Origin of the sequence: Micromonospora sp. NPDC049559 (assembly GCF_040676675.1) — a bacterium.
GTDB lineage: Bacteria > Actinomycetota > Actinomycetes > Mycobacteriales > Micromonosporaceae > JBFAPK01.
Map to the genome: position 1 here is coordinate 1 of NZ_JBFAPK010000011.1, position 115,343 is coordinate 115,343.

96 protein-coding genes, 1 pseudogene and 1 riboswitch (1 of these 98 running past the window's edge) are annotated in these 115,343 nt (G+C 73.9%); of the genes and pseudogenes, 45 read left to right on the forward strand and 52 right to left on the reverse strand.

Annotation, left to right across the window (positions count from 1 at the left end):
- Positions 1-173: 173 nt before the first annotated feature.
- From AB0J86_RS14710 to AB0J86_RS14735, 6 genes are all read right to left on the reverse strand, one after another.
- Entirely contained in the window at positions 174-1,298 is a 1,125-nt protein-coding gene (locus AB0J86_RS14710) for a D-alanine--D-alanine ligase family protein (RefSeq protein ID WP_363857154.1), read from the reverse strand.
- On the reverse strand, positions 1,295-2,323 hold the full coding sequence (locus tag AB0J86_RS14715) for a pyridoxal-phosphate dependent enzyme (protein WP_363857156.1): 1,029 nt from the start codon (positions 2,321-2,323) through the stop codon (positions 1,295-1,297). Before AB0J86_RS14715 ends, AB0J86_RS14710 begins: the two co-directional genes overlap by 4 nt.
- 228 nt (positions 2,324-2,551) lie before the next feature.
- Complete coding sequence (locus tag AB0J86_RS14720) at positions 2,552-3,631, reverse strand: HAMP domain-containing sensor histidine kinase (RefSeq protein ID WP_363857158.1); 1,080 nt, start codon at positions 3,629-3,631, stop codon at positions 2,552-2,554.
- Entirely contained in the window at positions 3,628-4,293 is a 666-nt protein-coding gene (locus AB0J86_RS14725) for a response regulator transcription factor (RefSeq protein ID WP_363857160.1), read from the reverse strand. The genes AB0J86_RS14720 and AB0J86_RS14725 overlap by 4 nt, the downstream gene beginning before the upstream one ends.
- Before the next feature lie 483 nt (positions 4,294-4,776).
- Positions 4,777-5,616: an SDR family oxidoreductase gene (locus AB0J86_RS14730; protein WP_363857162.1), complete on the reverse strand. Its 840-nt coding sequence runs from the start codon at positions 5,614-5,616 to the stop codon at positions 4,777-4,779.
- A gap of 130 nt (positions 5,617-5,746) precedes the next feature.
- Positions 5,747-6,685, reverse strand: a complete 939-nt coding sequence (locus AB0J86_RS14735) for an aldo/keto reductase (protein ID WP_363857164.1) — start codon at positions 6,683-6,685, stop codon at positions 5,747-5,749.
- Between the two features lie 200 nt (positions 6,686-6,885).
- Here AB0J86_RS14735 and AB0J86_RS14740 point away from each other — a divergent pair, with 200 nt between their 5' ends.
- The gene (locus AB0J86_RS14740) at positions 6,886-8,232 is read left to right on the forward strand and encodes a hypothetical protein (protein WP_363857166.1); all 1,347 of its coding nucleotides are present in this window, start codon (positions 6,886-6,888) and stop codon (positions 8,230-8,232) included.
- Between the two features lie 22 nt (positions 8,233-8,254).
- On the opposite strand, the gene AB0J86_RS14745 is transcribed toward AB0J86_RS14740, so the two are convergent.
- Positions 8,255-8,884 carry a TetR/AcrR family transcriptional regulator C-terminal domain-containing protein gene (locus AB0J86_RS14745; protein ID WP_363857168.1) on the reverse strand — a complete coding sequence of 210 codons (630 nt, stop codon included), beginning with the start codon at positions 8,882-8,884 and terminating at the stop codon, positions 8,255-8,257.
- Between the two features lie 212 nt (positions 8,885-9,096).
- Between AB0J86_RS14745 and AB0J86_RS14750 the strand changes: the two genes are divergently transcribed.
- Entirely contained in the window at positions 9,097-10,050 is a 954-nt protein-coding gene (locus tag AB0J86_RS14750) for a zinc-binding dehydrogenase (RefSeq protein ID WP_363857170.1), read from the forward strand.
- A 34-nt stretch (positions 10,051-10,084) separates the two neighbouring features.
- Here AB0J86_RS14750 and AB0J86_RS14755 read toward each other — a convergent pair whose 3' ends face one another.
- Complete coding sequence (locus AB0J86_RS14755) at positions 10,085-10,822, reverse strand: cation transporter (protein ID WP_363857172.1); 738 nt, start codon at positions 10,820-10,822, stop codon at positions 10,085-10,087.
- On the reverse strand, positions 10,819-11,199 hold the full coding sequence (locus AB0J86_RS14760) for a metalloregulator ArsR/SmtB family transcription factor (RefSeq protein WP_363857451.1): 381 nt from the start codon (positions 11,197-11,199) through the stop codon (positions 10,819-10,821). The genes AB0J86_RS14755 and AB0J86_RS14760 overlap by 4 nt, the downstream gene beginning before the upstream one ends.
- An 80-nt stretch (positions 11,200-11,279) precedes the next feature.
- Here AB0J86_RS14760 and AB0J86_RS14765 point away from each other — a divergent pair, with 80 nt between their 5' ends.
- Entirely contained in the window at positions 11,280-11,690 is a 411-nt protein-coding gene (locus AB0J86_RS14765; protein WP_363857174.1) for an HAD-IA family hydrolase, read from the forward strand.
- Between the two features lie 22 nt (positions 11,691-11,712).
- Here AB0J86_RS14765 and AB0J86_RS14770 read toward each other — a convergent pair whose 3' ends face one another.
- From AB0J86_RS14770 to AB0J86_RS14790, 5 genes are all read right to left on the reverse strand, one after another.
- Positions 11,713-12,222 (reverse strand): pyridoxamine 5'-phosphate oxidase family protein, encoded by a 510-nt coding sequence (locus AB0J86_RS14770; RefSeq protein ID WP_363857176.1) that lies wholly within the window; start codon positions 12,220-12,222, stop codon positions 11,713-11,715.
- A 401-nt stretch (positions 12,223-12,623) separates the two neighbouring features.
- Positions 12,624-14,915: a hypothetical protein gene (locus AB0J86_RS14775; protein WP_363857178.1), complete on the reverse strand. Its 2,292-nt coding sequence runs from the start codon at positions 14,913-14,915 to the stop codon at positions 12,624-12,626.
- Positions 14,912-16,066: a glycosyltransferase family 2 protein gene (locus tag AB0J86_RS14780; RefSeq protein ID WP_363857179.1), complete on the reverse strand. Its 1,155-nt coding sequence runs from the start codon at positions 16,064-16,066 to the stop codon at positions 14,912-14,914. Before AB0J86_RS14780 ends, AB0J86_RS14775 begins: the two co-directional genes overlap by 4 nt.
- A gap of 108 nt (positions 16,067-16,174) precedes the next feature.
- Positions 16,175-17,908 (reverse strand): glycoside hydrolase family 3 protein, encoded by a 1,734-nt coding sequence (locus tag AB0J86_RS14785; protein WP_363857181.1) that lies wholly within the window; start codon positions 17,906-17,908, stop codon positions 16,175-16,177.
- A gap of 75 nt (positions 17,909-17,983) precedes the next feature.
- Complete coding sequence (locus AB0J86_RS14790; protein ID WP_363857183.1) at positions 17,984-18,475, reverse strand: DUF3145 domain-containing protein; 492 nt, start codon at positions 18,473-18,475, stop codon at positions 17,984-17,986.
- A gap of 343 nt (positions 18,476-18,818) precedes the next feature.
- Between AB0J86_RS14790 and AB0J86_RS14795 the strand changes: the two genes are divergently transcribed.
- Positions 18,819-19,148, forward strand: a complete 330-nt coding sequence (locus AB0J86_RS14795) for a hypothetical protein (RefSeq protein ID WP_363857185.1) — start codon at positions 18,819-18,821, stop codon at positions 19,146-19,148.
- Positions 19,149-19,575: 427 nt separating this feature from the next.
- Positions 19,576-21,699: an AAA family ATPase gene (locus AB0J86_RS14800; protein WP_363857187.1), complete on the forward strand. Its 2,124-nt coding sequence runs from the start codon at positions 19,576-19,578 to the stop codon at positions 21,697-21,699.
- Positions 21,700-21,778: 79 nt separating this feature from the next.
- On the opposite strand, the gene AB0J86_RS14805 is transcribed toward AB0J86_RS14800, so the two are convergent.
- Complete coding sequence (locus tag AB0J86_RS14805) at positions 21,779-22,783, reverse strand: superoxide dismutase (protein WP_363857189.1); 1,005 nt, start codon at positions 22,781-22,783, stop codon at positions 21,779-21,781.
- A 293-nt stretch (positions 22,784-23,076) separates the two neighbouring features.
- Between AB0J86_RS14805 and AB0J86_RS14810 the strand changes: the two genes are divergently transcribed.
- Entirely contained in the window at positions 23,077-23,991 is a 915-nt protein-coding gene (locus AB0J86_RS14810; RefSeq protein WP_363857191.1) for a cation diffusion facilitator family transporter, read from the forward strand.
- 202 nt (positions 23,992-24,193) lie between these two features.
- Positions 24,194-24,322: riboswitch (cyclic di-AMP (ydaO/yuaA leader) on the forward strand.
- A 4-nt stretch (positions 24,323-24,326) separates the two neighbouring features.
- Positions 24,327-25,376, forward strand: coding sequence for a hypothetical protein (locus AB0J86_RS14815; RefSeq protein ID WP_363857192.1), 1,050 nt, complete (start codon positions 24,327-24,329; stop codon positions 25,374-25,376).
- A gap of 62 nt (positions 25,377-25,438) precedes the next feature.
- Here the strand turns inward: AB0J86_RS14815 and AB0J86_RS14820 are convergent, their stop codons facing one another.
- Positions 25,439-26,668, reverse strand: coding sequence for a cellulose binding domain-containing protein (locus tag AB0J86_RS14820; RefSeq protein ID WP_363857193.1), 1,230 nt, complete (start codon positions 26,666-26,668; stop codon positions 25,439-25,441).
- A gap of 306 nt (positions 26,669-26,974) precedes the next feature.
- The gene (locus AB0J86_RS14825) at positions 26,975-28,384 is read right to left on the reverse strand and encodes an MFS transporter (protein ID WP_363857195.1); all 1,410 of its coding nucleotides are present in this window, start codon (positions 28,382-28,384) and stop codon (positions 26,975-26,977) included.
- Positions 28,385-28,844: 460 nt separating this feature from the next.
- On the opposite strand from AB0J86_RS14825, the gene AB0J86_RS14830 reads away from it, so the two are divergent.
- Positions 28,845-29,642, forward strand: a complete 798-nt coding sequence (locus tag AB0J86_RS14830) for an alpha/beta hydrolase (protein WP_363857197.1) — start codon at positions 28,845-28,847, stop codon at positions 29,640-29,642.
- A 696-nt stretch (positions 29,643-30,338) separates the two neighbouring features.
- A complete protein-coding gene (locus tag AB0J86_RS14835) occupies positions 30,339-33,359 on the forward strand; it encodes a glycosyl hydrolase (RefSeq protein WP_363857199.1) in 3,021 nt (1,006 codons plus the stop codon).
- A gap of 110 nt (positions 33,360-33,469) precedes the next feature.
- On the opposite strand, the gene AB0J86_RS14840 is transcribed toward AB0J86_RS14835, so the two are convergent.
- The gene (locus tag AB0J86_RS14840; RefSeq protein ID WP_363857201.1) at positions 33,470-34,051 is read right to left on the reverse strand and encodes a snapalysin family zinc-dependent metalloprotease; all 582 of its coding nucleotides are present in this window, start codon (positions 34,049-34,051) and stop codon (positions 33,470-33,472) included.
- A 961-nt stretch (positions 34,052-35,012) separates the two neighbouring features.
- On the opposite strand from AB0J86_RS14840, the gene AB0J86_RS14845 reads away from it, so the two are divergent.
- A complete protein-coding gene (locus tag AB0J86_RS14845; protein WP_363857203.1) occupies positions 35,013-35,546 on the forward strand; it encodes a DUF5994 family protein in 534 nt (177 codons plus the stop codon).
- 5 nt (positions 35,547-35,551) lie between these two features.
- Entirely contained in the window at positions 35,552-36,451 is a 900-nt protein-coding gene (locus AB0J86_RS14850) for a SigB/SigF/SigG family RNA polymerase sigma factor (protein ID WP_363857205.1), read from the forward strand.
- A gap of 81 nt (positions 36,452-36,532) precedes the next feature.
- Here the strand turns inward: AB0J86_RS14850 and AB0J86_RS14855 are convergent, their stop codons facing one another.
- The 3 genes from AB0J86_RS14855 to AB0J86_RS14865 form a co-directional block, all read right to left on the reverse strand.
- A complete protein-coding gene (locus AB0J86_RS14855; RefSeq protein WP_363857207.1) occupies positions 36,533-37,819 on the reverse strand; it encodes an IS256 family transposase in 1,287 nt (428 codons plus the stop codon).
- 84 nt (positions 37,820-37,903) lie between these two features.
- A complete protein-coding gene (locus AB0J86_RS14860) occupies positions 37,904-38,539 on the reverse strand; it encodes a response regulator transcription factor (protein ID WP_363857209.1) in 636 nt (211 codons plus the stop codon).
- Positions 38,491-39,792: a sensor domain-containing protein gene (locus AB0J86_RS14865; RefSeq protein WP_363857453.1), complete on the reverse strand. Its 1,302-nt coding sequence runs from the start codon at positions 39,790-39,792 to the stop codon at positions 38,491-38,493. The genes AB0J86_RS14860 and AB0J86_RS14865 overlap by 49 nt, the downstream gene beginning before the upstream one ends.
- A gap of 114 nt (positions 39,793-39,906) precedes the next feature.
- Between AB0J86_RS14865 and AB0J86_RS14870 the strand changes: the two genes are divergently transcribed.
- Together AB0J86_RS14870 and AB0J86_RS14875 are read left to right on the forward strand one after the other, a co-directional pair.
- Complete coding sequence (locus AB0J86_RS14870; protein ID WP_363857210.1) at positions 39,907-40,965, forward strand: acyl-CoA desaturase; 1,059 nt, start codon at positions 39,907-39,909, stop codon at positions 40,963-40,965.
- A gap of 110 nt (positions 40,966-41,075) precedes the next feature.
- Entirely contained in the window at positions 41,076-41,642 is a 567-nt protein-coding gene (locus AB0J86_RS14875) for a hypothetical protein (protein WP_363857212.1), read from the forward strand.
- Here AB0J86_RS14875 and AB0J86_RS14880 read toward each other — a convergent pair.
- Positions 41,527-41,982 carry an SRPBCC family protein gene (locus tag AB0J86_RS14880; RefSeq protein ID WP_363857214.1) on the reverse strand — a complete coding sequence of 152 codons (456 nt, stop codon included), beginning with the start codon at positions 41,980-41,982 and terminating at the stop codon, positions 41,527-41,529. The two genes, AB0J86_RS14875 and AB0J86_RS14880, sit on opposite strands and share 116 nt — an antisense overlap.
- 310 nt (positions 41,983-42,292) lie before the next feature.
- Between AB0J86_RS14880 and AB0J86_RS14885 the strand changes: the two genes are divergently transcribed.
- Positions 42,293-43,255: a PfkB family carbohydrate kinase gene (locus tag AB0J86_RS14885; protein WP_363857454.1), complete on the forward strand. Its 963-nt coding sequence runs from the start codon at positions 42,293-42,295 to the stop codon at positions 43,253-43,255.
- Positions 43,252-44,040, forward strand: coding sequence for a 5'/3'-nucleotidase SurE (locus AB0J86_RS14890; protein WP_363857216.1), 789 nt, complete (start codon positions 43,252-43,254; stop codon positions 44,038-44,040). Before AB0J86_RS14885 ends, AB0J86_RS14890 begins: the two co-directional genes overlap by 4 nt.
- A gap of 175 nt (positions 44,041-44,215) precedes the next feature.
- Here AB0J86_RS14890 and AB0J86_RS14895 read toward each other — a convergent pair whose 3' ends face one another.
- A complete protein-coding gene (locus AB0J86_RS14895; RefSeq protein ID WP_363857218.1) occupies positions 44,216-44,572 on the reverse strand; it encodes an STAS domain-containing protein in 357 nt (118 codons plus the stop codon).
- A gap of 825 nt (positions 44,573-45,397) precedes the next feature.
- On the opposite strand from AB0J86_RS14895, the gene AB0J86_RS14900 reads away from it, so the two are divergent.
- Both AB0J86_RS14900 and AB0J86_RS14905 read left to right on the forward strand, forming a co-directional pair.
- Positions 45,398-45,541, forward strand: coding sequence for a hypothetical protein (locus AB0J86_RS14900; RefSeq protein WP_363857220.1), 144 nt, complete (start codon positions 45,398-45,400; stop codon positions 45,539-45,541).
- 361 nt (positions 45,542-45,902) lie between these two features.
- Entirely contained in the window at positions 45,903-46,370 is a 468-nt protein-coding gene (locus AB0J86_RS14905) for a hypothetical protein (protein ID WP_363857221.1), read from the forward strand.
- 124 nt (positions 46,371-46,494) lie between these two features.
- On the opposite strand, the gene AB0J86_RS14910 is transcribed toward AB0J86_RS14905, so the two are convergent.
- From AB0J86_RS14910 to AB0J86_RS14920, 3 genes are all read right to left on the reverse strand, one after another.
- Positions 46,495-49,245 carry a cellulose binding domain-containing protein gene (locus AB0J86_RS14910; RefSeq protein ID WP_363857223.1) on the reverse strand — a complete coding sequence of 917 codons (2,751 nt, stop codon included), beginning with the start codon at positions 49,243-49,245 and terminating at the stop codon, positions 46,495-46,497.
- A 479-nt stretch (positions 49,246-49,724) separates the two neighbouring features.
- Positions 49,725-50,102, reverse strand: a complete 378-nt coding sequence (locus AB0J86_RS14915) for a hypothetical protein (protein ID WP_363857225.1) — start codon at positions 50,100-50,102, stop codon at positions 49,725-49,727.
- A gap of 60 nt (positions 50,103-50,162) precedes the next feature.
- Entirely contained in the window at positions 50,163-52,208 is a 2,046-nt protein-coding gene (locus AB0J86_RS14920; RefSeq protein ID WP_363857227.1) for a hypothetical protein, read from the reverse strand.
- Between the two features lie 258 nt (positions 52,209-52,466).
- Here AB0J86_RS14920 and AB0J86_RS14925 point away from each other — a divergent pair, with 258 nt between their 5' ends.
- Genes AB0J86_RS14925 through AB0J86_RS14935 form a run of 3 tightly spaced genes read left to right on the forward strand, consistent with a single transcriptional unit; the run spans position 52,467 to position 54,946 of the window.
- The gene (locus AB0J86_RS14925; protein ID WP_363857229.1) at positions 52,467-53,147 is read left to right on the forward strand and encodes a BON domain-containing protein; all 681 of its coding nucleotides are present in this window, start codon (positions 52,467-52,469) and stop codon (positions 53,145-53,147) included.
- Entirely contained in the window at positions 53,144-54,358 is a 1,215-nt protein-coding gene (locus tag AB0J86_RS14930) for a hypothetical protein (RefSeq protein WP_363857231.1), read from the forward strand. Before AB0J86_RS14925 ends, AB0J86_RS14930 begins: the two co-directional genes overlap by 4 nt.
- Positions 54,359-54,394: 36 nt before the next feature.
- Entirely contained in the window at positions 54,395-54,946 is a 552-nt protein-coding gene (locus AB0J86_RS14935) for a DsbA family protein (protein ID WP_363857233.1), read from the forward strand.
- A 98-nt stretch (positions 54,947-55,044) separates the two neighbouring features.
- On the opposite strand, the gene AB0J86_RS14940 is transcribed toward AB0J86_RS14935, so the two are convergent.
- Entirely contained in the window at positions 55,045-57,834 is a 2,790-nt protein-coding gene (locus AB0J86_RS14940; protein ID WP_363857235.1) for a LuxR C-terminal-related transcriptional regulator, read from the reverse strand.
- Between the two features lie 222 nt (positions 57,835-58,056).
- On the opposite strand from AB0J86_RS14940, the pseudogene AB0J86_RS14945 reads away from it, so the two are divergent.
- Together AB0J86_RS14945 and AB0J86_RS14950 are read left to right on the forward strand one after the other, a co-directional pair.
- A pseudogene (locus tag AB0J86_RS14945) lies at positions 58,057-58,365 on the forward strand (hypothetical protein); the annotation flags it as partial.
- Between the two features lie 304 nt (positions 58,366-58,669).
- The gene (locus tag AB0J86_RS14950; protein ID WP_363857237.1) at positions 58,670-59,860 is read left to right on the forward strand and encodes a zinc-dependent alcohol dehydrogenase; all 1,191 of its coding nucleotides are present in this window, start codon (positions 58,670-58,672) and stop codon (positions 59,858-59,860) included.
- Positions 59,861-59,918: 58 nt separating this feature from the next.
- On the opposite strand, the gene AB0J86_RS14955 is transcribed toward AB0J86_RS14950, so the two are convergent.
- A complete protein-coding gene (locus AB0J86_RS14955; RefSeq protein ID WP_363857239.1) occupies positions 59,919-60,314 on the reverse strand; it encodes a cupin domain-containing protein in 396 nt (131 codons plus the stop codon).
- Between the two features lie 49 nt (positions 60,315-60,363).
- Here AB0J86_RS14955 and AB0J86_RS14960 point away from each other — a divergent pair, with 49 nt between their 5' ends.
- Positions 60,364-61,179, forward strand: a complete 816-nt coding sequence (locus AB0J86_RS14960) for an AraC family transcriptional regulator (RefSeq protein WP_363857241.1) — start codon at positions 60,364-60,366, stop codon at positions 61,177-61,179.
- Between the two features lie 300 nt (positions 61,180-61,479).
- A complete protein-coding gene (locus AB0J86_RS14965; RefSeq protein ID WP_363857243.1) occupies positions 61,480-62,325 on the forward strand; it encodes a hypothetical protein in 846 nt (281 codons plus the stop codon).
- A gap of 37 nt (positions 62,326-62,362) precedes the next feature.
- On the opposite strand, the gene ggt is transcribed toward AB0J86_RS14965, so the two are convergent.
- Together ggt and AB0J86_RS14975 are read right to left on the reverse strand one after the other, a co-directional pair.
- Positions 62,363-64,183, reverse strand: coding sequence for a gamma-glutamyltransferase (gene ggt, locus AB0J86_RS14970; RefSeq protein WP_363857245.1), 1,821 nt, complete (start codon positions 64,181-64,183; stop codon positions 62,363-62,365).
- Between the two features lie 138 nt (positions 64,184-64,321).
- Positions 64,322-64,993 carry a lysophospholipid acyltransferase family protein gene (locus AB0J86_RS14975; protein ID WP_363857247.1) on the reverse strand — a complete coding sequence of 224 codons (672 nt, stop codon included), beginning with the start codon at positions 64,991-64,993 and terminating at the stop codon, positions 64,322-64,324.
- Between the two features lie 63 nt (positions 64,994-65,056).
- On the opposite strand from AB0J86_RS14975, the gene AB0J86_RS14980 reads away from it, so the two are divergent.
- The gene (locus tag AB0J86_RS14980; protein WP_363857249.1) at positions 65,057-65,668 is read left to right on the forward strand and encodes a TetR/AcrR family transcriptional regulator; all 612 of its coding nucleotides are present in this window, start codon (positions 65,057-65,059) and stop codon (positions 65,666-65,668) included.
- 79 nt (positions 65,669-65,747) lie between these two features.
- Here AB0J86_RS14980 and AB0J86_RS14985 read toward each other — a convergent pair whose 3' ends face one another.
- Both AB0J86_RS14985 and AB0J86_RS14990 read right to left on the reverse strand, forming a co-directional pair.
- Positions 65,748-66,176 (reverse strand): FixH family protein, encoded by a 429-nt coding sequence (locus tag AB0J86_RS14985; RefSeq protein ID WP_363857251.1) that lies wholly within the window; start codon positions 66,174-66,176, stop codon positions 65,748-65,750.
- Positions 66,173-67,786, reverse strand: coding sequence for a hypothetical protein (locus tag AB0J86_RS14990; RefSeq protein WP_363857253.1), 1,614 nt, complete (start codon positions 67,784-67,786; stop codon positions 66,173-66,175). Before AB0J86_RS14990 ends, AB0J86_RS14985 begins: the two co-directional genes overlap by 4 nt.
- A gap of 169 nt (positions 67,787-67,955) precedes the next feature.
- Between AB0J86_RS14990 and AB0J86_RS14995 the strand changes: the two genes are divergently transcribed.
- Both AB0J86_RS14995 and AB0J86_RS15000 read left to right on the forward strand, forming a co-directional pair.
- Positions 67,956-69,077 carry a hypothetical protein gene (locus tag AB0J86_RS14995; RefSeq protein ID WP_363857255.1) on the forward strand — a complete coding sequence of 374 codons (1,122 nt, stop codon included), beginning with the start codon at positions 67,956-67,958 and terminating at the stop codon, positions 69,075-69,077.
- Positions 69,077-69,646 carry a hypothetical protein gene (locus tag AB0J86_RS15000; protein ID WP_363857257.1) on the forward strand — a complete coding sequence of 190 codons (570 nt, stop codon included), beginning with the start codon at positions 69,077-69,079 and terminating at the stop codon, positions 69,644-69,646. Before AB0J86_RS14995 ends, AB0J86_RS15000 begins: the two co-directional genes overlap by 1 nt.
- 66 nt (positions 69,647-69,712) lie before the next feature.
- Here AB0J86_RS15000 and AB0J86_RS15005 read toward each other — a convergent pair whose 3' ends face one another.
- The 3 genes from AB0J86_RS15005 to AB0J86_RS15015 all read right to left on the reverse strand — a co-directional run bounded on the left by AB0J86_RS15005 (position 69,713) and on the right by AB0J86_RS15015 (position 72,049).
- Positions 69,713-70,612, reverse strand: a complete 900-nt coding sequence (locus tag AB0J86_RS15005; RefSeq protein WP_363857259.1) for a DUF3152 domain-containing protein — start codon at positions 70,610-70,612, stop codon at positions 69,713-69,715.
- A gap of 109 nt (positions 70,613-70,721) precedes the next feature.
- Positions 70,722-71,504, reverse strand: a complete 783-nt coding sequence (locus tag AB0J86_RS15010) for a hypothetical protein (protein ID WP_363857261.1) — start codon at positions 71,502-71,504, stop codon at positions 70,722-70,724.
- Positions 71,501-72,049: a SigE family RNA polymerase sigma factor gene (locus AB0J86_RS15015; protein ID WP_363857263.1), complete on the reverse strand. Its 549-nt coding sequence runs from the start codon at positions 72,047-72,049 to the stop codon at positions 71,501-71,503. Before AB0J86_RS15015 ends, AB0J86_RS15010 begins: the two co-directional genes overlap by 4 nt.
- Positions 72,050-72,279: 230 nt before the next feature.
- On the opposite strand from AB0J86_RS15015, the gene AB0J86_RS15020 reads away from it, so the two are divergent.
- Both AB0J86_RS15020 and AB0J86_RS15025 read left to right on the forward strand, forming a co-directional pair.
- Positions 72,280-73,047: a restriction endonuclease gene (locus AB0J86_RS15020; protein WP_363857265.1), complete on the forward strand. Its 768-nt coding sequence runs from the start codon at positions 72,280-72,282 to the stop codon at positions 73,045-73,047.
- A 50-nt stretch (positions 73,048-73,097) separates the two neighbouring features.
- A complete protein-coding gene (locus tag AB0J86_RS15025; RefSeq protein ID WP_363857456.1) occupies positions 73,098-74,246 on the forward strand; it encodes a MerR family transcriptional regulator in 1,149 nt (382 codons plus the stop codon).
- A 23-nt stretch (positions 74,247-74,269) separates the two neighbouring features.
- On the opposite strand, the gene AB0J86_RS15030 is transcribed toward AB0J86_RS15025, so the two are convergent.
- Both AB0J86_RS15030 and AB0J86_RS15035 read right to left on the reverse strand, forming a co-directional pair.
- On the reverse strand, positions 74,270-75,736 hold the full coding sequence (locus AB0J86_RS15030) for an NADH-ubiquinone oxidoreductase-F iron-sulfur binding region domain-containing protein (RefSeq protein ID WP_363857268.1): 1,467 nt from the start codon (positions 75,734-75,736) through the stop codon (positions 74,270-74,272).
- Entirely contained in the window at positions 75,733-77,340 is a 1,608-nt protein-coding gene (locus AB0J86_RS15035) for a hypothetical protein (RefSeq protein ID WP_363857270.1), read from the reverse strand. The genes AB0J86_RS15030 and AB0J86_RS15035 overlap by 4 nt, the downstream gene beginning before the upstream one ends.
- 625 nt (positions 77,341-77,965) lie before the next feature.
- Between AB0J86_RS15035 and AB0J86_RS15040 the strand changes: the two genes are divergently transcribed.
- Both AB0J86_RS15040 and AB0J86_RS15045 read left to right on the forward strand, forming a co-directional pair.
- Positions 77,966-78,940, forward strand: coding sequence for a L,D-transpeptidase family protein (locus tag AB0J86_RS15040; RefSeq protein ID WP_363857272.1), 975 nt, complete (start codon positions 77,966-77,968; stop codon positions 78,938-78,940).
- A gap of 349 nt (positions 78,941-79,289) precedes the next feature.
- The gene (locus tag AB0J86_RS15045; RefSeq protein WP_363857274.1) at positions 79,290-80,912 is read left to right on the forward strand and encodes a copper resistance protein CopC; all 1,623 of its coding nucleotides are present in this window, start codon (positions 79,290-79,292) and stop codon (positions 80,910-80,912) included.
- On the opposite strand, the gene AB0J86_RS15050 is transcribed toward AB0J86_RS15045, so the two are convergent.
- From AB0J86_RS15050 to AB0J86_RS15065, 4 genes are all read right to left on the reverse strand, one after another.
- Positions 80,844-81,128, reverse strand: coding sequence for a hypothetical protein (locus tag AB0J86_RS15050; protein ID WP_363857276.1), 285 nt, complete (start codon positions 81,126-81,128; stop codon positions 80,844-80,846). The genes AB0J86_RS15045 and AB0J86_RS15050 overlap by 69 nt on opposite strands.
- A gap of 348 nt (positions 81,129-81,476) precedes the next feature.
- Positions 81,477-83,606: a xanthine dehydrogenase family protein molybdopterin-binding subunit gene (locus AB0J86_RS15055; RefSeq protein ID WP_363857278.1), complete on the reverse strand. Its 2,130-nt coding sequence runs from the start codon at positions 83,604-83,606 to the stop codon at positions 81,477-81,479.
- A complete protein-coding gene (locus tag AB0J86_RS15060) occupies positions 83,603-84,592 on the reverse strand; it encodes a xanthine dehydrogenase family protein subunit M (RefSeq protein ID WP_363857280.1) in 990 nt (329 codons plus the stop codon). The genes AB0J86_RS15055 and AB0J86_RS15060 overlap by 4 nt, the downstream gene beginning before the upstream one ends.
- Entirely contained in the window at positions 84,589-85,119 is a 531-nt protein-coding gene (locus AB0J86_RS15065; RefSeq protein WP_363857282.1) for a 2Fe-2S iron-sulfur cluster-binding protein, read from the reverse strand. Before AB0J86_RS15065 ends, AB0J86_RS15060 begins: the two co-directional genes overlap by 4 nt.
- 222 nt (positions 85,120-85,341) lie before the next feature.
- Between AB0J86_RS15065 and AB0J86_RS15070 the strand changes: the two genes are divergently transcribed.
- On the forward strand, positions 85,342-87,768 hold the full coding sequence (locus AB0J86_RS15070) for a low temperature requirement protein A (protein ID WP_363857284.1): 2,427 nt from the start codon (positions 85,342-85,344) through the stop codon (positions 87,766-87,768).
- Between the two features lie 59 nt (positions 87,769-87,827).
- Here AB0J86_RS15070 and AB0J86_RS15075 read toward each other — a convergent pair whose 3' ends face one another.
- Together AB0J86_RS15075 and AB0J86_RS15080 are read right to left on the reverse strand one after the other, a co-directional pair.
- Positions 87,828-88,751 (reverse strand): LLM class F420-dependent oxidoreductase, encoded by a 924-nt coding sequence (locus AB0J86_RS15075; protein WP_363857286.1) that lies wholly within the window; start codon positions 88,749-88,751, stop codon positions 87,828-87,830.
- 89 nt (positions 88,752-88,840) lie between these two features.
- Complete coding sequence (locus AB0J86_RS15080) at positions 88,841-89,737, reverse strand: hypothetical protein (protein ID WP_363857288.1); 897 nt, start codon at positions 89,735-89,737, stop codon at positions 88,841-88,843.
- A 200-nt stretch (positions 89,738-89,937) separates the two neighbouring features.
- Here AB0J86_RS15080 and AB0J86_RS15085 point away from each other — a divergent pair, with 200 nt between their 5' ends.
- The 5 genes from AB0J86_RS15085 to AB0J86_RS15105 all read left to right on the forward strand — a co-directional run bounded on the left by AB0J86_RS15085 (position 89,938) and on the right by AB0J86_RS15105 (position 96,140).
- Positions 89,938-91,878 carry a PPC domain-containing protein gene (locus AB0J86_RS15085; RefSeq protein WP_363857290.1) on the forward strand — a complete coding sequence of 647 codons (1,941 nt, stop codon included), beginning with the start codon at positions 89,938-89,940 and terminating at the stop codon, positions 91,876-91,878.
- Positions 91,879-92,039: 161 nt separating this feature from the next.
- Positions 92,040-92,531, forward strand: a complete 492-nt coding sequence (locus AB0J86_RS15090) for a MarR family transcriptional regulator (RefSeq protein ID WP_363857292.1) — start codon at positions 92,040-92,042, stop codon at positions 92,529-92,531.
- The gene (locus tag AB0J86_RS15095) at positions 92,528-94,360 is read left to right on the forward strand and encodes an ABC transporter ATP-binding protein (RefSeq protein ID WP_363857294.1); all 1,833 of its coding nucleotides are present in this window, start codon (positions 92,528-92,530) and stop codon (positions 94,358-94,360) included. The genes AB0J86_RS15090 and AB0J86_RS15095 overlap by 4 nt, the downstream gene beginning before the upstream one ends.
- Positions 94,361-94,369: 9 nt before the next feature.
- Positions 94,370-95,002: a LysE family translocator gene (locus AB0J86_RS15100; RefSeq protein ID WP_363857296.1), complete on the forward strand. Its 633-nt coding sequence runs from the start codon at positions 94,370-94,372 to the stop codon at positions 95,000-95,002.
- A 91-nt stretch (positions 95,003-95,093) separates the two neighbouring features.
- Positions 95,094-96,140, forward strand: a complete 1,047-nt coding sequence (locus AB0J86_RS15105; RefSeq protein WP_363857298.1) for a hypothetical protein — start codon at positions 95,094-95,096, stop codon at positions 96,138-96,140.
- Between the two features lie 83 nt (positions 96,141-96,223).
- On the opposite strand, the gene AB0J86_RS15110 is transcribed toward AB0J86_RS15105, so the two are convergent.
- On the reverse strand, positions 96,224-97,159 hold the full coding sequence (locus AB0J86_RS15110) for a DUF72 domain-containing protein (protein ID WP_363857300.1): 936 nt from the start codon (positions 97,157-97,159) through the stop codon (positions 96,224-96,226).
- A gap of 138 nt (positions 97,160-97,297) precedes the next feature.
- Between AB0J86_RS15110 and AB0J86_RS15115 the strand changes: the two genes are divergently transcribed.
- From AB0J86_RS15115 to AB0J86_RS15130, 4 genes are all read left to right on the forward strand, one after another.
- Positions 97,298-97,954: a methyltransferase domain-containing protein gene (locus AB0J86_RS15115; protein WP_363857301.1), complete on the forward strand. Its 657-nt coding sequence runs from the start codon at positions 97,298-97,300 to the stop codon at positions 97,952-97,954.
- 87 nt (positions 97,955-98,041) lie between these two features.
- Complete coding sequence (locus AB0J86_RS15120; RefSeq protein WP_363857303.1) at positions 98,042-98,803, forward strand: cyclase family protein; 762 nt, start codon at positions 98,042-98,044, stop codon at positions 98,801-98,803.
- Positions 98,804-98,807: 4 nt separating this feature from the next.
- A complete protein-coding gene (locus tag AB0J86_RS15125; RefSeq protein WP_363857305.1) occupies positions 98,808-100,484 on the forward strand; it encodes a thiamine pyrophosphate-binding protein in 1,677 nt (558 codons plus the stop codon).
- 207 nt (positions 100,485-100,691) lie between these two features.
- A complete protein-coding gene (locus tag AB0J86_RS15130; protein ID WP_363857307.1) occupies positions 100,692-101,501 on the forward strand; it encodes a L,D-transpeptidase family protein in 810 nt (269 codons plus the stop codon).
- Positions 101,502-101,654: 153 nt separating this feature from the next.
- On the opposite strand, the gene AB0J86_RS15135 is transcribed toward AB0J86_RS15130, so the two are convergent.
- From AB0J86_RS15135 to AB0J86_RS15155, 5 genes are read right to left on the reverse strand one after another with little or no spacing between them, the layout of a single operon-like run.
- Positions 101,655-101,873, reverse strand: coding sequence for a formate dehydrogenase subunit delta (locus tag AB0J86_RS15135; RefSeq protein WP_363857308.1), 219 nt, complete (start codon positions 101,871-101,873; stop codon positions 101,655-101,657).
- 1 nt (position 101,874) lies between these two features.
- Positions 101,875-103,767 (reverse strand): formate dehydrogenase subunit alpha, encoded by a 1,893-nt coding sequence (fdhF, locus tag AB0J86_RS15140; RefSeq protein WP_363857310.1) that lies wholly within the window; start codon positions 103,765-103,767, stop codon positions 101,875-101,877.
- 3 nt (positions 103,768-103,770) lie between these two features.
- A complete protein-coding gene (locus AB0J86_RS15145) occupies positions 103,771-104,694 on the reverse strand; it encodes a 2Fe-2S iron-sulfur cluster-binding protein (RefSeq protein ID WP_363857311.1) in 924 nt (307 codons plus the stop codon).
- Positions 104,691-106,250: an NADH-ubiquinone oxidoreductase-F iron-sulfur binding region domain-containing protein gene (locus AB0J86_RS15150; protein ID WP_363857313.1), complete on the reverse strand. Its 1,560-nt coding sequence runs from the start codon at positions 106,248-106,250 to the stop codon at positions 104,691-104,693. Before AB0J86_RS15150 ends, AB0J86_RS15145 begins: the two co-directional genes overlap by 4 nt.
- Positions 106,247-106,813 (reverse strand): formate dehydrogenase subunit gamma, encoded by a 567-nt coding sequence (locus AB0J86_RS15155; RefSeq protein ID WP_363857314.1) that lies wholly within the window; start codon positions 106,811-106,813, stop codon positions 106,247-106,249. The genes AB0J86_RS15150 and AB0J86_RS15155 overlap by 4 nt, the downstream gene beginning before the upstream one ends.
- Positions 106,814-107,170: 357 nt before the next feature.
- Between AB0J86_RS15155 and AB0J86_RS15160 the strand changes: the two genes are divergently transcribed.
- Positions 107,171-110,134 (forward strand): BTAD domain-containing putative transcriptional regulator, encoded by a 2,964-nt coding sequence (locus tag AB0J86_RS15160; RefSeq protein ID WP_363857316.1) that lies wholly within the window; start codon positions 107,171-107,173, stop codon positions 110,132-110,134.
- Positions 110,135-110,175: 41 nt separating this feature from the next.
- Here AB0J86_RS15160 and AB0J86_RS15165 read toward each other — a convergent pair whose 3' ends face one another.
- On the reverse strand, positions 110,176-110,811 hold the full coding sequence (locus AB0J86_RS15165; RefSeq protein ID WP_363857318.1) for a hypothetical protein: 636 nt from the start codon (positions 110,809-110,811) through the stop codon (positions 110,176-110,178).
- A 396-nt stretch (positions 110,812-111,207) separates the two neighbouring features.
- Between AB0J86_RS15165 and AB0J86_RS15170 the strand changes: the two genes are divergently transcribed.
- The 3 genes from AB0J86_RS15170 (at position 111,208) to AB0J86_RS15180 (ending at position 113,797) form a co-directional block, all read left to right on the forward strand.
- Positions 111,208-111,729 (forward strand): sigma-70 family RNA polymerase sigma factor, encoded by a 522-nt coding sequence (locus AB0J86_RS15170; protein ID WP_363857320.1) that lies wholly within the window; start codon positions 111,208-111,210, stop codon positions 111,727-111,729.
- A 14-nt stretch (positions 111,730-111,743) separates the two neighbouring features.
- The gene (locus tag AB0J86_RS15175; protein WP_363857322.1) at positions 111,744-112,673 is read left to right on the forward strand and encodes a hypothetical protein; all 930 of its coding nucleotides are present in this window, start codon (positions 111,744-111,746) and stop codon (positions 112,671-112,673) included.
- 206 nt (positions 112,674-112,879) lie between these two features.
- Complete coding sequence (locus AB0J86_RS15180) at positions 112,880-113,797, forward strand: TIGR03621 family F420-dependent LLM class oxidoreductase (protein WP_363857323.1); 918 nt, start codon at positions 112,880-112,882, stop codon at positions 113,795-113,797.
- A gap of 1 nt (position 113,798) precedes the next feature.
- Here the strand turns inward: AB0J86_RS15180 and AB0J86_RS15185 are convergent, their stop codons facing one another.
- Positions 113,799-114,287, reverse strand: coding sequence for a hypothetical protein (locus AB0J86_RS15185; RefSeq protein ID WP_363857325.1), 489 nt, complete (start codon positions 114,285-114,287; stop codon positions 113,799-113,801).
- Positions 114,288-114,840: 553 nt separating this feature from the next.
- On the reverse strand, positions 114,841-115,343 hold the 3' portion of the coding sequence (locus AB0J86_RS15190; protein WP_363857326.1) for a hypothetical protein. It continues 61 nt past the right edge of the window; 503 of the gene's 564 nt are visible here — the last part of the coding sequence; its start codon lies off the right edge, out of view; its stop codon occupies positions 114,841-114,843.

Below are 115,343 nucleotides of genomic sequence, written 5' to 3' on the forward strand. Positions count from 1 at the left end.
TCCGGACGAGTACGGCGGCCGGAAGAGGGTGACCTGCCGGCCGGTGGCGGAGGCGATCGCGTTCTGGGTGAGGCCGAGACCCGAGCCGGGCTCGGCCGCCGCCGACCGTGGCGCTGTGGCGGGGCGCGGCTCCGCGGCCACCGACCCCGGCGTGGCGGCGGGGGGCCGGGCGGTCATCGGGGCCTCCGCTCGGCGTGGCGTTCGAAGGCGAGTTCCACCAACCGGTCGACCAGCTGCGGATAGCCGAGCCCCGCCGCCGCCCAGACCTTCGGGTACATGGAGTGTGCGGTGAAGCCGGGCATGGTGTTCAGCTCGTTGACGTACAGCTCGCCGGCCGCCTCGTCGTAGAGGAAGTCGACCCGGGCCAGGCCCCACCCGCCGACCGCGGTGAACGCGCCCAGCGAGAGCGCCCGGATCCGGGACGTCACCTCGGCCGGAAGCACGGCCGGCACGATCATCGGGTCGGCGTCGCCGAAGTACTTCTGGTCGTAGTCGAACCAGCCGCCGCTCACCCGTACCTCGCCGACCGCCGAGGCGGCCGGGCGCCAGCCGCCCAGCACCGCGCACTCCAGCTCGCGGCCGGTCACCCCCTGCTCGACCAGGACCACGCGGTCGTGCCGCAGCGCCGCCTCGATCGCGGCGGCCAGGTCGTCGCCCTCGTCCACCCGGGAGATCCCGATCGACGAGCCCATCGCGGCGGGCTTGACGAACAGCGGCCGGCGCAGCCCCGCCACCAGTTCCTCCGGGTCGTTGGTGCCGTGGAAGCGGTGCGCGTCGAACCAGACGTACGGGGTCACCGGAATCCCCTCGGCGACGAACGCGCGCTTCATCGCCACCTTGTCCATCCCGACCGCCGAGGCGAGGATGCCGCACCCCACGTACGGCACGCCCAGCGTCTCCAGCAGGCCCTGCACCACTCCGTCCTCCCCGAACGGACCGTGCAGCAGCGGGAAGACGACGTCCAGCTCGGCCAGGACCGCGCCGGGTGCGTCGGCCGCGCAGACGCGGACGGTACCGGGCCGCGAGCCGCGCCGCAGCTCCACCTCGGGCCCGGTCACCTCCAGCCGGTCGTCGATCGCCCGCGCGGCCGGCGGCTGGTCGCGCAGCTTCGCCAGTACCTCCTCCGGCACGAGCCGGAACCGACCGGTACGGGTGAGTCCGATCGCCACGGGCCGGTACTCCTCGCCGTCCAGCGCCCGGACCACGGCGAGCGCCGAGGCGCAGGAGACCTCGTGCTCGGCGGAGGGACCGCCGAAGAGGACGCCGAGTCGCACCGGCCTCGCCCGCTCCCCGCTCATCGGACCCGCTCCACTGTGCTCGTCGCGTCGTCGGGGTGCGGGACGGCCAGTCGGGCGAGCAGCTCGGCGTCGGCGTTGCCGCCGGTCAGCACGACGCCGATGGTGCGGTGGCCGCCACCGGCGGCGACCCGCAGCGCGCCGGCCAGCCCCGCCGCGCCGGAGGGCTCGGCGAGCAGCTTCAGCTGGAGCAGTACCAGCCGGAAGGCGTGCGCGATCGCGTCGTCGTCGACCCGGACGACCCCGGTCACCGCCGGGCGCAGGATCTCGAACGGCAGCTCCCCGACGCAGGCCGGGCGCAGCCCGTCGGCGAGCGTCGGCCCGGGCGTGACGGTGACCCGCCGCCCGGCCTCGAGGCTGCGCGCCAGCGAGTCGCAGCCGACCGGCTCCACCCCGTACACGTCGAGCTGCCGGCCCGCCGCCGCGAGGCAGGCACCGGCCGCGCCGCCGCCACCACCGACCGGTACGACGAGCGCGTCCAGCGGGGTACCGAGGCGCTCCGCCTCCTCGATCAGCTCCAGGCTGGCGCTGCCCTGGCCGGCGATCACGTCCGGGTGGTCGTAGGCGTCGACGACGGCGTACCCGGTCTCCGCGCTGATCCGGCGCGCCGCCGCGAGCCGCTCGTCGAGCGTGGTGCCGGCGAGCACCACCCGCGCGCCGGCCGCCCGGGCCCGGGCCACCTTGCCGGGCGCCGCGTCGACGGGGAGCACCGCGACGGCCGCCAGCCCGTGCCGCCGGGCGGCGAGCGCGACCGCGACGGCGTGGTTGCCGGTGCTCTGGGCGACCACCCCGGCGCACTCGGGGAGCCGCGCGAGCCGGCCTACCGCCAGCAGCGCGCCCCGCATCTTGTACGAGCCGCCCGCCTGGAGGTTCTCCGCCTTGACCAGGACCCGCGCCCCGGCAAGCCGGTCGATCACCGGCGAGCGCAGCACGGGCGTACGGACGATCCGTCCGGCCAACCAGCGCGCGGCGGCCTCGACGTCGGCGCGTCCCGGCAGCACCGGGGCGAGGGTGCCGGGGGCGCTCACGACGCCCGTCCGGTCGGTGTTCGGTCGGGCAGTACGGTGTCTCGCATCTTGTCTCCTGTCGATGGTGCGACGGTCGGCCCGGTGGTTCTCGGGCACGCCGAAGGCAGGGGTGGGCGAACGGCACGCACCCCGTGCGGTCGATGGTTCGGTCGGTCGATGTGGTTCGCGGTGGTGTGTCGGGAGCGGTACGTCGCGGCGTTCGGGCGAGTCGACGAGGAAGCAGGGGCGTCAGAGCGGGTCGGGTAGCCGTACCTCCACCCGCAGGCCGCCGTTGTTCCCGGGCCGGGCCGAGATGATCCCGTCGTGGGCCTGGGTGATCGAGCGGGCGATGGTGAGGCCGAGCCCGGCGCCGCCGGCGTGCGCGAGCCGGTCGGGCGCCAGCCGGCGGAACGGCTCGAAGAGACCGGCGACGGCCTCGGCCGGTACGGGCTGCCCGGTGTTGGCGACGGTCAGGGCCGGGTCCCCGGCCGCCGCCACCACCACCTCGATCGTGCCGCCGGGGCAGTTGTACTTGATCGCGTTCTCCACCAGGTTCGTCACGAGACGCTCCAGCAGCACCCGCTCGCCGACGACGACCCTCGGTTCGAGCCGACCCGTGATCGTCACCTCGGCCTCGCGCGCCCGTTCCTGGTACGCGCCGAGCACCGCCCCGGCGATCTCGTCGAGCCGCAGCGGCGTACGGGAGACGAGCCCCTGGTCGCTCTCGCTGAGCGCGAGCAGCCCTTCGATCAGCCGCTCGTTGCGTTCGTTGGTCTGTAGCAGCTGGGCGGTGAGCAGCTGCGTCTGGTCGTCCGTGAGCGGCTGGGACATGCCGACCTCGATCAGGGTCCGCTGTACGGCCAGCGGGGTGCGCAGCTCGTGCGAGGCGTTCGCCGCGAAGCGGCGCTGCCCCTCGTAGCCGGCGGCGATCCGGTCCATCATCTCGTCGATGGCCCGGGAGAGCTCGGCCAGCTCGTCCCGGCCGCGCGGCCGGAGCCGGTAGCCGAGGTTCTGCGGCCCCAGGTGGGAGATCGGCGCCACCAGGTTGCGGACCGGGCGCACCGCCCAGCCGGCCGCCCAGGCGAGCAGCAGCACCAGGACCACGACGAAGAAGAGCAACAGCACGGTCACGAACGGCGTGAAGTGGGAAATCACCTGGTCGCAGCCGCTCCCCGGGCCCGGCACCGGCAGGTCGCAGACCGCGCGGAAGTTCCGGGCCGTCTCGAAGACCCCCTCGATCAGCCACCTGAGCAGCACCGGCAGGTTGTAGCCGACCAGCAGCGCGACCACGCCGACGAGCAGCACCCGGCGCCTGGGGGTCCAGGTCACGCCGCCGGTCCGATCCGGTAGCCGGCCCGGGGCACGGTCTGGATGATCTGCGGCTCGCCCAGCTTCTTGCGCAGCGTCATGACGGTGACCCGGACGACGTTGGTGAACGGGTCCGCGTACTCGTCCCACGCCTGTTCCAGCAGTTCCTCGGCGCTGACCACCTGCCCGCCGGCCCGCATCAGCACGTGCAGCACCGCGAACTCCTTGGGGCTGAGGTTCAGCGGCCGGCCGTCGCGCAGCGCGGTGTGCCGGGCCACGTCGAGGACGACGCCCTGCTGGTCCAGCACCGGCGGCACGGCCGGCGCCGACCGCCGGCCCAGCGCCTGCACCCGCGCCACCAGTTCGGCGAAGGCGAAGGGCTTGGTCAGGTAGTCGTCGGCACCGAGCCCGAGGCCCTCGACCCGGTCGCGGATGCCGGCCGCCGCGGTCAGCAGCAGGACCCGGGTACCGACGTCGGAGTGCGCGATCGAGCGGCAGACCTCGTCACCGGTCTGCCCCGGCATGTCCCGGTCGAGCACGGCCACGTCGTAGCGGTTCACGCCGATCCGCTCCAGGGCGCCGTCGCCGTCGTAGCAGACGTCCACGGCCATGGCGAGCCGCCGCAGCCCCTGCGCGATCATGTCCGCCAGCAACCGCTCGTCGTCGGCCACCAAGACCCGCACGCTTACACTCCCGCTGTCTCGTCGTCCCGCCGACCATGTCAAGCCAGGAATAAGGGTTTTGTAAGCATGCCCCTGACGCGGCCCTTATCGGCAAGCCCGCCGGGCGGGGCGGTACGGGTCCGCGGCCCTCGGCGGGGCCGCCGCCGACGGTACGGAGGGTGGCCACGCCGGCGCGCACGGCGCGGAAGTCCGGGCGCAGCCAGCGGGCACGGTACGGATATACCGGGCGAAGCCGGCAGGAGGGCGGGCAATCCACCCGTGCGGGGCGTGGGCCGCCGCCCCGGCCGGCCGACCGGCGGGCGCGACTCCGCGACGAGGAGTACGGCCCGCCGGCGCCGGGCCGGGTCACCGGCCCGGGTGAGGGTCCTCACAGCGGTGCGACAGGGTCCGCACCCCCACCCCGGGTACGGCCGGGCCGATCGGCCCGGCCGTACCCGGACATGGTGTACGAGCTGCTCCGGCCCGGGGTTCGGAGTCCTGGCGTCACCCCGTCGGCAGCGCGACGCCGAGCCGCTCCGCGAGCTCCGTCCGGGCGGCCCGGTCGCGCTCCGCCGCCCCGGTGATCATTTCCCAGGCGCCCGCGCCGAGCGGGAAGCGCAGCGGCGGCTCGGCGGCGTCCCGTACGAGCGCCAGCACGGCCTCCGCGAACTCCTCCGGCAGGCTGAGCTTGAAGTCGCTCGGTACCTCGCCCCGGATCAGTCCGCCCATCTGGTCGACGGCCGACCGGTACTCGGGCAGCCGGGTGGCCGCGTCGACGAGCGAGGCGCCGTAGTGCGTGGCGTACCCGCCCGCCTCCAGCAGCGTGATCCGCACGCCGCTCCCGGCCGTCTCCAGCGCCAGCGTCTCGGTCATCCCCTCCAGCGCGAACTTCGCGGCGCAGTACGCCCCGAGCCCCACCATGCCCATCCGCCCGGCGGTCGAGGAGACCATCAGCAGGTGGCCGGAGCGCTGCGCCCGCATCAGCGGCAGGACCAGTCGGGTCATCCGCCAAGGCCCGAGCAGCAGGGTCTGCAACTGCGCCTCGACCTCCTCGTCGGTCAGCTCCTCGACCGCGCCGAGCACCCCGTACCCGGCGTTGTTGACCAGTACGTCCACGCCGCCGAACCGCTGCTCGGCCAGCCGTACGGCGGCGGCGCAGGCCGCGGGGTCGCGCACGTCCAGCGCGCAGGTCTCGACCGTCTCGGGGAAGTGGTCCCGCAGCTCGGCCAGGGTCTCCGGCCGGCGCGCGGTGGCCAGTACCCGGTCCCCCGCGGCCGCCGCGGCCCGGGCGAGCGCCCAGCCGAGTCCCGACGAGCATCCTGTAATCAACCAACGCCGAGCCATGACCGCTCCTCCATCCCGCCCGACCGGCCAGCCCGGTCGGGTGTCGACCCGATCACTCTCGGCATGCGCGTGATCGGCATCAATCCCGTATCCGACAGGCCGGGCGAGCGGGAGCCGGAGGACGCCCGGATCAGGCCGGCTCGTCGAGGCGCCGCAGCTGCTCGGCGGTGAGGACCACCTCGTCGGCGGCGAGCGCCTCGTCCAGCTGGGCGATGGTGCTCACGCCGACGATCGGCGCGGCCGGCGGGTCACCGGCGGCCAGCCAGGCCAGCACCACCTGGTTGCGGGTGACGCCCAGTTCGTCGGCGACCTCGGCCAGCACCGCGAGGCGCCGGGCCGTGCCCGGGTGGTCGTACGCCTCGGGCAGCGGGCGGTCGGCCCGGGTGTAGCCGCCGTTGATCAACGGCGTGTAGACCCAGAGGTCCAGCCCCTCCTCGCGGGCGTAGTCGGCGGCCTCGGGCGAGAGCAGCTGGTGCCCCGAGTCGGGCAGCCTCGCGCCCGGGCGCGGCTGGACGTACGAATGGCGCAGCTGCAGGGCGGTGTAGCCGGCGATGCCACGGTCGGCGGCGAGGCGGCGCGCCCGCTCGACCCGCCAGGCGGCGTGGTTGGACGCGCCGAGCCGGTCGACCAGCCCCGCGGTGACCAGCTCGCCGAGCGTCTCGACGGTCTCCGCCAGCGGTACCGTCCGGTCCTCCGCGTGCGTCCAGTACAGGTCGATCCGGTCGGTGCCGAGCCGTTTGAGGCTCAGCCGGATGGCGTCGCGGATCGCGTCGGCGGAGAGCCCCTCCGCCGACTCGGGCCACTCGCCGGCCCGCACCGGCTGGTGCCGTACCTTCGTGGCGATCCGCACCCGGTCCCGTACGCCCGGCCGCCGGGCCAGCCAGCGCCCGATCACCTCCTCGCTCTGCCCGCCGACGCCGCTGGGGTCGGCCCAGAACGAGTAGCAGTTGGCGGTGTCGATCCAGCTGCCGCCCGCGTCGACGAAGCGGTCCAGCAGCGCCAGCGAGGTCTCCTCGTCGACCCGGGTGCCGAAGTACATCGCGCCGAGGACCATGCGCCGACTCGTCATCCGCGTTCTCCCTTCCAGTCCGGTGACCATCCACTGTGCTGGTTAGAGCGCACTCGAAGTCAATACCCGCCTATGCGGTCCGGCGGTGACGAGGGCCGACGGCGGTGCGGGCGGCGACGACGAGGGGCGCGTAAGTTTCTTTCAACTCGACTAGGGTCTACGGCGTTTCCCACCGGATTCTTCTCTCACGGGGTGTACGGATGCGACACGGTGACGACCTTCCCCGCCCGGCGGCCCGCCGGGCGTTCCTCCTCGGCGCCGCCACGGCCGGTACCGCCGGTCTCGGCGCGGCCGTCGGCGCCTGGGGCGGCGCCAGCCCCGCCCTGGCGGCCGGCGCGGGCGACGATCCGTACTCGGTGGACGTGGTCACGAAGGGCGCCGACCCGACCGGCGCCACCCCGAGCGACGCCGCCTTCCGGGCGGCGGCGGCCGAGGTGCTGGCGTCGTTCCAGCCGGGGCCGATCTCCGGGGCGATCCCGAAGCGGGTGCTGCTCATCCCGCCGGGCAACTACCTGCTGACGCAGCCGGACTCGCTGCTGCCCAACGTCGACGGTACGACCGGCGGCGGTGTGGTCGACGGCATCGCCGTCACCGGGTACGGCAAGCGCCTCTCCCGGATCGTCTACTCCCCCACCCAGAACGACACCACGCTCTGGACCAACAACCAGCGCTACAAGAACGTGCGCGTCTCGGGGCTCACCTTCACCAGCACCAACGCGACCTCCAGCTTCAACTACGCGTACTCGTCGGCCACGCACGGGGTGCAGGACACCTGGTACACCGACGTGGAGTGGCGCGGGTCGTGGAAGCGCGGCATCGGCCTGGACGGGCCGTCGCCCGCCTCCAACCTCAACAGCGAGATGGGCTGGGACCACTGCCAGGTCGGCGGCAGCTACTCCGACGGCTTCCTGGTGATGGGGATGAGCCCCAGCGTCTCCCAGCAGGACCAGTTCCTCAACTACTGGTTCCGGGACTGCAAGATCGAGTTTCAGTCCGGGGTGTTCGTGAAGAACAAGCGTGGCGGCTCGATGAACTTCGTCGGCGGCTCGTACATCCTCACCGACACCGCGTCGAACGGCACGTTCTTCCAGCTCGCCGCGGACGCCACCAGCCGCAACGACTCCGTCATGCGGCTCTACGCCCAGGGCATCCGGTTCGAACTGCGCGGCACCGGCCACAAGGTGATCGACTCGAACTGGTACAAGGGGCACGTCACCTTCGTCTCCTGCGACGACTCCGCCCACTCGTTCCAGAGCTGGGCACCGGGCGCGCTGACGCACGCGTACGCCTTCAACGCCAACGGGTCGCGCGGGCCCATGGTCCGCTACGTCGACTGCGACCTGATGGGCTATCACCGGGTCACCACCGCCTCCGCCGCGCAGACCGCCGGCAAGCTGCTCTACGACGGCTGCCGGTTCATGAACCAGACCGGCGGCGCCGGCACCGCCTCCGGCTTCCTGCGCTGGACCGGTGGGGTGACCCCGCGGTACGAACTGCGCGACTGCCTCGCCAACGCCAGCTACCTGGCCGACGTCAGGAACCCCTGACCGGCCTGGCGGAAGCGGGAAGCTACTTTCCGTCCGCCTTCGCGCGCAGGCCGGCGAGGAGCAGCTCCAGGCCGTACGCGAAGTGCTCCTCGGGGTGCGGCGCCGGGATGTGGTCGAGCGCGGCGAGCAGGTTCGGGTGGCGCCCCGGGTCGAGCGCGCCGGCCAGCCGCGCGACGGCTGGCCCGCCCCCGTCCGGCAGCCGCGCGGCGGCCTGCTCCTCGATGGTGTGCCCGACCACGTAGTACGTGAGGGTGTCCACCGCCCACGTGGCGTCGCGCGCGCTCAGGCCGGCGCCGCGCAGGATGCCGATCGCGGCCTCCCCGTAGGCGAGCGCGTTCGGCTCGGGAAAGAAGGTGCCCGCGAAGATCCGGGCGCCGTCGCGGCGGGAGAGCAGCGCGCGGCGCAGCCGCCGGGCCAGCTCGGCGAGGCGCTCGGGCCAGGGCCGGACCGGGTCGAGCCCGTCGGCCACGCCGGCCAGCATCGCCTCCGCCATCGCCTCCAGCAGCGCCTGTTTGCTGGCGAAGTGCCAGTACGTCGCGCCGTTCTGCACGCCGAGCGCGCTGGCGAGCCGGCGCATGGTGAGCTGCTCGATCCCGACCTCGTCGAGCAGGTCGAGGGCCCGGGCGAGCACCTGGTCGCGGGTGAGCCGCATTCGTACCCCTCGCAAATCCCGCTCGTAAATCGCGTTGACCTCGCCCACCATCGTGCCGCAAACTTCAACAGCGTTAAAGTTCAACACCGTTGAAGTACCCGTACCGAGGGGAGGCCCGATGCTGATCCGCAACACGCCGTGACCCGCCGCCGCGCACCGGCACCCGCCGGCACGCGGCCTCCCGGTTCCGCGGCGAGAGAGAGGCGAGAGAGATGCGCGTGGTCAGGTTCCATCGGTACGGCGGTCCGGAGGTGCTCCGGATCGACGAGACGCCCCGACCCGTGCCGGGCGAGGGCGAGCTGCTGATCGAGGTGAGCCTCGCCGGGGTCACGCTCCCGGTGGTACGACTGACCCACGGCGACGGGACCGGCGGAGGCGTACCGCTGCCGTACGCGCCGGGCGGCGAGGTGGTCGGCCGGGTGCGCGCCGTCGGCCCCGGGGTCACCGGCTGGCGGGTCGGGCAGCGGGCCGCCGGGCTCGCCTTCTCCGGCGCGTACGCCGAGTTCGTCGCGGTGCCCGCGGCGATGCTGGCCGCCGTGCCGGACGGCGTCGCCGACGCGGCGGCGCTCGGGCTGGTACGCGGCGGCCAGGTGGCGCTCGGCGCGCTGCGCGCGGGGCGGCTCGAACCCGGCGAGAGCGTGCTGGTCACCGGCGCGGCCGGCGGCGTCGGCCACCTGGCCGTGCAGCTCGCCCGGGCGCTCGGCGCGGGTCGGGTGGTCGCCGCGACCGGTACGCCGGGCAAGGCCGACTTCCTGCGCGGCCTCGGCGTGGACGAGCTGGTCGACTACGGCGACCCGGACGGCGACTGGGGCGACCCGGTCGACGTGGTGCTCGACGGCGTCGGCGGCGACGTACAGGAGCGCGGGCTGCGGGCGCTGCGATCGCTGGGCCGGCTGGTCGACTACAACGGTGTCGGCGGGCCAATCGACAGCAACCAGCTTCGCATGCGGGGCCAGTCCCTGGTCGGCTTCGCGATGGCCCACCTGGTCGGTCAGCGGCCCGAGGTCTACGAGCGCCACCGGCGGGAGCTCTGGCAGTTCGCGATCGACGGGGCGGTTCGCCCGGCCGTCCACGCGACGCTGCCGCTCGACGGCGCCGCCGAGGCGCACCGGATCGTCGAGTCCCGCGCCAACCTCGGCAAGGTTGTCCTCGACCTCACCCGGTGAGCGTGGTCCTCGACCCCACCCGGTGACCCGGGGGTCAGGCCGACCCGCGGGCGGGCGTGTCCGCGCCCGCCGACCGGCAGCAGGCGTCGACGCAGCCCGGCCCGCAGCCGCACCCGCCCGCCTCCCCGTCGCCGACGGCGGGGACGGCGCAGTCGTCGCAGTGCTCGCCGCGCCAGGCCGCGACCCCCTCGCGGAGGGCGACGGCGGCGATGACCAGACCGGCGACCGTGTCCGCCCAGGACCAGCCGAGCGCGGCGTTGAGCACGAGGCCGACCAGCAGGATCGCGGAGAGGTACGTGCAGAGCAGCGTCTGGGTGGAGTCGGCGACCACGGTGGCCGAGCCGAGTTCCCGCCCGGTGCGGCGCTTGGCGCGGACCAGCAGCGGCATCACCACCACGGACGCGACGGCGATCCCGATCCCGGCCGGCGACGGCTCGGCCTCGCCCCGGCCGAGCAGCGACCGGACGGCGTCCACGCCGATCCAGGCCGCCAGGGCGAAGAACGACAGCGCGATCAGCCGCAGCGCGCGCCGCTCCCGGGCCTCGGGGACCCGGGACCGGAACTGCCAGATCACCACCAGGGCGGAGGAGACCTCGATGAAGGAGTCGAGGCCGAAGCCGAGCAGCGCGGTCGAGGAGGCCGCGGCGCCGGCCGCCACGGCGACGACGCCTTCGAGCAGGTTGTATCCGGCGGTGACGTACGCCAGCCGCAGGCTGCGCCGGTTGAGCGAGGCGCGCCGCCCCGGGCTCAGGGCCGGCGGCGCGGTACTCACCGGGCCGCCCCCGCCGGTGCGACGGCGGCATCGTCCGGGCGCAGCGCGACGGCCGCATCGCCCGGGTGCAGCGCGACGGCGGCGCCGGTCGCGGCCAGGACCGCCTCGGCGGCCTGGAGCAGCTCCATCAGCTCGGGCCGGGTCAGCGCGTAGAACGACTGCCGGCCCTGGACGCGGTAGTCGACCAGGCCGCAGTCCCGCAGGCAGGCGAGGTGCTTGGAGACCGTCGACTGGGCCAGGCCGAGTTCGCCGGTCAGGTCCACCACCCGCGCCTCGCCGGCCACGAGCCGCCGCACGATCCGCAGCCGGGTCTCGTCCGCCAGCGACCGGAACAGCGCGACGGCCGGCGTCATCCCGGCCGCGATGTTCGCGGTCACACACTCCCCACCATTCATCGCCATGACGCGATGATAACCGTATTCGGCGATGGTTCTCCGGTTCTCGTAGGATCCCTAGGATGCGGCAGCCGGTGATCTTCGATCTCTTCCACACCCTCGTGCACGGCGCCGACGGCGCCCGCGACCGGGTGGTCGGCGAGATGGCGCGCGTGGTCGGGGTGGACCCGGCCGCCACGCTCGACGTACTCGACGCGCTGCGGGCCGACGGGCACCCGCTGGCCCTGGTCAGCAACGCCACGTCGGACACCGCCGAGGCATGGCCGGATGGCCCGCTCGCCCGTCGCTTCGACGTCGCGGTCTTCTCCTGCGAGGTCGGACTGGCCAAGCCGGACCCGGCGATCTACCGCGCCGCCGCCGACCGGTTGGGCGCCGACCCGGCCGGGTGCGTCTTCGTCGGCGACGGTGCGGACGGCGAACTCGCCGGCGCGGCGGACGCGTACCCCAACCCGGTAGCCGGCGCGCGACCCTGACCGGCGGCACGGCGCCGTCGCCTCAGCGCTTCCAGAACTGCCGGGCGGCGTACCCCTCACGCCGGAGCCAGTGCTCCGTGTAGACGATGCGCTCCGGCTCCACCACCACGAGGGTGTCGCGGGGCGGCTCGGTCAGCGGCCGGCCCCGCTCGGCGTGCTCGTTCTCCCAGCGGAAGGCCGCCCAGTAGTGCGCCCGGTCCGGGTGGTCGGGAGGCAGCACGCGGGCCTCGCCGAAGAGCTGCGCGCCCCGGCTGCTGGCGAGGCTCACGAGCGGGGCGAAGACGCCGACCGAGACGCGCGGGTCGGCGGCGATGTTGCGCAGCTTGGGCGAGCGGGGCGCGGCCGTGAACATGACGGCGAGATCCAGCGGGTAGTAGCGCACCGGCGTGGCCAGCGGTCCGTCGGGTCCGGCGGTGGCGAGCACGCACATGTTCTGCGTGGAGAGCAGGTTGCGGATGCGCTCTTCGAGCCGTTCCCGGGGCAGCCGCCGGGTGGGCGCGGGCTCGGCCAGCCACGGGTTGGTCAGCGGCATGCGGTCCCCGTCGGTCGGGAGCCTCGGGCCGGGAGGCCGGACATGATCATGGGGGCGATCCTAGTGCGGGCCCCCCGCGGCCCGCCTCGTCGACCTAGGGCAAATCGTGGTGATTGGAAATTGGCAAGCAGGGATTTGCCCTAGACGGCCAGGTCAGGAGTCTCCCGCCGCGCTGGCCGGCGGGTTCAACCTCGCCGCCGTGCTGGCCGGAAAAGTAAGTCGCTCTTCTCTCTCCACATCTTCGATGGTGTGATCACAACGAATTCGATGTGGAGAGAAAAGAGCGAACCACTTTCGCCAGGATCACCCTATGTGTCTGCGCGGAGCGGGTCGGCCGCAGCTCCTGGTAAGTGGATGCTCGCGAACCGGCCAGTGCCGCCGACCGGCCGCGCGGGACAGGGTCAGGGCAGCTCGTAGACGGCCATCCGGCCGGCGTCGTACCGGAGCGTGGCGAGCGTACGCAGCTCCGGCGACTCCGCGCCGATCGTGCGGTCGACGACGAGCCAGCGCACGCCGTCGCGGTCGCGCAGTTCCCGCAGCCCGTCGGCGGTCGGCTCGGTGAACGCCGCGTCGTTGCGCCGGAGCAGGTCCTGGTCCCAGAACGGGGTGTACGACCCCTGCGCGGCGACCCGGGGCGCGAACCCCCAACCCTCGACCAGCACCCGGCGCTCGCTGTAGGCGCTGAGCCAGAACGAACGGGCGTCGCACCAGCCGCGGATCACCTGGAGGCAGTGCACGTTGGTGGCGACCACGTCCCTCGGCGAGCTGTGGTCCCGGGTCCAGCGGGCCGCCTCGATCCGCGAGCGCGGCATCGGCACGTTGGCGTACGCGCCGCCGTTGGGCGACTGCACCGACTTGTACATGTCCATCACCAGGCCGGGCGCGCCGACGACCAGCACCGCGGTCAGCGCCGCCAGGCCGCCCCGCCCGGCGAGGGCCGGTACGGCGCGCCGGGCCGGTCGCCACAGCGCGGCGGCGAGCAGGCCGACCGCCAGCAGCCCGGCCGACCACCGCAGCAGCGGTACCAGCGGGTCGAACGCGGTCACCACCTGCGGCGACGGGCCCGCGTACCGGATCTGGATCATCGTGAGCACGACGCCGAGCGCGAGGGCCAGCCCGCCCAGCCAGGCCTTCTCCCGGGCGTCGAGCCGGGCCCGCTCGAAGACCAGCGCGTACCCCCAGGCGGAGATCACCACGGCGAAGGCGAAGCCGGTCCGGGTGAAGTACTGGTTGCCGCCGCCGGGCTGCGCCAGCACCAGGTAGAACCCGGGACCGGCGACGGCGCCCGCGAGCAGGAAGAGCTGGGACGGGTCGAGCCGGCCCCGGCGCAGCCGCAGCAGCGGCACCACCCCGGCGACCCGGAGCTGCATGTTGATCAGGAAGGCGGCGACCACCCCGAGGACGACCAGCGGCTGCACCCAGTCGGGCCGGTCGGCCGGCCGCGCCCAGTACGGCTCCAGGCCGCTCAGCCAGCCCGTCTCCACCCCGTACGCCTGGAAGCGGAAGAGCACCACGGTGGCGAAGAGTTGGGCGGCGCCCGCGACGAGGCCGGCGCCGACCACCGGCCACGGGATGCGGCGCCGGGCGACCAGCAGGACCAGCGCGGTGAGCGCCAACGCGGCGGCGACGACCGGTACGGAACTCGCCTTGGCCCCGCTGGAGGCGAACATCAGCAGCGTGGCGAGGACGAACGCGCCGGGCAACCCCATCGGCGGCACCGGCCGGTCGGGCCGGCGGTCGACCAGCTCCACGAGCGGCACGATCAGGGCGATCAACAGCACCCAGCTGTAGATCATCGACATGCCGTGCCAGATCACGAACGACGCCTGGGTGCCGAACGGCATGGAGACCGGGTGGGTGTAGTTCGTCTCGCCGATCACGAAGAAGAGGGCGGCGGCCCCGGCGCCCACGTACGGCCGGCCGCTGACCCGCCAGCCCAGTACGGCGGTGAGCAGGATCGCCCCGGCGCAGAGCCCCGGTACGGCCAGCCGCAGCGCCACCACGGTCAGGTCCACGTGCCCGATCAGGCTGATCGCCGCCATGTGCACGTACCCGAACCAGTGGTAGTACAGCGGCTCGCCCGCGACCTGGGGCACGTGGATCGGGAACTGGTGCTTCGCCTCCCCGGCCAGCGACAGCTGGTACGCGAGGTCCAGGTACTGCCGGGTGCCCTCCGAGGTGGGCAGGACCGGGTTGCGCTCCAGGAACGTGTAGGAGAGGTAGGTGGTGAAGAAGGCGACGGCGCCCGCCACCGACCAGGACCAGCCGACGGGCGCCGTCCGGGCGTAGTCGCGGACCAGCCAGTGCCGGCGCAGCCGGGGTACGGCCGCGAAGGGCACGACGACCGCCAGCGGCCAGAGCCAGAGCCAGTCGCGCAGGTCGAGCAGCGCGGCGAGGGTCCAGGCCGGCAGCTCCAGCGCCAGGCCGACGGCGGTGCCCAGGACGACGTCCTCCACCAGGGTGTGCGGCCGGCCGCGCAGCGCCCGGTAGACCAGCGTGCCGGGGAGCAGCAACGCGAGCAGGACGTACCCGGCGTAGCGGGCCACGTCGAGCGGCGAGGTGCCGGCGGCGACCAGCACCGCGGCGAAGTAGCCGACCCCGGCGACCAGCGGCAGCCAGCGCCGCGGCGCCGACGGCGGGGTACGGCCCGGCGCGGACGCCGCCGTGGCGTCCGCACGGGTCAGGGCGCTCATCCGGCGCGTCCCGGCCGGGCCGCCGTCTCGGCGAGGTCGTCCTCGTCGCCGGCCGTCCGGGCCGGCAGGGGCGCCGTCAACCGGGCGAGCCCGGCGGGCGCCGGCTCGGCGCTCTCCGGGGCCGGCCGGGCACCCGGCTGGGGGTCGGCCGGCCGGGCTGCCGGCTCCGAATCGACCGGCTGCGGGTCGAGCGGCTGCGGGTCGAGCGGCTCCAGGTCGGCGGTGTCGGAGCCGACGAAGTAGCTCGGCCGGTCCTGGACCGCCACGTAGATCCGGGCCACGTACTCGCCGAGCAGGCCCAAGCAGAGCAGTTGCACCGCGCCGAGGAAGAGAATCGCCACGTAGAGCGACGCCCAGCCGGCGACGGTCGAGTCGAGCAGGTACGCCACGAACGCGACCACGAGCAGCACCGTGCAGAGCAGCATCCCGCCCGCGCCGAGCCAGGTGGCCACCCGCAGCGGCGCGGCCGAGAAGCTGGTGATGCTGTCCACCGCCAGCCGCAGCATCCGCGACAGCGAGTACTTGGTGCGGCCGGCCGCGCGCTCCTCGCGTACGTAGTGCACCTCGCCGCTCGGGAAGCCGAGCCAGGGCACCACCAGCCGCAGCACCGGCCGCCGCTCGGGCAGCTCCCGCAGCGCCTCCACGGTGGCCCGGCTGAGCAGCCGGAAGTCCCCCGCGTGCGCCGGGATGCTGTTGCCGACGAGCCGGCGCACCACCCGGTAGTAGCCCCCGGCGGTCCAGCGCTTGAACGACGTGTCGGTGGAGCGGTCGGCGCGTACGCCGTAGACGATGTCGAGCCCGTCGGCGCGGGCCAGCCGCAGCATCTCGACCACGGTCTCCGGCGGGTCCTGCAGGTCGGCGTCGAGGCTGGCCACGTACGCGCCCCGGGCCCGGAACAGGCCGGCGGTGAGCGCGGCCTGGTGGCCGCTGTTGCGCCGGAGCCGGATCACCCGCAGCTGCGGCCAGGAGCGGCGCAGTCCGGCGAGGACGGCCGGGGTGTTGTCCACGCTGCCGTCGTCGACGGCGACCACCTCGTACGGTTCCGCGAGGCCGTCGAGGACGCCGCGCAGCCGTGGGGCGAAGAGCGGCAGCACGCTCTCCTCGTTGAACATCGGCACCACGACGGAGAGCACCGGCTCCGGTTGTGCCACGCCCCGGCACCTTCCCTTCGGTTGGACCTGCGGACAGCCGAACGCTACCAGTCGCCGATCGTGACGGCGGTCACGCCCGCCGGCCCCCGGCACGTACCAGGTGGAGGCTCATCCGCCGCAGGAGGTGGCGGGCAGCCCGGCCACCGGCACCGGGGCGTGTCCGGGCGCCGCCGCCCGGCCGGCCAGCACGTCGGCCAGCGCCGACATCGCGGCGGCGGTCGACGAGTACGTCGCCAGCAGCACCTTCGAGTTGGCCTTGGCGAGCAGGTCCGGGGTGTCCATGCCGACCGTCACGGCCGCGTCGGAGCGCAGGTCGGAGGCGCCGTCGCCGTACCCGACCAGGTGCACCACGGTGCCGCCGCTGGCGACCACCTTGACCCCGGCCGCGCGCAGCGCGTCGCTGAGCAGGGCGCGGGTCCGGTCCCGGCCGCCCGAGGCGGTGACGGTGACCGCGCCCCGCACCAGCGGTCCGCCGCAGTCGCCGCGCAGCTGGGTGACGGCCGCGGCGGCCACCTTGCGGGCCGCCTCCTGGTGCGGCTTGCTCGCCAGCGTCGACATCGGCGGGGCGGTGCGGCCGGCCAGCCGGAACTTCAGCGTCAGCACCCGGGTGACCGCGTCGACCAGCCGGGCCCGGGGCAGCGAGCCGTCGCGCAGCGCGGCCAGCACCCCGTCGTACGCCTGGCCGATGTTCGGCGGCATCAGCAGCAGGTCGTTGCCGGCGTTGAGCGCCCGGACCGCCGCCTCCCCCGCCGGCCAGCGCTTGGCCGGCGCCATGTTCATCCCGTCGGTGACGATCACGCCGGTGAAGCCGAGCTGGTTGCGGAGCAGGTCGGTGAGGACCTTGTGGGAGAAGGTGGCCGGGGTGCCCGGGTCGATGGCGCGGGTGTCGAGGTGGCCGGACATCACCAGCCAGGCGCCGGCGGCGATGCCGCCGGTGAACGGGGGCAGGTCGCCGGAGTCCAGGGCGGCCCGGTCCTGGCCGAGCACCGGCAGCTCGGCGTGCGAGTCCCCGGTGGTGTGGCCGTGCCCGGGGAAGTGCTTCAGGGTCGCCGCGACGCCCGCGCCCTGCAGGCCGCGGACCGCGCCGGCGACCTGGGCCGCCACGGCCTTGGGGTCGGCACCGTACGAGCGCGAGCCGATCACCTCGCTGTGCGCCCCGAGTACGTCCGCGTCCGGCGCGAAGTCCACGTTGAGGCCGAGCGCGGCCAGCTCGGTACCGGCCGCCTGCCAGGCCCGCTCGGTCAGGGCCGGGTCACCGGCCGCGCCGAAGGCCATCCCGCTGGGCAGTTGGGTGACGCCGGTCTTGATCCGGGTGACGACGCCGTACTCCTGGTCGGTGCCGATCAGCATCGGTACCTTGCCGGCGGCGAGCTTCGCGGCGGCGGTCTGCAACCCGGTGGTGAGGTCCCGCACCTGCTTCGGGCTGTCGACGTTGGTGGTCTCCTGGTTGCCGCCGGTCGGGTCGTCGGCGGAGAAGCCGACCAGGATGAGCCCGCCCAGCCGGTACTTGGCGATGATCTCGGCGGGGGTGTCCACTCCGGCGAGGGCCCGGTTCCCGGCCGCCGAACCGGCCGAGACCTTCGTGGCCGAGCTGCCGTAGGCGTACGGCATCAGCACCTGGCCGACCAGGTCCTCGTCGCTGAGGGTGCGGACCAGCTCGGCCGCCTGGGCGGCGGGATCCGGCCCGGCGCTCGGGCTGGCGGTGGGGCTGCGGGTCGGCGTCGGTACGGCCGACGGCCGCTCCGCCCCGGCCGTACCCCCGCCGCAGCCGGAGACGATCAGCGTGGCGAGTACGGCGAGCGTGACGGTGGGCCGTCGAGGGAGGAACGACACGGCGACCATCCCACCAGCCGAGCCGATCTGAGGCAACTTGACCCCACCGGTACCGGTTGGCGGGGAAGCGCCCGCCAGCGGCGGCTACCCGACCTGGGTGAGCAGGGTCACCGGGGCGCCGTCGCCCGCGTACCGGTACGGCTCCAGCTCGGCGTCCCAGGCCGTACCGAGCGCCTTGTCGAGCGCGTGCGCGAGCGCCTCCGGGCCCCGGGCCGACGCCATGATCGCGCGGAGCCGGTCCTCGCCGAGCTGGATGTCCCCGGCGGCGCCGGTCGCGGCGCGGAAGAGCCCCCGGCCGGGGACGTACATGAACCGCTCGCCGTCCGCGCCGGGGCTGGGCTCCTCCGTGATCTCGAAACGGATCATGGGCCACTGCCGGAGGGCAGCAGCCAGCTCGGCGCCGGTCCCCGGGCGACCGGTCCACCCGCACTCGGCGCGCCGCGCGCCCGGATCGACGGGCTGGGCCGTCCAGTGCAGGTTGACCGGCACGGTGAGGACGCGCGCGATCGCCCACTCGACGTGCGGGCACACGGCGAGCGGGGTCGAGTGGACGTATACGACGCCACGCGTTGGCACGGTGACCTCCCGGGGAGCGAGGTGCGTCTTCCCCTACGACCTCGTTCACCAGTCGGTGCTGCAACACATGATGACTTGTGTGACGGACGGTACGCCAGGGAATCGGAAATTTGGCACCGGGGAATACCCATACCGGTGGCCCGGGTTGGGCTACACGTCGGCCGCCGTGGCTGTGCAGCCACAACGGTCGTGTAGAGTTCAGTCGGCGGGTTCTGTCGCCGTGCACACCCCCTCCGGTGGTCCTGGGTCTCCGGCCCGACGGCCTCCAGACCCACACCGGCGGTACCGCCGCCGGGCCCCTGGACTTCCCTGTCCTCCCGTACGTCTTGCAAGGAGTACTCCCGTGGCGAGCAACACCTCCAAGACCGCGCGCGCGTCCGTCCGCGCCGGCCAGGCCGGCCAGGGTGGAGCCCTGAGCGTGCTCGGTGAGTTCAAGTACGTCATCCCGCTCAACGGCGGCAAGCACGCCTACGTGCGCAACCTGGTCAACGGCAAGACCGCGCACCTGCGTACCGACTCCGACGCGTTCGTGGAGGAGATCCGGGCGCTGGCCGGCGCCGGCCACGCCGCCAAGATCCGCGCCGAGCTGAACGGGCTCGCGGCCGCGTACCCGGCCCACGGCTGGGACCTGACCGAGAAGCGCCTCGTCGAGGCCGGCGTCTTCGAGGCCTGAGCCTCCGGGAGGCACGGCCTCCCGACAGGCACGTTCCTCCGGCAGGCCCCGGCCCCCGAGGCCGTGGACCTCGCGAACGGAGCACATTCGCGGGCGGTCCCGCCCGCGACCACGTGGAACGCGCCCCGGCGCGCGGAGCGATCTCCGCACGCCGGGGCGCTTTCGCGTGCCGCCCCGTCGCCGGGCCGCGCCGCCCGGCACCCGGCCGGCCATTCGGGGCCGGTCGCCCGGCCGGCCTCGCGGTTGGTCGAGTTCGAGTCCCCACGTACCTTTGATCAACTTGCGGGCGGCGTGTCGTTGATCACCGGAACGCCCGGTTGCGAGTACCCGTACCCTCGCTCTGGCCACCTCGGCGCGCCCGCGCGCGTCACCATTGGTGGTCCGGGCGGGGCCGCCGCCCGATGACGACCGTCCGGGAGTATGCGCGTTGACCGACCTCACCACCCTCGAGCAGGAGATCGCCGTCGAGCAGCGGCACCTCGACCGGGTCTACGCGCGGCTGGAACAGCTCCGCGAGGCCGCGGCGCGGGCCGAGCGCGACGGCTACCGGCTGGCCCGGGTGGGCAACTTCGGCGCGCTGGTGGAGCGGGACGCGATGGTCTTCCACGCCGCCCGGCGCCGGCACGCGCTAGACGCCGAGCACGAGGGACTGGTCTTCGGCCGGCTCGACCTGCGCGACGGTTCGGTGCTGCACGTGGGGCGGCTGGGCGTACGCGGCGAGCAGGCCGAGCCGCTGGTGATCGACTGGCGGGCACCGGCGGCCGCCGCCTTCTACCAGGCCACCGCCGCCGAGCCGCGCGGCGTCATCCGGCGCCGGATGATCCAGTCCAGTGGTGAGCGGGTCACCCGGATCGAGGACGACCTGCTCGACCCGGGCGCGGCGCCGCCCGGCATGCGCGTGGTCGGCGACGGCGCCCTGCTCGCCACCCTCTCGCGGGCGACCGGACGCGGCATGCGCGACATCGTCGCCACCATCCAGCGCGAGCAGGACCAGGCCATCCGCTCCCCCGGCTCCGGCGTGACGATCGTCTCCGGCGGCCCCGGTACCGGCAAGACGGCGGTCGCCCTGCACCGCGCCGCGTACCTGCTCTACTCCGACCGCAACCGCTACGCCGGCGGCGGGGTGCTGGTGGTCGGCCCGTCCACGGTCTTCGTCGAGTACATCGCCTCGGTCCTCCCCTCGCTCGGCGAGGACGCGGCGACGCTGCACTCGCTCGGCACGCTCGTGCCCGGCTTCACGGCGACCCGTACCGACCCGACGGCCGTCGCCGCCGTGAAGGGTTCGCTGCGGATGCGGCGGGTGCTGGAGCGGGCGGTACGCGACGCGGTCCCGGACAGCCCACCGGAGCTGCGCCTGCTCTACCGGGGCGAGCTGCTCCGGCTCACCACCGCCGAGCTGGACGCCATCCGGACCCGGGCCCTGCCGCGCGGCGCCCGGCGCAACGAGGTACGCCGCGCCGGCATCGACGGGCTCTTCGACGCGCTCTGGGAGCAGGCGCAGCGGCTGCGCGTCGGCCGCCTGCCCGACCAGCGCACGTTCGAGGACGAGCTCGCCGAGCGCACCGACTTCCGGGACTTCATCAAGGCCTGGTGGCCCCGCCTGCACCCCCGGCACGTGCTCGGCTGGCTGGCCCGGCCGGAGCGGCTGCGGGCGTACGCGACCGGGATCCTGAGCGGCGCCGAGATCCGGGCGCTGGAGCGGTCGTACCGGACGCTGGCCGAGGAGGGGCTGACCATCGCGGACGTGGCGCTCCTGGACGAGTTGGACGAGCTGCTCGGCCGCCCGCCGCGCCCGGCCCGGCCGAAGCGGGACCCGTTCCAGGCGGCCGGCGGGGTGCGCGAGCTGAGCACGTACGCCGACCGGGAGCGGGCCGCCCGCGCCGCCGCCCGGGAACGCCCGGAGGACTACCGCGAGTACGCCCACGTGGTGGTCGACGAGTCGCAGGACGTCTCGCCGATGCAGTGGCGGATGCTCGGCCGCCGGGGCCGGCTCGCCTCCTGGACCGTGGTCGGCGACCCGGCCCAGACGGCGTGGACCGGCGACCCGGAGGAGCTGGTGCGCGCCCGCGACAAGGCGCTGGGCCGCCGCCAGCGGCACTCGTTCACCCTCACCACGAACTACCGGAACTCGGCCGAGATCTTCGAGGTGGCGGCGGCGGTGATCCGCGAGGTCTATCCCGACCTGGAGCTGCCCCGGGCGGTCCGGACCACGGGAGTGGCGCCGGTGGCCCGGACCGTACCGGGCGGGCGGTTGCCGGCGGCGGTCGTCGAGTCGGTGACCGCGCTGCTGGAGGAGGTCGAGGGGACGGTCGGCGTGATCACGCCGGTGCCCCGGCGGGACGAGGTCGCCGGCTGGCTGGCGGGCGTCGAGGGCGGCGGCCGGCTCCAGGTGGTGACCAGCCTCCAGGCCAAGGGCATGGAGTACGACGGTGTGGTGCTGGTCGCGCCCGAGGAGATCCGGGCCGACGCCGAGTCGGGCGTACGGACGCTCTACGTCGCGCTCTCCCGCGCCACCCAGCGCCTCATCACGATCGACGCCTCCGCGATCTAGGGCAAATCCTCGTGGATTGATCTCCAATCACCGGGATTTGCCCTAGATCGACGGGGTCGGGGGGTGGACGGAGGCGAGGTCAGGGACGGCGGACGGCCGTCACGGTGTACGGGGTGGTCGGCGTGGGAGTGGTGGTGAACCGGGCGTTCGGCAGGTAGAGGCGCTTGCCGTACGCGGCCACAGTGGTGGGTACGTCGAAGCCGGCCGAGGTGAGCCGCTCGACCAGCCGGCCGCTGCTCCCGCTCCGGTCCAACCGGACCACGGCGACCGTGTTGAGCCGGTTCTGCACCACGTAGAGCGTGTGCCCGTCGAGGAGCAGGCCGTCCCCGTTGGTGAGCAGTTCGCCGCCGAGGTCGACGGTACGGGTGACCCCGGTGGCCGGGTCGACGCGGAAGAGCAGCCCGGTACCGGACTGCACGATCAGCAGCGCCCTGCCGTCGGGCGTACGGGCGATGCCGTTGGCGTTGATGCCGGTGCCGTAGACGATGTCACCGGTCAACGGCAGCCGTACCACGCCGTCCGGGGCGGGCAGCGCACCCCGGCGACCCAGCGGCAGCCGGTACAGCACCGGGTTGGTGGAGTCGGTGAACCAGGCCGAGTCCGGGGTGAGCACCACGTCGTTGACGAAGCTGGGACCCGTGGCGAACGGGTAGCTGGCGAGCGTGGCACCGGTGCGGGCGTCCAGGACCCGGCCGTCGCCGCCGGCGCCGCCGGCCACGAAGAGCCGGCCGCGCTGGTCGATCTTCAACCCGAGGGAGGGGGTGCCCGGGCCAGAGTTGATGACGGTACCGGCACCGGTGACCAGGTTCGCGCGGTAGATCGCGCCGGTCGCGCGGGAGCCGAAGTAGGCGTAGGGGGCGGAGCCGATGGCGATCCCCTCGGGCTGGAACCCGTCGGGCAGCGCGAAGGTCCACGGCAGCGGCGCCGTACCGTGCTTCGCGGAACCGGCCGCGACCAGCGCGTACGCCGGAGCGGGCGGGGTCGCGGCCGACGCGGCGGCGGCGTCGGCGGGTACGGTCAGCAGCCCCGCGGCGACCGCCAGCGTGACGGTCGACGGGACGGCGGGGATTCGTCGGTGCGGCATGGGTGAACTCCTTCGAGGCGTCCGAGCCGGCGAGTATCCAACTATGTCACTGTCTCGCGCCGCCCGCCCGTCGCGGGCCGGGGAGCGCCACCGGGTGCGCCGAGCGGCGCGACAGGGCAGCGCGACCGGGTGTGCCGAGCAGCGCGGCCAGGTGTGCCGAGCGGCGCGGCCAGGTGCGGCGCTCGGCACGGCCGCGCCCTCGCCGGGGCGCCCGCGGAACCCCCGACAGTTGCATACATAGCGATGTGAGCATAGATTGGACCGGGCGCGGACCCGCGACGGAAGGTGTGTTGGTGGGAATCGGACACGGCCACGGTGGTCACGGGGCTCACGCGGCCGGGCGGCACCGGGGCCGCCTCTGGGTGGCGTTCGCGCTGCTCGGCACCCTCATGCTGGTCGAGGCGGGCACCGCTCTGGCGACCGGTTCACTGGCCCTGCTCTCCGACGCCGGCCACATGTTCACCGACGTACTCGGCATCGGCATGGCGCTCGCGGCGATCACCGCGGCGCGGCGCGCGGCGGGCGACCCGCAGCGCACCTTCGGCCTCTACCGGCTGGAGGTGCTGGCGGCGCTCGCCAACGCCGTCCTGCTCTTCGGCGTGGCGCTCGCCGTGCTCGTCGAGTCGGTACGCCGCTTCGCCGAGCCGCCCCGGGTGCTCGCCGGGCCGATGCTGGTGGTGGCCGTGATCGGCCTGCTCGCCAACGTCGTCGCGTTCGCGCTGCTGCGCGAGGGCGCCGAGGAGAGCATCAACCTGCGCGGCGCCTACCTGGAGGTCCTCGGCGACCTGCTCGGTTCGGCCGGGGTGATCACCGCGGCCGTGGTGATCACACTGACCGACTGGTGGTGGGCCGACCCGGTGGTCGCCGTGGCGATCGGCCTGTTCATCCTCCCCCGCACCTGGCGGCTCGGCCGGGCCGCCGTACGCATCCTGGTGCAGGCCGCCCCCGAACACCTCGACGTACCGGCCGTGCAGGCCCGGCTCTCGGCGGTGCCGGGCGTGGCGGACGTGCACGACCTGCACGTCTGGACGCTCACCTCCGGGATGGAGGTGGCCTCGGCGCACCTGACCCTCAGGGCCGGCGCGGAGGTGGGGGCGGTGCTGGCCGCCGCGCGGTCGGCGCTGACCGACGACTTCCACATCACGCACGCCACCCTCCAGGTCGAGCCGCGCGCCGCCGCCGGCGACTGCCGCCCGGAGAACTGGTGACCTGAGAACCGGTCACCCGGAGAACCGGTGACTCGTGAACCCGTGACCCGGGCGACCCTTTAGCGGACCCTTAAATCTCTGTCCGCATTGCGCGGTTATGTTGGCATTCATCTTTGTCTTCGACCCGCCAATGCCTGCCTCCGGCCGGCGGGGCCGGTAGGCTCGGCCCCGGCTTCCGCCAGGTGGCGCCTTCCGGCGCCTGCGGGAGCCGCCGCCTAATCGCTTCGCGCGAGCCGGGGAACCACGTTTCCGGGGTGCATCCGCGTCAGCGGTAGGGATCTTCCGTCCCGAACCCGTCAGCTAACCCGGTCGGCGGCTGACGGAAGGATGTGTCCATGCCAACGCTGGCATCTGCACGACGAAGGTACGCGCGGCTGGCCGGCCTGCTGGCCGTGGCGGTCACGCTCGGGATCGCCGGCCTGCCGGCCGGTACGGCCACCGCCGCGCCGGTGCTCGTGGCAGCCCCCACCACGGACGACGAGGGCGGCTCCGCCAGCCTGCGGGAACAGCTCGACGCGGCGAGCAAGGGCTTCCTCGACGCCCAGACCGCGCTGGAGAACTCGACCAAGCGGCAGCAACAGCTCAACGCCCACCTGGAACAGCTCGCCGCCGAGCTGACCGTACGCAGCGGCAACATCGGCCAGCTGGCCGGGGTGGCGTACCGGACCGGGCGGCTCGGCCCCGTCTCGGCCCTGCTCGACAGCGACTCCCCGGACGGGTTCCTGGACCGGGCGACCGCGCTCTCGGCGGTGGCCAGCAACGAGGACCGGGCGCTGCGGGCGCTGCTCGACACCCGCGAGCAGGAGACCCGCGCGAAGGCGGCCGTCGAGGCCGAGATCCGGGAGCAGCGCCGCCAGCTCGACCAGATGGCCAAGCGCAAGCAGCAGGCCGAGCGGGCACTCGCCCTGGCCGGTGGCGGCGGGCCGAGCGCCGGGGTGAGCGGGGCCAGCTCCTCCTCGGCGAAGCCGGCGGCGCGCAACGCCGACGGCTCCTGGCCCAAGGAGTCGTGCAGCGTCAACGATCCCACCACCTCCGGCTGCATCACCCCCCGCACCCTGCACGCGATGAACGAGGCCAAGGCGGCGGGCTTCACCCGGTTCGTCTCCTGCCACCGCAACGGCGGCTCGGGCGAGCACCCCAAGGGGCGCGCCTGCGACTTCGCCGCGCAGAAGAACGGGTTCGGCGGGGTCGCGACCGGCGGCGACAAGACGTACGGCAACAACCTGGCGGCGTACTTCGTGAAGAACGCGAACCGCCTCGGGGTGCTGTACGTGATCTGGTTCAAACAGATCTGGCTGCCGAGCAGCGGCTGGAAGGCGTACCAGAGCGGCAACGGGGACCCGTCCAGCGACCACACGAACCACGTACACCTCTCGGTGGTCTGATCCGGAACGCCCATCGTGGTCCGTCACCCGCGCCGAGCGGGTGACGGACCACGACCGCGTGGTCAGCAGCCGATCCGGGCGCCGCCCACGGCCACGTCGTCGAACCAGAGCGTGTCCGCGCCCTCGCCGTAGCTCTCCCAGCCGATCCGCAGGTCGGTCAGGCTCGGGCGCCAGTTGGCCCGGCCGAGCCACTGCGAGTCCACGTCGTGCGTGGGCGTACCGTCGGCCGTCAGCCCGGTCACCGCGCTACCGTCCACCCAGGTCTGCAGGCGCCCCTGCGTCCCGTCCACCATGAACTCGACGCAGCTCCACCGGTTGGTGGCCAGCGGCACGCTCAGCGCCACCCCGGCCGGGCTCTGTTCGGGCAGCGTGGCGTCGTCCGAGGCGCGGTTCCACTGCAACGCCCCGTTCTGGCCGCCCATCCGCAGGTCCCGGTTGCCGTCGTTGGCGTCCCGCATGGCCAGGAAGGTCACGTGCTGGGCGGGCAGCGCCGTGGTGTGGCGGACCCAGAACCGCCCGTACCGCACCGCGCCGAGGCCGCTCAGGTCCCGGTTGGCCCGCACGAAGACGTGGTTGCAGTAGCCGGCGGTGCCCGAGATCCGTACCGACTTGCCGCCCTGGTGCGCGGTGCCGCTGTCGATCGAGGCGGTGCCGCTGCCCTGGCAGTCGGGGTAGTTCAGTCCCCAGTTGCCCGACGGGACCGTGCCCGTCTGGGACTCGAAGCCGTCGCAGAACGCCGCCGAGCCGCAGCCGGCCGGCGGTGGGGTCGTCGGCGGCGCGGTGGTGGGCGGGGCCGTCGTGGGCGGGGCCGTGGTCGGCGGCGCGCTCGTGGGCGGGGCCGTGGTCGGCGGTACGGTCGGACCGCCCCCGTTGCAGGGGGTGCCGTTGAGCGCGAAGCCCGTCGGCGCGGCGTTGCTCGACGCGTACGTGCCCTGCACCCCGAACTCGGTGCTGCCGCCGGCCGGCAGGCTGCCGTTCCAGGCGACGTTCGTGGCGGTGACCTGCGCGCCGGACTGGGTCACCTGGGCGCTCCAGGCGCTGGTGATCCGCTGGTCCCCCGGATAGGTCCAGGTGACCGTCCAGCCGTTGACGGCGCTGTCGCCGGCGGTGACGCGTATGTTGGCGGTGAACCCGCCGGGCCACTGGTTGACGCGGTAGTCGACCTGGCAGCCGGCGGCCGCCTGGGCGGACGGTGCCAGCGTCAGGCTTGCGGTGGTGACGGCGCTCGCGGCCAGGACGGTCGCCGTGACGACGGCCAGGGGCACGCGGCGGTGCGGTAGGGAAACCCTCATGGGTACGGGTCCTTCCGGGACTGCCGCCGCCGGCGACCCGGGACCGGGCGCCGGCAGCGTGCTGCTGCGACGACAGTGCGGCCCGCACCGACCCGCCGATCATGTCTCGGGTGTGCTTGCGGCCGCTGCCCGGCTCCGGCGACTTCCGATCCACCGGGGGCGGACCGGCCAGCCCGTGCCCGGTCGTCCCCGCGATGGCGCCCGCGGCAATCCTAGTGACGACTGTCGATGCAATCAATCCCGCGAGGGTCGGCCGCCAGGTCCCCGGCCGGTGGTGTGCGCCGCCGCCCGCCGCGGAGCGGCGGCTCAGCCCCGGGACGCGGCCAGCGGCTCGCCCGCCTCCCGCGCCGCCGGTACCGCCGTCGCGCGGCCCGGACGCAGCCCGAACCAGACGAGCGCGACGCTGACCAGGGTCACCGCCACCGCGACGACCAGGGCACGGTGGATGCCGGCCAACTCCGGGCTCCGCGTCGCGGCGATCGCGCTCAGGATCGGGATGCCGATCGTGATGGCGAAGTTCTGGGTCATCGTCGTGAGGCCGGTGGCCAGACCCTGCTCCTCGTTCGGCAGGCCGGACGTGCCGGTGACCGTGTAGGCCACGATCGACGTCACGTGCCCGAAGAAGCCGACGAGCAGCGCGGGGATCAGGATGACCAGCCCCAGACGGTCGGCGCCCATGAAGATCAGCGGGACCGTGGCGAGGCCCTGTACGGTCAGGCCCGCCGGCAGCACCCTGCGGTAGCCGTACCGGCCGATGAGGCGACCGGCGATCGGGCCCGCGAGCACCGCCGCCAGGCCCGGGACGCCGAAGACCAGGCCGGTGACGAGCGGGTCGAACCCGAGGACGTTCTGGAGGTAGAGCGTCATCATGAAGATCATCGCCGTCTCCATGCTGAACACCACGAGACCGGCGTAGTTGCCCCACTTCACCGTCGGGCGCCCGAGGATGCGGACCGGGGCGAGCGGCGCGGGGGCGCGCAGCTCGATCACCCAGAACGCGACCAGCAGCACGACACCGACGACCCCCGCGACGACGCTCCGCTCGATGATCGCGTAGACGGCGGCGAGCAGGCCGCCGGTCACGGCGACCGCGCCGGGCACATCCAGCCTGACCCGGTCGGGCACCCTGCTCTCGGCGACCAGGAACGGCGTGAGCACGAGGATGGCCACGGCCACGGGCACGTTGATGAAGAACGCCGAGCGCCAGCTCAGCAGGCCGACCAGGGTGCCGCCGACGAGCGCGCCGATGGTGAAGCCGCCGGAGAGCAGCGCGCCGTTGAGGCCCAGGACGCGGTCCCGGGTCGCGCCCTCCTCGAACGTGGTGGTGAGCAGGGAGAGCGAGGCCGGGATCGACAGGGCGGTGGAGAGGCCCTGGAGCGCGCGGGCGGTCAGGAGCATCTCCGGGTTCGCGGCGAAGCCGCCGAGCACCGAGGCCCCGGCGAGCAGGACCATGCCCGACAGGAACATCCGGCGCCGGCCGAACAGGTCCGCCAGCCGCCCGAAGAGCAGGGTGAAGCCCGCCGCGGGCAGCGCGTACGCGGAGGCGACCCAGGGCAGCCCGGCCAACCCCAGCCCGACGCCGGCACCGACCTCCGGCAGCGCGACGTTCAGGATCGAGAAGTCGACGGAGAGCATGAACCCGGCGCCGAGCAGGACGAACAGGATCAACCGCTGCCGTCCGGTGAAGCGTGGCGGCGAGGCCGTGTCGGCGGTCATACGTACGTGTCCCTTTCTTGGAGAACGCGGCATCCGGCGGTCCGTTCGCGGCCCGGTCGAACAGACGACCTGGTCAGGGCGTACGCCACCCTCAAGAGCAAGCCAAGACTTGCACATCAGATTCCTATGCGCAAGCCAAGGCTTGCACTTTGCTGACCGAGGTCTCCGGGTACACGGGGTAGGGGGTCAACCGGCCGGGCCGGGACCACCCGCCGCGCGGCCGCTGAACCTCGCCCCATCGCCCAACGGCGTCGTCGACGCGCACAGAAAGACCTCCCCTCGCGGCCACGTCCCTTGCCGGCGGCAGGCAGGGGCCGACGAGTTGACCGGTGCCGCATCAACGCCACCGCGGTGGGTATCCGATCAAGGACGCTGCGGTTCCGGACGGGAACGGCATTTCCAGGTCTGGGCGCGGCAACGTGAAGGAACAGCCCGAGTCAGCGATATGGGGGCAACCGAGATGTCGACGTCGATTCCAGTCGTCCTCATCCACGGACTGTGGATTCACTCGAATTCGTGGCAAGGGTGGATGGATCTCTACCGTCAGGCCGGATACGACCCCATCGCTCCGGGATGGCCGGGCGACTCCGGCAGCGTGGATGAAACACGCCAGAACTCCGAGGCCGTCGGGGACCAGGGCCTCGACGACATCACGGCAAGTTACATCGATGTGATCGAAGGCCTCGACGCCAAGCCGATCGTCATCGGCCACTCCTTCGGTGGCGTGGTCGCCCAGAAACTTCTGGCCGACGGCTACGCGGCCGCTTGTATCGTCATCGACCCAGCTCAGATCAAGGGGGTCAAGGCCGTACCGCTCTCCCAGATCCGCTCGGGTTTTCCGGTGCTGTCCAAGCCGAGCAACAAACACAAGGCGGTTGTGCTGAGCCAGCATCAGTTCCGGTATGCCTTCGGCAATGCCATCCCCGAGAGCGAATCGGACGAACTGTTCAACCGCTGGGCCATCCCCGGCCCCGGCAAACCGCTCTTCGAGGCGAGCACCGCCAACTTCAAGAAGACATCTCCGGCAGCGGTGGACACGAAGACGGACAGTCGCGGACCACTGCTCATCATCGGCGGAGGAAGTGATCACACCGCCCCGGAGAGCATCGCCAAGGCGACCCGCAAGCTCTATGGCGACTCCAACGCCACCACCGACTTCCAGTCGTTCCCCGACCGCGGCCACTCACTGGTCTTCGATCACGGCTGGCGTGAGATCGCGGACTACACGCTCGCGTGGCTCAAACGTCAGGGCCTTTGACCGGCCCGCGTGCCGATACTTCGCACGCCCCGGCCACGGCATTGGAATGGGCCGGCGCGCACTTCGCGCGCCGGCCCCCACGCCCGTCCGGTCAGGACGGCGCGGATCGGTCGGACGCGGTCAGCGGTCGACGGCGAGCCGCCCGTTCCAGTCCCCGGCGCGCCGCGGCCTGGAGTCACCGAAGGTCCCGACGGCCGACGTTGAGGCGGATCCCCACAACCCCGTGACCCGCCTCAACGACGTCGAGGACATCGCCTCGACGATCGGGTTTCACCACCGCCTCGCCGTCCCGGACGCACCGGACGGAGCTGCGGGCGGCGGTTGCCCACGCCCGCGACACCAGCACCGCGCCGGCGCCAGCGGTCGAGCACGCCGGCACCCCGTTTGGTGGTGCCGGCGCCCTGCGGATCGGACCGCCGAGGGGGAGAGAGCGTTTTCAACCCTAGGCAGCAGAGGGCCAGGACCGAAAAGAGAGCGCTCTCTCAGATATATCCCGCCCCGACGAGCACTGTCAACGCCACGGGACCGCGCGAGGAGAAACACGGCAAACATGCCGTCGACACATTGACAGCCGCCACGGTCACTGGTGATCTCTCGGCAAAGCTCGGTCAACGCGTGGGAAAACCGCCACGTGCCACCCCCACCCGGGAGCCTCCACCGTCCCCACCGGAGGCTCCCCCCGTCACCGGAGGCAGCATGAACCCGCCCGTCCGTGGCGCCGTACCCGGCGACCACCACCGGGGCGCGATCGCCCGTCTCACCACCAGGAACACCCGCCGCGGCAGGAGCGTCCGCCCCCGCTCCGGACTCGCCGCCGTCGCCGTGGTCGCGCTCGCGGCCGGCACGCTCGCCCTGGGCGTGGCCGGTACCGCCGGCGCCGCCCCGGTCGGCGCCGGCAGCTACACCACCACCCGCCCGGCCGGCGCCGCCGCCCCGGCCGGCTGCGCCGACCTCGCCACCAACCCGCGCCGCTACCTCACCGCCAACGCGCCGGCCGGCGCCCTGCCCACCAACGACTGGTGGTCGTCGCTGGTCTTCAAGAAGTTCGACTGCGCCTACTCCGAGCCGCTGCACGCCCACCCGATGTCGTTCGACACCGGCGCGGGCGGGCTCGGGGTCGGATACCCCACGCAGGTCACCGTCTCCGGCACGCCCACCACGGTCGGCGAGTACCACTTCCCCTACTCGGCCGACTTCACCCTCGGCGTACGCGGCCTCAACTCCCCCGACGTCAAGGTCGACGGCTGGAGCGACTGGACGGTCACACCGTACTGGTCGGACGGCGCCCGTACGCTGAGGGCGACCATCGGGCACGGGCTGCCCTTCGTCTACGCGCAGGCCACCGGCGGCGACGCCCTGCTCTCCCTCACCGCCGCGCCGACCGTCTGGGCCAACACCGGCGGCCGGATCGGCTTCACCGTCCGCGGGCACGACTACGCGGCCTTCGCCCCGACGGGCGCGACCTGGACGGTCAGCGGCAACACGGTCGCCTCGACCCTCGCCGGGCGCGGCTACTTCTCGGTGGCGGTGCTGCCGACCACGGCCTCCAGCTCGGCGGCCGAGCGGACGGCCCTGCTGGACAGCTACGGCCGGTACGCCCACGCGCACGTGACGGGCACCCGGGTCGGCTGGAGCTACAACCAGGCGTCGAGCGTGGTCACCGCCACCTACTCGGTCACCACGACGCCCCGCGAGGGGACCGAGCGCGGCACGGTGATCTCGCTCTACCCGCACCAGTGGAAGAACCTCGCCGGCGGTACGCCGATCGCGCAGACGTACGTCTCGCCGCGCGGCGCGATGCGCACGCTGGTCGGGGCCGGCGAGTTCAGCACGGCGATCCGCTACCAGGGCGTACTGCCGGAGATCCCGGCCGTCGCCACCTCGACCGGCGCCGACCTGGCCACCCTCGGCGGCTACCTGGACCAGGCCGCCGCCGGCGACCCGCTCGCGGGCTTCGGCAACGACACGTACTGGACGGGCAAGGGGCTGGGCCGGGCCGCCCGGCTCGCGGAGATCGCCGACCAACTGGGCCGGACCGCGCAGCGGGACCACTTCCTCGGCGCGATCCGCTCCCGGCTGACCGACTGGTTCACCGCCTCCACCGGCGAGACCGGCCGGCTGTTCCACTACGACCAGGCGTGGGGCACGCTCGTGGGCTACCCCGCCTCGTACGGTTCGGACGCCGAGCTCAACGACCACCACTTCCACTACGGCTACTACATCGCGGCCGCCGCCACGCTGGCCAAGTTCGACCCGGCCTGGGCCAGCACCGGCCAGTACGGCGGCATGGTGAACCTGCTGATCCGCGACGCCAACAACCCCGACCGCGCCGACCCGATGTTCCCGTTCCTGCGGGACTTCGACATCTTCGCCGGCCACGACTGGGCCTCCGGCCACGCCGCCTTCGGCGCCGGGAACAACCAGGAGTCCTCGTCGGAGGGGATGAACTTCGCCAACGCGCTGATCCAGTGGGGGTTGGCCACCGGCAACGCGGCGGTACGCGACGCCGGGCTTTTCATCTACACCACCCAGGCGCAGGCGATCCAGGAGTACTGGTTCGACTCGGCCGACCAGAACTTCCCGGCCCAGTTCGGCCACCGCGCCCTCGGCATGGTCTGGGGCGACGGCGGGGCGTACGCGACCTGGTTCAGCGGCGAGCCCGAGATGATCCAGGGGATCAACCTGCTGCCGATCACCGGCGGCTCGAACTACCTCGGCTACCGCCCCGGCTACGTCGCCACCAACTGGAACGAACTGGTCACCAACAACGGCGGTCCGCCGACCGTGTGGCAGGACGTGCTCTGGTCGTTCCAGGCCATGAACAGCGGCGACACGGCGCTGGCGAACCTGCGGGCCAACCCCGGGTACGCCCCGGAGGAGGGCGAGAGCCGGGCGCACACGTTCCACTGGATCCGCAACCTCGCCGCGCTCGGGCAGGTGGACACCTCGGTCACCGCGAACACCCCGCTCTACGCCGTCTTCGTCAAGGGCGGGGCCCGGACGTACGTGGCCGCCAACATCACCGGCAGCCCGATCACGGTGACCTTCTCGGACGGCCGTACGCTCAGCGTCCCGGCCGGACGGACCGCGACCACCGGCGCGTTCACCTGGAGCGGCGGCAACGCCGGGGGCGGCACACCGCCCACGACCACCCCGACGGCCACGCCCACCGCGACCCCGACGGCCACGCCCACCGCCACGCCGACCCCGACCGGCCCGCCGGTCCGGTCGAACCTGCTCTACCTGCGCTCCGGCGGCGCGCTCTCGGGTACGCCGGGCGGCGCCGCGACGACGGTGACGATCCCGGCGGCGAACGGCAACTACGACGGGACCCCGCACAACCCGGTCACCTCGACGGTCTGCGGGTTGACCGGAACGTACAACTCCGGGGCGACGGCGTTCACGCTGCACGTCGACTCCGGCAGCGCGGTCGCCAACGCGGTCCAGGCCCGGATCTCGTACGACTTCACCGGCTCGGGCAGCTACTCACGGGTGGAGACGTACCAGTACTTCGCCACCGACCCGGTGCCGGGCACGGAGGCGTACACGCAGGCCAGCGGGGTACGGTCGACCACCGGCGGCTTCGCGGCGCTGGCGAACGGCTGCGTCCGGATCGAGGTCTGGAGCGCGATCGGCTCCGCCGCCTCGACGGTACGGGTCGACGCGAGCGCCACGGACGGCCGGCAGTCGACGGTGACGATCCCGTTCACGCTGTAGTTCGTCCCCGCGAAAGTTCGTTCCGCGAAAAGTTCGTTCCCGTGAATGAGGAAGGGCCCCTCGGTCGAGGGGCCCTTCTTCGACCCGCTGGGCGGCGCGGGTCGGGCGTGTCAGCCGGCGTGCGCGGCGGTGCCGACCAGGCTGGGCCAGCTGTCGCGGAAGACCTGCTCGCCGTTCTCGGCGGAGATCCGGGTACCGGCGAAGAGCGTGTCGACCCGGGCCGCCTCGGTGGAGCTGGGGTACGGGTTCGTGCAGCTCGTGCCCGCGCTGCCGCCGGACATCAGGATCGCGCAGTTGCCGTTGTAGTTGTCCGGCAGCCCGAGGATGTGGCCGATCTCGTGCGCCATGATCCGCAGCGGGCTGTACTGCTGGGCCTGCTGGGTGTCGATGTAGACCCGGCCGTTGCCGAGGCTGGTGCGTACCGCGTACGAGCCGCCGCCGGTGATCTGGTAGATCCGCAGGTTGTTCCCGCAGGCGGAGAGGTTGACATTGGAGGTGGCGTTGTTCCAGATCGAGGCCGCCTGGCTGGCGACGCCGGTGAAGCTGGGCGCCTGGCTGGCGTTGTAGCAGACCGTGGCGGCGATCCGTACGTCGGCGGAGGCGGCCGCGGGGCTGGTGAGCGTGGCGCCGAACGTGGCGGTCGCACCGGTCAGGAGCGCCACCAGGGTACGGCCGAGTCTGCGTGAGAACATGGCTCACTCTCCAATACGTGGGGGTGGAGAGATCCTAGGCATCTACATATGTCAATTTCAATATCCCCTTTTGCCGATCCGTGTGGTAATCGACCGGCCACCGAGGACCGTCGTCGGGTTCCTCGTCCCGGCGGCCGGGCCGAGCCCGTCCTCGCCCGGCGCCCCGGCGCCGCAGCGGCGGGCCCGATCGCGCCGGGGCGCGCGGTGCCGGGGCGCGCGGTGCCGGGGCGCGCGGTGCCGGGGCGCGCACGCCCGACCAGGCCGAGGACAGATCCGCCCACCGATCGAGGTGACGATCCACGACTGGTGACGGGCCGCGAAGGGCCCGGGCCGTGGAGGGCATGGGCGCCGGGTCAGCCGCTTGGCCGCCCTGCCGGTGGCCGCGCGCGGGAACGCTCAAGCCGCCAGGTCCCTGGTGCCGCGCTCCGCATGAGTCGTACGCCTGATGCGAGCGCTGGTCTTCCAGTTCGCCGCCGTACTGCCCGCAGAACCTGCGGATTCCGTGCGACCGGTGAGCCCGCCTGACGACTCGCGTCCACCCTACCCGGGATGGGCGGGTTCCGCGGAGCGGGAATCTCCCATCCGGGGTACCGTTGCACAGGATCGAAATTTCGCATCGGTCTATGCACCCCGCGGATCAAGTCTCGCGGGCGTCGTCATCTCCTCCGGGCGGTGGGTTCGCCAGCCAGCAGCGGCCAGTGGCTTCCACAGCGCGTGGACGCGAATTCCCGAAGAGGAGGCGACGTGACACGGCAACCCGTGAAGTGGTTCGACGACGACAGGTGAGTCGGCTTCATGGCGTTCGACAAGGACGTATTCGTCGGCCTACCGGCTCACGCCGGACACCTTGACACCCATCAGCGGCTCGGCTCTCCGCCGACAGGACGTCGGCAAGCCGTCGGTCCGCCCCTCGCATTCCCTCCGCGCGGCGTACCTCCGCCCGCACCTCAGGAAGGTCGACATGCTCACCGCTGCCGAACGCGCCACCGTCGTTCCCCGGGAACCGCCGTCTGTCCCCCGACTCCTACTCGCCCCGGTCCGGTCCGCGAGCGCGGTTCTGGACGGCGGGTGGTGGCCGCGGTCCTGGGATCCGACGGCCGAGTTGCCCGGGCTCGTCCTGACCCTGTCGGGCCGCTACGGCCGGATCCGCAACCTGGTACTCAACAGCGGCGCCTGGAGCAGCCGCTTCCGCCGGCTCGTCGTCGGTACCGGCGTGGTCCGGGTGGGATGGTTCCACTCGATCGACATTGCCCTGCTGGTCGCCACCACGGAACGCGGCGACCAGATCGACCTACTGGTCGTACCGCCGACCACCGCGGCGACGACGGCCGAGAACGCGATGCGCGCCGCCGCGGACCCGGCCGACAAGCACCACGCGTCGCACGTTCTCGCCGCGGCCATCGCCGCGACGGAGGGCGGCGAGGACCCGGCGGCTCCCGGCACGGGAACCGTCCCCACCGGCGCGGCCCGCCGGCCCTCCGACGCAGGGCGTTGATCATCATGAGCATTCCCACCGAGCCCGCCGCGAACATCGGTCGACCCAGCCCGCTCGCCACGCCGGGCGCGCGCCTCGCCGGCCGCCCCCGACACCCCTCCCCGACGCTCCTCGTCGTCGGGTCGGCCGGTCGCGCCCAGCCCGCCGGCGTTCTCCTGGTCACCGAACAACTGCTACGCCAACACGCCGGCCTGCCCGCCGAGCATCTCGGCCGTTCCAGGCTCCGCACCCAGGCCATCGAGCAGAATCTTCCGATGGCAAACCGGCTGGCACGCCGCTACGCCGGCCGCGGCGAACCGCTCGACGACCTCACCCAGGTCGCCGCTCTCGCCCTGGTCAGGGCCGTCGACGCCTACGACCCCACGAGGCGGAACAACTTCGCCGCCTACGCCGTTCCGAGCATCCTCGGCGCGCTCAAGCGACACTTCCGCGACACCACGTGGGGAATACAGGTGCCACGCTCGACCCAGGAACTGGCCCGCGAGCTCGTCACCGCCGCCGAAGAACTCACCCAGCGACGGCGCCGTACCCCGACCTCCGCCGAACTCGCCGCGCACCTGCACGTCGCCGTCGACAAGGTACGGGCCGCCATCAGCGCCCGGCACGCCTACCGCCCGACGTCACTGAACGCGCCGCATCCCGCCGGGGCCGGCGTCGACCTCATCGGGATCATCGGCGGCAGTGACCCGCAGTACGCCCGGGTGGACGACCAGTTGACCCTCCGGCAACTCCTGGCCGCGCTCCCGCTCCGGGAGCGACGGATCCTCAGCATGCGCTTCGACGAGCACATGACCCAGACCCAGATCGCCGCCGAGATCGGCGTCTCCCAGATGCAGGTCTCACGCCTGCTCAAACGAACCCTCGCCGAGCTGCGGCGCGCGATAGTCGCGCCGACCCGCGACTGACCTCGCCGGCCGGCCCGGTCGCGCGGTGCCCGGTCTCCGTCTCCGGGGCTGTCTCGCTAACGGTGTTTCCGGCGGTCTTGGTTAGTAGGTTTCAGCGGCTGGGAAGCGGTCGCTGAAGGTGATGGCGAAGGCGTTCAACGCGGGTTTCCAGCGCATCGTCCATCGGGTTCTGCCTGCTCCGGTGGGGTCCAGGGACCGGGTCACCAGGTACAGACACTTCAACGCGGCCTGCTCGTTGGGGAAGTGGCCGCGGGCCTTCACGGCCCGCCGGTAGCGGGCGTTGAGCGATTCGATCGCGTTGGTGGAGCAGATGACGGTGCGGATCTCCAGGTCGTAGTCGAGGAACGGGATGAACTCGGCCCAGGCGTTGTCCCACAAGCGGATCACCGCCGGATACCGCCCGCCCCACTTCTCGGCCAGGTCGTCGAACGCGGCCCTGGCCGCAGCTGCGTTGACGGCGGTGTAGATCGGCTTGATGTCGCGCTTGATCTCGTCCCAGTACCTGCGCGACGTGAGGCGGAAGGTGTTGCGGATTAGGTGGATCACGCAGGTCTGCACCACTGTCTGCGGCCACACGTTCGTGACCACCTCCGGCAGGCCCTTCAGCCCGTCGCAGACAAGGAAGAACACGTCCTTCACGCCCCGGTTACGCAGGTCGGTCAGCACGCTCATCCAGAACTTCGCGCCCTCACCGCCCGTGCCGGCCCACAGCCCGAGGATGTCCTTCTCCCCGTCAAGGGTGACCCCGATCGCGGCGTAGAACGGCTGGTTCGCGACCTGCCCGTCCCGGACCTTCACGATGATGGCGTCGATGAACACGGCAGCGTAGATCTCGTCCAGGGGCCGGTGCGACCAATCGGTCATCTCCTCAATCACCTTGTCGGTGATCCGCGAGATCGTCTCCTTCGACACCGAAGCGCCGTAGATCTCGGCGAAGTGCGCTGAGATCTCGCCCGTGGTCAGCCCTTTGGCATACAGCGACAACACGACCTCGTCGACCCCGGACAGGCGGCGCTGCCGCTTACGGACAATCTGGGGCTCGAAGGTGCCGGCCCGGTCCCGCGGCACGTCGATCTGCACCGGCCCCGACGCGTCGGTCAGCACGGTCTTCGGCCTGGTGCCGTTACGGACGTTGCCCGACCCGACGCCGGCCAGGTCGTGTTTCTTGTAACCGAGGTGTTCAGTCAACTCCTCGTTCAACGCGGTCTCCAGGACCGTCTTGGTCAACTGCTTGAGCAGCCCGTCCGGGCCCGTCAACGACAGGCCCTGTTCCTTAGCCGCCCGGACCAGCTCGGCGGCGGCCTTCGCCTCCGCCGACAGCTCGGGCCGCTTCTTGCGTCCGGTCTGGTCGTTCAGTGTCGCGGTCATCACGGCACCCTCCTCACCAGGCACAACGCCCGGCAGGTCAGGCCGGAAACACCGTTAGATCCACACTCCCCCGTCTCCGCACGTTCAGGCGTTGAGGTACGCCAGGACGGCGAGGACCCGACGGTTGTCGTCCTCTGAGGGGGGCATGTCAAGTTTGGTGAGGATGTTGTTGATGTGCTTGCTCACCGCCTTCTCCGTGATGCGGAGCTTGGTCGCGATCGCGGCGTTCGAGCGGCCCTCAGCCATTTCGCCGAGCACTTCGCGTTCCCGGTTGGTGAGCACCGCGAGGGGCTCCCGGCGGGCGAGCAGTTGCGAGACCACCTCGGGGTCCATGGCGGTGCCGCCGCCGGCGACCCGACGGACGGCGTCGACGAACTCGCCGACGTTGGACACCCGGTCCTTGAGGAGGTAGCCGACGCCTCCACCCGGGGTGCTCAGAAGTTCCCGGGCATAGAGGGGCTCGACGTGCTGGGAGAGCATGAGGACCGGCAGGCCGGGGATCCGGGCGCGGGCGGCGATCGCGGCCTGCAACCCCTCGTCGGTGAACGTCGGGGGCAGACGGACGTCGATGACCGCGACCTGGGGCTCGTGTGTGATCAGGGCTGGTAGCAGCGCCGGACCGTTGTCGACCGCCGCGACGACGTCGAAGTCGAAGGCCTTCAGGAGCCGGGTCAGTCCGTCACGGAGGAGGGCATGGTCCTCGGCGATGACAACGCGCACGGCAACTCCATGGTGATGACGGTCGGCCCTCCGGGCGGGCTCGACAGCGCCATCGTGCCATCGAACGCGGCGAGGCGTCGCACGATACCGCGCAGGCCGGTGCCGGCGGTGGGGTCGGCGCCTCCCGCGCCGTCGTCCGTGACCACCATCGACAGCACACCGTCCGCGTGTCGCAACGACACCGACGCGGTGTGGGCGCCGCTGTGCCGGATCAGGTTGGTCAGCGTCTCGGCGACGGCGAAGTACGCCGCGGACTCGACCGGCGTGTCGGGCCGTCCCGGCAGGTCGATCTCGACCGCGATCGGCACCGGCAGGCTGAGCGCCAGCGCGCGAACCGCACCGCCGAGCCCGCGTTCGGCGAGCGCCGGCGGGTGGATGCCGCGGACCAGATGCCGCAGCTCGACGAGCGCCGTACCGCTGGCCTCACGCGCCTCGGCGAGCAGTTCGTGGGCCGCCGCGGGGTCGCGGTCGATCAGTTCGTCGGCCAGGCCGATCGTCATACCCAGCGAGACGAGGCGTGCTTGGACTCCATCGTGCAGGTCGCGTTCGATGCGGCGCAGCTCCGCCGCCTGGGCGCCCACCGTGTCGGCCCGCGTCACCGTCAGCTGCGTGACGCGCAGCCGGAGTTCCGCGGCCCTGGTCGGCGCGAGGAAGAGCCGGGCGAAGTGCGCGTCGAGGCGGCGCAGCCACGGAGCCGCCCACAGGCCGGCCGCGAGGATGACGGCGCCCTGCGGCAGGCAGAGCAGGCCGTCGCTGAACGTGTCGACCGACCAGACGGCGCCGTAGCCGTACCAGCCGGTGCCGAGCCAGATCCACAGCGGTGTCAGCGTCAGTCCCGCGAGCCCGTACAGCGGCACCACCACGCAGATCGTCCCGAGCCCGCAACCGACGATCGCGCCGGGCAGGAGCCAGGCGATGTCGCGCCAGGTGGCCGGATCCGTCACGGTCCACCGGAAGCGCTGCCAGCCACCGGCCCCGGCCCGCTCCGGAGGGGGGTGGTACGGACGTGTCACCAGGACGCCGATCCGTGAGGCACGTCGGCGTTCGAGATCGGCGCGCATCCGGACCAGGGTCATCGTCCAAGGCACCAGCGCCAGACCGAGAAACGGCACGGGAGCAAGGGCCAGCGCGACGACGGAGATGGCGAGCAGCGGCACGTTGGTGACCGCCAGACCGACCGCGACCATGCCGTCCAGCACCGAGCGCACGCCACGCCGGGCGGGTCGGCCCAGCCGTTGCGCGGTCCCGGTCATGTCCACGGGTCATATTGTGCCCCGGGACGCACGGCCCGATGGTGGTGCTAGCACCCCCGTACCGGAGGAGGTAGCGCTCCTGACGACGCGGGCGCCGAGCGGTCTGATAGAAGCATGACGACCACCATGATGCCGTCCCGGACGACGACCGCCGTGCTGCCACCTCGGACAACGGGTGGCAGTGACTTCGCCGTGCTGTCGCGCCGGATCAACGGCGCGGGGCTGATGCAGCGCCGGCCCGGCTACTATGTCGGACGGCTGAGCGTCGTCGCGCTCATGTTCCTCGGCGGTTGGGCCGCGTTCTTCGTCATCGGCTCGTCCTGGTGGCAACTGCTGACGGCCGCGTTCCTCGCTGTCACGTTCACCCAGGTGGCGCTGGTGGCGCACGACCTGGCGCACCGTCAGGTGTTCCGCACCAAGCGCCCCGGAGAAGTCGCCGGACGGCTGGCCGGGAACCTCGGCATCGGCATGAGTTACGGCTGGTGGATGGACAAGCACACGCGCCACCACAACAACCCCAACCATGACGACCTCGACCCGGACGTCGCGCCCGAGGTGCTCATCTGGGCGACGGAGTCGGCCCTGGGCCGACGCGGGCTGAAGGGCTTCGTCACCCGGCACCAGGCCGCGCTGTTCTTCCCGCTCCTCACCCTGCTCGCCGCCGACCTGAAGGTCTCCAGCATCAAGGCACTGCGCAGCGGGACGATGAAGCGCCGCGGCCTGGAATGCGCGCTACTGATCCTGCACGCGGCCGGCTATCTCTCCGCGCTGCTGATCGTCCTCTCGCCGGTGCAGGCCATCGCCTTCCTGCTGGTGCACCAGGCGCTGTTCGGCGTCTATCTCGGCATGACGTTCGCACCCAACCACAAGGGCATGCCGCACCCGACCGGGGACGAGGACTTCCTCCGCAAGCAGGTGCTGACCTCCCGCAACGTCCGTGGCGGTTGGCTGACCGACGCGGCGCTGGGCGGCCTGAACTACCAGATCGAGCACCACCTGTTCCCCGCCATGCCGACCCCCAACCTGCGCAAGGCCCAGCCGATCGTGCAGGCGTACTGCGCCGAGATCGGCGTCGCCTACGAAGAGACCAGCCTCGTCACCTCCTACCGGCAGGCCCTGCGGTACCTGCACGAGGTCGGCGCACCGGCCCGCGCCGAACACGCGGCACGCTGACGCCGGGGCGGGCTACGCTCGGGGGCCCGCCCGCCTACGTCGCCGGGCGTACGCCGGCTGTCCACGCTGGCACCACGACACCCGGCCGGCGGCCCGGGAGCATCGCGGGCATGAAGGTAGCCCCGTTCTGGCGCAAGGCACTGCTCACCACACACATCGTCACCGCGGTCGGCTGGCTCGGCGCCGACGTGGTCCTGCTCGCGCTCGGCATCGCCGGGCTGGCCGGCGCGGACCCCGGCGTCGTCTACCCCGCCGCCGGGCTGATCGTGACCGCGCTCTTCGCCCCGCTCGCCGTACTGGTCTGGGTCGTCGGGGTGCTCGACGCCCTGGTCTCGCCCTGGCGGCTGTTCCGGTACCGGTGGGTGATGGTCAAGCTGATCGTCACCACCGTGATGCTGGGGCTGGTGCTCTTCCTGCTCCTGCCGAACCTGCGGGCACTCGGTGAACTCGGCGCCGCCACGACCGGCCGGGACCGGCTGGACCTGGTGATCCCGCCGGCCGTCTCGACCTCCCTGCTGGTGGCGATGACCGTTCTCTCCACGTACAAGCCGTGGGGGCGGATCAGCCGGCCGGCGGGGAATCGAGCGTCTCGCGCAGCCGGGTCGCCAACGCCAGGTGCGCGGTCCGGGCCTGCCGGAACGCGTACGGAAACAGCGGTGCGGGCGCCGACAGGGTGATCTCCACGTCGACGCGGACCAGCCCGTCGGGCTCCCGCCGCAGCCGCGCGTTGTTCTCCAGCCGCGTCGACGGCCACTGCCGGGCCACCGAGACCACCTCGTCCTCGGTGGCCCGCAGCACGTCCGCCCGGTAGCTGGTCCGGAAGCGCAGCGGCCCGACGGCGAGGCGGTCGTTGATCCGGTACGCGCGCAGCACGCCGGGGGGCGCGGGCAGCTCGCGTACCCGCACGATCAGCGGGTGCAGCGCCGCCTGCCGGTCGAAGTGGGACAGCAGGGCGACGGCGTCGGCCAACTCGCAGTGCGCCTGGATCGTGTACCGGAACGAACCGCGCCTGAGCACCGCACCTCCGCATGCCGGTCGCCTCACGGGTGGGCCCATATTGCCCCAGCACCCCGCCGACGGCAACCACCGGGCGCACCCCGGTCGTCGGGCCGGCCGCCGGCCGGCCGGCCGCCCAGAAGGAACCACCCGGATGGCATGAGGCGGGGCAGGCAGGGAACGAAGGTGACATGGGCCAGCTGAGCGCGGCGACGTCCCGCCGTACCGCCGGAGGGAGTCGTACCGCCGGGGGTCGCACCACCGGGAGCCGTACCGCCGGGGGGAACGGACCGACCGAGCCCCGGGAGTCGGCGGCGTGAGCGACCACGTGATGGTCTTCGCGCCGGCCCCACGGCTGACCGTGACGATCGACCAGCCCAGCGACGAGGTGGAGATCCACCTGCACCCGGGCGGTCAGGGCGTCTGGCAGGCCAGGATGATCACCTCTCTCGGTACCCCGGTGACACTCTGCGCCGCCCTCGGCGGCGAGATCGGTAAGGTGCTCGAACCGCTGCTCAGCAGCGAGGGAGTCGACCTGAAGGTGATTCACCGGGAGTCCAGCAGCGGCGGCTACGTGCACGACAACCGGTCCGCCGAGCCGGCGGAGATCGCCGACGTGCCCGGGCACCCGCTGAGCCGGCACGAACTCGACGAGCTCTACAACCTCGCGCTCGGGGAGGGGCTGCGGGCCCGGGTGAGCGTGCTCAGCGGTCCGGGCGAGCCGAGCCTGGTGCCCGACGACATCTACCGGCGACTCACCGCCGACCTCGGCGCGAACGGCAGCCTGGTGGTGGCGGACCTCTCCGGCGGCCACCTGCGGGCGGTGCTGGAGAGCGGGGTGCACTTCCTCAAAATCAGCCACGAGGAGCTGATCCGGGAGGGCCGCGCCGACGACGACAGCGACGAGGAGCTGACCCGGGCGCTGTACGAGCTGCACGCCAGCGGCGCCGAGTCCGTGGTGGTGAGCCACGCGGAGCGACCCTCCCTCGCGCTGGTCGACGGCCAGGTCTTCGAGGTGTCGATGCCCCGGCTCCAGGTGGCGGACCCGCACGGCGCCGGCGACTCGATGACCGCGGGCGTCGCCGCGGTACTCGCCGCGGGCGGGGACCTGGCGACCGCCATCCGCACCGGTACGGCCGCCGGCGCCCTGAACGTCACCCGGCACGGGTACGGCACCGGCCGGCCGGACAGCATCGCCGGCCTCGTCGACCGGGTACGGCTCACCCCGCTGGGCTCGGGCCGGCAGGACCGGTTGACCCCGGACCAGCTCGCCGGACGGACCGCCCGGCCATGACCACGCGCGTACTGATCACCAATGACGACGGCATCGCCGCGCCGGGCATCCGTACCCTCGCCCGCGCGGCGGTCGAGCAGGGGCTGGACGTGGTGGTCGCGGCGCCGAACACGGACGCCAGCGGTACCAGCGCGGCGATGACGGCGGTCGAGCGGGACGGCCGGGTACTGGTCGAGGAGCACGACATCGGGGAGCTGCCCGGCGTGCCGTCGTACGGCGTCTCCGGCTCGCCCGGGTTCATCGCGCTGATCGCCATCCACGGCGCCTTCGGGCCGCCCCCGGCGCTGGTGCTCTCCGGGATCAACCGGGGCGCCAACGTGGGTCGGGCCGTGCTGCACTCCGGCACCGCCGGTGCGGCGTTCACCGCGGCGGCCAACGGCTGCCGGGCGATGGCCGTCTCGCTCGACGTCCTCTCGATCGACGAGGCCACCACCGGCAGCGGGGGCGCGGCGGTGGAAAGCGCCAGCATCGCCGACGAGGCCCGGCACTGGGAGACCGCCGCGCGGGTGGCGATGGACCTGCTCCCCCGCCTGGCGGAGGCGCCGGAGGAGTGCATCCTGAACGTGAACACGCCGGACATCCCGTACGAGCGGCTGCGCGGCGTACAGCGCGCCTCGCTGGCCAGCTTCGGTCAGGTACAGATGACCGTGGCGGAGGTCGGGCGCGGCTTCATCCGGACCGCGCTCGAAGAATCCGGCAAAGAGGTGGAACCCGGCACGGATGTGGCGTGGCTGGCCGAGGGCTACGCCTCCGTCACCACCATCCGCGCCATCACGGAGCTGTGAACCCCGGCGGAGCCGACGACGCTGTGAACCCCGGCGGAGCCGGCGGCAGGCGCCGGCGGACCACCGTACGGCCGGCGGACGCGGGACACGCCCGCCAGCCAGGGACGGCATCCCAGCCGTGGACGGCGTCGAGCCTCGACGCCGGTGACGAATACGGAGACCGGGCGCGCCGGACCTACAGCGCCGCTTCGGGAGCGGGTGCGCCCGCGAAGTAGGGCTCGGGAGCACCGAAGAGGCCGAGCAGCCCGGTGACCCAGAGCTGCCGGTGTACGAACCGGCTGGGCTCGGTGACCACCAGCTTCACGTTGCTCACCTCGGCGGTCTGGAAGCCGGCCACCATGGCGCTGATGCCGACGGAGTCGATGAAGCTGACCAGTCGCATGTTGAGCTCGATCCGGGACGGTTGTCCCTTCGCCAGCACCTCGGCGATTGCTTCGCGTACCTCGTACGCCGTGTCGACATCGATCTCCCCGCGAGGGGCGATCTCGACTACTCCACCGGGCAGGACTGACTTGACGATCGACAGGCTCACGCGAGCACCTCCACTCGCCCGTGTCCGGGCGCCTCATCAGTACGCGGGCCGCGACCGAGAGTATTCCTCCGACGGCCCCGCTCGCCACCCCTCAGGGCGGACAAAATAATCAGCGGGCCGTCCAAAACAGCCCCTATCCGGGCACTCACCATCATATGTCCTCGTCACGCGGGGCCCCGCCAGCGGTACCCCACGAGCCCCCAGCCTAGTCGCCCGGACCGACAGCACCCGGCAGAGCGCGATCCGCCGGGTTGTCGGAACGGCGACGACGACCGGTACCCCGCTCCGACCTGCGGTAAGCCTCCCGCGCCGGTGCCCTGCTGTGGGAAGTGCCACGCCGCCGGCGCGCCGGGAACAACAACGGGATGAAACCGGCAGTTAACCTCGCATTCACCTCGACGCGCCGCCCGCCGGACCGACCCGCCCGCGCCACCGCACCGTCCACGATCCTTCTGGGCGGTCGCATTGCCGGGAAAGTAATGATCGTTACGGCGCGCACCGGTATGACCAGAGCACGGCACCGCCGGGTAGCCCTGCGTGACGGCGCCACAGCACCTCACGGTCGCCCCCGCGAGACCCGCAGCGCGCTCGACAAGATCTGCGGCACCTCGGCAAGATCCGCACAAATTCCGTGAATTAGTGGCCTGGCGGTCGATCCGAAGGGCCACTTTCTCAGAAAGTTGTGCGGATCTTGCGCGGCCAGCCCCCGGAATTTGTGCGGATCTTGCAGGGCCGACCCGCCGCTGGCGTGTGGTTACTACCATCGATGCCTCCATCGGGACCGGCGGGACGCGCCGGCCCGACTTCCGGAGGGACGACCCAACCATGCTGAAGAAACTGCTCGGCATCGCCGGCGTCGGCGCGCTGCTGGCCCTCGTCCTGGCCTGCGGGATCGGGGGTGGCGGGGACGACGACGATGACGACGATGACGACTTCGCTCAGCCCGCGGCCGTCGTACTGATCCGCTGATCCGACGTCGGGGCCGGCCGGGTGATCCGGTCGGTCCCGGCACTCCCCCTCCCGGCGGGCCCGGTCCCCGGCACTCCCCGTCCCCGAACCTTGCCACTCCCCGCCGCCCGACCCGCTCCCCGGCGCTCCCCCAGCCGCCCCGCTCCTCGTGCACTCCCCCCGGTCCCCGGGGCTCCCGCCCCGCCCCGCGCGGCCCCGAACCCGGCCGGGGCAGACCCGCGCCGGCCGGGTCGGCCCCAGGCCCGGGGGACGCTCCGGGTTTGCCGGGAATGCTCTCCGGGCACCTCGGAGGTAGCAACCCGCAACCGCGCCGAACAGAGCCTCTGTCCGAAGTGGCGTTCGGCATCCGAGGAGGTAGCGAATGTTCGGAACCAACCTGCTCGACCGCAGGAGCAAACCGGAACGGATCGCCGACCAGGCCTGGGCACATCTAATGTCGGCGGTGAGTTCGGCCGGGGACGCCGCCCGCAGCACCACGGTCGGCGCCGTCCGCTCTGCCAAGCGCGGCACCTCCCACCTCACGGACGAGGCCGGCGACCTGGTCGGCTCGGCCGCCGAGGAGGCCTGGCAGCGGGCCCGCAACGCGTTCGACGCCCTCGCGGGTCGGCGCCCCGGCCTGCCCTGGGCCTGGCTGATCGGGGCCGGCCTGGCCGGTGCCGCGATCGGCTGGGCGGCGGGCACCGCCGCCCGCGCGGCCGCCGCGCGACGCGAGGAGGCGGCCCGGACCGACTCGACCGACTCGATCGAGTTCGTCGAGATGGACCGGGCCGACTCGCCCATGCCGCTGGGCCGGGCGAACTCGTCGGTCGCGGCCGACCGGGCCCACTGAGCACACCGGCGAGGCGGCGGGGGCCGCCACCCCTAACCCGGGGTGGCGGCCCCGTGCCATGAGGCTGCGGGCCCCGCGCTCTGAGCGTGGCGGCCCCCGTGCCCTGAGTCCGGAACCCCGGGCCTCAGCTCCGCGTGCAGCTCACCGGTGCCGGTACCGAGTTGGTGCCGGTCCAGGTGCCGAGGAAGCCGAACGTCGTGGTCGCGTTCGGGGCGAGGTTGCCGTTGTACGACACGTTGCGCACGGCGACGACCGCGCCGTTCTGCGTGTGCGTGCCGCCCCAGACCTGGCTGACGGTCTGGCCGTTGGCGAAGGTCCAGCCCGCCGTCCAGCCGGTCATCGCCGTCGAGCCGGTGTTGCGCACCGTGACCTCGGCCTGGAAGCCACCCTGCCAGGAGCCGGTGATCCGGTACGTCGCCGAGCAGCCGCCCGCCGGCGGGCTCGTGGGCGGCGCCGTGGTGGGTGGCGCGGTCGTGGGCGGGGCGGTGGTCGGCGGCGCCGTCGTCGGGGGCGCGGTCGTCGGCGGTACGGTCGTCGGTCCGCCGGTCGGCCCGCTCAGCCGGTCGGCGTAGAGCACGCCCCGACCGTTGGTACCGAGGTACACCCGCCCGTAGATCCGCGGGTCGCCGGTGATCGCCTCGCCCGCGTTGCCGTACTGGTGCTTGTCGTCGTTGATCCGTACCCAGGCGGCGCCGGCGTTGTCGGAGCGGTACACGCCGGCCTTGCCGTCGACGGTGGCGACCGCGAAGAGCGCGGGGTACGTCTGGCCCGGCGCCGCCTTGCCGAAGCCGACGTTCACGGCGGCGCTGACGTTGCCGAGCCGGGTGAAGCTGGTACCGCCGTTGGTGGAGCGCCAGATGCCCGACGTGCCGGCCGAGTCCCCACCGGCCAGCCAGATCTCCCCCTCGACCCCGGGCAGCGGCTTGACGTGCACGGTCCCGGCGCTGGGCAGGCCGGTCGCGGCGGTGGCGGTGAAGCTGGCCCCGCCGTTGGTGCTGACGTAGAACCGCCCGCCGCTGAACCCGTAGAAGCGGTTCGGGTTGACCCGGTCCGCCTCCACCCTGGCGTTCGCCGGAATGCCGGTGGACTGGGTCCACGAGTTGCCGTAGCCGACCGAGTAGACGACCGGTTGACCGGAGTCGCCCGGGGCCCAGACGAAGCGGCTGCCGTTGGCCGCCGCGGCGACCGTACCGCCGTTGTTGACGCCGCTCGGCTCGGTGCTCTGGAACCAGTTGGCCCCGCCGTCGGTGGAGAAGGCGACGTGACTGTCGCCGGGCCGGTCCGCGTCGGTGAAGTTGCCGGCCCGGACCATGATGCTCGGGTTCGCCTCGGCGAAGTCGAGGCTGGTCGTGCTGGTGAAGACCGGCTGGGTGAACATCATCGGCGGTACGGCGTCGAGGTTGGTGTGCCGGAACCCGCCGATGTCACCGAGCGCGCTGACCAGCGGGGCGCCGCTCGGCGGGCTGACCAGGTCGAGGACGGCGGTCTCCTCCAGCCCCTTCACCATCGGCCGAATGGTGACCTTGCCGCCGGAGTCCCAGTTCTTGAGGTTCGTGGTGCCGTAGATGGTGGCGCCGGTGCCGTACATCAGGCGGTTCGAGTCGAACGGGTCGATCTCCACCGACTCGTTCATCCAGCCCAGCTTCGGCGCGGTCTCCGGCGGCGCCGGATTGCCGCCGAAGGTCAGCCACGGCACCGAGCCGATGTCCATCGTGTAGCGCGTGGTCCGCTCGGGATAGGCGGCCCAGTCCCAGATGCGGGTCCAGGTGGCGCCGCCGTCCAGGCTGCGGAAGAAGATCGCGTCCGGCCACCAGGAGACCTGGGTGGCGACCATGATGGTGTTCGGGTTCTGCCGGTCGATCGTCAGCCCGCTGTAGCCGAAGTAGTCGTCGGCGCTGCTGGACGGGATCGGGCTGATCTGGGTCCACGCCCCGGTGGCCCGGTTGAACTTCCAGACGTCCCCCTTGGCCCCGTCGTACGGGCCACCGGTGTCGCTCGTGGCGAGGTAGAGGTACCCGCCCACGGGGTCCACCACGCCCTTGTGCGCGAGGTACCCGGTCGGCTGGCCGGCGATCCGCTCCCAGGTGGTACCGCCGTTGGTGCTGCGGTACACCGGGTTCTGCTTGTCCGCGACGCCGACGTAGATGGTCTGGGTGGTGTTGCCCGCGGTACCGGTGCTCTTGTCGAAGGTGACCCAGGTGACGCCCTGGTTGTGGTTGAGGTAGCCGTTGCTGTCGTTCGGGTCCTGGGCGTAGTTGCCGACGTTGGGGAAGTTGGTCACCTTCGCCCAGGTGACGCCGTAGTCGGTACTGCGCCAGAGGCCGTTGCCGTCCTCGGCGCCGAAGTAGAGCACGCTGTTGCGGTTCGGGTCCACCGCCAGCCGCTCCCCCTGCCCGCGCCCCGGCATGTTGCCGCCGACCTTGAAGGGCAGCGGCGTGGCCTGCCAGTTCGCGCCCTTGTCGGTGGAGCGCAGGATGGCCCCGTTGTTCGGGTCCCAACTGTTGGTGTACATCCCGACCGCCGCGTAGACCCGGTTGGTCTGCACCGGGTCGGTGGCGATGCTGAGCACGCCGTTCCAGCCCCAGCGGTCCCAGCCGACCCAGTCGAACAGCGGCGTCCAGGACTGGCTGCTCTGCTCCCAGCGGTACGCGCCACCGATGTCGGTACGCGCGTAGATCAGGTTTCGTTCGGTGGGGTTGAAGACGATGCCCGGTACGAAGCCGCCGCCGTCGATCCGGACGTTCTTCCAGGAGTACGGCTCGGAGGCGGCGGCCTCGGCGGGGGCCGTGCGTGGACTGAGGACCGTCTGGCCGGCGACGGCCATGGCGCCGGCGACCAGGACGGCGGCGAGGGCGCTGCTGAGGCTCTTGCGCATGTACGGCTTCCTCTCGCAGGTACGCGGTGCGCGGAGGTGGCGGGGTTGGGAGTGCGGTGGGGGTACGGGATGCGGCGGGCGCGCCCCACCGGGCACGGCCCGGCGCGGGCCGGCCGGGCGCGGAGCTCCGCCGGAGGGGGTTCACCGGAGGGGGGTTACCGGAGCAGGAGGATCACCGGCCACGGGGAGGTGGCCGCGTGTCGCGGCGACGTCCGGGCGGTCCCGTCGGGAGCTGCCCGTGCTCCCGATTGACGCTCCCGATTGGCGCTTCCGAAATGGCGGCGCTCCCGGGTGGCGTACCCAGGTGGCGTACCCGGAACGTGCCCGCGCGGCGGTGCGGCCCGGTGGCGCTACCGGATGGTCGTACCGGCTCCCACACCGGTCACAGGCAGACATTCACACACGTGCGTGCACGCTGTCAATAGTTGCCGTTCCCAACAAAGGCGGGAACGGGACGGGACGCCCGGCCCCCGACCCGGTCAGCGCCGGATGATCGGGGGCAGCAGCGGCGGGAAGCTGGGCCGGGCCGTGGGCGAGGGCGGCGCGGTGGTGGGACCGGTCGTGGGCATACCGGACGGGGACACCGACGGGCTCGGCCGGTGCGTGCGTTCCGCGCCGGTGCCGGTCGGCACCGGGCCCGCTCCCTCGCCGGAGACGCCGCCGACCAGGGCCGGCGGTGGCTCGGGCAGCTGCCGTCCGGCGCCGTCGGCGCTCGGCGAGGCGGGCACCTGCCACGTCACGTGCGGTACCGGTGTGGGCGGGCGATCGGAGCGCGCCAGCGTCCCGCCCAGCCAGACGGCCGGGCCGAGGCCCACCGCCACGATGCCGCCGAACAGCGCCGCCGCCTGCCGGTCCATCGCCACACCTCTCCGGCATCGCACCAGGTTGACCACCGGCGGCGGGGGTACGGGTGGCGGTCAGTCGAGCCGGAACACCACCGCGTCGGCGATCACCTCACGACGGATGCCGAGTCCGTCCACCGGCCGGTTCACCACATCCTGCCATGGGCTCCCCGCGGCGTACCCCGGTAACACGATGACTGTCCGGATGCCGAGCTGCCGCAGGTACGCGACGCTGGCGGAGTCCGGGAAGGAGGTCGTCGCGGCCCTGGTCTGTGCCTGCGACGCGGGGGTGAAGGAGGCGAGCCCGTTGACCATCTTCGGGAAGCCGTCGGTGGCCCAGAGCATCACGCTGAACTCCAGCAGGCCGTCGCTCGGCAGCACCAGCAGCGGGCCGGCCGCCCCGCGCAGCGCCGCCGGCTGCGGCAGCACCTGCGGGTGCGGCGTGGTGTTGACACCCTCGACGATCACCAGGGCCAACGGGATGATCGCCGCGAGCCGGAGCAGCCAGCCGGTGCGGGGCGACGTACCGGCGGACCCGCCCGGGCCGGCGGCGGACCCCGGTGCGTCGTCCACCGCACCGGCCTGCCGAGGTACGGCCGGCGCCGCAGCGTCCGCCGATGCCGCAGCGCCGCCCGATGCCCGAGCGTCCGCCGATGCCGCAGCGCCGCCCGATGCCCGAGCGTCCGCCGATGCCGCAGCGCCGCCCGATGCCCGAGCGTCCGCCGGGTCCGGGGTGTCCGCCGATGCCGGACCGGCCGCGGGTACCGGGGTGTCCCCGGACGCCGGAGCGGCGGCGGGCCGCGGGTCGGAGCGGGTCAGCGCGCCGGCCGCCAGGATGCCGAGCAGCAGCGTGGTCCAGAGCACGAGCCGGCCGGGCGTGCGGATCGCGTCCCAGCCCGGCGCGTACCGCACCAGCGTCGCGTAGCCGGGCGCACCGTGGTCGGCGAACTCGGTACCGGAGGCGAGCGCGACGCTGACCAGCACGCCCGCGGTGAGCAGCACCCGGTGCCACACCCGCCAGGCGGAGAAGAAAAGGCCGGTGCAGGCGAGCCCGATCAGCACCACCCCGGGCAGCAGCGTCATCTCCCCCGGGAACGAGAGGGTCTCCCGCGCCGCCGCGTGCCGCTCGCCCCAGAGCCACGACTCGGGCGGTGCGGTGAAGAAGCCGCGCAGCGGCGGGGAGAACATCTCCACCTGCTCCAGGGTCCGCCGGCCCTCCGGGAAGCGGGCCACCACCTCCAGGTAGGGGCGGGCCATGAAGAGGGTCACGGCCGCGAAGATCGCGCCGCCGCCGAGGTCGGCGGCGAGGAGCCGGCCACCGAACGGGGGCCGGGCCCGACGACGCCACCACGACCAGCCGTACCCGACCGCCGCGCCGAGGCAGAGCAGCCCGAGGGCGTACCCGAACGGCAGCCCGATGCCGAAGCCGAGGGTGATCTGCCAGGCCGCCACGAGCCAGCCGGAGAGGGCCCAGCCGGGCCGGCGTCGGTGCGGCCGGTAGCCGTACCGCAGCGACCAGCCGTGGCCCCGGGCGAGCATCGCCAGCGCGAGCGCGATCCCCCCGACGGAGAGCACGTGCAGGTGCCCGGCCTGCGCCAGCCGCCACGGCGCGTAGGCGAAGCCCGCCCCGGCCACCGCCGCCCCGATCCGGTTCGCCCCGAGCTGGCGGGCCAGCGCGTACGCCCCGACGAACGCGAGCGCGTGCACCAGCACGTACAGGATGTTGTAGCGCAGCACGGCCGCCTCGGGGCCGGACCCGATCATGCCGGCCAGGGCGTACCCGAGCAGGGTGTCCGAGTACGCGTACGTGTACGGCTCGGGAAAGAACGTGTTGGAGTCCCAGAGGTGCCCCGGCTGGGTCAGCAGGGCGTGCCCGCCCCAGGCGACCTGCCACGCCTGGAGCACCGGGTCGCCGATGTCCTGCGGCAGCGTACGGGTGGGGTCGCGCAGCGTCGGCCAGGTGAGCACCACGGCCAGCAGCAGCCCGCCGAGCACGGCGAGGGTCCATTCGTGCCGCGCCACGCGCAGCACCGCCGCCAGCGGCCGGGTACGCCCGCGCGGGGCCTCCGCCTCGGTCGCGTCGCCCTGCCGCACCGGCGGGGCGTCCTGCTCCGTCGTCATCGCCGTCCTCTTGGCCGTACCGGGTCCGGAGACCGGCCGCCGGTCGAGCCCGGCGGGTCCGGTCAGACTTGGATGATCCCCTATGTCTTCGGCGCCTGTCACGCCGCCGCAACGGTACGGCTCATCCGCCTCGGGTGAGGGGGGCTCATCCGGTACCGACGGAGCATCGGGCTCGGACGGGACAGCCGGCGGGCCCGGTCCCGGTACCGGGCGGTCGGGCGACCCGGCACGAACGCCGACTCCGGGGAGGAACGACCGATGGCCACCACGGCGACAGTCACCCGCAGCGACCAGGACATCCAGCAGGACGTGCTCGACGAGCTGAGCTGGGAGGCCCGGCTGCAGCCGAACGAGATCGGCGTCCTGGTCGAGGAGGGCGTGGTCACCCTCACCGGCTGGGTGGACAACTACGCGAAGAAGTGGGCGGCGGAGCGGGCCGCGCACCGGGTCAACCGGGTCCGGGCGGTCGCCAACGACGTCGAGGTGCGGTTGCCCAGCGGCGAGGCGCGTACCGACCCGGACATCGCGGTCGCGGCCACCCGGGCGCTGGAGTGGGATGCCTTCGTACCGGTCGGCGACATCGACGTGACCGTCTCGAACGCCTGGGTGGTGCTGCGCGGCAACGTCGAGTGGGAGTACCAGCGGCGCGCCGCCGAGCGCTCGGTCTGCCAGCTCACCGCCGTACGCGGGGTGACCAACGGGATCACGGTCCGGCCGCGGTCGCGCCCGGACCCGGACGAGCTGCGGCACCGGATCGAGAGCGCGCTGGTGCGCAGCGTCGAGACCGACGCCCAGGGGATCGAGATCGAGGTGCGGGACGAGACCATCGTGCTGGCCGGCACGGTCCGCTCCTGGCTCGAACGGGAGGAGGCGGAGCGGGTCGCCTGGTCCGCGCCGGGCATCACCACCGTGCACAACCACATCACGGTGCGGCTGTGACCGGCGCGGCCGAACCGGAACCCGAGGTCGTCGTCGGCGTCGTCGCGTCGCCCGGACCCGCCGGCGAGCTGGCCGGACAGGTCGGGACCGAGCTGACGGAGCTGCTCCGGGCCCGTCTGCCGGGCGTACGGTGGGCCGTACGGGTCCTCACCGAGCGGCCCACCGGCGCGCCGACCGAGCTGGCCCAGGTGATCGACGCCGTCCGCCAGCGGCTGCTCGCCGAGGGTTGGAACCTGGCCGTCTGCCTGACCGACCTGCCGCTGCGGACCGGCCGCCGCCCGGTCGTGGCCCACGCCAGCGTCAGCCACGGGGTGGCGGTGCTCTCGCTGCCCGCCCTCGGTCCGGTCGCCCTCACCCGGCGGGCCCCGGGCGAGCTGGCGCGGCTGGTCGCCGCGCTGACCGGCGACGCGGACCGGACGGAGCCGCGGACGGGCACGGCGGAGGCGCGGACGGGCACGGCGGAGGCGCGGACGGGCACGGCGGAGGCGCGGACGGGCACGGCGGAGGCGCGGACGGGCATGGCGGAGGCGCGGCGCCGGGTCGCCGACCGGCGGCTGCGCGAGATCGGTACCCGGGTACCGGCGGACCGGCACGGGCTCGGGCTGGTCGGCGCCGTGATCGGAGGCAAGCGGCGGCTGCTGGCCGGCGTGCTGCGCGCCAACCGGCCGTGGCGGCTGGCGTCACGGCTGCCCCGCGCCCTGGTCGCCGCCTTCGCGACCGGCGTCTTCGCCCTGGTCACCGTCGACATCTGGGAGCTGGCCGGCCCGCTCGGCGCGGCCCGGATGGTGCTGCTGGCGGTCGGCTCGGTGGTCGCGTTGACGCTGACCATCCTGCTCGGCGCCGGCCTGCTGGAACGGGTGCCGCCCGGTGCGCCCGCCCGGTCACCGGCGCGGGAACAGGCCGTGCTCTTCAACGTGGCCACGGTGCTCACCGTGCTGCTGGGCGTGGTGGCGCTGTACCTGGTGCTCTGGGTCCTCACGGTGATCGGCTCGCTGCTGCTGGTACCGGCGGAGCTGCTGAGCGAGAAGACCAACCATCACGCCGGTGCCGTCGACCAGATCATGCTGGGCTGGCTGGCCAGCGCGCTGGCGACCGCCGGCGGGGCGCTCGGCGTGGCGCTGGAGAGCGACGCGACCGTCCGGGAGGCCACCTACCGGTACCGGCCGGGCGTGGCGCCGGTCGACGCGGCGGGAACCACCCGTACGGGGTGACCACCGCTCACCCCCCGGCGGACGACGATGACCTTCATGACCACCCCGCTCCAGGTGACGGTCAGTCGGTTGCGCGTGCCGGTGACCGACGAGGACCACATCCGCGGCCCGGCGGACGCCGCGGTCACGCTCGTCGAGTACGGCGACTTCCAGTGCCCGCACTGCGGTGCCGCGTACGCCAGCGTGCGCGAGGTGCTCCGCCAGCGCGGGACGACCGTACGGTTGGTCTTCCGCCACTTCCCCATCGTCAACGTGCACCCGTACGCGGAGAGCGCGGCCGAGGTCTCCGAGGCGGCCGGCGCCCGGGACCGGTTCTGGGAGATGCACGACTGGCTCTTCGAACACCAGGACCAGCTCGACCCGGTGCACCTGTCGCTCGGGGTGCAGCAGCTCGGCCTGCCGGTCGACCCGATCGGCGAGGAGGTGCGGGCGCACCGGCACCTGGACCGGGTGCGGCGCGACTTCGTCGGCGGCATCCGCAGCGGCGTGAACGGCATCCCGACCTTCTTCGTCAACGGCGTCCGGCACGACGGCTCGTACGCCGTGGCGGAGCTGCTCGCCTCGGTCGACGCGGCCGCCGGCACCTGACGCCGCGCGGCCCGGCACGCGGCCCGCCGTGACGCGCGGCACGGCTCGACCTGCGGCGCGGGGCGCGCGGCCCACCTCGACGGCCCGGCGCGGCCGGGTCAGAGGAGCCGGAGTTCGCGGGCCCGGCGCACCGCCTCCCGCCGCCGGGTGGCGTCCAGCTTCCGGTAGATGTTGCGCACGTGCGTCTTCACCGTGTTGACCGAGAGCGAGAGTTCGCTCGCGATCTCCACGTTGGAGAGGATGCTCTGCAGGTAGCGCAGGATGGTCAGCTCCCGCTCGGTCAGCGGCTCACCCAGCAGCGGCGAGGCGCCGCCCGCCGGCCCGGCCCGCTCCCCGCTCGCCTCGACCAGCTGGCTCAGCGTCGGCCAGTGCGCGGTCCCCGAGTCCAGGTGCGCGGCGAGCAGGTCGCGGGCGGAGGGCTCGGCCCGGGTGAGGAAGCGCCGGAAACCCTCCGGCTCGGCCAGCTCCAGCACCCGCTCCAGGGTGCGGGCGGCCCGCCGGCCGTCCCCGGCCCGCTGGGCGGTCACCGCGTCCAGCAACCCCGCCTCCAGTCGTACCGGCAGCGGCCAGTCCCCCGCGCGCGGCCCCTGCCAGTCCGGCAGGACCCGGGCGGCGGCGTGCGGGTCGCCCGCGCGCAGGTGGGCCCGGGACAGCGCGACGGCCAGCGGCTCGGTCGGCGGTACCGCCTCCTCCAGCGCCGGGCCCAGCAGCTCGCGGGCGCCGTCCGTGTCCCCGTGCGCGGTGCGCAGGTCGGCCTCGGCGGCGAGCAGCCAGCCGGCCAGCTCGGCGGCGCGCCCGCACCCGGCCAGCCCCCGGCGGGCGGCCAGCAGGAGCTGGTGGCCACCCGCCAGATCACCCTGGTCGCGCAGCAGTTGGGCGCGGACCAGGGCGGCGAGCGCCGCCTCGACCGGCGCCTCGCGGGCCGCGCCGTAACGGCCGGTGGCCAGCTCCAGGTGCGCGCGGGCCTCCGCGTTCCGGTCCCGGTGCAGCGCCACGGTCGCCAGGGCCAGGTACGCGTACGCGCGGTCGCGCGGCTCCGGGTCGGTCCTCGACACCGCCGCCAGCGCCACCCGGGCGGTCTCCTCGGCCGAGCCCAGCCGGCCCCGCGCCGCGCGGACGAGCGCGAGCCGGGCCGCGCAGGCGAGCGTGGCCCGGGCCAGCCCGGCCGGTTCCGCCTCGGCCAGGCCGAGGGCCAGCTCGGCCTCGGCGCCGGTCAGGTCGCCCTCGTCGAGCAGGGCCGCGCCGAGCAGGGCACGGGCGACCACGCGGGCCCCGACCGCGTCGGGCAGCCCCGGCGCCTCGGCCGCCCCCGGCGCGCCCGGCAGCACGGCGACCTCCGGGCCGCCGGCGCCCGGCGGCGCCGCCTCGGCGCCGCCCCGGGCCGGGGCCGGGAGGCCGGCCGCCGCCCCGGGAGTCTCCGACCAGCCGCCCGGCCCGGGAGCCGGGGCCCCGACCGGCTCGCCGAGCGCCCGCAGCCGGGCCGCCGTCGCGCGGACCGCCGCCCCGTCCCCGGCCAGCCGGGCCCCGGCGAGGCGCAGGGCCGTGGCGACCAGCGCGAGACGCTGCCGCCGCGCGCCGTCGACCCGCCGTTCCCCCTCGGCGACCAGCCGCAGGTACGCCGTGGCGCCCGACAGGTCGTACCGGTCCAGCCGCTCCGCCGCGCAGGCCAGTGCCAGCTCCGGCGCGGCCCGTACCGCCTCGGGCGGGGGCGGCGCCGTGGGCGCGACGGGCGCGTCCGCGCGGGCGGGTTCGGCGTACGGCAGCAGCTCCGGCCAGCCGGCCGTCAGGACGGTACCCGCCAACGCCCAGTCGCCGGCGGCGAGCGCGTGCCGCAGCGCGGGCGCGGGCAGCGCGTGCCCGGCGTACCAGCCGGCCGCCCGCCGGTGCAGTTCCCGCAGCTCGGCGGCGGGGCGCTGGCGCAACTGGGCCCGCAGCAGCTCGCCGAGCATCCGGTGGCAGCGGTACGCCGGTGGCCGGGTACCGAGCGCCACGAGAAAGCCGGTGTTCCGTTCCAGCACGCTCAGGAGGCTCTCGCCGTCCGTACGGTCGCTCAGCGCGCCGAGCAGCTCCCCCGACACCGACTCGACCAGGCCGGCCCGCCACAGCGCCTCGCGCGCCTCGCCGTCCAGCCCGGCCAGCACCTCCTCGGTCAGGTAGTCGGCGACGGCGGGGTGGTCGCCGGTGAACTCCTCGACGAGGCGCGCCGGATCGGGATGGTGGCGCGCCGCGAGCGCGGCGAGCCGCAGCCCGGCCGGCCACCCCTCGGTACGGGCGCACAGCTCGCGTACCCGGGCCGCGGGCAGTGCCAGCCCCTGGCCGGCCAGCAGCTCGGCCGCCTCCTCCTCGGTGAACGCCAGCTCGGCGGCGCGCAGCTCGGTCAGCTCGCCGCTGAGCCGGCGGCGGGCCAGCCCCAGCGCCGGCTCGCCGCGCGCGCCGATGACCAGCCGGAGCCGCCCACCGGAGTGCCGCAGCAGGTACGCCAGGGCGTCGAGCGCGTCGGGTTCGGTGATCCGGTGCAGGTCGTCGAGGACGAGGACGGCCGGTTCGGGCCGGCGGGCGAGCACGGCGGCGAGCCGGTCGAGCAGGGCCCGCTCGGGCCGCGTCTCGGGACCGGCCGGGCGCGTGTCCGGGGCGGGCAGCGGGACGAGGGGCGCCAGCGCCGCCCGCAGGTACGACCAGAGCCGGCCCCCGGAGTCGCCGGGCTCGACCGACACCCAGGCGTGGCCGCCGGCGCGTTCGCGGGTCCGGTACCAGGAGCCGAGCAGGGTCGTCTTGCCCCAGCCGGCCGGCGCGCTGACCAGCGTGACCGGGCCGGCGACGCCGCTGTCGAGCAGCTCGACGAGCCGGGGGCGCGCGATCACGCCGTCCGGCAGCCGCTCCTCGGGCATCCGTCCCTCCCCCCACGGACAAGAGAATCCTTGGTCCGGCGGCGGCATACCCGGCGCGGCGGGCTTCACCCCTTCGGGGGGAGCCGGGTTCACCCGGGGCGGCCCGACGATGCCGGGGTGAGCTGGGTGCACAGGACCGCGGCGGCCGCGGCGGCGCTCACCGCCGGCGGGGTCGCCGTCCGGCGGGCGTTCGCCCGGCGCGCCGCCGACGACTGGCCGGAGATCGACTCGGCCGATCCGGACGTCCGCCGCTGGCAGGTGGTGACGGTGCACCGGCCGCGCGAGGAGGTGCTGGTCGACGGCCGGCTGCCGGAACCGCTGGCCCGGCTCGGTGACGGCGTGGAGGTACGGGTACGCCCCGCTCCGGGCGACCGCGGCACGGAGCTGGCCGCCCGGCTGCGGGGCGACGGCAACCGGCTCACCGGCATGGCCGCCCACGTCACCGGCGACGACCCGCGGCTGGTGGTACGCGAGTCGCTGCGGCAGAGCAAGCAGCTCGCCGAGACGGGTGAGCTGCTCCGCCCGGACCGGCCCGCGGCCGGCCGCCGCGCCGGGCTGAACCGTCCGCTGGACCGCCCGCCCGACTATTCGCTCGACCGTCCGCTCGACCGCCCGGTGACCGGCCGCCGCGCCGCGCCGGACCGCCCGCTCGACTATTCCCGCGACCGCCGGCCCGACCACCCCTCGACCGGGCACCGCGCCGCGCCGGACCGCCCGCTCGACCAGCCGCTGGAGAACCCGCTGGAGGGCCCGCCGGAGCCGGTCGTCGAGCGGTCCCCGGACGGCGAGGGAACGCGGTGAGGGCGGCCACGGCCCGGAGGGGGGCCGGTCGACGATGAGGGCCCTGTGCTGGGAGGGCGCGAACGGGCTGGCGGTCGAGGAGGTCCCGGACCCCGAGATCCGCAACGCGCAGGACATGATCGTGCGGGTACGCCGGTCGGCGACCTGCGGTTCGGATCTGCACCTGCTCGGCGGGCACATCCCGTTCATGCAGTCCGGTGACGTGCTCGGGCACGAGTTCCTGGGCGAGGTGGTGGAGGTCGGTCCGGAGGTGCGCCGGCACGCGGTCGGCGACCGGGTGGTGGTCTGCTCGTTCGTCGCCTGCGGGCGGTGCTGGTACTGCCGGCGGGGCCTCTTCTCCTGCTGCGACAACGGCAGCACCAACCCCGCCGTCACCGAGTTCGCCTGGGGGTACGCGCCGGGCGGCTGCTACGGCTACTCGCACGCGATGGGCGGCTTCGCCGGCAGCCACGCCGAGTACATCCGGGTGCCCTACGCCGACCAGGGGGCGTTCACGGTGCCGGACGAGGTCAGCGACGACCGGGCGGTCTTCGCCTCCGACTCGGCGCCGACCGGCTGGATGGGGGCGGAGCTGGGCGACGTGCGACCAGGTGACGTGGTGGCGGTCTGGGGCTGCGGCGCGGTGGGGCAGCTCGCTGCCCGGGCCGCGACGCTCCTGGGCGCCGAACGGGTGATCGGGATCGACCGGTACGACTACCGGCTGCGCATGGCCGAACGGCACGCCGGCGCCGAGACGATCAACTACGCGGAGACCGACGTCGGCGCGGAGCTGCGGGAGCGTACCGGCGGGCGCGGGCCGGACGTCTGCATCGAGGCGGTCGGCATGGCGGCGTCCGACTCCGCCCCGCGCCCGACGCCCGACCGGGTGGGCGACCGGGTGACGCGGCGGCTGCGGATCGGGCCCGACCGGGCGGTGGCGGTACGCGAGGCGATCCAGTCCTGCCGCAAGGGCGGCAGCGTCTTCGTCCTCGGGGTCTTCACCGGGTTCGTGGACCGGTTCCCCCTCGGCGCGGCGATGAACAAGGGGCTGACCGTCCGCGCCGCCCAGCAGCACGGGCAGCGGTACATCCCGATGCTGCTGGAGCGGATGCGGCGCGGGGAACTGGTCACCGAGCACCTGGCGACGCACCGGCTGCCGCTGGACGAGGCGCCGCGCGGGTACGACCTGTTCCGCGAGAAGTCCGACGGCTGCGTACGGGCCGTCTTCCAGCCGGACCTGCGGTGAGAGGGCATCCCGGAGGCCGCCCGGCCAGCTGACGAGTTGACCGGGCGGCCAGCGGGGATCAAGTGAGTTCGTGGCCCGTCGTACTGTCGACGTGCTCGGGGATCGCGCCGTCGTGACGGTCACCGGTGGTCGACGTGCCGGACGGTTCGAACATCAGGATGGCCCCGCCGGGCGAGGACGGTTTGTGCGGAGTGCCCTTCGGGACCACGAAAACGTCACCGGTGCGGAGACTGACGGTCCGCTCCGCACCGTCGGGATCGCGCAGCGCGATGTCGAACTGCCCGTCCAGCGCGAGGAAGAACTCGTCGGTGTCGTCGTGGACGTGCCACACGTGCTCGCCACGGGTGTGCGCGATCCGGACGTCGTAGTCGTTCATCCGGGCCACGATCCGGGGGCTGTAGATCTGCTCGAACGAGGCCAGCGCCGCGCCGAGGTTGACCGGGTTGATCATCATGCGCCCAGCCTGCCCGGGCCGGCGACCGGGCGTCTTGTACGTTGTTGATGTGGACGAGCCAGTCCCCGAGCCGTCCCGGGCCGTCGCCTGGCGACCGAAGGTTCCCGGGATATCAGAGGTGTTCCATGCCCGGATCGTCGGTTACCGCTACCCGACGCACTGTCACGACACGTGGACCGTCCTGATCGTCGACGACGGGGCCATACGGTACGACTTGGACACCCGCCATTACGGCGCGATCGGTGAAACCGTCACCATATTGCCGCCCGGCGTAGCCCACAACGGCTACCCGTCGGAGCGCTTCGGCCGGTTCCACAAGCGCAACCTCTACCTGAACGGTGATTTCCTGCCGCACGATCTCGTCGGTCCCGCCGTCGACGCCTCCACCTTCCGTGATCGGCAACTGCGTACCGCGATCAGCAGGCTGCACGACAGCCTCCGCGCACCCGAAGGGCTGGATGTCGAAGCGCGGCTGGCGCTGATCGCGGAGCGACTGCAGCAGCATCTACAGCGCCGCGCACCAACCGCTCGGGAGCCGGAGCCGTTCATCGCCGGCCAGCTCCGTGCGTATCTGGACGCACACATCACCGGTAAAGCTGTCCTACGCGATGCCGCCGAACTGCTGGACCGGAGCATCCCGCACCTGGTCCGCAGTTTCACTCGGCGCTACCGTATCTCCCCGCACGCCTACGTCATCGGCGCACGTATCGACCTGGCACGAAAACTGTTGCTGCAAGGACAGCCTGTTGCCAGTGTCGCCGCCGAGGTCGGCTTCCACGATCAAGCACACTTCACACGCCATTTCAGGCGTCACGTGTCGATTCCACCCGCCCGCTATGCGAACAGCGCTCCGCCGCCCGATTGAGCTTCAGCCCGCGCCCCCAACCCGGCGGGACCGCACGTCGACCGGCACCGGGCGCTCGGGCGGTACCGTACGCCCCGACCCGCCGGGCACGGTACGGCCCGACCCGGCGTACTCAGCGGCGGCCTCGTACGCCCCGCGCATTACGGGAAAGCGCCATCGTCGGACACCCGACTGCCGCCCTGTCGCCGCATTGGCGGGCGGCGGCCCGGCGGATGGACCAGACTCGTAGCCGCGTGCCGCCGGCGGCGGCGGGCTGTCGATCATCACCGTTCGCCATGCGCGGGCCGGGAAGGATGCCGGGTGCTCCCGATACAGGCGCGCGAAGCGAACCAGGCCCCGCTCCGGTCCGATCCGGACCGGGTCCGCCCGGTCACGCTGCGGTTCCTGGTGGCGGCGAAGGCTACCTCCGGCCGGCCGCCCCCGACGCCCGCGCCGGAGCGACCCGAGACGCCACCGGGGCGGCCCGAGGCGCCACCGGGGCGGCCCGAGACGGCACCGGCGGCCGGACGGCCGCACCTGGGCGGCGGCGCCTGGGTGATCGGGGTCAGCCTCGACCCGCAGCAGCCCGGCTGGGTCCGGCTCGCCCCGGACGCCGGGTACGACCGGGGCCGCCTCGACCGCCTCCGGCCGTACGACGTCGTCCGCGTCGAGGCCCGGCCGATGTGGCGGCTGGGATGCCGGGAGATCTGGCGTCCGCTGCTGCACAGCATGCGTACCGAACACCACCTCAAGCAGTGGCAACCACGGCGGCGCTGGCTCGAACCGTACGTCGGAGGCTCGATGTGCCGGCTGGAGCGCCGCCCGGCGCGCGGGCCGTCGCTGGCCCTGATCCGCGCCCGGGACGTCAGCGGGCTGCGGCTCTGGCCGGACCGGGCGCCGGGCGGGGTCCGCTACCGGGGCGCGTACCGGTACCGCTGCCACGACCCCGCCTGCCCGGGGCACGAGCACGAGATCGTCGACTGGGACTTCCTGGCGTTGCAGCGCCGGCTGACCGCGCTGCCGGACGCCCGGCTGCGGCGGGCGCTGCGGAACAACTACCTGTACCGGATGTGCGCCCCGGACCGGGCCGTGGCCTTCTACGTCGGCCAGGCGGACCGCCCCACGGACGGATTCCGCGTGCTCGGCGTCTACTGGCCGCCCCGCTGACTCGACAGCCGGGACGGCCCGGGCCGCGCGCACACGGTCAGCCGCGCGGCACCACCACCCCGGCCGCGCCCCCGCCCCGGCGGACCGGTTCGGTCACCGCGAGCAGCCCGCCCCGGGGCAGGAACTCGATCCCGGTCGCGGCGCCGATCTCGGCGCTGGCGGTGTACGTGTGGCCGAGTCCGGCCAGCGCCACCCCCTCGGGCGAGGAGACGAACGCCGGCTCGGCCGTCACCGTGGCGGTGTTGCGCTGGCTGGCCCGGGGCGCCGCCAGGGCGTCGGGCAGGCTCAGGCCGAGGTCGATTCGGCCGACCAGGATCTGCAGCACGGTGGTGATGATGGTCGAACCGCCGGGCGAGCCGACCGCCAGGTACGGCCGGCCGCCCGCGAGCACGATCGTCGGGGACATGGAGCTGCGCGGACGCTTGCCGGCGGCGGGCAGGTTCGGGTCGGCCGCGTCGCCCTGGGTGGGCGTGAAGTTGAAGTCGGTCAGCTCGTTGTTGAGCAGGAATCCCCGGCCCGGTACGACCATCGCGTTGCCGCCGGTCTGCTCGATCGTGAGGGTGTACTCGACCACGTTGCCCCAGCGGTCGGCGACGGTCAGGTTCGTGGTGTGGTTCTCGTACCCGCCGAAGGCGCCGCCGCCCGTGACCGCGCAGCCGCCGTACCGGCCGTCGGGCGTACCGGGGGCCACCGGCTTCGCCGCCGCCCGGGCCGGGTCGATCCGGCAGGCCCGCTCGGCGGCGAAGCCGTCGCTGAGCAGCTCGTCGAGGAGGCGGCGGGGCGTACCGTCGCCGACGTAGCGGTTGCGGTCGGCGAAGGCGAGCGCGCTCGCCTCGAGGTAGCGGTGCAGAGCCTGGGTCCGGTCGAGCCGGGACAGGTCGGAGCGCTCCAGGATGTTCAGCGCCTCGCCGACGGTCGAGCCGCCGCTGGAGGGCGTCGGCATGCCGTACACGTCGAGGCCCCGGTAGCGGGAGTGGGTCGGGGCGGGAAAGCGGACCTCGTAGCGGGCGAGGTCGTCCAGGGTCATCGCGCCCGGGCGGATCGGGTACGCCCACGCGCCGGTCGGGTTCGTCGAGACCGGTGGGCGCCGTACGGTCGCCACGATGTCCCGGGCGACCGGCCCCCGGTACAGCGCGTCGACGCCGTCGCGCGCGATCAGCCGGTACGTGTCGGCGAGGTCCGGGTTGCGGAAGAGCGAACCGACGGCCGGCGGCTGTCCGCCGGGCAGGTAGAGCCGGCTGGTCGAGGCGAACTGCCCGAACGGCGCCGCGTTGTCGCTGATCTGGCTGCGGAAGGTCGGGTCCACCCGGAAGCCCTGCTCGGCCACCTGGATCGCCGGGCGCAGCGACTCGGCCAGCGAGCGGCTCCCCCACCGGCGCAGCGCGGCCTGCCAGGTCGGCAGGGTGCCCGGCACGCCGACCGAGAGGCCGCTGACCCGGGCCTCGTCGAAGCCGTACGCCCGGCCGGTGGCCGGGTCGACGAAGTGGTCCGACCGGGTCGCGGCGGGCGCCGACTCGCGGCCGTCGATGGTGGCGACCCGGCCGGTACGCGCGTCGTGGTAGACGAGGAAGCCGCCGCCACCGATGCCGGCCGAGAAGGGTTCGGTCACGCCGAGCGTGGCCGCCGCCGCCACGGCCGCGTCGACCGCGTTGCCGCCGCCGCGCAGCACCTCCAGCCCGACCCGGGTCGCCTCGGGGTCCACGGTGGCCACGGCGCCGCCGTAGCCGCTGGCGGTGGTGGTGCGCTCCGGCCGTACGGCCGTGCCCGGTCCGGTCGCCGCGGTCGCGGTACCGGCCGGTGCCGCGACGAGCAGCGCGAGCGTGGCCGCGCCGATCCCGATGCCGTGCCGCCCAACCATTGGCGCCTCCCTCGATCGACGGTGTTCGTCCTCCTGCCTACCCTGCCGGCGGCCGGGTCACAAGCGGGAGCCGCGATCGAGGGCAGGAACCACGCCGGTCACCGGTGTGCCGGGCCCGCCGCGGCGGGCAGCGGGCGGTCAGCGGTCGCCGGTGGGGAGTTCGTGGTAGTGCGGCGCGCGCACCTGTCCGGACAGTTCGCCGATCGCGTCCATGATCTCGTCGGTCACGGCCCGGCGGGCCCGGGCGGAGGTGGCCATGCCCCGCCACCGCGGAAAGGTCAGCGGCGCTCCGAACCGGACGGTGACCGGGCAGCGCCGGGGCAGCCGGGCGCCCGGTGGCAGGATCCGCTCGGTGCCGGCCACCGCGACCGGGACCACCGGTACGTCGGCCGTGAGGGCGAGCCAGGCCACCCCGGTACGGCCCCGGTGCAGCCGCCCGTCCAGCGACCGGGTGCCCTCGGGGTAGATGCCGAAGGCGTCGCCGGCGGCGAGTACGCCCAGCGCCTCGTCCAGGGAGGCCAGCGCGGACCGGTTCGCGCCGCGCCGGACCGGCACCGCGCCGAGGGTACGCAGTCCCCAGCCGGTCAGCCGGGTCTTGAGCCCGCCGCCGTGGAAGTACTCGGCTTTGGCCAGGAAGGCAACCCGGCGCGGGGCGGCCAGCGGGATGGCGACGCTGTCGACGGCGGCCAGGTGGTTGCTGGCCAGGATCACCGCCCCGGTGCGGGGCACGTGCTCCGTACCCTCGACGACGGGACGGTAGTAGGCCCGGGCGAGCGGGGTGAGCGCCGATCGGGCGACCTCGTAGATCACGGCAGCACTATAGCGTCCGAACGGTCGGACGCTATAGCCCTCGCGCGCCGGTATGATGCGACGGTGAGTCCCCGCGTGTCGGCCGCCGTCGCCCGCCAGACCCGGGCCAGCATCGTGGCCCGGGCGGTCGCCACCGCCTCCGTGACCGGCCTGGAGGGACTCACCATCGGCCGGCTCGCCACCGACCTCGGCATCAGCAAGTCGGGCCTGCTCGGGCACTTCGGCACCAAGGAGGCGCTCCAGCTCGCGGTCCTGGACGCGGCCGGCGAGATCTTCTGGCGCGAGGTCTGGGAGCCGGTCGCCGCGACCCCGGCCGGGCTGCCCCGGTTCCGGGCCGTCGCGCTCTCCTGGCTCTCCTATCTGGAGCGGGACGTCTTTCCCGGCGGCTGCCTCTTCGTCACCGCCGCGATCGAGTTCGACGACCGCCCCGGACCGGTACGCGACGCGGTGCTCGGCTACGCCACGCGCTGGCAGCGGGAACTCCTCTGGCAGCTGCACCGGGCGACGGACGCCGGCCAGCTCTCCCCCGACACCGACCCGGAGCAGGTGGTCTTCGAACTCACCGGCCTGGTCCTCACCACCCACCAGGCGCTGCGGCTGCGGCGTGACCCGCAGGCGCCCCGCCGGGCCCGGCAGGCGCTGGAGCGGCTGCTCGCCCAGGCCGCGTCCTGTTGATCATGTTGAGTCGAGGCGGGATCCGGGCCTCCGGCTCCCCCGATCACACGCCTGCTACCAACGTCCTGGCCCGGTACACCTAGCCAGCGACCGTGACGGGCACGTCGAGTGTGTCGGTGACGTCGCCGGCATCGATGATCGACAGGCGCAGTCGCCAGGGGCCGGTCGTCATCAGCGGCACGCCGGACACGTCGTAGCGGCCGGTGCCCCAGGACGCGGCGGGGATCGCCGGTGTCGCCAGGCCCATCAGCGGCATGCTGGCCTGGAGGAAGACGCGGGCGTTGCCGACCGGCGCGCCGGTGTGGGTGGCGAGGGTGACGGTGACGGTGGTCCTACCGACCCGCGGGGAGCCGACGGCGATGGTCGCGGCGTAGCGGGTGGTGCCGGCGTACAGGACACTCGCCCCGGGCGGACGCGGCCACAGCAGCCAGCCGAGCGGCGTCGCGACGGCCACCGCGACGGCCACGCCGATGCCGAGCCGGGTACGGCGGACGACGCGTACGGTCATCGCCGGCCCGCCGTGCCGGGCGCGATGGTGAGATCGGCGGGCATGGTGAGGATCCGGTACTGCCGTTCGGCCTGGATCCAGACGCGGTAGTGGCCCGGTTGGGGAAACGTGTAGGTGAAGGAGATCCCCGGTCCGTACGCGGCGACCGTCTCGTCGGCGGCGCTGTCCCCGTTGCCCGGCATCAGGCCGGCCATGCCGTCCATGCCGTCCATGGGCGAGGAGCCGGCGTCGTCCGTGTCGTGCCTGCCGTTCGTGTCGTGCGTGCCGAACAGGGCCGGGGTCAGGTCGCCCATCGAGTGGGCGTGGGCCCAGACCGGCACCCGCTGCGCGGCGGCGCCGACGTCGGCACCGGGCGGGTCGGGAAGCGGCCCGACGACGACGAGGTGGCCCAGCATGCCCAGCCACGGCTGGAGGTCGTTGGTGTCGCCGATCCGGGCGGTGAGGGTGGTCGGCGAGCCCGCCACGGCGACGGCGGCGCGCACCGTCACCGGCGTACCGGACAGGATGGCCGTCGCGTCATAGCCGGGCGCCAGCGGCGGGGGTGCCGGGGTGGGGCCGGCGGCGACACCGGTGATGACGTCGATCCCGGCGGGCGAGCGGACCACCTGAACGCCGCCACCACGCCGTACCAGCTCCACGGAGAGCGCGTAGTGGCCGGTCCGCGGCGGCGTGACGTGCAGCTGGAACACGCCGGGCGCGATGCGTACCGGGTGCGCGTGCCACAGCTGTCCCGACGGCCCGACCATGAGCAGGTGTACGAGGGCGCCGTCGTGTACGACCAGGTCGTCCACCGGTAGCCCGGTGGCGCCGTCGGTCAGGTCGAGGGTGAGATCGGCGGCTCGCCCGGCGACCGGCGCCGGGCCGGGGACCGACAGCAGCACCGGCGGCCGGGAGTAGTCGCCGACCAGCGGCTGGGCCGGCGCGTACGGGTTGGCGGCGTTGTGCACCGTCGGGTCGAGCCGCACGCCGGGCTGGGGCGGCAGCGGCAGCGACGCGGACAGCATCGCGGCGGTGATCGACGTGGACAGCGCCGCCACCACCCCGCCGGCCGGCACGAGCGCCCAGGCGCCGCGCCGGGTGCGCACCGCCACCAGGAGCGAGACGACCAGGAGCGCGCCCGCGACCAGAAACCCGCCGTAGACCGTTCGCTCCGGCGCGGCGGTGGCCTGGGCGAGCACCACGAACGGCACCCGCGCGGTGCGCTGCCCGTCGTCAACCGCCAGCTCCCACGGCCCGGGCCGGTCCACCCACAGCGTCGTGCCGTAACTGCCGGGGACCGCGCCCAGCGTCACCGCGCCACGCGAGGTGGGTACGCCGGCCGGTACGGTCGGTGCCTCGGGCGCGGCGCCGGTGGGGGTCAGCGCCACCCGCAGCGAACCGGCGGCGCTGCCCGCGTGCGTGATCACGTCGAGGCGCAGGGGGCCCGGTGTGGTGGTGACCCGCCGCAGCACCAACGTCAGTTCCCGGTCGCCGAGGGTCTGCGCGACCTGTACGTCACCCCCGTAGGACGGGGTGTCGGCCGCCGCCGGACCGGCGGACACCGCCAGCCACAGCACAGAGAGCACGGCGAGCGGGACGATCCGGAGGAACCGGTACGGGATGGTCTCCATCGGCAGTGACGCTAGGAAACCCCACCGGTCCGGGTCGTCACCCCCGCCGGGGAGCGTCTCCTCCCCTGGACGGGGGAGGTGCCGCCCCCGGTCGGGGTGACGAGACCGGCCATCACGCTTCCTAGCATCGAGGGCGATCTCGTCCCACTCCGGCAAGAGGTGCATCACGATGGACTCAGCGGCTTTCCCGGTGGCCGTCGCACCGGCCGCGCCGGCCCGTACGGCCGCCCGCACCGGCGCCTGGCTGGTGCTGCTCGGCACGGCGGTCACCACGGTCGGGGTGTCCTGGGACATCCAGTGGCACGTCGAGGTCGGCCCGGACAGCTTCTTCACCCTGCCGCACCTGTTGCTCTACCTGGGCAGCGCGCTGTCCGGCCTCGCCAGCCTCACGATGGTGCTGCTGGCGACCTCCGCGCAGCGGGCCGGGCGGCCCTGGCCCCGGTCGGCGGGTGGCCCGCCGGTACGGGTCCTCGGGGGCGCCTTCCACGCCCCGCTCGGGTACCTCGTCGCCGGCGCCGGCGCCGCCTCCTTCCTGCTGTACGGACTGATGGACCTGTGGTGGCACTCGATCTACGGCTTCGACGCGGTGCTGGACACGCCCTCGCACGTGGCGCTGTTCCTGTCGATCTGCGTCACGATGGTGGGCGGCGTCGTCGCCTTCGCCGCCGGCGGTGACCAGGGCTGGGCCCGCGCCGGGATCCTGGTCGGGGTGCCGATCCTCATCCTCTTCGCGCCGACCCCGTTCAACGCGCTCGACGGCCTGCCGCCGGCCGTGAACCCGACCGCCGTCGGTAGCGTGCTGTGCGCGCCTACGCTGCTGCTGATGGGCGCCCTGCTGCTGCGCCGGGGCGGCGCGCTCGGTATCGCGCTGGTGCTCGGCGCGATGCAGGCGCTGCTGTGGTGGTTCTCGCCGTGGGCGGCCAAGGCGTACGCCGCCGCGGTGGGGCTGCCGCTGCGCGAGGGACTCGTCCCACGGGCGCCCCAACTGCCCGCCAGCGTTCCGGTGCTGCTCGTCGCCGCCGCGCTGGTGATCGAGGCCGGATGGTGGCTGCGCGGGCGTGCCGGCGGCACCACGACACCGCTGCTGCTGGCCGTCGGCGCGGTCAGCGGAATCGTGGTCGGCGCCAGCCTGTCGCTGCAACTCGACCTGGCCTCCCCGGCGCGGCATCTGCCGGTCGCCCAGGTGGCGGCGCCGGTGCTCCTGGGGATACCGCTGGGCCTGCTCGCCGGGTATCTGGGCCCGCGGCTGGCCGCGATGCTGCGTACGCCGATCGCCCGGGAGGAGTACTGATGCCCGCTCTTCGCCCGCTGCGGCTCCTCGTGACCGCTCTGGTCGCCACGCTCCTCGCCCTCACCACGGTGACCCCGGCGGTGGCCTACGCGCCGGTCGGCATCGTCCACACCGAACAGGTGCAGGCCGGGCCGTACGCGGTCACGGTCGGCTTCTCCACCTGGCCGATGCGGGCCATGCGCTCGCTGGACATCACGTTCATGCCCAGCGGCGGCACCGCCGGCAAGTCGGGCATCGTGGGCGTCGGCGTGCCCGGCATGCGGGGAGGCCAGCAGCTGGTCAGCCGGCTGGCCCGCCACCCGCGCAAGCGGGACACCTGGGGCCTGGACACCAAGGCGTTCGACAAGTCCGGCAGCTACAGCTTCCGCTTCGTCATCGACGGGCCCCAGGGCCGCGGCGAGGGGGTGCTCCGCGACCTGACCGTCCTCGACCAGCCCGGCCCGCCGCTGCCGTTGAGCTGGACGCTCGCCTGCCTTCCGCTCCTCGGGCTGGTCGCGCTGGTCGCCGTCGCGTGGCGGCGCACCCGTCCGGGGCGTCCGGATCGGTTGGCGGCCCTGCTGCACGGCTGAGGGCACCGGCCGGACGGCTCGGTCGGCGTGGTACCCCCCAGGGCCATCGGCCGTGTCGGGCCTAATCTAGTCCGTGTCCGGGATCGGATCGTCGTACTGGCCCGACCGGCCCGCGTAGAGCCTGCCGTCGCGCATCGGCCACGCGTTCGCGGTGCAGCCGTGCATCCCCAGCGTCTGCTGCTGCATCACCGGCGCGACCCGGCCCTTGCCGGGGCAGAGTTCGTGCCCGTGGCCGAGCCGGTGGCCGACCTCGTGGTTGACCACGTACTGGCGGTACTCCGCCAGCGGCGCGCCGTAGTTCGACACCCCGTGCGCCCAGCGGGCCACGTTGATCACCACCCGGTCGTCGTTGCGGCAGGAGGTGTAGTGGTCGGAGGCGTCGTTGCAGAGCTGGCCCCGGGTGGCCGGGGTGGCCAGGTAGACGGTGAAGTTGGCGGACTCGCCCGGGCCCACCCGCTGCAGGCGCCACCGCCCGCCCGCGGTCCAGCTGCGCGGGTCGCCGAGCGTGGTCACCACCGCCTCGGCGAACTGCTCCGGCGTGACGCCCGTGATGCCGTTCTCCACCGACACCCGGAAGCGCAGCAGCGACCCGGCGGTACCGAGCACCGGGCTGCGCCCGCCCACCGTGCGCCAGGTGCGCGGACCCGCCGCCGGGTAGACCACCGGCGGCGGGGCGGCCGGCGTGGTGACCTCCGGCTCGGGGGTGCGCCCCGAGCGGGACGGCTCGTCGGTCTCGCGCACGACGCCGGTGGTGGGTGTCGCCGCGCCGGCCGCGCCGGGTCCGGAACTGGCGCCGGAGACCACGGTGACGCCGAGCACGCCCACCGCGAGCCCGAGCGCCACCGCCGTCACGGCCGGCAGCAGCAGGCGGCGCGAGCGCGACCGACCGCGGCGGCCCTCGGCGCGGCGCCGTCCGGCGCGCGGGTCACGGGCGCTGCTGGGTCGGGCGGCACGGCGGGCGGACATGGGCGGCTCCTCGGTACTGGGGGGTGAGGGGTGTGGGGGCGGGACCGGGTTCGCGGACCGCGCGCAGCGGGTGGTCGGGAGGGCTCGCCCGTCGCGAGCGAGCACCCGCTCAGGGCAGCAGCTCCGGATCGGCTGCCAGGTCGGCGAGGCGCTGGTCGGACAGGACCTGCCGGCCGAGGGCGTACACGCCGGGGCGGGGGCGGCCGGCCTGCTCCACCATGACCAGCGTGTCGCCGGAGACCCGTACCGCCTGCCGGACGGGACCGGTGATCACCTTCCAGCCCGCGATCCGCACGGGCGTGCCGTTGCCGGCCGACCACATCCGGCACTCCCGCTCCTGCCCGTCCGGGTCGAACGCGCCCTCGCAGGGGTCGGCCGCGGCCAGCGGGTTCGCGGCGCCCCGCAGGTCCGAGACCCGTACCGTCAGCACCGCGGCCCGCCCGTCGAACTGCACCTCCAGCAGCGCCGAGTAGAGCTCCTTCGCCGGCCGCCCCGGTTCGCGCCAGGTCGTCTCCCGCAGCGCGTAGCTGGCACCCTCGCCGAGGGACACCTCGTCCCGCTCCGGCAGCGTGTAGCCCCTCGGTACGGCCACGGTCAGCAACCGCAGCGCCGTCGCGGCCCGGGCCCGGTAGTCGCCGACCGGCGTCGCGCTGGTGGCCGGCGGGGTGGCCGCCGGCGGGGTGGGCAGGGCCGACGGCGACCGGCCGGGCAGCAGGGTGACGAGTCCCGCGGCGAGCAGGACGACCACGGCCGCGCCGGCCCGGCCGACCCGCCGGCGGAACAGCCGTCGCCCGTTGCGGGCGAGCACGTCGTCGACCGGCAGCGGCACCCCGGGCGGCGGCCCCGGCTCGACGGCCCGCGTCAGCAGTTCCCGGATCGCGCTCTCGCTCATCGCAGTCCTTCCGCCTCGACCAGTGCCAGCGAGCCCAGCCGGGTCCGCAGCGCCGCCAGCGCCCGGGAGGTGTGCGTCTTGACCGCGCCCTCGGAGATACCGAGCACCTCGGCGGCCTGCGCCACGGACATGTCCTCGAAGAAGCGCAGCACCACGGTGGCGCGCTGGCGGTCGGGCAGGCCGGCCAGCGCGTCGAGCAGGACCAGGCGGTCCTCGGTGCCGCCGTCGGGCGCGCCCGCCTCGGGCACCTCGCGCACCGGGTCCTCGCGCCGCCAGGCGCGCCGACGTTCGCTGAGGAAGGTGCGCACCAGCGTGCGGTGGGCGTACTGGTCGAGGTGCTCGTACCGGTAGATCCGCGGCCAGGCCAGGTACAGCTTGGTGAAGGCGGCCTGCACCAGGTCCTCGGCCAGGTGCCAGTCGCCGCAGAGCAGGTACGCGACGGAGCGCAGCCGGGGTCCACGGGCGAGGTAGAAGTCCCGGAAGCCCTGGTCCCGCGCGGCGGCCGGGTCCCGACCCCGCCCCGCCCCCGCCTCCTTGTGACGCACACGGATATAACGCGACCCGACGGACGCGCGGTTGACGTGATCCACGACATGATCGCGAGGGCGGGACGGCGTCGCGCGAACGGCACGCTGCGGCACCAGAGCTTTACGCACCGTACGAAAAGTACGGTTAGCGTGGATTCACGCAACGTGATGATGTTGCTTGGAGACGGCCGAAACCGTCGCACCCGTAGCGGAGAGTAGGGCAACCTTCACGTCGAGGAGTGATGGTGATGCCGCGAGTCCGTTCGTACCTCCGCCGGGACGGCACCCGGGTCCGGGCACACCGGCGCGCGCACGCCCGCGGGCGCACCCCCAGCCGACGCCCGCCCACCCGGCGCGCCGGAGTCCGGCGCCGGGCCCGGCTGCGGACCCGGCGGCTGCCGAGCGGTCGCCTCGTCCTCGCCCTGCTCGGGCTCTCCGCCACGCTCTGGCTGACCAGCGCGGTGCTCTCCTTCGTCGGCGATCATCCCCGCTGGTCCGCGCTGATCGTGCTGCTGCTCGCCGCGGCCGGTCTCGGCGGCTGGTGCGCGCTGGCCCGGGTACGCGGCCGGCACGCCGCGCGGCAGGCCGAACGCGAACGCCACATCGAGGTCACCGACGCGATGAGCGGGCCGCAGTTCGAGCGCTGGGTGGCCGCACTGCTGACCGCCTCCGGCTTCACCGCGGTACGGGTCTGCGGGCGCTCCGCCGACCGGGGCGCGGACATCCTCGCCGTCGCGCCGGACGGGCGACGCACGGTCGTGCAGTGCAAACGCCACGCGGAGCGCAACCCGGTCGGCAGCGCCGCCATCCAGCGGTTCGCCGGCACGTGCCGGGCGGTGCACCGGGGCGAGCTGTGCCTGATCGTCACCAACGGCCGCTTCACCGCCGGCGACGGCGTCGCCCTCGCCCGCGAGCTGGAAATCGTGCTGGTCGACCGGGCCGCGTTGCGCCTCTGGGCGCACAGCCACCGGCCACCCCCCGGGATCGCCGCCGCCTGGCACCGCCAGGCCGCCTGACTTGACCCTCGACCAGGTCGAGGGCCCATGATCTCCGGGTGGGAAGCGACATGCGCAGCATCGGCGAGATGGCCCGCGCCAGCGGATTGAGCGTCAGCGCCCTGCGCTTCTACGACCAGGCCGGCGTGCTGGTCCCCGCCGCGGTCGACCCCGAGACGGGCTACCGGTGGTACGACCCGGCGCAGCTCGGCCCGGCTCGGCTGGTCGCCAGCCTCCGACGGGTCGGCATGCCGCTGGCCCAGATCACCGAGCTGCTGGCGCGCTGGCCCGACGCCCCGGCGGTACGCCGCCTGCTCGACGCGCACCTGCGGCGGCTGGAGGAGGGCCTCGCCGACGCGCGGCGGGAACTCTCCCGCGTGCACGGCCTGCTCGACCAGGCCGAACAACCGGCCGCCCCGCCCACCCGGCTGCGGCTGGCCGGCGTCGAGCTGGCCGCCGCGCTCGACCGGGTCCGGTTCGCCGTCGGGCACGACCCCGAGCTGCCGGTCCTCGGCGGCGTGCTCTTCGAGGTCGAGGGGGAGTTGCTGCGGCTGGTCGCCACCGACCGGTACCGGCTGGCGGTCGCGGCGGCGGAGCTGCGGGCCGTCGAGGGCCCGCCCGTGCGGGCCCTGGTACCGGCGACCGGCGCCGACGAGATCCGCGCCCTGCTGGCCGGCGGTCGGCCCGCCCGCCCGGGCGGCGACCGCGCGGCGGGCGAGATCTCGGTCCGGGTCGAGGCGGCCGGGGTCACCGTACGCGCGGGCGCCCGGACCGCGACCGTCCCGCTCCTGGAGGACGACTTCCCCGACTACCGGCGGCTGCTGCACGCCCGGCACGCCGAGGCGGCACCCCGCCGGGTCACCGTCGACGGTCCCGCGCTGCGCCGGGCGCTGCGCTCCGGCGAGGCCCCGGTGGTCGTACGCGAACACGACGGGGTCCGCCGCGACCTGGCGGTCCTCGCCGTCGACCCGGACGGCGCGGTGGCGCTGCTCGACGAGGAGGCGCTCGCCGGCGGCGGTACGGCGCACGTGGCGGTCAACCGCGAGTTCCTGCTCGACGCGCTGGAGGCCGGGGTACGGGCGCGCCCCGGGGCACCCGGGCAGCTCGTGCTGGAGCTGGACGGGCCGATCGGCCCGCTGGCCGTACGCGTGCCCGGCGACGAGCGCAGCTTCTCGGTGCTGATGCCGTTCCGGCTCGCCCCGACCGGCTCCCCGGCCTGACCGAGAACGCCGCTCCGGCCCGGCTAGGCCGTCTCGGTGAGCCGCAGCGCCAGCGCCGGGCACATCTGCACCGCCTTTCGCGCCCCGGACTCCAACCAGGTCGGTACCGGCGTGGGCGGGAAGGCGGGGAAGCCGTTGCCGTCCAGCCGGATGAACTCCGGTACCAGGTGCGCGCAGAGGCCGTGCCCGTCGCAGCGGGACCAGTCGACCGCGAGCCGAGCCGGGGTGGTCGTCGCCGAGGCCGGCAGCCCCATCACCCCCGCGACCCGCCGGCCGCACCCGTCCCGGGTGGAGTGCGCGGCGACGTCGTCGGCGAAGACCTCCAGCGCGGAGATGGCGAACCGGGCCGTACCGTCGGGGTGGCTGCACGCGCCCCGGCCCCGGACCACGTTCGCGGCCGAGCGGACCACCTCCACGGCGGCGCTGCCGGCGACGATCAGGTCCACCGACCGGGCCAGGTCCGGCAGCCCGAGCCGGCACGGCCCGCACTGTCCGGCGGACTCCCCGGCGAGGTACTGCACCACCTGGGCGACCTCGCCGAGCGGGCAGGTGTCGGCGCCGAGCGGGATGATGATGCCGGCACCGAGCGTGCCGCCCGCCGCGGTGAGGCCCTTGCGGGAGACCTCGGCCTTGGCCGCCGCCGCCGCGCTGATCCACTTGCCGTGGTAGCCGCCGACCAGCACCCCCGGCCCGTCGGGCACCTCGCAGAGCTCCAGCACCTCGCGCAGCGGCGTACCGGCCGGGCACTCCACCACCGCCGGCCGCTTGGCCGCACCGGTCACCGTGAGCAACACGGTTCCCGGCTCCTCGGCGGTACCGACGGTGGCGTACTCGTACGGGCCGAGCCGGGCGGCGACCGCGAGCTGCGCGTACGTCTCCGCGTTGGAGAGCAGGGTGGGCAGCCCGGAGACCCCGGCGTCGCTGGCCCGCTGCTTGCGTCCCGGCGGGATGTGCGCCTCGCCGTTGATGCCGCGCACCAGTGCCCCGCCCTCGCCGGAGATGAACCGGTGCGGAACGGTGACGATCCCGGTCGGTACCGGCATCCGGCGCTCGGCCAGCGCGGCGGCGAGCGACCCCTCGCCGACCCCGTCGTCGGCGACACCGATCACGATCTCCTCGGCGTCCAGCGCGTACGCCGCCAGCGCCGCGCCGTCCAGGATCAGGTGCGGTGCCCGGGTGAGCAGCACCTTGTCCTTCCAGCTCGCCGGCTCGCCCTCGGTCGCGTTGACCACGACCACCGGTGGCAGGTCCCGCTTCTCCGCCGATTCGAGCACCGCGCGCAGCTTCCGGGCGAACGGGAAGGCGGCCCCGCCCTTGCCCTTGAGTTCGATCCCCTCGACCAGCCGCATCAGGCTGGCCGGCGAGAGCGGGCCGACCGGTCCGTGCACCTCCTCGTGCGCCCGCAGGTCGAGCCGGCCGAACTCGTCGAAGCCGGCGGTCAGCCGGGGCTGACCGAAGCAGGCGACGGGTGGGACGGTGGTCCGGCTCACTTGGCCTCGCCCCGCAGCTCGCGCCAGTACGCCTCGTCCAGCACGTCACCGGCGGCCTTGCGCCGGCGCGCCGACCGGCCGGACTCCGCCGCGGCCTCGGCCGCGGCGGCGCGCATCGCCCGCCGGGAGGCGAGGTCGACCAGGGTCGGGGTGTCGTCGACCGCCGGTCCGCTCTCCAGCGCGTACCGGGCCACCACCCGCTGCTCGTCGGCGACGGCGGCCGGGCGGTACCCGTCCTCGTCCCGGTCTCGGTCCCGCTCGTCGCGGTCGTACCCGCGCTCGTCGCGGCGGCGGTAACGCTCCTCGTCCCGGTCGCGCTCGTCCCGGTCGCGGTCGGGCCGCTCGCGGTCGTACGCGCGCTCGTCGTCGCGGCTGTGCCGGGCGAAGCGGCTGCGCGCCGCCTCCTCGTCGTCCGCCGCGCGCCGCCGCGAGGGCCGCCAGGACGTCTCCCGGGTGGTCTCCCGGTAGCTGTCCCGGTAGCTCTCCCGGTAGCCGTCGCGCAGGTCGCCGCCGGCCTCGCGCTCGTCGGCCGCCCAGCGCCGCGCGCCGTCGCGCTCGACGTCACGGTCCGACTCCTCGGCGCTGCGCCGGGGGCGGTAGGACTCGTCGCGCTCCTCGGCCCGGCGCCGGCCCGTCGCCGCGGGCCGGTCGGCGTCGCGGCGCTCCGCCGACCGCCGCCCGGGCCTGGCGTCCGCGCCGCGCTCGTCGTCGAGGTCGAGATCCGCGCCGGTACGGGCCCGGGCCACCTCCGGCACCACGAACCGGTCGGGGTCGCGGGGCGAGTAGGCCGTCCCGTACTCGCCGGGGCGTGACCACGAGTCGAGCACCGGCTCGGGCGAGCGCTCCCAGCCGGCCCGGTACGGCTCGGCCGGCTCGCGGCTGACCATGATGTCCGCGCTGGCCCGGCGCCGGCTGCCGGTACCGCTCTCGCGGGCGTCGGCACCGTCCTGGTTGACCTTGCCGACCGGCTTGATCGTGCCGGTGGTCTGGGCCTCCCGCCGCTTGCGCCCGAGGCTGACGGTGAGCCGCACCAGGAGCGCGACCAGGACGAGGAAGGCGCAGCCCAGGTAGCTCAGCGTCACCCAGGTGGCCGCCGGACGTCCCGCGTTCAGGCCGTGCACCAGCGCGAACGGCCAGGAGACGTACGCGGTGCTGTGCAGCGCTCGCCACATCCAGGGCCGCCCGACGCCGATGAAGCGGGCCCGGACGAGGCCCGTCCAGAGCACGGCCACCATGAAGTACGCGGCCAGCGTGCCCAGTCCGACGTAGACGCCCCGGCCGCTGACGAAGGGCAGGAACGCGTCGACGATCCCGGCGTGGCCGATCGAAATCTTCAGCACGATGTGCAGGGCGAGCCCGGAGATCGCGATGATCCCGGTGGACCGGTGTATGGACTGCAGCAGCACCCGGTGCCGGATCATCAGCACGATGCGGTCGGTGGCGAGCACGCCGGCCATCACGGTCAGGCTGAGCGAGACCAGGGTGACGACGCCGGCGTAGAACTCCACGAAGAAGAAGAGGTAGACGTAGAGCACCTGGCCCGGCCGGGTGAGCATGGCCACCGCCCAGACCGCCGCCAGGACGGACGCGATCAATCCGGCCACGGCCGGTTTCGACGGCGCCCTGCCGCTCCGGCTGGTCGCGGTCTTCGGAACGGCCGGTTGCTGGGACTGCTTCACTCGAGCCATTCGCTCCTCGATCTTCCGCATCGGCTCCACCAACGCGTCCCACCTGGCCGATCGCCCATCGGCCAACGCGGTTGCTCTGCCTTGCCGGTAGTAGTTGCCCTGTCGCGGGACCGGTTCGGCGGCGGCGCGGCGCCGCGCCCGTGGCCGGTCCTCCCTCAGGTACGTAGGAACCGCCCGCGCGGATGAACCCGATGCGATTTGATTTCACGATTGTCCGGCCGCGCGGACCCGAGCCCCGGAACGGGACGGTCCAGCGCGGCGGTGAGCTGCGGATACTCCAGCCGGCGACGGTACCGTCACCGGGGCGGTAGTCGGATCCGCCGGCAGCGCCTCACTTCGTATGACGACGCGGTGGCGGAAACGGTTCACCGCGCCCCGCGCTCCGCGCCCCGCGTCGCGGCGCAGGCCGGCGCGGGGCAGGCCGGCGCGGGGCAGGCCGGCCGTCGCCGGTCCACCTCCCGGTACGCGGCGGGGGCGACGCGAACCGGTGACAGCCGTACACCGCACCTCCCGCCCGACGGATGCTGCGTACAGTGCTTTTGTGGCATTTGTTCAATTCCGTCGGCCCGCCGGTACGCCCGGCGGGCGGACCCGCCAGCGCGTCCTGCTCGCGGGCGGCTGGCTCGGGCTGCTCGGCGCCGCACTCGTGCTGACGCTCGTGCTCGCCCCGACCATCGAGCCGCCGGAACAACCGCTCGGGCCACGCCCGCACGCCGCGGAGGCGCCCGCGAGTCCCGCCACCTCCCGGGCCGCCGAGGAGCGACCGCTGCCCGCCGCGCAGCCACCGCCCGGGCTACCCGTCATCGGCTACGGACCGGCCCCCACCGGCTTCCCCGCGGACCCGGCCCCGCTCGCCACCAACCGGCTCACCGAGGGACTGCACCCGACCCGGCGGATCGCGCTCTACGACGCGCCGGGCGGCCGGCCCCGCGCGTTCCTGGCCAGCACCATCTCCGGCGTCAAGGTCACGCTCCCGATCGTCGACCGCCGGTCCGGTTGGGTCGCCGTGCTCCTTCCCTCGGCGAACCGGCGCATGGGCTGGGTACCGCCCGGTTCCTGGACCACGGAACTGCTGCGCGACCAGCTCGTCGTCGTACGCCGGACGCACCGGCTGACCTGGCTGCGCGACGGCGCACCGGTGCGCAGCTGGCCGGTCGCCCTCGGGCGGCCCAGCACCCCCACGCCGCTCGGTCGTACCTTCATCCTCGGCCGGTCGACCCTCGCCGGTCGGGTCTACGCCGGCACCGACGTCTTCGCCCTCGGGGCGGTGCCCGACAACCTCGGCTCGGTGAAGACCGCGCTGCGCGGCGCCCACATCGGCCTGCACACCTGGTACAACGACCGCGATCTCGGCCGGAACACCACCAACGGCTGCATCCGGCTGACCCGCAGCGCCCAGCGGCTGCTCCTGGCCGAACTGCTCCCGGGGACCCCCCTGGTCGTCCTCGACCAACCGATCCCGCTCGCGACCGCGCCGCCCCGGGACCGGAGCGCGATCGGCCCGCGCGGCGACTGACACCCCGCCCCGGTCGCCCCGCGACCGTACCGAGCCCCCAGCGCCGGGCCGAACCATCCGCGACCGGGCCGAACCACCCGCGACCCGGGCCCGACCCCCGCGACCGGGCCGGACCTCCGCCGCCGGCCGGCTGAACCTTTCGGGCCGGCGGCACGAACTATAGGAGGTGAGATCGCGCCCGAGCGGAAACCGACCGACCGCACCCGCACGGCCCGGAGCCGCGAACGCCGGAACCCGGCGGCGCCAGCCGCGACGACGGTTCGCTGCCAGGCTGGCCGGCGCCACCCGGTTCGGCGTCACGCGGCTCGGCGTCCGGCTGGCCGGCGCTCTCCTCCTCGCCGGACTGGTCGTGCTGCTCGCGCCCGCCCCACCGGCCGGTGCGCACGCCGCCGTGGTCGCGAGCACCCCGCCGTCCGGTGCGGTGCTCGGCTCCTCCCCCGAGGCGGTGACCGTCACCTTCAGCGAGCCGGTGAGCGCGGTACCGGGACGGGTGCGGGTAATCGCCCCGGACGGCGAGCGGATCGACCGGGGCGAGGAGACGGTACGCGGCACGACGCTGCGGATCCCGCTGCGCCGCGCCGACCGTCCACTCGGCACGTACCTGGTCAGCTACCGGCTGATCTCCGCGGACAGCCACCCGGTGGCGGGCGGCTACAGCTTCTCCGTCGGCGCCCCCTCCGCCACCGCCCCGGAGCGGCAGGAGGGCAGCGCGCATCCGAGCGTGCGGATCGCGGTACCGGTCGTCAGGTACCTGGGCTACGCCGGGCTGGTGCTGCTGGTGGGGCCGGCGCTGCTGCTGGCCCGGCTCTGGCCGCGCCGGCTGCCCCGGCGAGGGGCGATCCTGCTGGCCCGCACCGGGCTCGGGCTGATCGCCGCCGCCACCCTGGCCGGGCTCGCGCTACAGGTCCCGTACGCCGCCGGCGCGCCCGCGTACGAGATCTCCGCCGCCGGCCTGTGGCAGGTGCTCGGTACCGACTTCGGGTTGGTGCTCCTGGCCCGCCTGGCCGTGTTGGCGCTGGTAGCGGCGGTACTGCCGCCGGTGCTGCGGGGCCGGTCGGGGCGGTGGCGGGCCACCGCCCTGGTCCTGCTCGCGCTCGCCGGCCTGAGCACCTGGCCGCTGGCGGGGCATCCCGTGGCCAGCCCGCTACCGCCGGTCAGCGTGCTCGCCGACGTCGTGCACCTGGCCGCCATGTCCGCCTGGCTCGGCGGGCTGGTGGCGCTGCTCGCGTTCCCGCTGCGCGCCGCCCATCCGCGGGTGCTGGCGCGGATTCTCCCGGTCTGGTCGCGCTGGGCCACCATCGCGGTGATCTGGCTGGCGGTCGGCGGGGCCGCCCAGGCCCTGATCGAGGTCGGGGCGGTCGGACCGCTCTTCGGCACCGGCTACGGCCGGCTGCTACTGGCCAAGGTCGCCCTGCTCGCGGCCGTGTTGGGCGCCGCCGCGTACGCCCGGCGCCTGGCCATACGGCGCGCCGGGCCCACGCCTCCCTACCACGCCGGGCCCACGCCTCCCGACCGGTCTCGGCGGCGGCTGCGCCGGACGGTGGGGGTCGAGGTGGCGGGGACGGCGCTGGTTCTCGCGCTCAGCGCGGTGCTGGTACAGACGCCGCCCGCGCGGACCGTACGGGCCGGGACGGTGGCCGCGGCGCCCGCCGGCTTCGCGCAGACGCTCACCTGTCCGCTCTACACGCTCCAGTTCGACATCTATCCCGTGCAGCTCGGCGAGAACAACACGGTGCACGCCTACGTCTATCGCGCGGACGGCAGCCCGCTGGCGGCGCGGGAATGGACGCTGACCAGTGCCCTGCCGGCAAAGGGGATCGAGCCGGTGCGCACTCCCCTGCTCGGGCTGCAACCCCATCACGCGATCGGTTCGGTCACCTTTCCGGTGCCCGGCGAATGGCAGCTACGATTCACCATCCGCACCTCCGAGATCGACCAGGCTACGGTCGCCACGACGGTACGGGTACGTTGACCAGCGGTTGACGCGGCTCGGCGACGGCTTGGACTCCGGCCGCCACCCCCGGTCCACCCCGTCGGGGCGCAGCCCCTCGCCGGCTACCCCCGCCCGCCCCTGGTCGAGCAGCACCCAGTCGCCGCGCACGTCGCGCCGGACCTGGTACGTCGCGAGGATCCGCCCGTGGCGTTCGAGCACCACCTCCGCGAGCATCGGCTCGGCCGGACCGGTCACCGGCCACCCACCGCCGTGGCGGCCGCCCACCCGCGACCAAACAGTCGTGCCTTCATCGATGCCCCCCCACCCAGAAGATCGTCAATTTTCGTACCCGGTCGACGCCGTGCGGAGTTTCGTGCCGTGCACGGCGACGTCGCGCCCGCGCCCCCAACGACAGGCCCGACCATTTTTGCCGCCGAACACCGGTTACGCACAGTCAGAATAGGCGAGGCTTTTCGCACGACCGGAACAAAAACTCTTTCCTGTCAGGAACCTAACTACCCCCGCCACAACTGGTAGCCGGGAAGTCACCGAGCGACCGGAACGGAATGCGAATCGGTGACGGGACCGTCGACGGAAAGTAAGTCAATGGTGGACGTCGACGCCGGGCGCGCTCTCCGGTACGAGCAGCTTGTCGAGCGTGATCGGCAGGTGCCGGACCCGTACGCCGGTGGCGTGGTGGACCGCGTTCGCGATCGCCGCCGCCGTACCGACGATGCCGAGTTCGCCGATCCCCTTGGAGCCCATGGGGTTGACGTACGGGTCGTGTTCGGACAGGAAGTGCACCTCGACCGAGCCGACGTCGGCGTTGGTGGCGATGTGGTACTCGGCGAGATCGTGGTTGACCACCTCGCCGAGGCGCGGATCCAGCCGGCTCTCCTCGTGCAGGGCCATCGACAGCCCCATCGTCATCCCGCCGAGCAGCTGGGAACGGCCGGTCTTGGCGTTGATGATCTGGCCCGCCGCGAAGACCCCGAGCAGGCGCGGTACCCGTACCTCGCCGGTCTCCGGGCAGACCCGCACCTCGGCGAACTGCGCGCCGAAGGAGTACATGGCGAACCGCTGCTGGTACGGGTTCTCCGGCATCGCCGCGGTGACCTCCAGCCCGCCGGGCGGCGTGCGGCCGGCGTACTCCGACTCCAGCCGCAGCTTCAGCCGGGCGGCGGCCTCGACGATGGCCGAGCCCCAGGAGGTGATCCCCGACGAGCCGCCGGCACCGGTCGCCATCGGCAGCGTGGTGTCCCCGAGCCGCAGCTCGACGCGGTCGGCCGGTACCGCCAGCGCGTCGGCCGCGATCTGGGTCAGCGCGGTACGGCTACCGGTGCCGAGGTCCGCGGCGGCGATGGCGACCACGTACCGTCCGTCCGGCTCCAGCCGCACCATCGCCTCCGAGCCCGGCATCCGGTAGACCGGGTACATGCAGGCGGCCACTCCGGTACCGAGCAGCCAGCCCGCCCCGTCGCGGCGCGACCGGGGTGTCGGATCCCGCTCCGCCCAACCGAACCGGCGGGCGCCCTCCCGCAGGCAGCCGACCAGGTTGCGGGTGGAGAACGGCCGGCCGCTCTCCGGGTCGACGTCCGGTTCGTTGGTGACCCGCAGCTCGACCGGGTCGCGGCCGAGCGCCACGGCCAGCTCGTCCATCGCGGACTCCAGCGCGAACATGCCGGGGGTCTCGCCGGGCGCGCGCATGATGTCCGGGCTCGGCAGGTCCAGTCGCGTCACCCGGTGGGTGGTGCGCCGGTTCGCGGCCACGTACATGACCCGGCCGGGCGTGGCGGTCTGCTCGGCGAACTCCTTGAGCTTCGAGGTCTGCTCGACCACGTCGTGCCCGAAGGCGAGGATCCGCCCGTCGGCCGCCGCGCCGAGCCGCACCCGCTGGATGGTGGGCGTCCGGTAGCCGGTCTGGGTGAACATCTGCTGGCGCGGCAGCGCGAAGCGGACCGGCCGGCCCGGTACCGTCCGCGCGGCCATGACGGCCAGGACGAGGTCCGGGTGTGGCCGGATCTTGGAGCCGAAGGCGCCGCCGACGTGCGGCGACGACACCCGTACCCGGCCCGGGTCCAAGTCGAACAGCTCCGCCACGCTCTGCCGGGCGCCGTGCACGTTCTGCGATCCGATGTGCAGGAACAGGCCGTCGTCCGTCCAGGTCGCGACGGTGGTGTGTGGCTCGATCGGGTTGTGGTTGTACCAGGCCGTGCGGTAGGTCTCGTCCACCCGCACCGGCGCGCCCGCGAACGCGGCCGCCACGTCGCCGCGTACCGAGTCGGTCTCGAAGTAGCCGTTGACCTGCTCCGGCGCGTACAGACCGGGATGGTCCACGCGCAGCTCGACGTCGTGCGGGCCCGGCTCGTACTCGAACCGGACCAGGGCGGCGGCGGCCCGGGCCACCTCCGAGGTCTCCGCCACGACCCCGCCGACGAACTGGCCGCGGAAGGCCACCCGGTCGCTCTGGAGGATCATCAGTTCGCCGTCCCCGACCGGGCGCAGCCGGGGCGCGTCGCGGCAGGTGAGGACCGCCAACACCCCCGGTACGGCGGTGGCCGCGCGGGTGTCGATCGCGGTGATCCGGCCGACGGCCACGGTGGACTGCAGGCCGTACAGGTACGCGGGGTGCTCGACCGGCGCCTCGAAGGCGTACCGGGCGAGGCCACGCACCTTGTCCGGCCCGTCCAGCCGGTCCATCAGTCGCCCGATGGCCCGAGCCGTGATCGTCACCGTGGCACCCCGGCCAGGTCGAGCAGCGTCCGGACGATGACGTTGCGGGCCAGCGGCACCTTGAACGCGTTGCCGGGCAGCGGCTGCGCCGCCGCCAGTTCGGCCTCGGCCGCGGCGCGGAAGCGCTCCGGATCGACCGGCCCACCCCGCAGCTCCTCCTCGACCCGGGTGGCCCGCCAGGGCTTGTGCGCCACCCCGCCGAGCGCGACCCGGATGTCCCGGACCACGCCGTCGGCGACGTCGAGCGCGGCGGCGACCGAGACCAGCGCGAAGGCGTACGAGGCGCGGTCGCGTACCTTGCGGTAGCGCGAGTTCGCGGCGAAGGGCAGCGCCGGCAGCTCCACCGCCGTGATCAGCTCGCCGTGTTCCAGCACGGTGTCGCGCTGCGGTTCCGCCCCGGGCAGCCGGTAGAGGTCGGCGAGCGCGATCGTCCGCTCCCCCGCCGGCCCGCTGGTCCGCACCACCGCGTCGAGGGCGGCCAGCGCGACCGCCTGGTCCGACGGGTGGGTGGCGATGCAGTGCGGCGAGTGGCCGAGCACCGCGAGTTCCCGGTGGTAGCCCTCGATCGCCGAGCAGCCCGAGCCGGGTTCCCGCTTGTTGCAGGCGGTGGTGACGTTCTGGAAGTAGACGCAGCGGGTGCGCTGGAGCAGGTTGCCGCCGGTGGTGGCGAGGTTGCGCAGCTGCCCGGAGGCGCCCGCGAGCACCGCCGCGGAGAGCACCGGGTAGCGGCCGCGGATGGTCGGGTCGGCGGCGAGGTCGCTGTTGGGCATGCTCGCGCCGATGCGTACGCCGCCGTCGGGCAGCTCCTCGACCCGGTCGGAGTTGAGCCGCCGCACGTCCACCACCAGGTCCGGGGTGAGCACGCCGAGCTTCATGAGGTCGACCAGGTTGGTGCCGCCCGCGAGGAAGACCCCGGACGGCGCGGCGGCCAGCGTACTGACCGCGCCGCCGACGTCGGTGGCGCGCTCGTACCGGAACTCCCTCATCGGCCCGCCACCTCCGCGATGGCCGGCACGATGTTGGCGTACGCCCCGCAGCGGCAGAGGTTGCCGCTCATCCGTTCCCGGATCTCGTCGTCGTCGAGCAGCGGCTCGGTGCCACGCTCGGCGGTGATCTCGGCGCCGCGCTCGGCGGTCACCTCGCTGGGCCAGCCGGCCGCCACCTCGTCGAGCATCGCCACCGCCGAGACGATCTGCCCCGGCGTGCAGTACCCGCACTGGAAGGCGTCGTGCTCGATGAAGGCGCGCTGCATCGGGTGCAGCTCCGCGCCGTCGGCGAGACCGGCGGCGGTGACCAGCTCGGCACCGTCGTACGCGACCGCGAGGGTGAGGCAGCTGTTCGCCCGGCGCCCCTCCAGCAGGACCGTGCAGGCACCGCACTGGCCGTGGTCGCAGCCCTTCTTCGGGCTGGTGTTGCCGAGCCGCTCGCGCAGGGCGTCCAGCAGCGTGGTACGCGTGTCCACGGTGAGGCGGTGCTCGGTACCGTCCACCCGCAGGGTGATCTCGGCGTCCAACGCTGCCCTCCCGAACCCGTCGAACCTGGAGAATCCACCCAGAAATTACCCCAGAACGCGCCGACGGGCGGCCGGTCCGGTGAAGGCCACCCGTCCGTGTTGATCATGCATTGACCCGCGCTCCCGCCGTCCGGGACGCCCGCCGGAGGTGGGCCGAACGCCGCCCGGACGAGTCCCCCGGTTCGCCTGCCGGCGGTCCCGCCCGATTGACACAGTGATCGTGTGACCAGCGGCGAGGAGGGCGGGGCCTCGCACGACGAACCCGGCCGGCGCGTCGAGGTCGCGACGCACGGCGGGGCGAGCCGGCCCGAACTCTTCTTCGACCTGGTCTTCGTCTACGCCTTCATCAACATCGGCGGCTTCGTGTCGGAGCACCCCGCCCCCGACGGGCTGCTCCAGGGCGGGCTGGTGCTCCTGCTGCTCTGGCGGAGCTGGGCCGGGTACGTCCTCGTCGGGAACCTGGTCCGGCTCGACCGCGGGGCCCGGCCGGTCGCCGTGTTCCTGGCGACGACCGCCGTCCTGCTCGTCGCCGTCACCATCCCGGAGGCGTTCGTCGACACGCGGGGCGGGCTCGCCGGCGGTCTCGTCTTCGTCGTCGGGTTCCTGGCGGTGCGGGTCGCGTCGCTGCTGACCATCACGCTCGCCCGGCGCCACACGGACACGTCGACCCCGGTCCGGCGCGCCTGGCCCCCGCTGGCCGTCAGCGGTCCGCTGCTGCTGCTCGCGGCCCTGCTCCCCACCCACCTGCCCGCCGGCCCGACCGCGACGATCCTCCAGCTCCTGCTCTTCGCGGTGGCCACCGGCATCGACTACCTCGGCCTGCGGGCGACGGGCACCGGCAGTTGGCAGGTCATGTCGGTACGGCACTGGGCCGAACGGCACAAACTGATCATCCTGATCGCGCTCGGCGAGACGATCATCTCGATCGGCACGAGCCGTGGCTTCGTCGGCGACCAACCGATCACCTGGTCGGTACTGGCCAGTTCCGGGCTCGGTCTCGTCGTCGTGGCGTACCTGTGGTGGGCGTACTTCGACATCGCGCCGCTCGACGCCGAGCAGGCGTTACGGTCCACCCCGCCGCCGGCCCGGACCCGGCTCGCCCGCGACGCGTACACGCTCCTGCACCTACCGATGATCGCCGGTCTCGTCCTGGTGGCCCTCGGGCTGAAACACGCGCTGGCCGCGGCGGCGGGGCACGTCGCCGGTGGGGGCCATGGCTGGATGATGGCGCTCCACGCCGGCATCGTGCTGTACCTGGTCGGGTTGATGGCGTTCGAGTGGCGCACCGTCCGACGGATCGGCCGGGGCCCGCTGCTCGGCATCGTGCTGGTCGCGCTCCTGGCGCCGGTGGCCCGCCGGACGGCGGTGCTGGAGTCGCTCGCGATCCTCGCCGCCGCCCTCGTCTGCGTGGTGCTCGCCCACGTGACGGTGCTGCGACGCCGTCACCGCCAGCTGCACCTCGCCGTGTCGGTGACGGCCGGCCGCGAGGTCGACGTCACCCCGGAGGAGCTGTTCCTCGACCTGGTCTACGTGTACGCGTTCATCCAGGTGACCGCCCTCATGGCCCGGCAGCCCGAGGTGATCGGCATGCTCCAGGGGCTGGCCGTCATCGCGCTGCTCTGGTTGTCCTGGACCAACTACACCTGGTACACCACCATCGTCCGCGGGACGGCGAACGTCCAGCGCCTGATCGTCCTCGCCGCGGTGGCCCTGATCCTGATGCTCGGCATCGCGGCGCCCCAGGCGTTCGCCCGCGCACCCGGCGGGCTGCCCGGCCCGGTCATCGTCGTCGTCGCCTACCTGGCGGCGCGCGCCCTCACCCTGGCGGCGCTCTGGCTGGCGCTGCGCCGCGACCCCACCTACCGAGCCCCCGTGACCAGGGCGGTCGGGCCGACCGTGGTGGGGGCCGCGCTGCTGCTCTCCGCGGTGCTGACCGGCTGGGCCGGCGGCGACCCGACGACGCCGGCCACCACCCTGCTCTGGGTGGCCGCCCTCGCGGTCGACCTGGGCGGCGGGTACCTCATCGGCTCCCGCAACTGGCAGCTGCCCTCCGTCAACCGCTGGATGGGTCGGTACAACCTGATCGTCCTGATCGCGCTCGGCCAGGCGATCATCTCCACCGGGATGGCCGTCGGCCACCCACCCATTTCCGGCACGGACCTCCTGGCCGTCGCGCTCAGCGCCGCGCTGCTCTTCGCCCTCTGGTGGACCTACGTCGGCACCGACGTGGTCGTGGCGCACCGGTTCGCCGCACTGAGCACACCCCGGCAACGGGGTGCCCTGGGCCGGGACGCGTACGCGTACCTGCACCTGTTCCTGGTCGCCGGCCTCGTCATGGTCGCCTTCGGGTTGCGCACGTCGCTGTCCCGGTCGGCGGAGCCCGACGTGGCGCCGATGCTGTCCGAGCAGGCCACGCTGGTGTGCGGGCTGGTCGTCTTCCTGGTCGCCGACCACCTGGTGTGGCGACGCGCGGGACGGGCGGCGGACCGGCGCGGCCTGACCCTGCTCGTCGCCGCGCTGGCCCCGGTGACGGTCCTGTTGCCGGTGCTGTGGGCGCTGGTCGTGCTCACCCTGGCCCTGTCCGCGGTGCAGCTGCTCGCCCGCGCGACCGCCCCGCGGCTGGAGAGCGTCCTCGGCGACGGGGCGTGAGCCGCCGCCGAGTCGCCTTCCGCGCGCCCGCGACCACGCGCCCGCTTCCCGCTGGTTGCCTAGGCGAGCAGCAGCGGAGCCAGGGTCCGCAGCTGCGGCAACAGCTCCTCGGGGTCGTCGACGAGCGGCTGGACGCAGACGTGGTCCGCGCCCGCGCCGTGATGCGCCCGGATCCGCTCCGCCACCGTCTCCGGGTCGCCCCACGGCACGATCGCGTCGACCAGGGCGTCGCTGCCGGCGCCCGCCAGATCCTCCGCCGACCAGCCGAGTTCCCGCAGGTTGTTCACGTAGTTCGGCAGCGCGAGGTACCGCGACGTGTACCGCCGGGCCTTCTCCCGGGCGGAGTCGGGATCGGTCTCCAGCACCACGGCCTGCTCCGGCGCCAGCACCGGCTCCGGGCCGAGGATCTCGCGGGCGCGCGCGGTGTGCTCCGGGGTCACGAAGTACGGGTGGGCGCCCGCGCTGCGCCGCGCCGCCAGCTCCAGCATCCCCGTACGCAGGGCGGCCAGCACCCGAGGGGCCGGCTGCGGCAGCGGGGCACTGTACTGTGCCTGGTCCATCGCGTCCAGGTAGGAGCGCATCGCCGCGAGGGGCCGCCGGTAGTCGTGGCCCCGGGACTCCACGAGCGGCACGTGGCTGACCCCGAGCCCGAGCAGGAACCGGCCGTCGTACGCCTCGGCCAGCGCGTTCGCGCCGTTCGCCGCGGTGGTGGCGTCGCGTACCCAGATGTTGGCGATGCCGGTGGCGACGACCAGGCGCCGGGTCGCGCCGAGCAGGATGGCCGAGTGGACGAGGGCCTCCTTGTTGACCGCCGTCTCGCCCACCCAGAGCGCGCCGTACCCCAGCTCCTCCACCTCGGCCGCGACCGTACGGCCGAACGCGGCCGGCTGCCCGCCGAGCACCGCCGTCCAGACGCCGATCCGACCGATCCGGCCCTTCACCTCCGCCGGGTCGACGTCGCCGGACCGCTGCTGCTCCACCATGGCGTCTCCTCCTCGCTGGTGACCGATCACCACCACCGCCGACCGTATCCCGCCGCCGGACGGCGCACCCGGGGTAGGCGGCACAGCGCCTAGCGCTGTTGCAGGGCGGCGACGCCGTCCGAGCCGAGCAGCGCGAGGTAGTCCTCCGGCTCGTCCAGGCAGGACCGGAGCTCCGCCGCGTCCACGATCTCGATCAGGCGCTCGGCCAGCTCCGCCGGGTCCGGCCGCAGCTCCGCGCAGATCCGGACGTGCACCGCCCGCAGCGCCGTACCGATCTCCTCCGGCCCGGCGTCGTCGCCCGCCTCGTAGAGCGGCGCCGCCAGCGCGTCCCAGACCCGCGCGGCGTGCTCCACCACCGCCCGCCCGCCCGGGCCCGCGGGGCGGGCGGCGAGCACCTCCAGCTCGTCCACGATCCACCGGCCGGCGTCGAGCAGGTCGTGCGGCTGCCACGTACCGCCGGTCGCGTCGCCGGCGAGGCTGTCCACGGTCCGCCGCGCCGCGTCCAGCTCCGCGTCGGTGAGCGGGCCGAGCCGCCCGGCGTAGGTCAGCAGCCGGGTCTCCAGCCGGCGGTCGGTCGCGGCGTGCTCGGCGACCAGCGCGACCAGCCGGCGGGGTGGGAGGCTGGCGGCCACCTCGGCGAGCCGGCGCACCTCCGGATCGACCATCGCCGCCGAGGGCGGTACCGCGTCGGGCGACCAGGCGAACTCCTCCGCGAGGGCGCGCAGCGTCACGGCCACCGCGTGCACGCAGAGCTCCGCCGGCTCGGTCACGGCGCCGCAGTCGCATTCGGCCGTGAACCCGCCGCCCACCACGCCCACCCAGACCTCGTGGTGCGGGCCGGACTCGCCGTGCACGGTGCAGGCCGCCCCGCCGCCCACCACGGCGAGCCCGCCGAGTCGTCCGGAGTCCCGTAACAGTTCGGCGTCCCGGTAGAGCGCCGGTTCGACGGCGTTCCGGACGGCATCGGTGTCGAGTCGCACGGCCACACGCATATTGAAGCGACAGCCCGAACGTCGCTCGCGTCCGGGGTACGCACATCCCGCGCGAAGGTTGCACGTCGAATCAGTCGCATATTTATCAACCTGTTCACGGCGTTCTTCCTATCGATCTCACTCGATCATCACGTAGCGTCCCTCGTGCCGTCGGCGGCGGGGGCCGCCGACCCGGCAGATCCCAAGGAGGGCACATGCGTCGAACATTCGCGCTGCTGGCCGCCGGCGTGCTGACGGCCGCGTCGCTGGCGCCGACCGGTGCGTCCGCACAGCCCGGTGACACGTCCGCGCGGGCGGACGGGCGGTCCGCGGCGACGGCCCGCGCGACCGCGCTGCCGAACCGGACACCGGCCGCCGACAAGCGCAGCGGCAAGCCGCCGGCGGGACCCAACCCGTACCTCGCGCTGCTGCCGGACCCGAGCCGGGCGGACTACGCGGGTTGGCAGCGCTGGCTCGCCGCCAAGGGTGACGAGCGGGCCGCGCGGCAGACGGCCCAGCGCGGCGCCGCCCCGGCCCCGCTGACGGTCACCGAGGCCGAGCCGGCGGGCACCTACGGCGTCAACGACACGCCGGCCACCGCGCAGCGCGTCGACCGGTTCGGCACCGGCGGGCGGGGCAACCCGCGGGCCCGGGTGGTCGGGACGCTCTCGCCGGAGCGGGTCCCGGTCACCGAGATCCCGGCGACCGCCGAGGACGACGGCTCCATCCCGCTGGCCCGCGACACCGGCGTCGGCAGCACCGTACCGGGGATCGCGACCTCCGCGGAGATCGGCGACGGCCCGCACGGCAGCGCCGGCAGCGGCAGCGGCGACTTCGACGTCTACCGGATCACCGGTACCGCCGGAAAGACCCTCACGGTCGACGTCGACACCCCGCCGGACACGCTGGACTCCTTCGTGGTGCTCTACGACGCGGCCGGCGAGGTGGTGGCGTACAACGACGACAGCCCCACCGGACTCGACAGCCTGCTGACCCACCGGTTCGCCGCGACCGGCACCTACTACGTCCTCGTCGCCGGCTTCCTCGCGGTACCGGACGACCCGTTCGACTCGGGCAGCGGCACGGGCGCCGGCAGCGAGGGCCCGTACGACGTGAAGATCACCACCGGTCAGGCGGACGTGGATGTCTTCGCGGTACGGCTGGCAAAGGGCGACGTGCTCGGCGCCTCGATCGCCGGCTCCGGCGGCTGGATCTCCGTCCGCGACCCGCGCGGTCGCGAGGTGCACGGCTCCGCGCAGGACGCCTCGGGGATCTACCCGGCCAACACCCCGCTGCCCGGCGGCGGCAACGCGGTCACCGAACACGTGGCCGAGCAGGACGGCTGGCACTACGTCGAGGTGACGACCGGCGACGGCGCGTACGACATCACGGTCGAGGCGCACCGGCCGGGCCTGGAGGGGCAGCGCTCCCGGCAGACCCTCTTCCTGGACTTCGACGGGGCGCGGCTGAACACGGCGATCTTCGGCGGACCCGGCGTGCGTACGCTGAGCCCGCTGCGCTCCTTCCTGCCGCGCTGGGGCCTCACCCCGGCCGACGAGAACGCGCTGATCGACGCGATCGTGGCCGAGGTACGGGAGAACCTCGAACGGGACCTGGCCCGCAGCGGGCTGAACAGCCGGTTCGAGCTGAGGATCCTCAACAGCCGGGACCACGCCGACCCGTTCGGTCAGCCGGACGTCAGCCGGGTGATCGTCGGCGGCAGCATCGACGAGTCCGGCATCCCGACCATCGGCATCGCCCAGTCGATCGACCCGGGCAACTTCGGTACCGAGGAGTCGGCCCTGGTGCTGCTGGACGTGCTGAGCGAGCCGGCCGGCGAGGAGGCGTCGGTGAACACGTACCTCACCCCGGCCAGCAACCGGATCGCCTTCATCGGCCAGGCGGTCGGCAATGTCACCTCGCACGAGGCCGGGCACTTCTTCGGTGACTGGCACGTGGACCAGTTCAACGACACGGCCAACCTGATGGACCAGGGCGGCAACCCGGCGCTGATGTTCGGCGTCGGCCCGGACGGCGTCGGCGGTACCGCCGACGACCCGGACGTCGACTTCGGCGAGGACGTCTTCAACCCGAATGAGGGCTTCACCGGCATCGAGGACACCCTCAGCCGCCCGGCCTTCGGCCTGACCCGCTGACCCGGCGCCCGGCCGGGCGGCGGTCGACGCCACCCGGCCGGGCCCGGCCCGGACGTCACGTCCCGGCCGCCAGACGGTCCCGAATCTAGTAAGAAATCTCTTACGGTTTTCCCAGCTCGCCTCGCTGGCACCAGCGGCAGCGGTGGGGATAGCGTACGCAGGTGCGTAACAACAACGAGACCGAAACGGAAGCCGGGACCGAGACCGGCGTCTCGCTGCGCGCCGCGAGGCAGGTCCGGCGGGGCGTGCTGGCGCTCGGCACCCGGCTGCGGGCCGAGCGCGCCGGCGAGCTGACCCTGACCCAGAGCGCGGTGCTCGGCCAGCTCTACCGGCACGGTCCGATGACCCCCGGCGAGCTCTCCGGCCGGCTCCGCACCAAGCCACAGTCGCTGACCCGGGTCTTCACGGCGCTGGAGGAGTCGGCGCTGCTGCGGCGTACGCCCGACCCGGGCGACGGCCGGCAGTCGCTGCTCAGCATCACCCCGGCCGGCCGGCACGCCGTACGGGCCGAGATGCGCCCCCGCGACGCCTGGCTGGCCGCGACGCTGGCGCGCGAGCTGACCCCGGCCGAGCGGGACCTGCTGGTGATCGCCAGCGGCCTGCTGGAGCGGCTCGCCGAGATCGACGCGGCACCCACCGAGGTGGAGCCGTGACCACGGCGACGGCGGCCCTGCGGCAGTCCCCGACGGAGGGCGAGACCGGCCCGGACGAGCTTCCGGTACGCCGTGTCGTCCGGCTCTTCGCGCCGCACCGCTGGCTCGTCGCGGCGCTGGTGCTGGTGGCCGTCGTGCAGGGCGGTACCGGCGTGGTGGCGCCGTTCCTGCTCCGCGAGATCCTGGACCGGGCCCTGCCCGAACGCAGCGCGGTGCTCGTCTCCTGGCTGGCCGGCGGCATGATCGCCAGCGCCGCCGCGGCGGCCGCGCTCGGCGTCGCGGCGACCTGGCTGTCCAACCTGGTCGGGCAGCGGGTCATGCACGACCTGCGGGTCGCCGTCTACGGGCACCTGCAACGGATGTCGCTCTCCTTCTTCACCCGCACCCGCGCCGGCGAACTCCAGTCCCGGATCGCCAACGACGTCGGCGGGGTCGACAACGTGGTGTCGAACACCGCCAGCTCCACGGTGCAGAACGCCACCGCGGCGGCGGCCGTGGCCGTCGCCGCGCTCGTGATGAACTGGCGGCTCGCGCTGCTCTGCCTGGTCGTCGTACCGCTCTTCCTGGTCGCGTCGCTGCGGCTGGGCCGGCAGCGGCGCGGCATCGCCCGGGGGCGCCAGCGCCAGCTCGCCGAGATGACCTCATTGGTCGAGGAGTCACTGTCGGTCTCCGGGGTGCTGCTCACCAAGACGATGGGGCGCCGGGAGGTGCTCGCCGAGCGGTTCGCCGCCGCGTCCCGGGCGCTGTCGACCAGCGAGATCAACGCCGCGATGAGCGGACGATGGATCGTGTCGACCCGCCGGGCGAGCCTGACGATGGTCCCCGCCATCGTCTACTGGGTGGCCGGGCTCGCGTTCGCGCACGGCGCCGCAGTGATCTCGATCGGTACCGCGGTCGCCTTCACCAGCATGCTCAACCGGCTGGTCGCCCCGGCCAGCGCCCTGCAGGGGCTCGGCGTGGCGGCGTCGACCTCGATGGCGCTCTTCGCCCGCATCTTCGAGGTGCTCGACCTCCCCGTGGACGTCGACGAACGGCCCGACGCGCGACGACTCGACCCGGTCCGGGGCGAGGTACGCCTCGACCGGGTCTCGTTCCGCTACGGCCCGGACGCGTCGCCGACCCTGCACGACATCGACCTGCACGTGCCGGCCGGTACGACCACCGCCCTGGTCGGCGAGACCGGTTCGGGCAAGACCACCCTCGCCTACCTGGTGGCCCGCCTCTACGACCCGAGCAGCGGGTCGGTGTCGATCGACGGGGTGGACCTGCGCGAACTGCGGCTCGAATCGGTCGCCCGGGCGGTCGGGCTGGTCGCGCAGGACACGTACCTGTTTCACGACACCATCCGGGCGAACCTGCGCTTCGCCGCGCCCGACGCCACCGACGAGGCGATCGAGTCCGCCGCCCGCGCCGCCCGGATCCACGACCTCGTCGCCGCGCTCCCCGAGGGGTACGACACGGTGGTGGGCGCCCGGGGCCACCGCTTCTCCGGCGGCGAGCGCCAGCGCCTGGCCATCGCCCGGATGCTGCTGCGCAACCCGCCGATCCTGGTGCTCGACGAGGCGACCAGCGCGCTGGACAACGAGACCGAGCGGGCCGTGCAGTCCGCCCTGGACGAGCTGTCCCGGGACCGGACCATCATCGCCATCGCCCACCGGCTCTCCACCGTGCGGCACGCCGACCAGATCGTGGTGCTCGACCGGGGCCGCATCGTGGAGCGCGGCACCCACGAGGAGCTGCTCGCCGCCGGGGGCCGCTACGCCGTACTGGCGGGCGGGCTCACCGACGGAGCAGACGGCCGAGCGGCACCTCGGCCGGACACGGCTTAGCCTGGCGGGATGGACTGGTCGTCGTACGCGTCGTTCCTGCTGTTCGCGGTCGTCCTGGTGCTGGTGCCCGGTCCGGACTTCGCGGTGGTCACCAGGAACACGCTGGCGGCCGGCCGGTGGCGGGGTGCCTGGAGCGCCGCCGGGGTGGCGAGTTCCAACGCGGTACAGGGCACGGCCGCGGCCGCCGGGCTGGGGGCGCTCGTCGTCCGCGCCCAGCCGGTCTTCGAGGCGCTCCGGTGGGCGGGCGTCTGCTACCTGGCGTACCTCGGGATCCAGGCGCTGCGTTCGGCCGTGCGCGGCGAGTATCCGCCGCTGGAGTCCGGGCCGGCCGCGCACGACCCCGGCGCGGCCCTGGCCGGCTGGCGGCAGGGCTTCCTGTCCAACATCACCAACCCCAAGGTGCTGGTCTTCTACCTGGCGGTGCTCCCGCAGTTCCTCGCCCCCGGCACGGGCGCGTCCGTGCTGCTGGTCTTCGCCCTCAGCCACGCGCTGCTCTCGCTGCTGTACCTGCTGACGCTGACCGCGTTCCTGTACCGGATGCGCCGGTTCCTGGCCCAGCGCCGAGTCCGGCGCGGTCTCGACGCCGCCACCGGGGCGGCGCTGCTCGGCTTCGGCGCCCGGCTCGCCACCGAGCGCCTCTGAGTCGCCCGACCGGTCGGGCGTCGGCCCCTTCCGGGAACCGGCGGCGGAGACTAACCTCGATCGACAAATGTTGCCGACACTTGGAGTAAACATGTCGAAAAGCTTCAGTCGTCGCCGTCTGCTCCAGTTCGGCGCGGCGGCGGCCGCCGCCGGTACGCTCGCCCCGCTGGCCGGCGGCGCCGCGGCGGCCCGCGCGGATGGCGACCTGCCCGACTCGCTCCGGTTCGACCTCGACACGCCCTCCACGATGCTGCTGCGCGAGAAGGCGCTGCAGAACGTCACCGTGCTCCAGTCGCTCGCCTTCGACAACACCAACCGGCGCATCTACACGGCCCAAGTGGTGCAGGGCGGGCTGAAGCTCTCCGGCGAGAGCACCACGGTCGCGGGTGCCGACCGGGCCCGTCGGGGTGACCTCGCCATCACCCAGCTGGACCTCGCCGGCAACAAGCTCGGCTACATGTACCTCAAGGGCTTCGGCCACGGTGTCTCCATCGGCGTCGAACCGGTCGGCACCTCGGCGTACCTCTGGGTAGAGACCGACGGCGTCAGCGACGGCACCAACGCCTGGGGCCGGGCGCTGGCCCGGCTGAAGTTCACCAGCGGCCAGGTGCTCACGAACACCTCGTCGGCGCTGGAGAAGTTCCAGCCGGTCGCCGGCGCGACCTCCACCACCCCGGCGATCGACCCGACCACCAACCGGCTGATCATGCGGTACGTGCTGAACGGACAGCGGCTCATCACCGCGTACGACCTCGCCTCGGTCAAGGCCCGGACGTACGCGCCGCTGGCGACGGTGCAGCAGCCGGCCGTGGTCGCCCCGACGAACCAGCCGTTCCAGGGGTACACGGCGCTCGGACGCTACCTCTACCTGCTGGAGGGCGCCGCGTACGGCAACCCGGGCTCGACCGCGCCGGACGGCAACACGTACATCACCTCGGTCGACCTCACCACCGGCGCCGTGGTGCAGCGCTTCCTCACCCGGGCCGGCTACTCGCTGGACTACCGGGAGCCGGAGGGGATGGCGATCCAGCTCACCAACCCGGCCGACCCGTCCTCGGCGCGCCTGACCGAGGGCTTCGCCTCCGGGGCGAGCGGCGCCCGGAAGATGAGCGTCTACTACAAGGACGTACTCGTCTGACCCGCCCCAGCCCCGCCCCGCCCCCAGCCCCGTCGATCTAGGGCAAATCCTCGTGAGTTGATCTCCAATCACGACGATTTGCCCTAGATCGACGCGCCGTGGGGTGCCGACGCGCGGTGGGGCGCCGCCGTGGACCGGCTGGCCGCGGGGCCGAGCAGTTCGGCCAGCCGCGCCGCATCGCGCTGGGCCTGGTCGCCGCAGCAGTTGTTGAACAAGGCGTGCACCTCGTCGACCTCGGCAGCCAGCTCCCGCAGCCGCCCGGACCACTCGCGCAGTTCCCGATCCGGGTACGCGTAGCGGAACTTCTCCTGCTTGTCCCCCGACTCCCACTCGGCGCTGTGCCCGTGGAACCGGACCAGCGCCGGCTCGGCGGTGGCCACCACGATCGGCGGTACCGAGCTGGGATGCCCCTGCGGCATGTCCACGCAGACGTAGGACAGGTCGTGCCGCTGCAGGAACTCCAGCGTCCGCAGCGCCCGGTCCCCGACGTACCAGGAGCCGTGCCGTAGCTCGACCGCCACGCGCAGCGGGCGGCACCGCTGTGCCGCGTGCAGGATCCGCCGCTGCGCCGCCTCGCCCCAGGCCAGCCACGGCGGAAACTGGAGCAGCACCACACCCAGCTTGCCGGCCTCGGCGATCGGTTCGAGTACGGCGTGGAACATCGCCCAGAGCTCGTCGTGCGCCGCCTCCGGCAGGTCCCGACGGCGCAGCCGGTCGCGATCGGACCGGCCGGCCGGGCGCAGCTGACGCGGCAGCGCGGAGATCGGCGTCGGATGGCCGGTGAGCAGGCTGAACGCCTTGACGTTGAAGGTGAAGCCGGGTGGGGTCCGGTCCGTCCACGCCCGAGCCGTCTCGACTGCCGGCAGCGCGTAGTAGGTGGTGTCCACCTCGACCAGGTCGAAGCGCTCGGCGTAGTGGGCGAGCCGCCCGGCCGGAGTGTTCGCCGCGCGCGGATACCAGCCGGAGGAGATGAGGGAACGGTCCGCCCAGGACGACGTGCCCACCCGTATCGCACCCATGCGTACCAGCTTTCCGCCGCGCGGGCCGCCAAAACTACATGAATGAAATTCGCGCGCCGCCCACCCCGCCACGGCGGCCCGTCCCGGCCACCACCGCCCAGCCCGGCCACGGCTGCCGGCGCCCGCTAACTTGGCGTCGTGACCGAGCCCGCGTACGTACCCGCCGTCCGGACCGCGTACGACACTGTCGCCGTCGACTACGCCGAGCGGCTCGGCGACGAACTCGACCGCAAGCCGCTGGACCGCGCGCTGCTCGCCACCTTCGCCGAGCTGGTCCGGGCCGACGGCGGCGGACCGGTCGCCGACCTGGGCTGCGGACCCGGTCGGGTGGCCACCGTCCTGCACGGGTTGGGGCTGGACGCGATCGGCGTCGACCTGTCACCCGTGATGCTGGCGATCGCCCGGAAGGCGTACCCGGAGCTGCGGTTCGTGGAGGGCCTGCTGACCGCGCTGCCGATCGCCGACGGCGCCCTGGCCGGGGCGCTCGCCTGGTACTCGATCATCCACACCCCGCCGGAGCAGCTCCCGGCGGTCTTCGCCGAGTTCGCGCGGGTGCTCGCCCCGGACGGTCACCTGCTTGTCGCCCACCAGGCCGGCGACGACGAGTTGGTACACCTGGAGCGGGGGTTCGGCCACGAGGTCTCGCTCGACGTCTACCGGTTGTCGCCCGACCGGGTCGTCGAGCGGCTGCGCCGGGCCGGGTTCGTGGTGCACAGCCGGGTCCGGCACGACCCGCCGGGACCGGAGTCGAACCCGCAGGCGTACCTGCTGGCGCGCAAGCCGCAGCGCCCGTAGGGGGCCCGCGGCCGTAGCGGTCGCAGTGGCCACGGCGGTCGTCGGGAAGGCGGTGACAGCGGGCTTCCGCCCCGGTACGGTCGCCGCATGACGGTGCTCAACGATCTGGTCGCCGCGCTCGCCGACGGCAGCGTGAGGGTGGTCGACCTGACCGCCCCGCTGCACGCCGGGACGCCGATCCTGACGCTGCCCGAGCCGTTCGGGCAGACCGTGCCCTTCCAGCTCCAGGAGATCAGTCGGTACGACGACCGCGGGCCGGCCTGGTACTGGAACAACATCTCCACCGGCGAGCACACCGGCACCCACTTCGACGCGCCGATCCACTGGGTGACCGGCCGGACCGGCCCGGACGTGTCCCAGGTGCCGGCGCGGCGGCTGATCGCACCGGCCGTGGTGATCGACCACGCGGCCGAGGCCGCCGCCGATCCCGACTTCCTGCTTGAAGTCGAGCACGTCAAGGCGTGGGAGGCCGAGCACGGCTCGCTGCTGGCTGGCGGCTGGCTGCTCTACCGTACGGGCTGGGACGCGTACGGGGACGACGCCGAGGCGTACGCCAACGGCGGCCGTACCCCCGGCATCTCCGCCGAGTGCGCCCGCTGGCTGGCCGAGGAGGCGCCGATCCAGGGCGTCGGGGTGGAGACCGTCGGTACCGACGCGGGCGGGGCGCCGGGGTTCGATCCGCCGTTCCCGTGCCACTCGTACCTGCTCGGCCACGACAAGTACGGCCTCACCCAGCTGCGCAACCTCGCCCAGCTGCCGCCGACCGGCGCGGTGGTGCTGGCCGGCCCGCTGCCGATCGTGACCGGCTCGGGCAGCCCGTGCCGCGTCCTCGCCCTCGTGGAGGGATAGCCGGGTGCGGGTGGCCGAACTCGTCGGGCGCGTCCTGGCGGCGCACGGCGTGCGGCACGTCTTCGGCGTGGTCGGCAGCGGAAACTTCCACGTCACGAACGCGCTGGTCGCGGCCGGGGCGCGCTTCTACCCGGCCGCACACGAGGGCGGCGCCGCGTGCATGGCGGACGGTTTCGCCCGTACCGCCGGCACCGTCGCCGTGCTCTCCGTCCACCAGGGCCCGGGGGTCACGAACGCGCTGACCGGCGTGACCGAGGCGGCGAAGAGCCACACCCCGCTGCTGGTGCTGGCACCGGAGGCCACCGCGCCGGGCTCGAACTTCCACATCGACCTCGCCGCCGTCAGCGCCGCGGTGGGCGCGCGCTTCCACCGGGTACGCGCCGAGCGCGCGGCCGAGGACGCCGCCGACGCCTTCCACGCCGCCGCCGCGGGGGCCACGGTCGTGCTCGGCCTCCCGCTGGACGTGCAGGAGGCACCGGCCCCGCCCTGGAACGGCCCGCCACCCGGCACCGCGACCGACGCGACCGGCGGCCCGACGAGCGGCCCGGCCGGCACGGCTTCCGGCTCGGACGGCGCGATCGACGGCCTGGACGCGCTCGTCGCGGCCGTACGCGCGGCCCGCCGACCGGTCTTCGTCGCCGGCCGGGGCGCCCGCGCCGCCCGCGAACCGCTGCGCCGGCTGGCCGCGCGCTGCGGCGCGCTGCTGGCCGTCTCGGCCGGCGCGAAGGGACTCTTCGCCGGGGACCCGTGGAACCTGGACGTCGCGGGCGGGTTCGCCACACCGCTCGCCGCCTCGCTGATCCCCGAGGCGGATCTCGTGGTCGCCTGGGGCAGCTCGCTGAACATGTGGACCACCCGGCACGGCGAGCTGATCCCGCCGGGCGTACCGGTCGCGCACGTCGACCGCGACCCGGCGGCGTTCGGCCGGAACCGGCCCGTGGAGATCGCGGTGCTCGGCGACGTGACGGCGGTGGCCGAGGCGGTCGCCGCCCGGCTGGCCGGCGAGCCGGACCGGACCGGCTGGCGCACGCCGGAGCTGGGGCGGCGGGTCCGCGAGCGGGGCCGCTGGCGGGACGAGCCGTACCCGGACGGGAGCGACCCCGACGCCGGGAGGCTCGACCCGCGCACGCTGAGCATCGCGCTGGACGACCTGCTGCCGGCCGAACGCACGGTGGTCGTCGACTCCGGCAACTTCATGGGCTACCCGTCGATGTTCCTGTCCGTACCGGACGCCGCCGGCTTCTGCCTCACCCAGGCGTTCCAGTCGGTCGGCCTCGGCCTGGCCAGCGCGCTCGGCGCCGCGGTCGCCCGCCCGGACCGGCTCACCGTCGCGGCGCTCGGCGACGGCGGTTTCCTGATGTCCTCGGCCGAGCTGGTCACCGCCGTACGGCTGGGGCTGCCGCTGGTCGTGGTCGTCTACGACGACGCGGCGTACGGTGCCGAGGTGCACCACTTCGGGCCGGACGGTCACCCGCTGGAGACCGTCACCTTTCCGGAGACCGACCTGGCCGCCATCGCGCGCGGCCACGGCTGCGCGGGTCTGACCGTACGGCGGCTCGACGACCTGGACGGGGTGCGGGACTGGCTGGCCGGTCCCCGTACCCGGCCGTTGGTGCTGGACGCGAAGGTGGCCACCGAGCGCGCCTCCTGGTGGCTGGAGCACGCGTTCCGGGGCCACTGACGGGCCGCCCCGGCGGACCGGCGGCTTCCGGGCCGGATGCGGAGGCTCTTCCGCCCGGAGTCCGTCGAGGTCGACGTGCCGCGGCGGGCGGGCCGGCCGGGCGTGTCAGCGTCGCGGGCGGCGAAAACGTCACAGCCCGTGCGGCCCATTTTCTCTCCTCGAAAGTGTGATGGTGCCGCTGGCGGGGCCCCTGCCACCATCGCGGTGGTGAATCGCAGAGCACTTCTCCGTGGCGCCGCCGTCGGCATGCTGTCACCCGTCGTGGCCGGTACGCCCGCGCTCGCCGCCGGCCTCACCACCACCTCGGGCGACTCCCCGATCCCGCGGCGACCGCTGTCGGGCTCGACGGGCCCGGTGCCGTCGCGGCACGTCACCTTCCCGGCCCCGACCCTCGCCGACCGGCTCACCACCCTGCCGGCCGAGACCACCCAGTTGATCATCGTCTACAGCGAGGGCTACACCACGACGTACGCGACGATGGAGACCTTCGCGAGGGACGCCGACGGCTGGCGGTCGGTCTCCGCCCCGCTGCCGGCGCGGATCGGCTCGAAGGGGTTCAGCGACAACCACGTGGAGGGGATCGCCACCACGCCGACCGGGGTGTACTCGATCGGACCGACCATGTACGGCATCGCGGCGAACCCCGGCGTGCAGTACCCGTACCACCCGCTCGTGACCAACGACTGGTGGAACGAGAACCCCTCCTCGCCCGGCTACAACACCTTCCAGCACACCAGCACCAACCCGGGCGGCGCCAGCGAGGCGCTCTGGCTGGAGAAGCCCGCCTACACGCACTTCGCGGTGATCACGTACAACATGCCGCCGAACGTGCCCACGCCGATCCCGAACGCGGGCAGTGGGATCTTCCTGCACGAGTTCAGCACCGCGGGCGGCAACGCCACGGCCGGCTGCGTGAGCCTCAGCCACGACCACCTGGTCGGCGTCCTGAGGTGGCTGACCCCGGCGGCCTCGCCACGGATCGTGCTCAGCCCGCTGGAGAGCCTCGGACGCTACTGACGCACGGTGGATCCTCGGCGCCACTGACGTGCGGTGCGTCCCGGCGCAACCGACGCGCGCTGGATCCCCGGCGCCACCGACGGGCGGTGACGGCCGGCAGCCCGCAGGCCGCCGGCCGTCGGCACCGGGGGGCGGAGGGCCACCACCCGTGGCTCAGTCGACCGCGAGCAGCCGGGCCGCGGCCGGTACCAGCGGATCCAGCGCGTCCGGGTCGGCCTCGACCTGCCGGAGCAGCTCGGCCCGCATCCGCGGCTCCCAGAACGCGCGGATGTGCCGCGCGATCTCGGCCGCCGCTACCGCCGGGGGTTCGTGGTGGAAGTGCACGGCCAGCTCGTTGGCGAGCCGGACCTGCGCGGACGTCTGCCCCGACATCTCAGTCCACCAGCGCCGCTACGGGGACGGGGCGCCGCGCCTCGGCCGGCGGCGCACCGGTGCCGGGGTGCTTGAGACCGACCTGGACGGCCGTCACCTTGTACTCCGGGCAGTTCGTCGCCCAGTCGGAGTTCTCGGTGGTCACCACGTTGGCGCCGGTCACCGGGTGGTGGAACGTGGTGTAGACGACGCCCACCGGCATCCGGTCGGAGAGCACCGCCCGCAACGAGGTGGCGCCGACCCGGCTCGCGAGGGTCACCTCGTCGCCGTCGCGGATGCCGCGCACCTCGGCGTCGTGCGGATGGATCTCCAGCAGGTCCTCGGGGTGCCAGGCGACGTTGCCGGTACGCCGGGTCTGCGCCCCCACGTTGTACTGGCTCAGGATCCGGCCGGTGGTGAGGATCAGCGGGTACTTGCGGGTGCTGCGCTCCCGCGTCGGCACGAACGGCGTGGTCACGAACCGGCCCTTGCCCCGGACGAAACCGTCCACGTGCATGATCGGCGTGCCCTCGGGGGCGTCGGCGTCGCAGGGCCACTGCACGCTACCGAGCTTGTCCAGCTTCTCGAAGGAGACTCCGGCGAAGGTCGGGGTGAGCGCCGCGATCTCGTCCATGATCTCGCGCGGGTGCCGGTACTCCATCGGGTAGCCCATCGCCTGGGCGATCTCGCAGACGATCTCCCACTCGTGCTTGCCGGTCTTCGGCGCCATCACCGGCCGCACCCGGTTGATCCGCCGCTCGGCGTTGGTGAAGGTGCCGTCCTTCTCCAGGAACGAGGTGCCGGGCAGGAAGACGTGCGCGAACCTGGCCGTCTCGTTGAGGAAGAGGTCCTGCACCACGACCAGCTCCATCGCGCTCAGCGCGGCGGTGACGTGAGTGGTGTTCGGGTCGGACTGGGCGATGTCCTCGCCCTGTACGAAGATCGCCCGGAAGCTGCCGTCGATGGCCGCGTCGAACATGTTCGGGATGCGCAGCCCCGGCTCGGCCTGCAGGGTGCTGCCCCACATGTTCTCGAAGACCGCGCGGACGGCCTCGTCCGAGACGTGCCGGTAGCCGGGCAGCTCGTGCGGGAACGAGCCCATGTCGCAGGAGCCCTGCACGTTGTTCTGCCCGCGCAGCGGGTTGACGCCGACGCCGTCGCGGCCGACGTTGCCGGTGGCCATGGCGAGGTTGGCCATCCCCATCACCATGGTCGAGCCCTGGCTGTGCTCGGTGACGCCGAGCCCGTAGTAGATCGCGGCGTTCCCGCCGGTCGCGTAGAGCCGGGCCGCCGCGCGCAGCTCCTCGGCCGGTACGCCGGTGATCGACTCGACCGCCTCGGGGCTGTTCTCCGGCCGCCCGACGAACTCGGCCCAGTCGTCGAAGCCCTCGCAGCGCTCGGCCACGAAGGCCCGGTCGACCAGCCCCTCGGCGAGCACGACGTGCGCCATCGCGTTCACCACGGCGACGTTGGTGCCGGGGGCGAGCTGGAGGTGGTGGGTCGCCTCGATGTGCGGCGAGCGGACCAGGTCGATGCGGCGCGGGTCGACCACGATCAGCTTCGCGCCCTCGCGCAGCCGGCGCTTCATCCGGGAGGCGAAGACCGGGTGCCCGTCGGTCGGGTTCGCCCCGATCACCATGATCACGTCGGCCTGGGCCACCGAGCGGAAGTCCTGGGTACCGGCCGAGGTGCCGAAGGTCTGCTTGAGCCCGTACCCGGTCGGCGAGTGGCAGACCCGGGCGCAGGTGTCGACGTTGTTGTTGCCGAAGGCGGCCCGGATCATCTTCTGCACCACGTAGACCTCCTCGTTCGTGGTACGCGAGGAGGTGATGCCGCCGATGGCGCCGACGCCGTGCCGGGCCTGGATGTCGCGCATCCGGACGGCCACGTAGTTGATCGCGGTGTCCCAGTCCACCGGCTACCACTCGTCCGTGACGCGCTCCCGGATCATGGGGCTGAGCTGCCGGTCCGGGTGGGTGGCGTAGCCGAACGCGAACCGCCCCTTGACGCAGGAGTGACCCTCGTTGGCGCCGCCGTCCTTGTACGGGACCATCCGTACCAGCTCGTCGCCGCGCAGCTCCGCCTTGAACGAGCAGCCCACGCCGCAGTACGCGCAGGTGGTGAGGACGGTGCGGCTCGGCATCCCGAGTTGGACCACCGACTTCTCCTGCAGCGTCGCCGTCGGGCAGGCCTGTACGCAGGCGCCGCAGGAGACGCACTCGGAGGCCATGAACGAGGTGCCGCCCGCGGAGACCTTCGAGCCGAAGCCGCGCCCCTCGATGGTCAGCGCGAAGGTGCCCTGGATCTCGCCGCAGGCCCGTACGCAGCGGGAACAGGCGATGCACTTCGACGCCTCGAAGTCGAAGTACGGGTTGCTGGAGTCGGTCGGCGCGTCCAGGTGGTTCTCGCCGGAGTAGCCGTACCGGACCTGGCGCAGGCCGACCGCGCCGGACATGTCCTGCAGCTCGCAGTCCCCGTTGGCCGAGCAGGTGAGGCAGTCCAGCGGGTGGTCGGAGATGTAGAGCTCCATCACCCCCTGGCGCAGCTTCTCCAGCTTCGGCGTCTGAGTGCGCACCCGCATCCCCTCGGCGACGGGCGTGGTGCAGGAGGCCGGGGTGCCGCGCCGCCCGTCGATCTCCACGAGGCAGAGCCGGCAGGAGCCGAACGCCTCCAGGGTGTCCGTGGCGCAGAGCTTCGGGATGTCCACCCCGGTCAGGGCGGCGGCCCGCATGACGGAGGTGCCCTCGGGCACCGTCACCGGCATGCCGTCGACCTCGATCGAGACGGTCGCCGGGCCGGGGCGGGCCGGCGTACCAAGGTCGGGTTCCTTCAGCAGGCTCATGGTCTGGCCTCCTCGTACCGGGCGGTGAAGTCGTCGGGGAAGTGCAGCAACGCGCTGCGTACGGGCATCGGGGTCAGGCCGCCCATGGCGCAGAGCGACCCCTCGGTCATCAGCTCACACAGGTCGCCCAGGAGCGCCAGGTTTTCGTCCGGGTCCTGACCGGCCCGGATCCGGTCGATCACCTCGACGCCGCGCACCGCGCCGACCCGGCAGGGGGTGCACTTGCCGCACGACTCCTCGGCGCAGAACTCCATGGCGAAGCGGGCCATCGCCGCCATGTCCACGGTGTCGTCGAAGACCACCACGCCGCCGTGGCCGAGCAACGCGCCCGCCTCGACGAACGCCTCGTAGTCCATCGGCAGGTCCAGGCCGTCGGCCGGCAGGTACGCCCCGAGCGGGCCGCCGACCTGCACCGCGCGCACCGGCCGCCCGGTGCGGGTACCGCCGCCGTAGCCGTGCACGAGCTCGGCCAGGGTGATGCCGAACGCGGTCTCGAAGACGCCGCCGTGGGCGATGTTGCCGCCCAGCTGGAAGACCTGCGTACCCCGGGAGCGACCGACCCCGAGCGCCTGGTACGCCGCGCCGCCGTCGGCGAGGATCGCCGGTACCGAGGCCAGGCTCAACACGTTGTTGACGATCGTCGGCTTGCCGAACAGGCCGGTGATGGCCGGGATGGGCGGTTTGGCGCGGACCATGCCGCGCCTGCCCTCCAGGCTCTCCAGCATCGCGGTCTCCTCGCCGCAGATGTACGCGCCGGCGCCCACCCGTACGTGCAGGTCGAACCGCTGCCCCGAGCCGAGGACGTCCTCGCCCAGCCAGCCCTGGTCCCGCGCCACCTCGATCGCCCGGCGCAGGGCACGCACCGCGTCGGGGTACTCCGAGCGGACGTAGACGTAGCCCTCGCGGGCGCCCACCGCGTACGCCGCGATGGTCATGCCCTCGATCAGGGTGAACGGGTCGCCCTCCAGGAGCATCCGGTCGGCGAACGTCCCGCTGTCGCCCTCGTCGGCGTTGCAGCAGACGAACTTCTCGTCCCCGGCCGCGTCGGCGACGGTCTTCCACTTGATCCCGGCGGGGAACCCGGCGCCGCCGCGCCCGCGCAGCCCCGACTCGGTGACCTCGCGGACCACCTCCGCCGGGGCGAGTTCCAGCGCCCGGCGCAGCCCGGCCAGGCCGCCGTGCGCGAGGTAGTCCTCGGGCGAGAACGGGTCGGTCACCCCGACCCGGGCGAAGCAGAGCCGGGTCTGGTCGCGCAGCCAGGGCAGCTCCTCCACCGGGCCCTGGCGCAGCGGGTGGTCGGCGCCGTCGAGCAGGCCCGCCGCGACGAGTTCCCCGACCGCCGACGGGTCGACCGGCCCGTAGCCGATCCGGCCGTCCCCGGTCACCACCTCGACCAGCGGTTCCAACCACAGCATGCCGCGGGATCCGTTGCGGACGATCCGCACCGCCCGACCGGCGGCGGCCGCGTGCCGCCGGATCTCCTCGGCGACCTCGTCCGCGCCCACCGAGAGCGCGGCCGAATCCCGGGGTACGTAGACCGTGACCGGTGCCGTCATGAGTTCACCGCCTCCGTGGTCGACGCCGCGCCGCCCGGCGCGGAATGGCCCGCGACCCCGCCCGGCGCGACGCGGCCGGGGGCCGGGGCGCCGGCGGGGGCGCGGCCCAGCGCGGCGTCCAGCCGGTCCGGGTCGAGGCGCCCCAGCACCCGCCCGTCGAGCTGGGCGGCGGGGCCGAGCGCGCAGTTGCCGAGGCAGAAGACCTGCTCCAGGGTGATCGAGCCGTCGGGCGTGGTCTGGCCGAGCTTGACGCCGAGCGCCTGCTCGGCGTGGGCCAGCAGCCGTTCCGCGCCCACCGACTGACAGGCCTCGGCCCGGCAGAGCCGCAGGACGGTACGCCCGGCGGGCTCGGCGCGGAAGTCCGAGTAGAAGGTGACCACGCCGTGCACGTCGGCGCGGGAGAGATTGAGTTCCCGGGCCAGCACCGGCACCAGGTCCGGGTCGACGTAACCGAACTCCTCCTGGACCCGGTGCAGGATCGGCAGTAACGCGCCCCGGTCACCGCGGTGCGCCGCGACCAGCGCGCGCACCCGATCGGCCATCGAGGTGTCTGGACTTCCCACTCTCGGCCCACCCCACATCCACCGAACGCGAATCGACATACTGTAGGCTGAATATCGTATGCAACCGCCGGACGGAAAGCCAGACCGGCCGCCGCGTACGGGTCGCCCTCGCAACGCCCGCTCCCCCGCCGCACCCGCACGTGGCCGCACCTGGCCGCCGCCGTCGACGCGTACGGCTCCGAGCCCGTGACGCCGGGTGTCGGCGCTCCTCATCCGTCCGAGAGGGACGAGGCAGGTCGGTACCGACGGCGGCTGGACGCCACGCGCCGGAACACCGAGACTTTGTCAGGACCGTAGCCGGGTCGGGCTGCGCGACACCTGGACAGACACGGGACGACCGGCATGGCGGAGGGGCGAGTGGCACGTCCGAGCGGGGCACTTCGACTGGCGGTACTCGGGCCGGTGCTCGCCTGGCGGGGTGAGGTCGAACTCGACCTGGGACCGCCGCGGCAGCGGGCGACGCTGGCGGTGCTGCTGGCCGCGGCCGGCAAGCCGATGGGCCTCGACGAGATCGTCGCGGTGCTCTGGCCCGAGAACCCGCCCCCGGGCGCCGGCGAGATCGTCCGACGGTACGTCGACGTGCTGCGCCGCCTGCTCGAACCCGACCTGCCCGAGCACGCGGAGGGGCGGCGGCTGGTGAGCAGCGGCGGCGGCTACCGGCTCGACCTCGACGAGGAGATGTCGGACCTGCTCGCCTTCCGGCGGCTGCGGGAGGACGCGCGGCAGGCCCTCACCGAGGGGCAGCCGGAGTTGGCTACTCAGCTGTTCGTCGAAGCGCTTCGGAGCTGGCGCGGGCCGGCCGGATCCGGCATCGACAGCGCCGTCCGGGCCCACCCGGTCTTCGCCGCGCTCAACCGCGAGTACCTCGACGCGGTACGGCGCGCCGCCGACGCCGCCCTCGCCGCCGACCAGGCCGACGCCGTGCTGCCACACGCGGAGGAGGCGGCGGAGGCGCAACCGCTGGACGAGCCCCTCCAGGCCCGGCTCGTCCTGCTCCTGGCCGCGACCGGGCAACGGGCGGCGGCGCTGGAGGCGTACCGGCGGGTCCGTGGCCGGCTCGCCGGCGAGCGGGGCGTCGCCCCCGGGCCGGAGTTGCAGGCCGCGCACGCCGCCGTGCTGCGGGCCGACGCCGACGCCACGGCGGCAGCGCGGACCTCGGGCGAGACGGCGCCGGCCTGGAACGGGTCCCGGCAGCCACCCGGCCGCCCGACCGTGCCCTTCCCCGAGCCCACCGCCCGGCCCGCCCAGCTTCCGGCCGGACCCGCGGCCTTCGCCGGCCGCCGTCGCGAAATCGCCGAGTTGGTCGCCACGCTCGCCGGTACCGTCGGCGCGGACGGCCCTGACGGCGCGGAAGACCCGGTCGGCACCGACGGCGCGGACGGCACCGACCGGCCGGTACCGCCGCCCGTGGTGATCAGCGGTCCGGCCGGCGTCGGCAAGAGCGCGCTGGCGCTGCACTGCGCCCACCTGCTCGCCCACCGCTTCCCGGACGGCCGGCTCCACGTCGACCTGCGCGGCTTCGACCCCACCGGCGCGGTGATGCCGCCGGACGAGGCGTTGCACAACCTCCTCGGCGCGCTGGGCGTACCGCCCCGGGGCGTACCGGTCGGGCTCGACGCCCAGGTCGCCCTCTACCGGGGCCTGCTCGCCGACCGACGGGTCCTGGTCCTGCTCGACAACGCCCACGACGCCGAGCAGGTACGGCCGCTGCTGCCCGACGCGCCCGGCAGCCTGGTCATCGTCACCAGCCGCGACCAGCTCCCCGAACTCGTCGCCGCCCACGGCGCCCACCCGATCCCGCTCGACGTGCTGGACGACGCGGACGCGCGGGACCTGCTGGCCGGCCGGCTCGGCACGGCCCGGCTCGCCGCCGAGCCCGAGGCGGTCGAGGAGATGATCTCGCTCTGCGCCCGCCTGCCGCTGGCGCTCTCGCTCGTCGCCGCGCGGGCCGCCATGGAGCGCCACCGTCCGCTGGCCACCGTCGCGCGGGAACTGCGCGACGCACACGATCGGGCGGACGACCCCGCCGGGGCGGCGGCCGGCGCGGCGCGTACCGCCCTCACCTGGTCGTACGGCGCGCTCAGCCCGGCGGCGGCCCGGCTGTTCCGGCTGTTCGCCCTGCACCCCAGCACCGCCGCCGGCCCGGCCGCGGTCGCCAGCCTCGCCGGCGAGCCGGTCGGACGAATCCAGCCGCTCCTCGACGAGCTGGTCCGGGCCCGTCTGGTCACCGAGCCGACGCCGCGCCGGTACGCGTTCCACGACCAGCTCCGCGCGTACGCCAACGGCCTGGTCGCCGCGGTGCAGTCCGAGCCGGAGCGGCACGCGGCGCGCAACCGGCTCTTCGACCACTACCTCCACTCCGCCCTCGCCGCCGACGGCCTGATCAGCTCCGGTCGCGCCCCGATCGCGGTGGACCCGCCCGTCGCCGGCGCCCTCCCCGAGATCTTCCCCCGGGAGCGGGACGCGGTGCGCTGGCTCGTCACGGAGCGGGCCGCGCTGCTGGCGGCCGTGGAGGGCGCCGGCGCCCACGGCTTCGACGTACACGCGTGGCAGCTGGCCTGGGTCCTGGAGCAGTTCCTGGAGCGGTGGGGCCACTGGGACGACTGGACCAGCGCGATCCGGGCCGGCATGCGGGCGGCGCAGCGGCTGGACGATCCGCGCGCGCTGGCGCACGGCCACCGCAGCCTCGGGCTCTCCGCCCTGGTCATGGGCCGCGCCGAGGACGCGTACCCGCACTTCACCCAGGCCCTCGACCTGTTCCGGCGCACCGGCGACCTCAGCGGCCAGGCGCTGGTCGAGCGCGGGCTGGCCTCCGTCGTGGACCGCCGGGGCCGGTACGACGAGGCGCTCTGGCACGCCGAACGGGCGGTCGCGCTCTACCGCGAGGCCGGCAACCGCAGCGGCGAGGGGTTGGCGCGGAACCTGGTCGGCTGGTACCACGCGACCCTCGGCAACTACGCCGCCGGTCTCACCTTCGTGGAGGCCGCCGTCGCGCTGCTGCGCGACGCGGGGTACCGCCGCGGCGAGGCGGCGGCCTGGGACACCCTCGGCTTCATCCACCGCGGCCTCGGCGAGCCGGTGCGGGCGATCGAGGCGTACCGCCGGTCGGCCGAGCTGCGGCACGAGATCAACGACCGGCACCAGGAGGCGCAGACGCTCACCCGGCTCGGCCTGGTCTGCCGGGACAGCAACGACCTGCCCGGCGCGGCCCGGGCGCTGCGGCAGGCCCTGACGATCACCAGCGAGATGCGGCATCCGGACGCCGAGGTGATCGGCCGCCTGCTGGCGGAGGTGGAGCAGATGGCCGGCGCGGCGGGCTGATCCGGCCCGGCCCGGCCGGCCGCCGCGTCTCGCGGGCGCGGTCAGTCGACGGGCTCCAACGACCGCCAGTACTGAGCGCCGTCCTCGTCGCGCACCGTGTACCCCAGCTCCTCGACCGCCGCACGCAGCTCGCGGACCTCGCGATGGGCCTTCTTGCCCAGCGCGGTGCGCCGCGCGGCGAGCAGCGCGCCTACCGCTGGGGGAAGTTGCGGGCTCTCCGGCACCCAGCGGCGGTAGCGGTCGGCGTACGGGTCGGCGTCCCGCCACGGGTAGCCGTGCGCCCGCAGGCCGGCGGCGACCTGCGCGGCCGGGGCGGGGCAGCGTTCGCGGACCAGTTGGCGCGAACCGGGGTCCAGCACGACGAGCGTACGGCCGTCGAGGAACACCGCCGCGACCTCGGCGCGTCGGACGGCGCCGTGGTACGAGTCCCGGTCGAGCCGCAGCTCGGCGTCGGTCACCGTCACCGTCGTCGACTCGCCCAGACTGGTGAGCGCCAGCACGGTCCCCAGCACCAGCCCGGCGAGTGCGCCGAGCGCCATCTCCCACGGCGCGTCCACGGCCGCCAGCCCCCGGAACACCGCCCCGAACGGCAGCGGCCCCGGCAGCTCGATCGCCCCGCGGGCCACCGCCGGCAGCACCAGCCCCAGCAGCAGGCCGGCGGCGGGCAGTCCGAACACGACCGTGAGCCGCTCCGACCTCGGCGCCCGTAGCACCGATCGCGCCCCGGATCCCACCGAGTCCGCCGATCCCACCGTGTCGGCCCGTTCCGCCGAGTCCGTCGGTTCCGCCGAGGCTTCCGGCCCTGCTGGCGGCGTGTTCCGGTCCGCGGCTTCCTCGTCGTCCACCATCGCTGCTCCCCCGTTCCGGCGACGCGGCGCGGCGCTCCGGCCCCGCCCCTGCGGGACGAGGTTATGGCCGCCGGCGCCTCGATCGACAGCCGCCGAAGGTCGACCCGTCGCGTCGACTTTGGTCTGCCCGACCCATTCATGGGCGCAAATGAAATGCCGCCGTCGTGGCGGACATGTGATGGTGTCGGGCGCCCGCCCGACATCGACCGACCCCAGGGAGCCACGTTGGCACGCGCTGCACCCGCCCCGTCCGGCGGCGACGCGAGAACCCGGTTCGAGGCCCTGTACCGGGCCCATTACCAGGACCTGCTCGGCTACGCCCTACGCCGCTGCGATCGACCCGAGGACGCCGCCGACGTCGTGGCGGAGACCTTCCTCGTCGCCTGGCGGCGCCTGGACGTCGTCCCGGTCGACCAGGCCAGGGCCTGGCTCTTCGGGGTCGCGCGCAACGCTATGGCGAACCAACACCGCGCGGACCGGCGCAGGACGAACCTCGCCGCGCGGCTGCGGAGCGAACTCGCGCAGGCCGAGGTGGTCCGGGCGGACGTGCCCGACGAGGTCCGGGACGCCTTCCGGGAACTCCCGGAGGCCGACCGGGAGCTGCTGCGGTTGGTGGCCTGGGAGGGGTTGTCGACGGACGAGCTGACGGTCGCCCTCGACTGCTCGGCGAACGCCGTCCGCATCCGCCTGCACCGCGCCCGGCGTCGGTTCGCCGACGCTCTCCGCCGACCATCACTGACCGCGTGACGGAGGGACCCGCCATGACCCACCCCGACGAGAGCCAGGATCGCCTGATCCGGCTGCTCGCCCCGAAAACCCGGCTTCCCGACTCGGTGCTGCGACCGACGGCCGCAGCCGGCGAGGAGATGCTTCAAATGATCATGCGAGAGTCCGTGCCGGACACCCGGCCCGTCGAGCCGCGCCACCGCCGGCTGTCCTGGCTCTCGGGCCGGCGGCTCCTGCTCGCCGTACCGGCCGCGGCGGCGCTGGCGGCACTGGTGCTGGTGGTCACCGTCATGCTGCCCTCGTCCGGGCCCGGCGGACCCGCGCCGGCCCAGGCCCGGGCACTCGACATCGCCCAGGAGCACGGGTACGTCGTGGTGCGGATCCTCGACCCGGTGGCGGACCCGGCGCGGTACCGGGCCGAACTGGCCGAGCACGGCCTCGACGTGGAACTGGTCCTGGCGCCGGCCGACCCGGAACACGTCGGGCGCGTGCTCGCGCAGGACCTCGACGATCCCGGCACCGGCCCGAGGATCCAGGTGATCGAGGCGCCCGGCAACTGCACGGCCAACGGCGACTGCTCGGTCGGCATCAAGGTGCCCGTGGACTACCGCGCGCACGCGCGGATCGTCATCGGCCGGACGCCGGTGGCGGGTGAGTCGGTGGCGGGGGACGCACCCGTGCTCGGCGCGGACGAGGAACAGCAGCTGCGCGCGCTGGTGGGCAAGCGCGTCTCCGAGGTCCGCCGCATCCTCTCGTCGCGCGGGCAGACCGCCCAGTACCGGGTCGGCGCGGACTCCCGCAGCGCCGAGGCCGCCGAGGTCCCGGGCGACTGGTACGTCTACGACACCGCGCCGCTGGCCGGTGGGGTGGTGGTGCTCTGGGTCTCCGAGACCGGAACCGAACCGACCGTCACGGCGCCTGGCTTCGACGGCACCGCCGCGCCGGGCACTCCCCCCGGGTCGTAGCGGGCGACGCGTCGGGGTGCCGCCACCGCGTCCGGTGTGGCGGCACCCCGCACCGTCGCGCGCCGCCGTCCCGCGCCGGCTCGGGTCCGCGCCGGTCGGCTCGGTACGCCGGATTCGTCGGGTTCGCTGGGCTCGCGGGGTTCGCCGTCAGCTAACTCGGCGCTGTCGAGGCGTCCGATCGGGGCGCGGCGCGGCATGCTGTACCGGTGACGATCACCTTCTCCCTCCAGGCCGTACCCCGCGACGCCGAGAGCTGGCTGCGCCTGGCGCGGCGAGCCGAGGCCGCCGGCTACGAGGCCCTGCTCGTCCCGGACCACCCCGGCGCCACCGCCTCCCCCTTCGTCGCCCTCGCCGCGGCGGCGGCCGCGACCTCGACGATCGGCCTCGGGTCGTACGTCTCCAACGCCGGCATACGCGAACCCATCCTGCTCGCCGCCGACGTCGCCACCCTCGACGTCGTCTCCGGCGGACGCGCCCGCCTCGGTCTGGGTGCCGGACACACGCCGGCCGAGTGGCGGGCCGTCGGACGGGAACGCCCCGACGTCGCCGGGCGGGTACGCCGCTGCCTGGCCGTCGCCGAGGCGACCCGCGCGCTGCTGGCCGGCGAGGAGGTCACCGTCGCCACCCCGGAGCTGACCGTGCGGGCGGCCCGGCTCGCCGAGCCCCGTCCCGTGCGGCGCGTCCCGTTGACCATCGGGACGGCGAACTCGACACTGCTCCGCTGGGCGGGGGCGCACGCCGACGTGGTCGGCATCGCCGGCTTCGGGCGTACCCTCGCCGACGGCCACACGCACGAGGTGCGCTGGCGCGCCCAGGAGATCGAGGCACAGCTCCGGTGCGTCGCCGAGGGTGCCGCCGGGCGCGAGCGGCCGGCCCCGCTGGAGGCCCTGGTGCAGCGGGTCGCCGTGACCGACGACGCCGAGGCGGTGCTCGCGGAGACCGCCGAGCATACCGGGATGACGGTGGACGAGCTGCTGGCGACGCCGTTCCTGCTCGTCGGTACCGAGGACGAGATCGTCGCCGCGATCGCCGCGCACCGGCGGCGCTGGGGCGTCACCCGCTACGTCGTACGCGAGGAGGCGCTCGAACCGCTCGCGCCGGTCATCGCCCGGTTGGCGGGCTGACTCACTCCCCCGGTCGGGGTGCCGCCCGTCTCGGTCCGCGTACCGTGCCGACAACGGTCGGCCCGTCCACCCGTACCACCGCACCGGCCGGCGGTTCCGGCGGGCGTCGGTGGCGTGGTCGCCGCCGGCGGCGGGCCGGCCCGCCCTGCCGGTAGACCAGGTACGCGACGATGGTCGCGCCGAGCGCCGCCATCCCGGACCCGGCCCCGACCAGGAATCGGCTGATCCCACCCCAGATGGCACCGGCCCGGTTCTCGAAGGTGTCGCGCACGTCGACGAGGACGTCGAAGTACCGGGTGGGAAAGAGCGGGGTCTCGGTCTCGCCGCTGAGGGCGGTGACGGCGACCTGGAACTGGAGTTCCCCGGCCTCGCGTGCCCGGATCGCCCAGCGCCACTGGGCCACGTCCTCCGGGGTGCTGATCACCTGCTCGGCCTGGCCGGTCGCGCTGATCTCGACGTCGTCGGCGTAGGCGGTCAGCTCCGCGCGCACCCGGCCGGCCAGGCCCAGCGGGAACGGCTTCCCACCGTCGCGCGGTGGTGGACCAGCGTCGACGCGCCGCCCAGGTACGCGGCCTCTCGCTCGACGCGCAGCGACCGCTGGTACTCGCCCGCGTCATCGGGCACCGTTCCGGGCCGCGACGAGGACCGGGGCGGCGGCGTCCGCCCCGGAACGAGCCCTCCGGGGTACGCACCGAGGGGGTCGAGGCGCCGAGGGCCGGGGCGGTGCGAGGCGGGTCCGTCGAGGGGGTGACCGGCCCCGCCTCGGGGTCGGGTACCCAGAGCGGAGCGTGGTCGAGACGAGAGTGGCCAGCACCGTGACGACGCCCAGGATCGCGCCGACGAGCGAGATGTGGAAAACGGGACTGCTGGTTTGACGGGTTCGCGCTGTCGCGGCGAAGCCGGCGGCCCGTCACGATCGTCCGGAGCCGGGGTATGGAAGTCCAGCCCGGAGCCAGCTCCCTGTAACGAGGCTTACCGGACGTTGGCTGGCGGTGCCCCTGACCAGCGCTACAGCACCTTTCCGGCGTATTTCGGCGATACTCCTACTGCCACTGCTCGTCCTCACGGTCAAGGTCGGGGATCGGCCCGAGGAGTGCCCACCCCGGCTTCAGCGCCCGGCTGCTGCGGAACCCGCGGTCCTCCGCGTACGCCTCCATGTCCGTGCCGTCGGATGCGTGCATGATCGTGTAGACCGGCGGGTCCTCATGGTAGAAGCGGAAGAAGGTGCGCCCGGGGTCTTTCGCCTGATGGATGATCAAGTAGGCGTACGGAGGCAGAGCCGCGAACGTCGCCCGATCGTCCGGGTTCGTCGGCTCGCAGCCGTAAATGGTTCTCCCAGGGCCTGGCCCTTCAGGCTGTCCAGCCTGGTGCACGCAGATCGTCGGCAGGGTCCAGGTGATCCGTTCGGCGTGCGGGTGGGCGGCCACCAGCTCCCGCATCCGGGCGTCGGCCGCGATGAAGGCGGCCGGATCACGATTGAATTCCGTCTCCAGCTTGTCGAACCGTCGGGCGTCGAACCCGCTGCCGAAATGCGCCCCCAGCGACA

Excerpts from the sequence above, each read along its gene's own strand:
- AB0J86_RS14710 (WP_363857154.1), bottom strand. The coding sequence starts at position 1,298 with ATGAGCGGGGAGCGGGCGAGGCCGGTGCGACTCGGCGTCCTCTTCGGC.
- AB0J86_RS14730 (WP_363857162.1), bottom strand. The coding sequence starts at position 5,616 with ATGGCTCGGCGTTGGTTGATTACAGGATGCTCGTCGGGACTCGGCTGG.
- AB0J86_RS14735 (WP_363857164.1), bottom strand. The coding sequence starts at position 6,685 with ATGACGAGTCGGCGCATGGTCCTCGGCGCGATGTACTTCGGCACCCGG.
- AB0J86_RS14740 (WP_363857166.1), top strand. The coding sequence starts at position 6,886 with ATGCGACACGGTGACGACCTTCCCCGCCCGGCGGCCCGCCGGGCGTTC.
- AB0J86_RS14745 (WP_363857168.1), bottom strand. The coding sequence starts at position 8,884 with ATGCGGCTCACCCGCGACCAGGTGCTCGCCCGGGCCCTCGACCTGCTC.
- AB0J86_RS14750 (WP_363857170.1), top strand. The coding sequence starts at position 9,097 with ATGCGCGTGGTCAGGTTCCATCGGTACGGCGGTCCGGAGGTGCTCCGG.
- AB0J86_RS14765 (WP_363857174.1), top strand. The coding sequence starts at position 11,280 with ATGCGGCAGCCGGTGATCTTCGATCTCTTCCACACCCTCGTGCACGGC.
- AB0J86_RS14770 (WP_363857176.1), bottom strand. The coding sequence starts at position 12,222 with ATGCCGCTGACCAACCCGTGGCTGGCCGAGCCCGCGCCCACCCGGCGG.
- AB0J86_RS14775 (WP_363857178.1), bottom strand. The coding sequence starts at position 14,915 with ATGAGCGCCCTGACCCGTGCGGACGCCACGGCGGCGTCCGCGCCGGGC.
- AB0J86_RS14785 (WP_363857181.1), bottom strand. The coding sequence starts at position 17,908 with ATGGTCGCCGTGTCGTTCCTCCCTCGACGGCCCACCGTCACGCTCGCC.
- AB0J86_RS14805 (WP_363857189.1), bottom strand. The coding sequence starts at position 22,783 with ATGCCGCACCGACGAATCCCCGCCGTCCCGTCGACCGTCACGCTGGCG.
- AB0J86_RS14815 (WP_363857192.1), top strand. The coding sequence starts at position 24,327 with ATGCCAACGCTGGCATCTGCACGACGAAGGTACGCGCGGCTGGCCGGC.
- AB0J86_RS14820 (WP_363857193.1), bottom strand. The coding sequence starts at position 26,668 with ATGAGGGTTTCCCTACCGCACCGCCGCGTGCCCCTGGCCGTCGTCACG.
- AB0J86_RS14825 (WP_363857195.1), bottom strand. The coding sequence starts at position 28,384 with ATGACCGCCGACACGGCCTCGCCGCCACGCTTCACCGGACGGCAGCGG.
- AB0J86_RS14830 (WP_363857197.1), top strand. The coding sequence starts at position 28,845 with ATGTCGACGTCGATTCCAGTCGTCCTCATCCACGGACTGTGGATTCAC.
- AB0J86_RS14835 (WP_363857199.1), top strand. The coding sequence starts at position 30,339 with ATGAACCCGCCCGTCCGTGGCGCCGTACCCGGCGACCACCACCGGGGC.
- AB0J86_RS14840 (WP_363857201.1), bottom strand. The coding sequence starts at position 34,051 with ATGTTCTCACGCAGACTCGGCCGTACCCTGGTGGCGCTCCTGACCGGT.
- AB0J86_RS14845 (WP_363857203.1), top strand. The coding sequence starts at position 35,013 with ATGCTCACCGCTGCCGAACGCGCCACCGTCGTTCCCCGGGAACCGCCG.
- AB0J86_RS14850 (WP_363857205.1), top strand. The coding sequence starts at position 35,552 with ATGAGCATTCCCACCGAGCCCGCCGCGAACATCGGTCGACCCAGCCCG.
- AB0J86_RS14855 (WP_363857207.1), bottom strand. The coding sequence starts at position 37,819 with ATGACCGCGACACTGAACGACCAGACCGGACGCAAGAAGCGGCCCGAG.
- AB0J86_RS14865 (WP_363857453.1), bottom strand. The coding sequence starts at position 39,792 with ATGACCGGGACCGCGCAACGGCTGGGCCGACCCGCCCGGCGTGGCGTG.
- AB0J86_RS14870 (WP_363857210.1), top strand. The coding sequence starts at position 39,907 with ATGACGACCACCATGATGCCGTCCCGGACGACGACCGCCGTGCTGCCA.
- AB0J86_RS14875 (WP_363857212.1), top strand. The coding sequence starts at position 41,076 with ATGAAGGTAGCCCCGTTCTGGCGCAAGGCACTGCTCACCACACACATC.
- AB0J86_RS14885 (WP_363857454.1), top strand. The coding sequence starts at position 42,293 with ATGGTCTTCGCGCCGGCCCCACGGCTGACCGTGACGATCGACCAGCCC.
- AB0J86_RS14890 (WP_363857216.1), top strand. The coding sequence starts at position 43,252 with ATGACCACGCGCGTACTGATCACCAATGACGACGGCATCGCCGCGCCG.
- AB0J86_RS14900 (WP_363857220.1), top strand. The coding sequence starts at position 45,398 with ATGCTGAAGAAACTGCTCGGCATCGCCGGCGTCGGCGCGCTGCTGGCC.
- AB0J86_RS14905 (WP_363857221.1), top strand. The coding sequence starts at position 45,903 with ATGTTCGGAACCAACCTGCTCGACCGCAGGAGCAAACCGGAACGGATC.
- AB0J86_RS14910 (WP_363857223.1), bottom strand. The coding sequence starts at position 49,245 with ATGCGCAAGAGCCTCAGCAGCGCCCTCGCCGCCGTCCTGGTCGCCGGC.
- AB0J86_RS14915 (WP_363857225.1), bottom strand. The coding sequence starts at position 50,102 with ATGGACCGGCAGGCGGCGGCGCTGTTCGGCGGCATCGTGGCGGTGGGC.
- AB0J86_RS14920 (WP_363857227.1), bottom strand. The coding sequence starts at position 52,208 with ATGACGACGGAGCAGGACGCCCCGCCGGTGCGGCAGGGCGACGCGACC.
- AB0J86_RS14925 (WP_363857229.1), top strand. The coding sequence starts at position 52,467 with ATGGCCACCACGGCGACAGTCACCCGCAGCGACCAGGACATCCAGCAG.
- AB0J86_RS14935 (WP_363857233.1), top strand. The coding sequence starts at position 54,395 with ATGACCACCCCGCTCCAGGTGACGGTCAGTCGGTTGCGCGTGCCGGTG.
- AB0J86_RS14940 (WP_363857235.1), bottom strand. The coding sequence starts at position 57,834 with ATGCCCGAGGAGCGGCTGCCGGACGGCGTGATCGCGCGCCCCCGGCTC.
- AB0J86_RS14950 (WP_363857237.1), top strand. The coding sequence starts at position 58,670 with ATGAGGGCCCTGTGCTGGGAGGGCGCGAACGGGCTGGCGGTCGAGGAG.
- AB0J86_RS14955 (WP_363857239.1), bottom strand. The coding sequence starts at position 60,314 with ATGATGATCAACCCGGTCAACCTCGGCGCGGCGCTGGCCTCGTTCGAG.
- ggt (WP_363857245.1), bottom strand. The coding sequence starts at position 64,183 with ATGGTTGGGCGGCACGGCATCGGGATCGGCGCGGCCACGCTCGCGCTG.
- AB0J86_RS14985 (WP_363857251.1), bottom strand. The coding sequence starts at position 66,176 with ATGACCGTACGCGTCGTCCGCCGTACCCGGCTCGGCATCGGCGTGGCC.
- AB0J86_RS14990 (WP_363857253.1), bottom strand. The coding sequence starts at position 67,786 with ATGGAGACCATCCCGTACCGGTTCCTCCGGATCGTCCCGCTCGCCGTG.
- AB0J86_RS14995 (WP_363857255.1), top strand. The coding sequence starts at position 67,956 with ATGGACTCAGCGGCTTTCCCGGTGGCCGTCGCACCGGCCGCGCCGGCC.
- AB0J86_RS15000 (WP_363857257.1), top strand. The coding sequence starts at position 69,077 with ATGCCCGCTCTTCGCCCGCTGCGGCTCCTCGTGACCGCTCTGGTCGCC.
- AB0J86_RS15005 (WP_363857259.1), bottom strand. The coding sequence starts at position 70,612 with ATGTCCGCCCGCCGTGCCGCCCGACCCAGCAGCGCCCGTGACCCGCGC.
- AB0J86_RS15010 (WP_363857261.1), bottom strand. The coding sequence starts at position 71,504 with ATGAGCGAGAGCGCGATCCGGGAACTGCTGACGCGGGCCGTCGAGCCG.
- AB0J86_RS15020 (WP_363857265.1), top strand. The coding sequence starts at position 72,280 with ATGCCGCGAGTCCGTTCGTACCTCCGCCGGGACGGCACCCGGGTCCGG.
- AB0J86_RS15025 (WP_363857456.1), top strand. The coding sequence starts at position 73,098 with ATGCGCAGCATCGGCGAGATGGCCCGCGCCAGCGGATTGAGCGTCAGC.
- AB0J86_RS15060 (WP_363857280.1), bottom strand. The coding sequence starts at position 84,592 with ATGAGGGAGTTCCGGTACGAGCGCGCCACCGACGTCGGCGGCGCGGTC.
- AB0J86_RS15075 (WP_363857286.1), bottom strand. The coding sequence starts at position 88,751 with ATGGTGGAGCAGCAGCGGTCCGGCGACGTCGACCCGGCGGAGGTGAAG.
- AB0J86_RS15085 (WP_363857290.1), top strand. The coding sequence starts at position 89,938 with ATGCGTCGAACATTCGCGCTGCTGGCCGCCGGCGTGCTGACGGCCGCG.
- AB0J86_RS15100 (WP_363857296.1), top strand. The coding sequence starts at position 94,370 with ATGGACTGGTCGTCGTACGCGTCGTTCCTGCTGTTCGCGGTCGTCCTG.
- AB0J86_RS15105 (WP_363857298.1), top strand. The coding sequence starts at position 95,094 with ATGTCGAAAAGCTTCAGTCGTCGCCGTCTGCTCCAGTTCGGCGCGGCG.
- AB0J86_RS15110 (WP_363857300.1), bottom strand. The coding sequence starts at position 97,159 with ATGGGTGCGATACGGGTGGGCACGTCGTCCTGGGCGGACCGTTCCCTC.
- AB0J86_RS15120 (WP_363857303.1), top strand. The coding sequence starts at position 98,042 with ATGACGGTGCTCAACGATCTGGTCGCCGCGCTCGCCGACGGCAGCGTG.
- AB0J86_RS15135 (WP_363857308.1), bottom strand. The coding sequence starts at position 101,873 with ATGTCGGGGCAGACGTCCGCGCAGGTCCGGCTCGCCAACGAGCTGGCC.
- AB0J86_RS15145 (WP_363857311.1), bottom strand. The coding sequence starts at position 104,694 with ATGAGCCTGCTGAAGGAACCCGACCTTGGTACGCCGGCCCGCCCCGGC.
- AB0J86_RS15150 (WP_363857313.1), bottom strand. The coding sequence starts at position 106,250 with ATGACGGCACCGGTCACGGTCTACGTACCCCGGGATTCGGCCGCGCTC.
- AB0J86_RS15175 (WP_363857322.1), top strand. The coding sequence starts at position 111,744 with ATGACCCACCCCGACGAGAGCCAGGATCGCCTGATCCGGCTGCTCGCC.